Origin of the sequence: Pandoraea pneumonica (genome assembly GCF_902459645.1) — a bacterium.
Lineage (GTDB): Bacteria > Pseudomonadota > Gammaproteobacteria > Burkholderiales > Burkholderiaceae > Pandoraea > Pandoraea pneumonica.
The window spans coordinates 1,255,515-1,365,999 of record NZ_CABPSK010000002.1 but is presented as its reverse complement, the minus strand read 5'-3'; the positions used below and the strand labels follow the sequence as shown (position 1 = coordinate 1,365,999).

Genomic DNA, 110,485 nt, shown 5'->3' with positions numbered 1-110,485 from the left:
GCAGTACCGTCAATTCGTTCTCAATTTGATTGAGATCCGGCAGCGCCTCGACGTCCTCATGGGCGAGTGTGTCAGGCACGCCGCTCCGTTCGGAGAAACACAAACCGCCCACCATCTTCGATACGGTGCGGGGCGACGGATAGGTGTTATCAAAACAGCTATTGGGAATATCTTCGAGAAGTTTCCTCCTAACACGACTCGCCCGCTTGATACAGAAAAGCTACACGACGTTCAGATCAACCTCCACGCGTTTGTGATGAATGTTTACGGCGTCTTTGAGAACTTCGCCTGGGCATTCGTCGAACGTCATCAGTTGCGCGGTCATCGCAAAGGTGTTAAGTGGATCGGAATGTTTCGGGCGGAGACGCGCAACTATTTCCCCGTAGAAATCCGGAACAAATCTTTAGAGCTTGAGAAATGGCATATCGAATACCAGAAGGAATACCGCGATTCGCTTGCGCATCGCATACCACTATACGTGCCACCTTTTCACGTTCACCCGGACAACGCAAATCGGTACAAGGAACTGGACAAAAGGAAGCTTGCGCTGGGTTATGACATCACGCCGGAAGGGAAAAGGCTGTACTCAGCGATTTGCGAAGAACAAGATGCCCTTAAGCATCCAACATTCTTGTTTTTGCACAGCACAGGCGACGACGGAGCTAGCCGCCCTCTCAGCTTGCACCCGCAGATTATTAGCGACTGTATGACCGTGTTCGACATGGGCGAGATATTCTTCGCTCACTGGCATCGCGTTGAGGACGCAGGCTAGCCTAGGTCGGCCAAGCCGCCACCGTTCGTGCATGACGTCGCGCACAATTCACAAGCGCTCTGAGCAAAGTGTTTTGTGTCCACTCCTGCCACACATCAAAATCTACCTCAACGGGCGCGTCAGGGACCGGACAGCTTGCCACTAAGCTACTGCGGCGTGCTGGGCGGCGGCAATGGCGTCGGAGAGACGGCGCACCCGGCCAGCATCAGGGTGGCAATCATCAGGCGGCGGCTTTTCCTTGGCATAGTTTCAAAAGTCCTTCGAAAGTTGGTCGAGCTTGCCCACGATCGTTGCGCGCTCGCTGTCGTGCGAATCGGCCGCAGTCCTTACCTTGCTAGCGCCTTCGACTAGATCCACCATTGCCGCACGCGCCGATGCTTCGCGTTCGACGGCTTGCACCTTGTGAGCTTCGGCAATCCCCGCACTCATGCGCCAGCCGTTAGTGCCCCATCCGATCGCCATGCAGGCCAACACGAGCAACACAACGGCCGTCACTGCGGTCCACGGTTTCAATGCATCCGGCATAGCCATTCCTCCAACTCACGGGGCTTCACAAGCCCATTGAGCTTGCGCCCTCCGCCCAGAACCCAACGGCGATACTCGTTGCATGCATCGTCGCGACGCCCCAAATTCACGAATCGCAAGAGCGTGCTATTTCGTAAGTTCGTTTCGCCCAAGTTAAATGCGAAGTCCGCGAGTGCCACGCGTTCAGCGGTTGATATCTGCACACGCACGTCTCGGTCGAGCGCGCCCCGAAGGTTTGCTTCGAGCCACGCATCGCACTATGCCCGCGTTGCCTTCATTCGCGGACGTACTCCACGCAAATGGCCGTAGCAGATCGTCCATCCCCCGGCGGAATCCTGATAAGCCACGTACCGCCCCCCCCTCAACGTGGGGGACCAGCTCCAGCAACGCCGCGACCGCCCCTGAGGCAAGCTCCCCAAGTAACCTTTGTTTGCTATCCATGCATCACTCCGGATTGCGCGAAGGCTTGATAAAGTTCTTGTAGATGTAGTGCGCTGCCAACATCACCACGTAGGCGAGCGTCGCCATGCTTACCCAACCGGCCACCATGCTGTAACCCAATAGCGTCATTACCGGAACCGCCGTAGCAGGCGACGTCTTAATCACTTCAACCACCAATTCAGCGTTTGTCACTAGATGCGCCGTTGATGCGCCGCCAAGAGACGGCATAAGTGAAAACGGCCCGCGAGAAGCGGGCCGTAAGCGGTAACGGTGTGTGATAGCGCTAGAGCGTCGATATATCAAGCACCATCGCGTTCCAGCGAAGTGCCGACCCAAAGTCTTAGTTATAGGCAGGAGGGTTCGGAGCTTTCGGACCAAAGCGTCAGTGATAGAACGATTGATAAACGACGCTTGAGAAGCGAAGCGAATAGCGGCCTCCCAACACGCTGGCGTCGGCGAAGCGGTGCCTACTACGAAGTACCGCGCGGCCTTGAGTCCTTGCGGGACGGAAAACGCAGTTACGCCTCCGCTCGCCCGTACCCGAGGCGTATCTCGTTTGGGCCGAGCGACTTGGAAAGATGGAAGAGACTCGCGCTGTCGCCGAGACACTCGTCCACCAACCTGACAGAGACTTTGATGATGTGGGTATCCACATCCAACGGCGTAAAACCGCCGAAAGCAGTGGCAAGCACACGATCTACGAATGGACAGATGAGTTGCGCGAAGCAGTTGCGGACGCCATTCGAACACGGCCCCAGCGCGCGTCAAAGTGGCTTTTCCATGCGCTGACCGGCGACGCCTTTATCGATGAGGCGACGGGTCGCCCAGATGGCTCTGATTCGATGTGGCGTGGCTACATAGGAACGGTGCCCGCTGAGACGAAGATCTCTTAGTGACTTATCGAGCGCGACCTGCGGGCCAGGGGGTTGAGCAACGCGGAATAGATTGAACGTGCCCGCGCACCGCTCTCGCACACAACGGCCCAGACCACCCGACGCTCATACCGCGGCAAGGCCGAAAAGGTCAAACTGCTGCCGAGAAGTCGATTTGTGCAAATAGGAAAGCCCCGTCCGATTAGGGAACGGGGCTTTCCGGATAAGGCCCGAAAGCCTTATAGAATGCGGTGGCGGAGAGAGGGGGATTCGAACCCCCGATAGGCTATTAACCTATACACGCTTTCCAGGCGTGCGACTTAAACCGCTCATCCATCTCTCCTGAAGAGTCGCGCATTATAGCAGGTCGGCGGGAATATCCCAGTCCCTTCGGCGTCTGCTTACTAAAATTTCTTCGTCAGGGCCGCCGCAGGTGGTCCACCAGGTGTTCGTCCCGTTCGCTCGGACGGCCGCCCAGTAAGCTGAACAGGATTGCCACCGCGAACCCTACCGGCACGCCAAACGCCCCCGCAGCTATCGGATCCACGCCCCACCAACGGGCCCCGGCGAAGCCCGTCAGTCGTGTGAAGAACGGGTACGTCGTCATGATGTAGTACACGCACACCAGCAACCCGCTCACCATCCCGGCCGTTGCGCCCAGACGCGTCGTGCGCTTCCAGAACACCCCCAGCACCAACGCCGGGAACAAGCACGATGCCGCCAACGAGAACGCCGCCCCCACCAAAAACAAAATATTGCCCGGCTTCAGCGACGTCACATACGACGCAAACATCGCCACACAAAGCAACAGGATCTTCGACGTCGTCACCCGCTTCTGGCTCGATGCGTTCCGGTCGATCATGTGGAAATACACATCGTGCGACAGCGCGTTCGCAATCGTCAGCAGCAACCCGTCCGCCGTCGACAACACCGCTGCCAACGCGCCCGCTGCCACCAGCCCCGAAATCACGTACGGCAGCCCTGCGATCTCCGGCCCGGCCAGCACCAGCATGTCTGGTTGCATCCAGATCTCGCCCCACTGCACTACGCCATCGCGATAGACATCCGACACGTCGAGCTGCACCGGCGTCGCATGCCGCCACTGAATCACCCACGCAGGCAAGTTCTCATACCGCGCCCCGACCAGATGCAGCAGTACGTCGTACTTGAGCATCACCGCCAACGCCGGCGCACTCACATACAACAGCGCCACAAAGAACAACGTCCAGCCCACGGAACTGCGAGCCCCCTGCACCGTCGCCGTTGTCCCGTACCGCGTGAGGATGTGCGGCAAACTCGCCGTGCCGATCATCAGGCAGACCATCAACAGCAGGAAATTCAATCGCTGCGAACTGCGCGTCGTATCGTCCTTCGCCGGGAATGGCTCGGTCATCGCATGCGGCGGCTCACTCCGTTCCGCATATTGATTGCGCAACTCGAGCCAGCGATTCTGCGCATCCCCCACATCGCGCGGGAACGCTTCGAGCTTCGCCTCCAGTACCTTCACCTCACGCAGCGGCCCGTTATGACGCTTCGTATCGAGCAACTGACGCTCCAACTCTGCCCGCTCGCTGTAGAAGCTATCCGGCAGGCCATCCAGCCGTCGCTGCATCTGCTCCGCTTGCTCGCGGTAGTAGTCGCGCACCTCGCGCTCGGGTATCGATTTCTGGATTTCGCGCTCCAGCACCTCTACCTTCGCCAGCGCTTCGCCGTAGCTGAACTGCGGAAACCAACCGTGTCCGGTCTGATGGCCGATCATCGCCGTCGGCACCAGAAACGCCGTGATCATGATGATGTACTGCGCCACCTGCGTCCAAGTCACGGCACGCATCCCGCCGAGGAATGAGCACACCAGAATGCCCGCCAGCCCGAAGAAGATGCCAATCGTGAACTCCACGCCGATGAACCGCGACGCGATCAACCCCACGCCCTGAATCTGCGCAACGAGATAGACGAAAGAGCAAAGAATCGTCGAGAACACCCCCAACGCCCGCACAAGATTGCTGTCGTACCGCGTGCCCAAAAAATCAGGCACCGTGTAACGCCCCATCTTCCGCAGATACGGTGCGAGCAAAAACGCCACTAAGCAATACCCGCCCGTCCAGCCCATCACATAGGCAAGCCCGTCATACCCAGACACATACAACGACCCAGCCAACCCCATGAACGACGCCGCGCTCATCCAGTCGGCAGCACATGCCATCCCGTTGAATATCGGCGGCACACGCCGCCCGGCCACGTAGTACTCCGTAGCATCAGACGTGCGAGAAATCAGCCCGATCACGGCATACACGGCGATCGTCACGAACAGAAACGCATAGCCGATCCACACGCCCGGCCCGTTGACCCGCTCAAGCAAGCCAATCATCAGCACGAACGCGAAGAACCCCGCCGTGTAATACAGGTAGTAGCGCAGCAGCCTGCGCGTGAAACTCATTGGGAATTCGGCGCCGATGTGGCGCGAGATGTCATACGAGAAGTGGCATTCTGCACACCGCCAGCAATTCCAGTCCCAGCCGCATCACCAAGCCCAAGACTGTCACTACGCGCCCGGCGCAGCGCTTGCAACTCACCGTGATACCGCGCGTCGTTGCGACGCTGGATCAACGCATAGATAACGATCAACCCGATATCGATCAGGATCGATCCCTGTGCGCCCATATAGAACGGTATCGGCCAGCCTGCAAATCTCACCGACATCCATTCGCGCGCCCAGAACTGCGGCACGAACGTCACCACGAAGCCGATCACCATCAACACCGCCACCAGCCACAACGTGCGGTGCCAGTGGCGCGCAGCGATGGCCGCCGCCTCCCGATGCCAATGCGAATTGCGCGGCAGGTCGTCGGTCTGGCCCGATGTCGCTGTCGAGTCGCCGTTACGGGTCTTCAAAGGATTCACCATCGGCGCGCGGTCAGTCACCTGACGGAAGCCCCATCGGCACTGCATAGGGGATGTTGTGTCGACGCTCGCAGTCGTCAGCCCATGCGCACGGAAAGAACGCCAGAAATGGCGTCAAAAAACCATCGCAGCGCATGCCTCATGCGACATGGGGCGTCACCACTCACGATGACGCCCCACGCCACACCGCCGCGTCGCCACACTTCGACGACGCGGCAGCCAACTTACTGCGCTTGCTTGAGTTGCTCGAGAATCGCCGGGTTTTCCAGCGTGGAGGTGTCTTGCGTAATCTCCTCGCCCTTCGCAATCACGCGCAACAGACGGCGCATGATCTTGCCCGAACGCGTCTTCGGCAGGTTGTCACCGAAGCGGATGTCCTTCGGCTTGGCGATCGGACCGATCTCCTTACCCACCCAGTTACGCAACTCCAGCGCCAGTTGCTTCGCCTCGTCGCCCGTCGGGCGCGAACGCTTGAGCACCACAAACGCCACAATCGCCTCACCCGTCGTATCGTCCGGACGGCCCACCACCGCAGCTTCCGCCACGATCGGGTTCGCCACCAGCGCCGACTCGATCTCCATCGTGCCCATGCGGTGACCCGAGACGTTCAGCACGTCGTCGATACGCCCCATGATCGTGAAGTACCCCGTCTTCGCATCGCGAATCGAACCGTCACCCGCCAGATAAATCTTGCCGCCCAACTCCGGCGGGAAGTAGCTCGACTTGTAACGCTCCGGATCGCCCCAGATCGTACGAATCATCGACGGCCACGCACGCTTGATGACCAGCATGCCGCCCTGACCGTTCGGCACGTCCTGACCGGTCTCGTCGACAATCGCCACATCGATACCCGGCAACCCCAGCGTGCACGAACCCGGCACCAGCGGCGTCGCGCCCGGCAGCGGCGTGATCACATGACCACCCGTCTCCGTCTGCCACCACGTATCAACGATCGGGCAACGGCCGCCGCCAATGTTTTCGTAGTACCACATCCACGCTTCCGGATTGATCGGCTCACCGACCGACCCGAGAATGCGCAGCGACGACAGATCGTATTTCTTCGGATGCACGTCCGGGGCCTGTTCCGCCGCCTTGATCAGCGAACGAATCGCCGTCGGCGCGGTGTAGAACACCGACACCTTGTGGCGGCCGATCATTTCCCAGAAACGGCCAGCGTTCGGATACGTCGGCACACCTTCGAACACCACCTGCGTCGCACCGACCGCGAGCGGGCCGTAGGCGATGTACGTGTGACCAGTGATCCAGCCGATGTCGGCCGTGCACCAGAAAACGTCGTCCGGCTTGATGTCGAACGTCCATTGCATCGTGAGCGACGCCCACAGCAAATAGCCGCCCGTGCTGTGCTGCACGCCCTTCGGCTTACCCGTCGAACCCGACGTGTAAAGAATGAACAGCGGATGCTCCGCGCCCACCCACTCCGGCTCGCACTTGTCCGATTGCGTCGCGACCAAGTCTTGCAGCACTTCGTCACGCCCGGCCTGCATCGTCACATTGCCGCCCGTGCGGCGATAGACGATCACCGACTTCACGTGATCGCAACCGCCCATGCCCAGCGCTTCGTCGACGATCGCCTTGAGCGGCAGCGCCTTTCCGCCGCGCATCTGCTCGTCAGCCGTCACGATCGCCACGGCGCCCGCGTCGATCACACGTTCGTTCAGCGATTTGGCCGAGAAGCCACCGAACACCACCGAGTGCGTCGCGCCGATACGCGCGCAAGCCTGCATGGCCACCACGCCTTCGATCGACATCGGCATGTAGATCACGACGCGATCGCCCTTCTTCACGCCCTTTGCCTTGAGCGCGTTCGCAAAGCGATTCACGCGCGAGAGCAGGTCGCGGTAGGTAACCGGGGTCACCGTGCCGTCGTCGGCTTCAAAGAGAATGGCGGTTTTGTCGCCCAGACCCGCTTCGATTTGGCGGTCCAGACAGTTGTAAGACGCGTTGAGTTGACCATCTTCGAACCACGTGTAGAACGGGGCTTGGGTCTCATCAAGGACTTTGGTGAACGGCTTGTGCCAGGCCAGATTCTCGCGCGCCTGACGCGCCCAGAATCCCTCGTAATCTTTCTCGGCCTCGGCGCACAGCGCCTCATAGGCGGGCATGCCGGAGATGTTCGCTTTGGCGACAAGCGCCTGCGGCGGCGCGAAGACGCGCTGCTCCTGCAATACCGATTCAATTGCTGCCATGAGTTGTCCCCTCTTATGGATATGCAAAAACCATTGCAATCAAGCCAAAACAAATCGCTAACGCCACATTAAGACGAGCGACTTACTAACGCCTTACACTGGTGCACCCGCGTGACGTCTCTCGCGTGCGGGACTCACGTAAGCGCGTCACTGCGGTGCAGCAGACCGTGGCGTATTCGCTACAATCCTACCCGCATCATCCCTATCCCGCCAACCCCGGACTCGCCCGGAGCGCCCGTGAATTCGACCTCTTCGCCCCCTTCGACGCCCGCCGCACAAGCGCTGCCCTCGTCGACCGACCGGCTGTTTGCCCGCTTTCCAAGCTTCGCTCTGGCGCTCGCGATGTTCTTTGTCGGCACCAATGTGGGCATCGGGAAAACCATGGTCGCCGTCATGCCCGTGGCCGCCTTCGCACTCTGGCGCTTCGTGATCGCCGTCATCGCCCTCGCCCCGCGTTATCGCCCGGCGAGAATGCGACTCGTCACCCGCTCGCAATGGCGCAACCTTTTCGTGCAGACGTTCTTCGGCACGTTTCTCTTCACGCTGCTGATGCTCTACGGCGTGCGGCAGACCACGGCGACGGCTGCTGGGGTGATTACCGCCACGCTGCCCGCCTGCGTCGCCCTGCTCTCATGGGCCGTGCTGCGCGAGCATCCGTCGCGGCGCACGCTGGTTAGCATTGGCCTCGCGATTCTCGGTGTGGCGCTGCTGAATCTGTCGCGCGGCGATTCGCACGGGGCCGGGGCCGCTGGATCGAGCAGCAATGCGTGGCTGGGCAACGCGCTGGTGCTGGGCGCGGTGGTTTGCGAGGGGATCTACGTGATCGTCTCCAAGCGTCTGGCCTCGGAGATGGCCGCCATCGATATCTGCGCTTACACCCACCTGCTCGGTGGCGCGATGATGCTGCCGCTGGGTATCGTCGGGCTGATGGCCGTCGATTACTCGGCGCTCACGCCCGGTCACTGGGCGCTCATCGTCTGGTACGGACTCGCCGCCAGCGTGTTCTCGTTCTTCCTCTGGATGCGCGGCATTCGGCATGTGAGCGCCCAGTTGGCGGGCGTTTTCACGGCGATGGTACCGGTCGCAGCAACGGCCTACGGCGTCGTGTTTCTGGGCGAACAACTGACGATCGCCCAAGGGGCTGCACTCGCGCTGACGGTCTCGGGCATCGTGCTGGCCGCGCTGCCAAGTGCCGGGGCGGCGAAAAAGGTTGCCGCCAGATAGCGGCAGCCCCGGCGGCAAGACGTTGTAAAATGCCGCCGGTGCCGGTTTTCGTATCACGAGACCAGCCAGATGCTTCAAACGCTTCAAATGCTTCGATTGATGTTGATTTGATAAAAATGGCCTGCGGCTTCGGGCGCAGGCGAATGTCCCCCACTTCGTCAAGATTGCCATGTCGACTCCCGGCCGCCCCTCCGACGCGCCGATGCGCCCGCTGCCTCGCATCATTTTCTTCAGCCGCTGGCTGCAACTGCCGCTCTACCTCGGCCTGATCGCTGCGCAAGGCGTCTACGTCTATAAATTCCTCGCCGAACTCTGGCACCTCGTCACCCACGCAGCAAGCTTCGACGAAACGCAGATCATGCTCGTCGTGCTCGGCCTGATCGATGTGGTGATGATCTCGAACCTGCTCATCATGGTGATCATCGGCGGCTACGAGACCTTCGTCTCCCGCCTCGGCGTGGAAGGCCACCCCGACGAGCCCGAATGGCTCGATCACGTGAATGCCGGTGTGCTCAAGGTGAAACTCTCGATGGCGCTCATCAGCATCTCGTCGATCCACCTGCTCAAAACGTTTATCGATGCGGCGCAACAGACGCCGCACACGATCATGTGGCAAGTCGTTATCCACATCTCGTTCCTGCTTTCTGCCGTCGTGATGGCCGTGGTCAACAAAATGACCAACGACAGCCACGCCCCGGCATACGCTACCCCCCAAGCTGTACCCAATACCAATACCCACTAAATCCTCACCAAGTCCCCACTAAGTCGAGAGCCGTTTCATGTCTACCGTCATTAAAGAAGACGACGTCATTCAGAGCGTCGCCGGTGCCCTGCAATACATCAGCTACTACCATCCGGACGATTACATCCAAGCACTGGGCCGCGCCTACGAGGCCGAAGAAAGCCCCGCTGCTAAAGATGCCATCGCACAGATTCTGACCAACAGCCGCATGTGCGCCGAAGGCCACCGTCCGCTGTGTCAGGACACCGGGATCGTGACGGTCTTCGTGAAGGTCGGCATGAACGTGCAGTGGGATGCCAAGCGCAGCCTCACCGACATGATCAACGAAGGCGTGCGTCAGGCTTACATGCACCCGGACAACGTCCTGCGCGCCTCGATCGTCGCCCCGCCCGAAGCCGGCCGTAAGAACACGAAGGACAACACGCCCGCTGTCATCCACTACGAGATCGTGGAAGGCGACAAGGTCGACATCACGGTCGCAGCCAAGGGCGGCGGCTCGGAAAACAAGTCGAAGTTCGTGATGCTCAACCCGTCCGATTCGATCGTCGACTGGGTGGTGAAGACCGTGCCGACGATGGGCGCCGGTTGGTGCCCGCCGGGCATGCTCGGCATCGGTATCGGTGGCACGGCCGAGAAAGCCATGGTGCTCGCCAAAGAATCGCTCATGGACCCGATCGACATTCATGACGTGATCAAGCGCGGCCCGCAAAACTGGAACGAAGAGCTGCGTATCGAGCTGTTCGAGAAGGTCAACGCACTGGGTATCGGCGCGCAAGGTCTCGGCGGTCTGGCCACCGTGCTGGACGTGAAGATTCTCGACTACCCGACGCACGCCGCGTCGAAGCCGGTCGCGATGATCCCGAACTGCGCCGCTACGCGCCACGCCCACTTCACGCTCGACGGCTCGGGCCCCTCGTTCCTCGCCGCTCCGTCGCTCGACGCCTGGCCGAACGTGCACTGGGCACCGAACACCGAGACGAGCAAGCGCGTCGACCTCGACACGCTCACGCCGGAAGAAGTCGCCAGCTGGAAGCCGGGTCAGACCCTGCTGCTCTCGGGCAAGATGCTCACGGGCCGCGACGCTGCCCACAAGCGCATCGCCGACATGATCGCCAAGGGCGAGCCGCTGCCGGTCGACTTCAATGGCCGTGCGATTTATTACGTCGGCCCGGTCGATCCGGTACGCGATGAAGTCGTCGGCCCGGCCGGTCCGACCACGTCCACGCGTATGGACAAGTTCACCGACATGATGCTGTCGAAGACGGGCCTCGCCGTCATGATCGGCAAGTCGGAACGTGGCCCGGCTGCCATCGAAGCCATCAAGAAGCACAAGGCTGCATACCTGATGGCCGTGGGCGGCGCCGCCTACCTCGTGTCGAAGGCAATCCGCGCCGCACGCGTGCTGGCCTTCGAAGACCTGGGCATGGAAGCCATCTACGAATTCGACGTGAAGGACATGCCTGTCACCGTCGCCGTGGATGCCACCGGCGTGTCGGTGCACCAAACCGGCCCGAAGGAATGGCAAGCCAAGATCGGTAAGATTCCGGTCGCGGCGGAGTAATCCAGCGGTAGCGATGTTGTAGTCAAAGGCCCGGCACTGTCCGGGCCTTTTTCTTGCGAAAGACGATGCAAAATCAACGCGAATGGATCGCGTTACCATTCGTGTCTCGGTTCACGAAAAGCCTTACAGGGCTTGGCTTTCGGCGGTTTTCAGGCTATCGTTCAACCGCTTGCAAATTGCACAACTGCATATAGGGATCCGAAATGAAAGGCGACAAGAAAGTCCTCGAACTCCTCAACGCTCAGCTCACCAACGAACTGACCGCGATCAACCAGTACTTTCTGCACGCCCGCATGTACAAACACTGGGGCCTCGACAAGCTCGGCAAGCACGAGTACGACGAGTCGATCGGTGAGATGAAGCACGCCGACAAGCTCATCGAGCGCATTTTCATGCTCGACGGCCTGCCGAACCTGCAAGACCTCCACAAGCTGCTCATCGGCGAGAACACGGAAGAAATTCTGGCTTGCGACCTGAAGCTCGAATACCTCTCGCAAAAGACCTGCAAGGAAGGCGTCGCCCACTGCGAAAGCGTGAAAGACTTCGTCTCGCGCGAAATCTTCAACGAAATTCTCCACGACACGGAAGAACACATCGACTGGCTGGAAACGCAGATCGAACTGATCGCCAAGGTCGGCCTGCAAAACTACCAACAGTCGGGCATGGCTTCGTTCGAAGACTGAACCACGTAAGACAAACGCACAAAGCCCGCTGGTCAACACCGCCCAACGGGCTTTGCGCTAGAATTTCGGGGCCGGCAATTTGCCGGCCCTTTTCTATTTGCCATGCCCTCCAACGCGCCGATTGGCGTCTTCGATTCCGGTCTCGGCGGCCTCTCGGTCCTCCAAGCCGTACGCGCCCTGCTCCCGCACGAGTCGCTGCTCTATGTGGCCGACTCCGCCTTCGCCCCCTATGGCGAACGTCCCGATGCCTTCATTGCCGAGCGCAGTCTCGCCGTAGGGCGTTGGCTGCGCGAGCGCGGTGCCAAAGCCTTCGTCGTTGCCTGCAACACGGCCACCGCTCACGGCGTCGCCGCGTTGCGCGCCGACGCGTCGTGGCCGGTCGTAGGCGTGGAGCCTGGCATCAAGCCCGCCGCCACCGCATCGCGCAGCGGCGTGATCGGGGTGCTGGCAACGGCCGCCACGCTGCGTAGCGCGCGCTTCGCCGACTTACTCGCCCGTCACACGGCGCAAGGTCAGCGCTTTCTTTGCCAACCGGGGCACGGCCTCGTGGAACGCATCGAAGCGGGCGACGTCGACTCCCCTGCCGTCATGGCGTTGCTCGAACGCTACGTCGCACCGATGGTGGCGCAAGGGGCCGACACGCTGGTGCTGGGCTGCACGCACTACCCGTTTCTGATCCCGGCAATACAACAGCGCTTCGGCGGCGCGCTGACGCTCATCGACACCGGCGCCGCCATCGCCCGCCAATTGCAGCGCCGCCTCGAAGCGGATGATCTGTGCGCTCCCCGCACACCCGGCGCGAGCGGCGATATGCAGTTATTCACGACAGCGAACGTTCACGCCCTTCAGACCATGGCGGACCGCCTGCTCGTGAATCCGCCCGTCGCGCAGACCGTCGAAATCGGTCGAATTGACGGTGCCGTGTGGCCCGCAACCGACACGGCCATCAAAACAGCCTCGGCGCTCGCCGACTGAACCGGACGGCGGGCACCGCCCGCCGAAGCCCGCCACACGGGCGTTCAGCCCAAATTCGGGCTGCACAACCTTCCCACGACGTCCAACTGTTTAGCCCGATTCAAACACCCGTATATCCATGTGCGTGCCATGGGATAGGTCATTGGGGCTTGCAAAATCCGATTGCTTAAATAATAATTATTCTCATTAGTGTTACATTTTGACGTTTTCATCATGATCGTCTGTGTCTGCAAATCCGTCTCCGAGCGCCAGATCAAGGCCTGTCTCGACGCTGGCGCCACCTCGATGGAAGATCTTCAGATCGACCTCGGCGTAGCCCTATGCTGCGGCAAGTGCGGTCCGTACGTTCAAGAAATGGTCGCGGGTGCCACGCCCTGCTGTGGCCGCTCGTGCGGTGGCTGCTGCCAGTCGGCTTGCGACGTCACCACGACCACGACCGAAGTCGTCGTCATGCAAGAACTTGCGTTGGCCGCGTAATTCAGCGCGCGCCAACCGTTAGGAATTCGCCGTTGCGACACTGCGGTAAGTCGCGAAGGCAAGGGAGCCAGCCAGGCGTCTCGCATGCGGTCAACCGCATCAGGCGGCCATGCGCCAGCCAGCGATTCGCGTCACCCCCGGAGGTGTCAAATGGAACTCCTGATTGGCTTTGTATCGACGTTATGCTTATCGTTCTTCCTGTTTCGAAGGTGAGTGCACGTCAGGCTGTCTGCTTCGCGCATTCGCTGTATTCGCCGACCGCGCCCCTTGGCGCGGTTTTCCTTTGATCGCACGTCCGGCCCATCCGAACCCCGAGTTCCGCACAGCGCGCTTCACTCACCGTTCATCGCCGCAATTAGCGTACCCTAGCCGTTACCATGTCGACCGTGCCCCCTACGACCCTCGCGCTCACGCCGAGCCGCGATCCGTTAACGTCGCCGCGAGCGATCGCGATCGCGGTGGCGATTGTGGCCGTCCACCTCGCCGCACTCATTGGTTTGTCGCAACTGCGCAACGAGCCTGAGAAGGCGACGATTGTTCCGACGGTCTTCTCCGCCACGATCATCCCGCCGCAAGTCGCACCGACGCCGCCGCAGCCCACGCCGCCGAAGCCGACCCCAGAGCCGCCGAAGCCAAAGGTCGCCCCGCCGCCGCCCAAGCCGCGTGTGCAGCCTGAGAATGCGATTACGCAGAAGGCCGAACCCGTTGCCCCGCCGCAGCAATCCGAGCCAGTGAAAGATACGGCCCCACCCGCGCCGCCGGCACCGCCGACGCCCGCCCCCGCTGCCGCACCGCCGGGACGTGTAGAAGGATTGAAGATCGAGTGCCCGGATCCGCCGCTGATCTACCCGTCGATGTCGCGCCGCAACGCCGAAGAAGGTACGACGACGTTGCGCCTCGTCATCGGCGCGAACGGCCGGGTAACGAGCGCAGAAGTCACCAAGTCGAGCGGTTTCCCTCGTCTTGATAAAGCCGCCATTGAATCTGCGAACAAGATGCGCTGCACGCCCGCGATGCAGAACGGCCGCGCGGTCGAGACGACGGCAGTCAAGGCCTTCGGGTTTAATCTCAATAATTAACGTAACGATTCACGAACTGGATTTCCAGAGGAACGCAAAATGCAAGAGTATGGTTTGAGCCACGTCTGGGCGCAGGGCGATTTCGTCACCCGTGCCATCGCGATCGTGTTGTTGGTGATGTCGGTGCTGTCGTGGACGGTCATCATCATCAAGGGCACGCAGATCTTCCGTCTGAGCCGCCTCACGCGCACTGCCGAACCCGACTTCTGGCACTCGGAGAACTTCACCGCCGGTCTGCAAAAGCTGGGCGAATCGTCGGGCAACAACAACCCGTTCCTCGCACTGGCCCTCGCCGGTCAGGACGCCGCCGAACACCATCGCCAAAGCCAGCCCCATCTGCACGACAAGATGGACGTGAGCGACTGGATCACGCGTGCCCTGAAGAACTCGGTGGACGACACGGTCTCGCGCCTGCAAAGCGGTCTGGCCTTGCTCGCCTCCATCGGCTCGACCTCGCCGTTCGTCGGTCTGTTCGGTACGGTTTGGGGTATTTATCACGCCCTGCTGGCCATCGGCGCATCGGGTCAGACGACCATCGACAAAGTGGCCGGCCCCGTGGGTGAAGCCCTGATCATGACCGCCTTCGGTCTGTTCGTCGCGATCCCGGCAGTGCTCGGCTACAACGCCCTGACGCGCGGCAACAAGGGTGTGGTCTCGAAGCTCAACCGCTTTGCCCACAGCCTGCACGCCTACTTCCTGACCGGCGCCAGCCTGCATTCGCCGCAGTTCGCGAGCAACGTCACGCCGGTGCGCAAGTCCACCCCGGCCAGCGCCAGCTAAGCCGCAGCAAGAGAGAAGGAGTTCGCCATGGCCATGGGGTCTTATAGCAGCGACGAAAGCATGGACGACGGCATGATGAGCGAGATCAACATGACGCCGCTCGTCGACGTCATGCTGGTGCTGCTGATCATCTTCATCGTGACGCTGCCGGTGCTCAACCACGCCGTCAAACTCGACCTGCCGCAGGCAAGCAGCCAGCCGGAAGACACCAAGCCGGCCAAGATCGATTTGTCGATTCAGGCTGACGGCACCGTCTTCTGGGACAAGCAAGAGGTCGACGAGGCCACGCTGCACGCTCGCCTGCAACAAGCCGCCGACGCGCAGCCGCAGCCGGAACTGCACCTCTTCGCCGACAAGAACGTGCGTTACGAGAGCGTCGCCAAGGTGCTCGCCGACGCACAGTCGGCCGGTGTCACCAAACTCGGCTTCGTGACCGAACCGGCCAAGTAAGCCACCGGTCGATTCACGAATCGCTGAAACGAAAAGCGCGGTGTTCATCACCGCGCTTTTTTTCGTCTGCCGCACCGACTTCCGCTCGATTGTTCCAATCGGGTAACAATCCTTCCCCGCTTCCGGGCTACTCCCCGCCCCACTCGCCCCGATATAGTCTGCACATGACAACGGACTGATGACGCCCTATGCGTATCAGCCCACACAGGAGAGTCCCCTCATGAGTACGACCCAAACCCGCCCGGTGGCCCGCGTCTTCACGGCTGCGCAAACGCAGGAGGGTGCCGGCTTTTACGTCAACCGTCCGTTTCCGACGCGCATGCTGATGGATTTCGATCCGTTCCTACTGCTCGACGAAATGGGGCCGATGCAGGTCGAACCGGGCGAAGCCAAGGGCGCGCCCGATCACCCGCACCGCGGCTTCGAGACCGTGACGTATCTGCTGGCAGGCGAAATGGAGCACCGTGACTCGCAAGGTCATGCGGGCAAGCTCACGCCCGGCGACGTGCAGTGGATGACGGCCGGTGCCGGGGTCATTCACTCCGAAATGCCGTCGAAGGCGTTTCAGGAGCGCGGCGGCGAGATGCACGGCTTCCAGCTTTGGGTGAACCTGCCGCGTGTCGATAAGATGATGACGCCGCGCTATCAGGAACTGCCTGCGGCCGGGATTCCTGTCGCCACCAGCGATGACGGCAAGGTGTCGGTGCGTGTGATCGCCGGTGAGGCGCTCGGCACGAAGGCCGCAATCGAGACCCGCACGCCGATTCTGTATCAGCACTTCACGTTGCAGCCGCAAGCGGTGCTCGAACAATCGGTGCCGGCCGACTTCAATGTGTTTGCCTATGTGGTCGACGGCGAAGGGCAATTCGGAGCCGAGCCGACGGCTGCCAAGAAGCACCAGATGGTCGTGTTCGGTAACGAGGGCGAAGGCGTCACCGTGCGCAACGAGAGCGACACCCCGCTGTCGTTCCTGCTGATCGGCGGCAAGCCGCTGGGTGAGCCGGTGGCACGTTACGGCCCGTTCGTGATGAACACGGAAGGCGAGATTCGTCAGGCGATTCTCGACTTTCAGGCCGGACGGATGGGCCACATTCCGGCAACGGGAGCCTGATCGACGCGCGTGCATTGCACTTGCAGGACTGAATTGGGTCACAATGACACGCATAGTGCGTTGTGACCCATGAGTGCATCTAACAGGAGTTGTTATGAGCGCAGAAGCGATTGTCACCGCCCATCTGGGCGCCGCCGGTTTCACCACGCGTCTCTCGGATGGCAAGCACGAATGGATTGGCGACGAGCCCGCCTCGCTTGGCGGTGGCGATCTAGGTCCCATGCCGTCCGCGCTGCTGCTCTCGAGCTTGGGTGCGTGCACGTCGATCACGTTGCAGATGTACGCCCGCCGCAAGGAATGGCCGCTCAAGGAAGTGAAAGTCACGCTGGCCATGAATCCGGACGGCAAACCGGCCGCGGGGACGACGCAAATCACGCGCAAGATCGAGCTGGGTGGCGATCTGTCGGAAGAACAACGGCAGCGCCTCTTGGAAATCGCCAACGCGTGCCCAATTCACAAGGTATTGTCGGGAACGATTGCCATCGACAGTTCGCTGATCGAGTAACGCCGAGACGCCAATACGCCGAGACGGGTCACCGTCGACTGTCGCAGCCCGAACCTGCTCCGCCGGCCCGCCAGAATGGCGCGCTGGCGGTTATCAATTCAAGGGGAAACTTCTTGCAGTACGAACACCTGATCGAGGTTAACGACCTCCTGAACCCGCTGGCCTTTGCGCTCTCGCGCGAGCAACTCTGGAACGGCCTCGTGCTGCGTGCTGAGCAACCGGCCAACTTCGTGCTGGGGCTCGACGAGTGCATCGTGCACGAGCGCACGGACGACACGTTGGTGCGCGAGCTTCGCTTCGGACAAGCGGTGGTGCGCGATCGCGTGATCTTCGAGGCGCTGCAATCGGTGCGCTATGAAACGGCGGCCACCGACCAGCACGCGGGCGGCACACTCACGATGAAGATCGAGGAGCCGACGCCCACGCACTACTTCGTGCGCTTCATCTACAGCACCACGCTGCCCGAAGACGCGCCGAGCGCCGACACCCGGTACAGCGAGTTCGTGAAATCGGCCTATCGCGAGGCCGATATCGACACCATCGCGCACATCCGCGCCCTCGCCGAACAAGGCGCGCTCGACTAAGCAGCGCGCATCTTCACGCCGGACGCGTCGTCATCGCGTCCGGCGTTCTCGAATCCAGAAAATCTATTGCCGACTTGAGAACAATAGTCAAATTCAAATATAAATGGGAATGATTCTCATTTAAGATTCTTCTCACAGTCAGACATACGGATGAGCCAGATGAGCGCAAGCCACACCACTGCACGCCAGACCACGCCCGCTACGGCGCCGCGCCGCACCTTGTCGGTGTCGCGTACGCAAGTGGCCAGCCCGGCAGCAGCGAAGCCGGCCAGCAACGCAACCGGCCGCGTCTTGACGAGCGACCATCTGCTGCAAGGCACGCAATGCGTGAACATCTTGCACAACGGTCAGACTTACCAGTTGCGCGCTACGCGCTACGGCAAGTTGATTCTGACGAAGTAACCGAAGTTAGCCGTACCCTCAGTCACTTGTAGCAACCGGCAGTACGAAGGCGAAGTAAAGAATTTTGGCGGTGGCTTGACCACGACCTTGCCGCCGCCTTCACCGAGTTTTGTGGGGACCACCTCGCCTAAGAGGTGTTTGGCAGTAGCCAGCGAACGCAACGCGATCCCATGTAGTTACGGCAAGCCCCTCTCTACCTGCGTTGCGCGCCAGCCAAGCCACTTTTTTTGTCCAGCCACAAGGGTTTCATTGATGTTCTCCTCGTGGCCCAGCCTGCCAAGCCTCAGGTTGCGGCCATCCGGCCTGACAAGCCTTTAACCCGCTCGCGAGAGCGGGTTTTCTTTTTTCACCCGCTCACGAGCTGCGGGTTTTCTTTTTGGTGCTTACGCGCCAACCACCGCAGCAATACCGGCACGGGCAATCTGTGCGTCCTGCACCGACTTCACGCCCGACACGCCCACTGCACCGATCACATTGCCCTCGAACACGATCGCGACGCCGCCTTCGAGCATCGCCGTGTTCGGCGCGCTCAGGAACGCGAAGCGGCCACCGTTGATCATCTCTTCGAACACACCGCTGTCGCGACGCCCCACGGCCGACGTCTGCGCCTTGCCCAGCGACATCATTGCGGTGCTGGGGGCAGCACCGTCCATGCGATGCAGCGACAACGCGTGACCGCCGTCGTCGACGATCGTGATGCACACATTCCAGCCGTTCGCGGTGGCTTCGGCCACGGCAGCAGCGTTGATCTTCTGTACGTCTTCAGCGGTCAGGACGGCTTTCGTCTTCATATGTCTCTCTCATTCAGTTGGGTGAAAAGCGGCTTAGTGCCCTACGGCGATCGCCATCCACTCGCGCAGGGCGAAGCGCGTACTGCGCATGCCGTCGAGTGTCGGCCACCAGCCGGGAATGACCTCGGGATCGAGTGCGCGCTCGTTGCAGCACGGTGCGGGTACCACCGTGAGCCCAGCGCGCACAAACTGATCGCGGGCGCGGCGCATATGCCAGGCGCTCGTGACCAGATACACGCGCGTGATACCGGAATTGGTCAGCATGCGCGCGCTAAAGATGGCGTTTTGCGCCGTGTTCAGCGATTGAGCCTCAGTCCAGCGGACCGGTACGCCGAATTCTTCGGTGAGGATTTGCGCCATCAGGCGACCCTCTGCAATGGGAAAGCCCGACGGCGCACCGCCGGACACGAGAACAGGCAGTTGTGCATGGCGTGCGAGAAACGCGCCATAGCGCACGCGGGCGATTGCCATCGGGGGCAAATCGGCCCCCTCGGCGCGGCCGAATTCCGTTGCGCCGACGCTGGTCCCACCGCCAAGAATGACGACGGCCTGCGGCAGTTCGCCAGCGCTCTGCGGTGACTGGCGTGCCGCGTCGAGGGCTTTCACGTCCACCGGTGTGCCGACGCTCAAGCTGCGCGTCAGACGATCGCCCACCCAGGGCATCGCCTGAAGCCATAGCGCCAATGCGGCCGTCACGGCGAGCGTCTTACCGATACGCGGGCAGCGCCGCCAGACAATCAGCGCAAGCGCCGCCAGCACCAAAACATTGGCGGGCGGCAGAAACAAACCGACGAGGAGGTTGCGGAAAAGCCAATCGGTGGGCATCCAGCGAGTGTACTGGACTGCCCATATGAGTGCACCCTTTCTCTATGACATTTCTCATTCGATAGGGGTGATAAAGGTGCCGGTGGTATGCGCCGGGAATCCGGCGCATACCGACGCGAACAAGCGCGTACTAGCGTGTGCTAGCGCGTTAAGCCAACAAGCTACGCAGCATCCACGCGTTCTTTTCGTGCAGTTGCATGCGCTGGGTGAGCAAGTCGGCGGTCGGCTCGTCCGAGGCCGCGTCCACCGTCGGGAAGATGCCGCGCGCGGTGCGCGTCACGGCTTCCTGCCCCTCGACAAGCTGACGAATCATCTCTTCAGCACTCGGCACGCCTTCGGCCTCGGGAATCGACGATAGCTTCGCGAATTCCTTATAAGTGCCCGGTGCCGGATAGCCCAGCGCACGAATACGCTCGGCAATTTGGTCGACGGCCAGCGCCAGTTCGTTGTACTGCCCTTCGAACATCAGATGCAGTGTGTTGAACATCGGGCCGGTGACGTTCCAATGGAAGTTGTGCGTCTTCAGATACAGCGTGTAGGTGTCGGCGAGCAGGTGATTCAGCCCTTCGACGATGCGCTTACGATCCTTCTCACTAATGCCAATGTTCACGGTGGCGACGTTGTTTTTCTTTGCCATGATGACTCCGTTCGTTTGATTCACTAGGGTTACCCGCATCGCGTCGCGATACGAGTTACACACTTGGTCTGATGCGGTAACGCGATTAATGTTCCGGTTACACTGCCGCATGCCCGCCGACCTTGCCCGATTCCTGTCGATGTCCAGCCTGTCCAGCGCAACCGGCGCTGCCGACCCCGCGCTTCCCCGTCAGCTTCTGGTGACACCGGAAGTCACCTCCGTTGCGCAGATCGCGTCGTTTGCGTCTCTGCTCGCGCAGGCGTTGGCGCGCGGCATTCGCCTGGTGCAACTGCGCAACCGTTCGCTCGATGCCGACGGTTACCGCGCGTTGGCGGAGTCGGCATTGGCCCTCACCCATGCCGCAGGCGCGCAGTTGCTGCTCAATCCACGCGCTGACGTCGCCGACCTTTGGCTCGATGCCGCGAACGGATTGCACGCGGATACTGTCCCGCACGCCGATGGCTGGCACCTGACCAGCGCGCGGCTGCTGGCATGCGCCGCACGGCCCGCAGGATGGAAACTCGTGAGCGCCGCCTGTCACGATGCCGCGCAACTCGCGCAAGCCCACCGCATCGGTGCTGACTTCGTGACCCTCTCGCCGGTGCTCGCCACCGCAACGCATCCCGATGCCACGCCGCTTGGCTGGCCTGCTTTCTCAGCGCTCGCCGCGCAAACGACGCTGCCGGTGTTCGCCCTCGGCGGCATGCGCGCCGAGACCCTGAGCACCGCACGCAACGCAGGTGCCCACGGCGTCGCCGCCATTCGCGCGTTCTGGCCCGCGGGCTGAATTCACACTGCGAGAACGACACTGGCGAGACGGTGTGAGCCGCCTCGCCCCTGTGCCGCCTCTGCATCACTTCTAAGTAACGGTCCCGTCGTTACCGCTTCGCCAGCGCCTCGCGAGCCGCTTTCACCCCTTGCGCATACGCCGGATCGATCTTGGTGAAATGCTCAAGTTGCCGATCGGCCACATCGTCCGGCACGCCCTGCATGGCGGCAGCGATATTGCCGAACAGGCGCGACTTCTGCCCATCGTCGAACAACCGGAACAACGCGCGCGGCTGCGAGTAGTAGTCGTCGTCCTCGCGATGGTCGTAGCGATCGGCCACTGCGCCCACGGCTTCCGGCGGATCGCGGAACTCCGGTTGATCGGCAAACGCACCGTAGCGGTTCGGCTCATAGTTCGTGGTGCCGCCCAGATTGCCGTCCACGCGCATCGCACCATCGCGGTGGAAGCTGTTGTGGAACGGGCACTTCGGCGCGTTCACGGGAATGGCGCTGTGATTCACCCCGAGGCGATAACGCTGCGTGTCGCCGTACGAGAACAAACGGCCCTGCAACATGCGGTCCGGCGAGAAGCTGATCCCCGGCACCACGTTCGCCGGATTGAACGCCGCCTGCTCGACTTCCGCGAAGTAGTTCTCCGGATTGCGATTGAGCTCGAGCACGCCCACGTCGATCAACGGATAGTCCCCGTGCGGCCACACCTTCGTCAGATCGAACGGGTTGATGGCGTACGTCGCGGCATCGGCCTCGGGCATCACTTGCACTTGCATGCGCCAGCGCGGGAAGTTACCGGCCTCGATGGCATCGAACAGGTCGCGCTGGGCGCTCTCGCGATCACCGGCAACCACTTCGGCCGCTTGCGCGTTGGTCAGGTTCTCGACACCCTGCATCGACTTGAAGTGGAACTTCACCCAGAAGCGCTCGTTCGCCGCGTTGATAAAGCTGAACGTGTGCGAGCCGAAGCCGTGCTGTTGGCGATAGTTCGCAGGCAAGCCACGGTCACTCATCAGAATGGTGACTTGATGGAGCGATTCCGGATGGCGTGACCAGAAGTCCCATGCCGCTGTCGGGTTACGCAGATTCGTCTTCGGGTCGCGCTTTTGCGTGTGGATGAAGTCGGGAAACTTGAGCGGATCGCGCACGAAGAACACCGGCGTGTTGTTGCCCACGAGATCCCAGTTGCCTTCGTCGGTATAGAACTTCAGCGCGAAACCACGCACGTCGCGCTCGGCATCGGCAGCACCGCGCTCGCCTGCGACGGTGGAAAAGCGCAGGAATACCGGCGTCTCCTTGCCGACGGCTTCGAACACGCGTGCGCGGCTAAAGCGGGTGATGTCGTGCGTGATGGTGAGCTTGCCGTAGGCACCGGAGCCCTTGGCGTGCACGCGGCGCTCAGGAATGACTTCGCGGTCGAAGTGAGCGAGCTTTTCGAGGAACCACACGTCTTGCAACAACGCCGGGCCACGCGGCCCTGCCGTCATCGTGTTCTGGTTATCGGGCACCGGCGCACCGGCGGCGGTCGTGAGTTTCTTGGTGTCGGACATGCGAGGCTCTCCTGTTTCTTGATCGGTCAACCCGTCGGGCGGGTTGCGTGGGGATGGACGCGTTGGAATCGACTTACGCCGCCATCTGCGCAAACTCGGCAAGCACGTGTTCCAGCGTGGCTTCGATGTCGTGCAAATAGGTCTTCAGTGCGGTCATCGTGGTCACCTCAGGTGCGTGGCGAGGGGTTCGCAAACGCATGTCGCTAGGTTAATAATTCCAATTAAAACGGTCGAATTAATTGTCTATATCTATCGAATAGGGAAAAACAATGCGCCGCGGCGGGAAGCGGCGGCGCATCGGGGTCTGACGGGGTCTGAGGGGTTTGCTGCGTGTTTTGGCTTAGTTTGCCGTTGCCGGCAGATCGAGCGGAATCACGCCGGGCAAATTGCAGCGGGCGATGGCTTGTGCCACCGCCTCGATGGCGGGCAGGCGCGTGAAGCTCTTGCGCCATGCGAGCACCACGCGACGGTCGGGCACCGGTGCCGAGAACGGCACGTAGCGCAGCAGACTATCGGGCGCTTGCGACTCGGGCACCGACGTCTTTGGCAACACGGTGATGCCGACGCCGCTCGCCACCATGTGACGAATGGTTTCGAGCGACGAGCCTTCGAAGGTTTTCTGAATGCCGTCGGCATTCTGCGAGAAGCGCATCAACTCGGGGCAAACGCCGAGTACGTGATCGCGGAAGCAATGCCCGCTGCCGAGCAGCAGCATCGTTTCCTGCTTCAGGTCGCCCGCGTCGATCTGCTCGCGCGTCGCCCAAGGGTGCGAACGCGGCAACGCCACCACGAACGGCTCGTCGTAGAGCGGGCGCACCATCAAACCGCTCTCGGGGAACGGCAGCGCCATGATCGCCGCATCGATCTCGCCCTGCTTGAGCAACTCGATCAGCTTGAGCGTGTAGTTCTCTTGCAGCATGAGCGGCATCTGCGGCGTGGTCTCGATCATCTGCTTGACCAGCGCGGGCAGCAGATACGGCCCAATCGTATAGATCACGCCTAAACGCAGCGGGCCGGCGAGCGGGTCGCGGCCCTGCTTGGCAATTTCCTTGATGGCAATGGTTTGTTCGAGCACACGCTGCGCCTGCGCCACGATCTGCTCACCGAGCGGCGTGACGCTCACTTCGGCGGCACCCCGCTCGAAAATCTGCACATTGAGCTCGTCTTCGAGCTTCTTGATCGCCACCGAGAGCGTCGGCTGGCTGACGAAACAGGCTTCCGCTGCGCGACCGAAATGGCGTTCTCGCGCCACCGCCACGATGTACTTGAGTTCCGTGAGGGTCATGTCGTCCTAACCTGTAAATTAATCGGATTACCGCAATCGATAGATTTTGTTTTTTATAGCACAATCGAGCGGCCATTGCCCGTTTTCAGGCGACGCCCGATCGTGGGCACACCATGGATCACGATGCGCAACCCGTCGAATTCACCGCAGATTGCGCCGCCCGTGCCCGCTCAGGCTTTCAAATAGTCCTCGCGAGCGCCGAGCCAACGCTCCAAATGGGCCGCGACCGCGCCAGGATGCGACGCCAGCAGTTGTTCCGCCGCTTCCTGCGCGCCGGGAATCATCCAGCCGTCCTCGTTCAGATCGACAAAGCGCAGCATCGCCGCGCCAGACTGCCGAGCGCCGAGAAACTCGCCCGGGCCGCGAATTTCAAGGTCGCGACGGGCGATGACGAAGCCGTCGGTCGTTTCCCGCATCGTTTGCAGGCGCGCCTTGGCCCCCATCGACAGCGGCGACGCGTACATCAGCAAGCACACCGATTCGGCCGAGCCGCGCCCCACTCGCCCACGCAACTGGTGCAACTGTGCAAGGCCGAAACGCTCCGCGTGCTCGATCACCATGAGCGACGCATTGGGCACGTCAACGCCCACTTCGATCACAGTCGTGGCGACGAGCAGATGCGTGTCGCCGCGCGTGAAGTCGTCCATGACGGCGGCCTTCTCCGCGGGTGCTAGGCGGCCATGCACCAGCCCCACGCGCAACTCGGGCAACGCCGCGACCAGTTGCGCATGCGTGTCGACGGCGGTCTGCAATTGCAGCGCCTCGCTTTCCTCGATGAGCGGACACACCCAGTAGACCTGACGCCCCGCCAGCGCCGCCGCGCGCACGCGATCGACCACTTCGGCGCGGCGCGTGTCGCTGATCAGCTTCGTCACCACAGGGCTGCGCCCCGGCGGTAACTCGTCGATGACGGAGACGTCGAGATCGGCGTAGTACGTCATGGCGAGCGTGCGCGGAATCGGCGTCGCACTCATCATCAGTTGGTGCGGCATGGCGTTTGCACCCATGCCTGCGGTCGCCATCTTGCTGCGCAATGCCAGACGCTGTGCCACGCCGAAGCGGTGCTGCTCGTCGACCACCGCCATGCCGAGACGGGCGAAGGTCACCGTGTCCTGAATGATCGCGTGCGTGCCGATGACAAGCTGTGCTTCGCCGCTCGCCACGCGTGCGAGCGCTTCGCGCTTTTCCTTCGCCTTCATGCTGCCCGCGAGCCACGCGACTTCCACGCCCAACGGGGTGAGCCATGCGGAAAGCTTGCGTAGATGCTGCTCGGCGAGAATTTCCGTCGGGGCCATGATGGCGGCCTGAAAGCCCGCGTCGATGGCCTGCGTCGCGGCGAGCGCCGCAATGATGGTCTTGCCGCTGCCCACATCGCCTTGCAACAGACGCTGCATCGGATGCGGCTCGGCTAAATCGGCACGAATCTCGGCCCACACGCGCTGCTGGGCGCCCGTCAGCTTGAACGGCAGCGCCGCTTCGAATCGCTCGAGCAGTCCGCCGGGGACGTGCTTACCGAGCGACGGCGCGGCCAGACGTCGGCGTGCCGCCTGCGCCCGCTTGAGCGAGAGTTGTTGCGCCAGCAGTTCTTCGCACTTGATCCGCAGCCATGCGGGGTGCGAACGCTCCATGAGCGAGGTTTCGGAAACTTTGGGGGGCGGTGCGTGCAGCAGCCGTACGGCGTCGGCCAACGGCGGCAGCGGATGGTCCGGACCAATGGCCGCTTGCAGCAATCCAGGCGGCAGCAGTTCGGGGAGCGGCGTGCGCTCCATGGCGTTGTGGATGGCTTTGCGCAGATACGCTTGCGACAACCCGGCGGCGCTTGGATAGACCGGCGTGAGCGCTTCAGGCAGCGGTTGCGAGGCATCGGACACCACGCGATACGCCGGATGCACCATCTCCAGCCCGAAGAAACCGCCACGCACTTCGCCGCGCACGCGCACTCGGGTTCCCACAGAGAGTTGTTTTTGCTGACTGCCGTAGAAATTCAGAAAACGCAGCACTAATTCGTGCCCTTCGTCTTCGATGCGTACCAGCCATTGGCGGCGCGGACGGTAGGCGACTTCGCTAGACGTGACCGTGCCTTCGACCTGCGCCAACTCGCTGGGGAGCACATCGCCGATCTTGCTCAGGCGTGTCTCGTCCTCGTAGCGCATCGGCAGATGCAGGATCAGATCGATGTCACGTTTGAGACCGAGCTTGGCGAGCTTATCCGCGCTGCCTTTGCGGGCGGCGCTGCTGCCCGGGGCGGGCTTTTCGGCAGGCTTTTTGGCGGATTTTCCGTTGACTGCGGCACCGTTGGCGCTGTCGTCTGCGCTGTCATTGGCGGACTTCGCAGCTTTCGCTTTTGCACCACGCTTGGTGGCTGCCTTCGGCTTTGCTGGCACCTTGCCCCGGCGTGCGGCCCCGGTCTCCCCGGGTGCACTTTCGGCAGCATCGGCGAGATCCACAAGGTCGGCAGCAGGCGCTGGGGCGGGCATTCGGCGTTCGGTCATGCAGTCGCGGCGTCAGGGGTTGATCCCCGGGTGCACGCCATATCGGCAAGGCACCCGACGAACCAAGTAAAATGTCGGTTGCTACGCATTGTAAACGCTGATGTATACCCTTTCCGATTTCGATTTCGACCTGCCGCCCGAACTGATCGCGCAGACCGCGCTCGCCGAGCGCACCGCCAGCCGCTTGCTGGAGGTCGACGGCAGCGTCACGCCGCCCCATCTCTACGATCGCCGTTTCGCCGACCTGCCCGGTCTGCTGGCACCCGGCGATTTGCTCGTGTTCAACGACACTCGCGTCATCAAGGCGCGCCTGTTCGGCCAGAAGGCCAGCGGCGGCAAGATCGAAGTCCTCGTCGAGCGCGTGATCGACAGCACCACGGTGCTCGCCCAGATCCGCGCGAGCAAGAGCCCGGGGCCGGGCACGGTGCTGCGGCTGGCCGATGCCTTCGAAGTCACCGTCGGCGAGCGCGTCGATCCGTTCTACACGCTGCACTTCCCGAGCGACTGCTATCCCTTGCTGGAAACCTACGGGCGTCTGCCGCTGCCGCCGTATATCGCCCATGAAGCCGATGCGGGCGACGAGACGCGCTATCAGACCGTCTACGCCCGCAACCCCGGTGCCGTGGCGGCCCCGACCGCTGGGCTGCACTTCGACGACGGGCTCTTCGCACGACTCGATGCCCTCGGTGTGCAGCGCGCGACGCTCACGCTGCATGTGGGCGCCGGTACGTTCCAGCCCGTGCGCGTGGAAAAGCTCGACGAACACAAGATGCACTCGGAGTGGTACGAAATCACCCCCGAACTGGTCGAGGCTATCGCCGCCACGCGCGCACGCGGCGGCCGCGTGATCGCCGTGGGCACGACGTCGATGCGGGCGCTCGAATCGGCCGCGCAGGCGGCGCTGGCAGCGGGTGGCGAACCCGGCACGTTGCGTGCGGGCAGTACCGAGACCGATATCTTCATCACGCCGGGCTACCGCTTCCAACTGGTCGACCGCTTGATCACCAACTTCCACTTGCCCAAGTCGACGCTGCTCATGCTCGTGTCGGCGTTCTCGGGCATGGAGACGATCCGCGCGGCCTACCGTCACGCCATCGAGCAGCGTTACCGCTTCTTCAGCTATGGCGACGCGATGATTCTGTCGCGCGAAGAGATGCACGAAGCGCCGAAAGCGGCGGCTTGATGCATCGCTGGCTTGGCCGGCGCGGCTGGCTGGTGCCGTCGCACCGTCTCCGCTCCCGGCCAGCCGCCGTCTGTACGACACTTCTCTAACCGCCCCTGCCCGACCCGGTACAATAGCGCCCTGGCCGCGCATGGGGCGCGTGCCGCTTTATTCCGTCCTGTGCGGGCGCCGGCTTGTTTTGCCGGTGGTGCCGGGGCGCAAGACACATGCTCAAGTTCGAACTCATCACCACCGACGGCAATGCCCGTCGGGGGCGCGTCACGCTCAATCATGGCGTGGTCGAGACGCCCATCTTCATGCCCGTGGGCACTTACGGCTCGGTCAAGGCGATGTCGCCTGTCGAGCTGGTCGAAAACAACGCCCAGATCATCCTCGGCAATACGTTCCACCTGTGGCTGCGCCCGGGGCTGGAAACCATTGCCGCGCACGGCGGACTGCACCGTTTCATGGGCTGGGACAAGCCGATCCTGACCGATTCTGGCGGTTTTCAGGTATTCAGCCTGGGCGAGTTGCGCAAGATCAGCGAAGAAGGCGTGAAATTCGCCTCGCCGGTCAACGGCGACCGCCTGTTCCTGTCGCCCGAAATCTCGATGCAGATCCAGCACGTGCTCAATTCGGACATCGTCATGCAGTTCGACGAATGCACGCCGTACGAGATCGACGGGCGTCCCGCGACGGAAACCGAGGCCGGACAATCGATGCGCATGTCGCTGCGCTGGGCCAAGCGCTCGATCGATGAATTCAACAAGCTCGAAAACCCGAACGCATTGTTCGGGATTGTGCAGGGCGGGATGTATGAGAACCTGCGCGACGAATCGCTTGCGGGGCTCTCGGAGCTGCCGTTCCACGGTTACGCCATTGGCGGGCTGTCGGTCGGCGAGCCGAAAGAAGACATGATGCGCGTGCTCAACCACGTCGCCCCGCGCTTGCCTGCGGACAAGCCGCACTACCTGATGGGCGTCGGTACGCCGGAAGATCTGGTAGCCGGCGTGGCGGCGGGTGTGGACATGTTCGATTGCGTCATGCCGACGCGTAACGCCCGTAACGGCTGGCTCTTCACGCGTTTTGGCGACCTGAAGATTCGCAACGCGTCGCACAAGACGGATACGCGCCCGTTGGACGAAACTTGCGGCTGTTACGCCTGTCGAAACTTTTCGCGCGCCTATCTGCACCACTTGCAGCGAGCCGGGGAGATTCTGGGCGCGCGGCTCAACACCATCCACAACCTGCATTACTATCTCACGCTGATGCAGGAAATCCGGGATGCCATCGAGGCCCACCGTTTCGACGCTTTCGTCGCCCAGTTCCGGGCCGATCGCGCGCGCGGCGTGCAGTGAAGGTGCGTGCCTGAAACTCAGGCACCGAATCCCCGGAGGAACGGGGTCGGGCGGTGGTAAAATGCCGGGCTTGGATCCTGCATCCTCGCACCGAAACACATGCCGCGCGTGACCGGGCAACCGGCCACACGCGGCTTTTACACGTCTTACACATAAGGAGAACCGAACGTGCTGATTTCCGAAGCCTTCGCTCAGACGGCTGGCGCCGCTAGCTCGACCAGCAACCTGATGAGCTTCCTGCCGCTCGTGCTGATGTTCGTGGTGCTGTACTTCATCATGATCCGTCCGCAAATGAAGCGTCAGAAAGAAACCCGCAACATGCTGGCTGCGCTCGCCAAGGGCGACGAAGTCGTGACCTCGGGTGGCCTCGCTGGCCGTATCTCGAAGGTCGGTGAAACCTTCGTGACCGTTGAAATCGCCGAGAACGTCGAGATCAACGTGCAGAAGGGCGCGATCACGACCCTGCTGCCGAAGGGCACCATCAAGGCGCTCTGATCCTTCGCGCAACCGCACGCGGCCGCCGTATCTGGCGGCCGCAGCGTTTGGCGGCATCTCTGCCCTCGGGGCAACGGGTGCCGCCATGCGCCTGGTCTGAAGCACGGTTTGCCACGAGGCATCACCCTAGCCCGCCGCTATGAATCGCTATCCTCTCTGGAAATACATCATCATTCTGGTGGCGCTTGCCATCGGGGTGCTCTACACGCTGCCGAACCTGTTCGGTGAAACACCGGCGGTACAGATTTCCAGCGTCAAGGCGACCGTCAAGGTCGATCCCTCGACGCTCTCGCGCGCTGAAGACGCGCTCAAGGCACAGAACATCACCTATCAAGGTGCCGTGTTCGACAGCACGGGTAGCAACCCGAGCGTGCGTATTCGCTTCTCCGATACCGACACGCAGCTTCGTGCCAAAGATCTTCTCCAGTCGTCGCTGAACACCGATCCGACCGATCCGACCTATGTCGTCGCGCTCAACCTGCTCTCGGCTTCGCCGACCTGGCTGACCAAGATTCACGCGCTGCCGATGTACCTCGGTCTCGACCTGCGCGGTGGTGTGCACTTCCTGTTGCAAGTCGACATGGCCGGCGCCATCACGAAGCGCCTCGACGCTTCGGCTGCCGACGCCCGTTCCCTGCTGCGCGACAAGAACATTCGCCACAACGGTGTGACGCGCACGGATAGCGGTATCGAAGTCGCCTTCACGGATCAAGCCGATGCCGATCGTGCCCGTGGCGTGCTCGCCGATGGCCTGCCTGACCTCACCTACACCACGCAAGCTGGCCCGAACGGCACGTTCAAGGTCGTGGGTGCGTTCACCGAAGCCGCGCGCCGCGCGGTGCAGGACAACGCCGTCAAGCAGAACATCGTCACGCTGCATAACCGCGTGAACGAACTCGGCGTGGCCGAACCGGTGATTCAGCAAGAAGGTCCGGACCGCATCGTGGTTCAGTTGCCGGGCGTGCAAGACACGGCCAAGGCAAAGGACATCATCGGTCGTACGGCAACGCTCGAAGCCCGCCTGGCTGACCCGGACGCACCGCGTATCGTGTCGGCCGACACGCCGGTGCCGCCGCAGGACGAACTGTTCCTGCACGGCAATGGCGCGCCGGTGCTGCTCAAGCGTTCGGTGATCTTCAGCGGCGATCGCATCACGAGCGCCGCCGCCGGTTTCGACGATCACCAGCAACCGTCGGTGAACATCAAGCTCGACGCCGCAGGCGGACGCGTGTTGCGCGATGTCTCGCGCGACAACATCGGCAAGCCGATGGCGATCGTGCTGTTCGAAAAGGGCAAGGGCGAAGTGCTGACGGTGGCGAACATCCGCAGCGAACTGGGCCAGAGCTTCCAGATCACCGGCATGGGCTCGGCACAGGGTGCTAACGATCTGGCGCTGCTGCTGCGCGCCGGTTCGCTGGCTGCGCCGATGGAAATCATCGAAGAACGCACGATCGGCCCGAGCCTCGGTGCCGACAACGTGCAAAAGGGTGTGGACTCGGTGATGTACGGCCTGATCGCCATCGCCCTGTTCATGATGATGTACTACATGCTGTTCGGCGTGTTCTCGGTGATCGCTCTGCTGTTCAACCTGTTGCTGCTCGTGGCCATGCTCTCGTTGATGCAAGCCACGTTGACGCTGCCGGGTATCGCCGCTATCGCGCTCACGCTCGGTATGGCCATCGACGCGAACGTGCTGATCAACGAGCGTATTCGTGAAGAACTGCGGGCCGGCGCTTCGGCGCAAAAGGCCATCTCGCTGGGCTTCGAACATGCTTGGGCCACGATTCTGGACTCGAACGTGACCACGCTGATCGCCGGTCTGGCGCTGCTGGCCTTCGGTTCGGGCCCGGTGCGCGCGTTTGCCGTGGTGCACTGCCTGGGTATCCTGACCTCGATGTTCTCTGCCGTGTTCTTCTCGCGCGGCCTGGTCAACCTGTGGTACGGCGGCCGTCGCAAGCTTAAGTCGCTGGCGATCGGTCAAGTCTGGCGCCCGGACGGTGCGAAGAACGCACCCGACGCAGGCGAGCAATAACCGCAGGCGCGAGAGGAAACAGTCATGGAATTTTTCCGCATCAAGAAAGACGTGCCGTTCATGCGGCACGCCCTGATCTTCAACATCATCTCGGCGCTCACGTTCGTGGCGGCGGTGTTCTTCTTGGCGACGCGCGGTTTGCATATGTCGATCGAGTTCACCGGCGGGACGGTCATGGAAGTGGCTTACACGCAGGCAGCCGATCTCGAGAAGATTCGCGGCGAAGTCGGCAAGCTGGGCTATCGCGACGTGCAGGTGCAGAGCTTCGGCACCTCGCGCGACGTGATGATCCGTCTGCCGATTCAGAACGGCCCGGACGGCAAGCAAATCACCAGCGCGCAGCAAAGCGACGCCGTGATGGGCGCCTTGAAGGCCGACACGCCTGACGTGCAGCTTCGCCGCGTGGAATTCGTCGGCCCGCAGATCGGCCACGAGCTCTTCACCGACGGGTTGCTGGCGCTCACGTTCGTGGTGGTGGGCATCATCATTTACCTGTCGTTCCGCTTCGAATGGAAATTCGCAGTGGCCGGCGTGATCGCCAACTTGCACGACGTGGTGATCATTCTGGGCTTCTTCGCGTACTTCCAGTGGGAGTTCTCACTGGCGGTGCTTGCGGGGGTGCTGGCAGTGCTGGGCTACTCGGTGAACGAGTCGGTCGTTATCTTCGACCGGATTCGCGAGACCTTCCGCAAGATGCGCAAGGCCACCGTGCAGGAGGTGATCGACCACGCGATTACGACGACCATGTCGCGTACGATCATCACCCACGCCAGCACGGAAATGATGGTGCTCTCGATGTTCTTCTTCGGTGGCCAGACGCTGCACTACTTCGCACTGGCACTGACCGTGGGTATTCTGTTCGGTATCTACTCGTCGGTGTTCGTGGCAGCTGCATTGGCGATGTGGTTCGGCGTGAAGCGCGAAGACCTCATCAAGCACAGCGGCAAGGACGAAGAAGACGGCGTCGACCGCAACGATCCGAACTTCGGTGCACGTGTCTGATCGACACGCGATGCGTTAGCAGTCAGTCAAAAAACCGCCGGCATGTCCGGCGGTTTTTTTCCATTATTCACGCCTTTCTCCGCCATGAAACCGATCCGCATCTGGGACCTGCCCACCCGTTTGTTCCACTGGTCGTTCGTCGTGCTGGCGCTCACCGCCTATGTCACCGCGAAGACCGGCGGCAACGCGATGATCTATCACTTCTGGTGCGGCTACGCGATTCTCGCGCTGCTGATGTTCCGCTTGGTTTGGGGGCTCGTGGGGCCGCGCTACGCACGTTTTTGCGACTTCATGACCGGCCCGCGTACGTTTTTCAAATCGCTGCGCGCGCCCGACACCACTGATGCCCGCTTCGCCGGTCACACGCCGTTGGGCGGACTCTCGGTCATCGCCATGCTGCTGTTCTTTGGCATTCAGGCAGTGCTCGGGCTCTTCTCGAACGACGACATCTTCAACGACGGCCCGCTCGTCAAATTCATCGATAAGGATTTGAGCGACTGGCTGACCGGCTGGCATCAACGCAACCAGTGGGTGCTCGTCGCGTTGGTGGTGTTGCACGTGGTGGCGATTGTCTACTATCGCGTGCGCCGTAAGAAGGACCTGATTACGCCGATGATCGTCGGCGACAAGCCGCTCGCGACGCCCACGCCGCCCGCGCGCGACGACTGGCGCGTGCGCGCCGGCGCACTGGTGCTGATCGTGCTGGCGTCGGCGGTGGTGTATCGCATCGTGCATCTCACGCCGGCCGTCGCTTCGCTGCCGTCGTACTGATTTCGGACGCGCATCGAGCAAGCGCCGACAAGCGCCCTCGCGAGACAAAAAAAGACCGGTGCCCTTTCGGGGACCGGTCTTTTTCATGGGAGGTCCGCCATGGCGAAAGCCTCCTCACCGACGCAATGAATCGACTTACTTCGCGCGGAAGTTGTCGTGGCAGCTCTTGCAGGTCTGTGCGGCGTCGCCGAAGGCCTTCTTGATCGATGCCAGATCGCCGCCCTTGGCCACCGTGTTGAGCTGCGCCACGGCCGTTTCCATCTTCTCCTGCGCTTGCTGGAACTTCACCTTGTCGGTGAAGACTTCCGGCTTTGCCTTGCTCTTAGCGGTCGTCTGACCGCCTTCGAACGCGGGCCACGGCAGCTTCGAGAGCGTGGCGACGAGTTCGGCGTTCTTGGCCACGTCGTCCTTGTTGAACGGCGCGTCGCCCTTGACGACCGCACCGATGCGGCCGAAGTGGTTACCGAGCAGGAACAGGGCCGACTGGCGGTACTCCACGGCGTCTTCCGGCTTGGCGAATTGCGCGTGCGAAAGTGCCGGGACCAGCGCTGCGGCGAGAGTAGCGAGTGCAAGGGCGAGCTTCATTTGCGGGGATTCTCCTTATGAATTGTCCGGCTATGATACACAAGCTACTCAGTACCCCGTATGACACGCAAAAAGGGCCGCATCAGCGGCCCTTTTCATTTACAGCGGTACGGCTTAGCGTCAGACGCGCTTGGCGAGCGACTCGGCAATACCGATGTAGTTCGCCGGCGTCATTTCCAGCAGACGCGCCTTCGCATCTTCCGGAATCGCCAGTTGCTTGATGAACGTTTGCAGCGCTTCGCGGGTAATGCCCTTGCCGCGCGTGAGTTCCTTGAGTTGCTCGTACGGGTTGGGCACACCGAAGCGGCGCATCACCGTCTGCACCGGCTCGGCCAGCACTTCCCACGTGTTGTCCAGATCTTCGTCCAGACGCTGCGGGTTGACTTCGAGCTTGCCCAGACCGCGCAGGCACGAGTCGTACGCGAGCAGGCTGTAGCCGAATGCCACGCCGATGTTACGCAGCACGGTCGAGTCGGTCAGGTCGCGCTGCCAGCGCGAGACCGGCAGCTTGTCGGCCAGATGGCGCAGCACGGCGTTAGCCAGGCCCAAGTTGCCTTCCGAGTTCTCGAAATCGATCGGGTTGACCTTGTGCGGCATGGTCGACGAGCCAATTTCACCGGCCTTCGTCTTCTGCTTGAAGTAGCCGACCGAAATGTAGCCCCACACGTCGCGGTTCAGGTCGAGCAGGATCGTATTGGCACGGGCCACGGCGTCGAACAACTCGGCCATGTAGTCGTGCGGTTCGATCTGGATCGTGTACGGGTTGAACGTCAGGCCCAGACGCTGTTCGATGACGGTCTTCGAGAACGTCTCCCAGTCGTATTCCGGGTAAGCCGACAGGTGCGCGTTGTAGTTGCCCACAGCGCCGTTCATCTTGGCAAGCAGCTCGACGCGACGCACGCGCTCCAGGGCGCGGGCCAGACGCACGGCCACGTTGGCGATTTCCTTACCCAGCGTGGTCGGCGAAGCCGGCTGACCGTGGGTGCGCGAGAGCATCGGCTGCGACGCGTGTTCGCGGGCCAGTTCGCTCAGCTTGGCGACCAGCGATTCGAGCGCTGGCACGATCACCTTGTCGCGCGCGCCCTTGATCATCAGGCCGTGCGAGGTGTTGTTGATGTCTTCCGACGTGCAGGCGAAGTGGATGAATTCGCTGGCCTTCTCGAGCTCGGCCTGACCCTGCACTTTCTCTTTGAGCCAGTACTCGACGGCTTTCACGTCGTGGTTGGTGACCTTCTCGATGTCTTTGATGCGCTGGGCATCGGCGTTCGAGAAGTTAGCCGCCAGATCCAGAAGGAATTTCTCTGCGTCGGCCGAGAACGGCGCGATCTCGGCGAAACCGGCCTTCGACAAAGCGATCAGCCAGTGGATTTCGACCGTCACGCGATGGCGCATGAAAGCGGCTTCGGACAGCCACGGACGCAGCGCGTCGGTCTTGCTGGCATAGCGGCCGTCGAGCGGGGAAAGCGCGGTCAAGGGGGAGAATTCGTCGGACATGGCACTGGGCACCGAAAAAGAAAACCGGGGAGCCGGCGAGGCCTGCCGCAGCACTCGCGCGAGGCCGGACGTCCCTGTGGGGGGCCCGGAACACCGCGCAATACCGGCAAAACCTGACAAAGCGAAAACGCCAACTCGGAAAGGCCGACATTTTACCATTGCCGGCCCCCTCCACGCCCGATCCGGTGTCAGGCCGCCGCCGGGGCGTGCCCTTGCCGCCCGGCACCGCCCATCCGGGGCATTACGCGGTGCCCCGGGCCGCACGTTATACTCTGCGGCGCTATTGCGATTTATCAAGGATCCACATGAAGTTGATTGGTGCCCTCGCCAGCCCCTACGTTCGAAAAGTCCGCATCGTGCTTGCGGAAAAGAAGCTCGACTACAAGCTCGAACTCGAGAACGTGTGGGCCGACGACAGCCGCATCCAGCAGTCCAACCCGCTCGCCAAGGTGCCCTGCCTGGTGATGGAGGACGGCGAAGCCGTTTTCGACTCGCGGGTGATCTGCGAGTATCTCGACACCCTGTCGCCGGTGGGCAAGCTCATTCCGCCCCTGGGTCGTGAACGTGCCGAAGTGCGGGTTTGGGAAGCGCTCGCCGACGGTGTGACCGACGCCGCCGTGCAGATTCGCGTGGAGATGATGTTCCACGACGAAGCGGCACGCTCGCAGGCCCTCATCGACCGTCAGCGCAGCAAGATCAACGAGGCGCTGCTCGCCATGTCGCAAGGGCTCGAAGAGCGTCAGTGGTGCGCGAGCAATCGCCTGACGCTGGCCGACGTGGCCGTCGTCTGTGCGCTGGGGTATCTCGACTTCCGTTTCGCGGACATCGACTGGCGTAGCGCACACCCCAATCTCGCCCGCCATTTCGAGCGCATGTCGGCTCGCCCGTCTGTCGCCGACACGGTCCCGGTGGTCTGAGCGGCATTGATCGGCGCGTCATGGCGACCGGCGAGTCTGGCTCGCTGGCATGACGACAGCCGGTTGATCGCGGCCCATCGTGGGCGCGGTCCGCTTTGACGGGCTGCGCGTCACCAGGGCGCCAAGCCCCCGCAAAATCTGCCACGCCCGCACATCGCCGCTCTCACGGCTTCCATGGCCATCGCGCCGATCGCGCGGCAGCGCCCGAACCTTAGCCACATCGGTGGGCGTCGCGGCGGTAGCGCTTGGCGAAGCAGGCGCAACGACGGTTTCCGTGTTTTTCGACGGCATGACCGTCAGCCGCGAATACCCCGCCATCACTTTGCGCACGTAATCCTGTGTTTCGCGAAACGGCGGCACTTGCCGCCCGTAACGCAGCACCGCGCCCTCCCCTGCGTTGTACGCCGCCAGCGCCAGCGACAAATCCCCGTCGAAGCGGGTGAGCAACCATTGCAAGTAGGACGCCCCGGCCCGCAAATTCTCGGCCGGGTCTTCCAGACGTCGAAACCCGAAGCGCGCCCCGGTCTGCGGCCGCACCTGCATCAAACCTATGGCCCCCTTGGGCGAGACCGCGAGTGCGTCGTAGCCCGACTCCACGCTGACCATCGCATGCAGCAGCGCCGCGTCGAGCGAATAGTCGCGCGCGGTCGTTTGAACCAGCGTGTCGAACGGTAATGACGGCGAAGGTGCGGGCGCAATCGCGTTGAGTTGTTGATTTGTCGTGCCAGTGGATGCGGGCGCTGGGTCGGCAGTGAATATCGGCGAAGGCACCGGCGACGAAACAGGCGACGGCACCGTCGATGCCTTTGACGGTGCTTTCCGCTCAGGGACCTCGACTCCGGCATCGGTCATGCGCGGATGCAGCGGCAGTGCGATGTCCGTCTGCGCGCTCGCCGCGACCGCTGGTGCGCACACGAGCGCGAGGGCAATCCAAGCGCCGAGCGTCGATATTCTCATCGCCGCCCACGCTCGTCCGGGCGCTTCTCCTTGTCCGCCTGTGCACCCTCGGCGTCCTGCGCTTCGTAAGGCAAATCGAGGGCCAAGCGCAGTATCGACGCCACCACATCGAATAGATCCGCAGGAATGGGCGCATCGATATCGACTTCCGCCATCAGCCGCCGTGCCACCGGAATGTGCTCGACAACCGGAATACCCTCGCGCTCAGCGAGTGCAACGATGGTGCGCGCGCGTGCGTTGCGTCCCTTCTCGATGACACAAGGCACCGGCGTCTCCCCCGCGACATAGCGCAGGCAGACGGCAAGCCGCGTCGGGTTACGCACGACCACGGTCGAGCGCTTCACGTTGTTGGCAAGACTGCCGCTCTCGATCGTCTCCCGATGAATTTCACGACGCTTGTGCTTGATTTCCGGATTGCCGTCGATCTCCTTGTATTCGCGCTTAATCTCGTCGTGCGACATCATCAGTTGCTTGTGCAAGTTGTATTTCTGAAAAGCAAAATCGAGCGCACCGAACACCACATAGGCGATGACGAGCGCCGACATCAGCCAGAACAGCAAGCGCGCCGTGAGCGTGAGCCCGCAATCCGCGCCGCACTGCGGCAGCACCGCGAGCGACGGCGTGTATTGGCGAATCAGATAGAAGAAAACCGTCCCCAGCACCGCGACCTTGAGCAGCGACTTCGCGAATTCGAAGAGCGACTGAAGCGAAAACAATTGCTTGGCCTTTGCCACGGGATCGATGCGCTCGTACTTCGGCGTGATCGCTTCGGGCGCCACCAGCGCGCCGATTTGCAGCACCATCACCAGCCAAGTGCATACGATCAGCACGACGGCCAGCCCGCCGCAAAAACGCAGGAGCAGCAACAGCGACGGCACCAACAGGCCACGCACCGCTTCGTCTACCGGGTCGCCAAGCACGAGCAGCATGCGCTGCACCAGCCCCATACACGCCACGTAAAGGGCCGGGCCTTCGAAGACGAGCCAGGCCAGCACGATGCCGAGTTGCGCGCAGACAGCCAGGTCGGCGCTCTTCGCGACGCGCCCCTTCTTGCGCTCGTCTTGAATCTTCTTCGGTGTGGGCGGTTGGTTCTTTTCGCTCATCGGCGCTCACCCTCCCCCTTGCGCAAGCGCCGCCACGACCCACGCTCTGAAGCCCTCCGGCAGTCGGTACCAATGGGCCAATGGCACCGCAATGGCAAACGGCAGGCTCGCCAGCGTGACGAGCAGCGCCATCGCACTCTTGACCGGCATAGCGAGGAAGAACACGTTGAGCTGCTGGGCGGCACGGTTGATGAAACCCATCGCCATGTCGACGAGCACCATCACCACCATGGCGGGCAGCGCGACCGCGACGCACATCGTTTGCATCGCCTGCCACAGCGTGAGCAGCCAAGGCACCCCCGCCTCTTGCCAATGCCAGGACGTGCCGACCGGCAGCGCGTCGTATGAGTCGTACAGCGCGCTTAGCACGGCGTGCGCGGCGGGGGTAATGAAGAACAGCACACACAGCATTTGCGTCAACGCGATGCCGAAGATCGACGACTGCGCGCCCATGAGCGGGTTGAGCACGCTCGCCATCGACGCGCCGCGAATGGTGTCGATCACGTACCCCGTCATATCAACCGCCCAGAACGGCAACGCGGCCGCAAACCCGAGCAACAGGCCGACGCTCAACTCCCCCAGGATCACCATGGCCCACGCGCCCCATTGCGGCGCGATGTCGGCCCCGGCGTGCACCATTGGCACGACCGGCAACGCGAGCGCCAACACGAGGGCATTGCGCAGCATCCCTGCGCCGAGCATGCCCGGCGAGAACACCGGCAACAGCATCGCAATGCCCAGCGGACGCAGCATCGCCACCGCCCACGCGAGCAGCCAGTCGTACAGGTCTGCCCAGTGGCGCGCGAACGCCGCGTCGTCCAAGGCGCCCACAGCGCCCAGCGCAGGGCCCAGCGAGGTCATGATCGACGACATAGGGGGCGGGCTCCGGTCATTGCATCCGGCTAATTTGCTCGAACGCGCTACCGGCATAGTTGAGCAACACGTTGCCCATCCAGCCATAGGTCACCACCAGCGTGATCGACACGGCAAGCAGCTTGATCAGAAACTGCACCGTCTGATCCTGCACTTGCGTGAGTGCCTGCACCAGCGACACGAACACACCGACCGCCGACGCCACAATGACCGTGGGCAACGACAGCAGCAGCGTGAGCCAGAGCATTTCGCTCGTGAACTTGACGACGATCGCTTCACTCATGTCGGCTTATGCGTAGGAAAGCAGCAACTGGCGCACCAATTGCTCCCAGCCGTTCATCATCACGAACACCAGCAACTTGAACGGCAGCGCAATGGTCATGGGCGAGACCATCATCATCCCCATGGCGAGCAGGATGTTCGAAATCACCAGATCGATGACGACGAAGGGGAGATAGAGCAGCAGCCCGATCTTGAAGGCCTCTGCCAGTTGGCTCAGGGTGAAAGCGGGCATGAGCACGAGCAGCGAATCGGGGCCGATACGCGCACGATGCTTTTCCGGCCAGGTGTCGGCGGCAATGCCCGCGAAGAACTCGCGTTGGCGCGGATCGGTATGACGCGTGAGGAAAGCGCGATAAGGCACGAGAATGCCCGCGTCCGCATCGGCCACGGCACTCGGCGACGATAGCGTGACAGGCCGCTTCGCGAGATTGGCTTCGATGTCGAAAACGACGGGGGCCATGATGAAACAGGTCAGCACGAGCGAAAGACCATAGATCGCAATGTTGGGGGGAATCTGCTGTGTGCCGAGCGCGTTGCGTAATAGCGCGAACACCACCGCCAGTTTCAGAAAGGCCGTCCCGAGCACCACCAGCAACGGCAAGATCGAGAGCAGCGAGAGCAACACCACGAGCTGCACCGGGTGGTCGAGCAGGGACATACAGACTCCGTTGAACATCCGAGGCCAGCACGCATGTGCGGCGTTGAAGTGTCGCGATCTTAGGGGGACAACGGGTACACGCCCATCAGGTCGCCACCCGAATTGGTCGGCTTTTGGGGGGAGTCGTGCGCTGCGATGGACATGTCGCCTTTGCGTTCGCCTTCGCGGCACACCGCCAGTCGACCATCGTCGAAACGCAGCAGACGGGCCGCGCCGCACGCGATGCCGTTGCGCCACAGCGTCACACGCGTCGTATGCAGCACGGGCGCGTCGGGCGATGAGGCGACCCCGTGTGTCGCGTGGCACGACCGTATGTCGGGGAGCCTGCCTGTTCTCCACGCGTCGAGCGTGGGCACCGGGAAAGGTTGAGTCGTCAGCACCGCGAAGACCCGTGCGGGAGAGGTGCCATCCGTTGTCGCAAAGGGGCAGTCGTCGAACCGAAGAACCTCGGCGGCATTGACCGCGCCACGCTGGGCGGCGGCGTTGCCGGGGTAAGCCAGCGCGTAATCGCCATCGACGACCCAATACGCACCGTTCGCCACGTCGGCGCTCTTGTCGAGAATTACGGCGTCGCCATCACCCAAGGCATCCCATTGCGCGCTTGAGATATCCGCCCAGCCAGCGACTAAGACGCCGTCGCGTTGCGGTACACCCGCCGGATCGAGCGGCTGTGCGCCAGGCATCGCGCGCGCGCATCGCTCGCGAAGCCATGCGCTCGCCTCGTCCTGCGAGCCGTCGCCGGTGAGCCAAGCCAATGCGAGCCGTCGGCCCTCCCGCTGCAATACCATGCCGACGCGCCATTCGAGCGTCACGGCGCCAGGCGTCAACTGGGTAGCGCTCGGCCAGGCATCGGCATACGCCGAATACGCGGAATCGGCGGGATAAGCGGGATACGCTGCGGCGTCGCACGAGTCGTCAAACGATTTGTCGACGGCCCCGAATGCCCCCTCGCCCGCCTCCTCGGACGCGCCTGACAACGTCAACGACGCCGCGATGTCGAGCCATGCCTGCGGCAACGCGTCGAACGAGGGGACGGGCAGCCACGGGGCCAGCCAATCGCACCACTGCTGCGTGTCGCACCAGAAGCGCAACTCGCCAACCGGACCTTGGTCGACACGCGCGGCGACGATCAGGCCATCGCCGCCCACGTGCAGCCAACCAACGTGCACCTGCATATCGTCTTGAACGAAGGAAACACTGCTAGCACCGCCCAGCGACCCACCGAACAGTTGGCTAAGCACTACGTCCGGCGCTCGCGTGTCAGGGGGCATAACGTGCCTCGACTTCCACCGTTACCGGCAAACCGAGCCGCCACGTCATCGTCCGGGCAAGGCGGCCGCGTTGCGTCAGCAAGCGCCGGTATAGCGTCAAGCGCGGCGATAGCAAACTGATCGTCACGCCATGCAACCCGCGCCGGGCTTCCACGACCATCTCGTCGAGCACGCCACCATGCACGCAGATGCGCAACGCGTTCCCGCCATCCCACGCTTGTTCCTGGCGCGCATGCCACACCCGAAGCCAACGAAGCACATCGCCGGGCCCCGTGACACGCGGTGTCGTCTCGACGCTTAGGGTGAACTCCCGCTCGTCGTCATCCTCCATTTGCCGCCGTGGGCCCGTGCCTTCGCACGTGTTTCGATGCGATCCCGACAAATTGGCCCCCATATTGGCGAATGCCTCGGCTGACATGCCATTGCGGCGGATGGAGCTCATCGTGATGTCCTCTTGGTTGCGAATGAAATTCGGGAGCGTCTTGTGGTCATGGCGGCACGACCGCCGCGTATTGCTTCAGGCCCTAAGCGACGACCGCTACGACGCCTGCAACGACGCCAGCAATTCGCGAAGCTTTTCCTGCTTGCGTGCGTTTTCTTGCAGCAGCGCGCGCTGCGCTTGCAAATTCGACCGTGCTTGCGCCGCACTTGCGGCGGCGGCTTCTTTAGTCGTGAGCGCACCGGCCAGTGCCGCGCGTTCGGCCTCGACACCATGGCTGGCTGTCCCAAGCGCGCGCTGACCGTACACCCCGCTACGCGCGAGCGCGTCGTGCCAGCGTTGCCGTTGTGCCTCGTACACGCGGCGCCGCTGCGCTAGCGTTGCCTCCGCGGCGTCGAGCGATTGGACAGCGTGTGCCACGGCGGCGCGCAAGCTCGCCTCTCGTCGCCGGGCGAGTGACGCCAACGCGGCGATCTGTGCCATGTCCTTCAACTCGCGAGACGGGCGAGCCATGCTTGGGTCTCGTCGAACGGCGCGATATCGCCCTGCGACTGGCACAGAAACGCCTTGATAGCGGAAACACGCGCGAGTGCATCGTCCGTATCCGGGTCTTGCCCGGTTTGATATTCACCGACGCGCACGAGCAACTCGACCTCGGTGGCAAGCGCCATCGCACGGCGTATTCGCGCGGCCGCCGCGACGTGTCCTTTGCCAGCCACGTTGCCCATCACACGCGACAGGCTCGCTGCGATATCGATGGCGGGGTAGTGGTTTTCTTGCGCGAGACGGCGCGAGAGCACGATATGACCGTCGAGAATCGAGCGGACTTCATCGGCCAGCGGCTCATCGAGGTTGTCCCCCTCGACCAGCACCGTGTAGAACGCGGTGATGCTACCGCGCTCGGCGGTACCGGCACGCTCGAGCAATCGCGGAAGACGGGCATAGAAGCTCGGCGGAAGCCCGCTAGTGGCCCCCAGCGGCTCGCCTGCGGCCATGCCGATATCTCGTACCGCGCGGCCGAAGCGAGTGAGCGAGTCCATCAGCAGCAGCACGTCCTTGCCCTGATCGCGAAACGCCTCTGCGATGGCCGTCGCGGTATAGGCGGCCTTCATGCGCTCTAGCGCCGGACGATCCGAGGTCGCCACGACGCACACCGTGCGCGCTCTGGCCGCAGGTGTGAGCGCGTGTTCGAGAAACTCACGCACTTCCCGCCCGCGCTCGCCAATTAACGCGAGCACGATCACGTCGGCTTGCGTGCCCTGACACATCATCGCAAGCAACGTGCTTTTGCCGCCCCCGGCCGCCGCGAAAATGCCGAGCCGCTGCCCCCGGCCGCACGTCAGTAACCCGTCGATGGCACGGATGCCAAGCGGCAGCGGCGCGCTCACCAGCGCACGCGTCATCGCCGGTGGCGGCGGGGCCTCTAGCGCACGCCAAACGATGCCGCGCGGTGGGAAGTCTTCTGGTGCCCTTTCACACAAGTCATCCGGCAGTGGAGATTCGTTCGCCCCGTCCAATCTGCGCCCCAGACCGTCGAGCACCTGCCCTGTCAGATGCTCGCCAACGGCGACCTGCGACGGTGTGCCGAGCGCGTACACCAGCGCGCCATTGGCGACGCCGCGCGGCTCCGCATAAGGTGACAGCCAGACGTGCGGGCCTTCCACCGCAATGACCTCGGCGTCGATAACCGGCGACACAATGCGGCACTGCTCGCCCAGCGACGCCCCCGGCAGTCGGGCACGCAGCGCATTCGGCGTCACTTTGTCGATGCGTCCGTGCGGGATATCGCGCCCCGGGGCCGCACGCCACTCGTCACACGCTTTGCGCCGCGCTTTGAGCGAGCGCCGCAACGCATTCGCAACACGAATGGCATCGGGTTGGCGCATCTCAGTACGCCCCTTGCAGATCGATCGTGCCCAGCACGCGCACTTGCGGCTCGTCGGCGACTTCCTGAAACGACAGCACCGCCAGATCGGCCCGTTCGCGCTCCACAAGCTTTCGCACGAAGCGGCGCACATCCATCGCGGTGAACAACACCGCTGGGGTCCCGTCATGCACGGCCAGCATGTCGTCGATGGCATTCAGAATCGCTTCCGTTTGCTCAACGTTCAAATCGGCATACGAGCCTGACGACGTCTGTCGTACGGCCGCACGCACCACGTCTTCGATCCCTTGCCCGACATTCCAACCGGCGATCTGGGCATTGCCATGGCGAAAGCGCCGCGCGATGTGGCGGCGAAGGCCGAGCCGTACGTATTCGGTGAGCATGATCTGATCCCGCTCGCGCGGCGCCCATTCGATCAGCGCCTCGAATACGCGCCGCAGGTCGCGAATCGAAATGCCTTCCGCGACCAATCGCTGCAAGACTTCGGCGGTGCGGTTAATCGGCAATTGACGTTGCAATTCCTTCACGAGTTCGCCGTACCGGTCTTCCATGGCGTCCATCAAGAAACGCGTTTCCTGCACGCCTAGGAAGTCGGCCGCGTGCGCGTCGATCACCAGCGACACGCACTGCGCCACCCGATCGGCCCCTTCCATCGCAGCACCGCCATGCGCGCGCCAAAGGTCGCGTTGCGCGTGCGCCAGCCAGTACAGCCGGTGTCCGCCGAACGGCACCGGCGTACTCGGCAAGTCGTCCACAACGAGCTCGCGCAACATGACGGCCGTACGCTCGCCATCGAACTGAGCCATCGCCATGTCCGGTGCCATGACGACGCTCAACACACTCTCGTGATAGAGCTGGATGTCGAGCATGTCCGGCGCAAGCGTCGCATCGATCACCAAACACACTTCCGGCATCGGCACGCCGAATTGCTCGAATTTCCGATCGCGCAGGGCATCGATTTTCTCGCTCAGCACACTCGCCCCACCCGACGCGCTTGCCAACGCACCGCCCACGCGCACTTGCAGCGGCTGTGCGCCGGGACGGCCTGCATTCGCCGCGTCCGCGCCCCCGTCTGCGCTCGTGCCGTCTGCGGTCTTGCTGCCTTCCCGTGCGCGACGACGCACCCACCAAGCCGCCGTGCCCGACATCGCGGCCAACAAAACGAAGTAATGCATCGGGAAGCCGGGAATCAAGCCGAACAGCACCAGCACCACCGCCGCCACCATTAACGACTGGGGCTGCGCGGCCAGTTGATCCGTCAATTCCCGCGCAAGGTTGTGCCGTTGCTCGCCGGGCACGCGCGTCACGATAATGCCCGCGGTGACCGAAATCAGCAGCGCGGGAATCTGCGAGACGAGTCCGTCGCCGATCGACAAGATGGTGTAAAGCGAACCTGCCTCGCTCGCACTCATGCCGTGCATGAACACGCCGACGCCGATGCCGCCCAGCAAGTTGACGACGATGATGACGAGCCCGGCAATGGCGTCGCCCTTGACGAATTTCATCGCCCCGTCCATCGCCCCATAGAACTGACTTTCCTTCTGCACGACACGGCGCAGGCGTCCCGCTTCCAACGCGTCGATGGTGCCAGCGCGCAGATCGCCGTCGATGCTCATCTGTTTGCCCGGCATGCCGTCGAGCGAGAACCGCGCCCCCACTTCCGCGACGCGCTCGGACCCTTTGGTAATCACGATGAAGTTCACAACCGTGATGATCAGGAACACGATCATCCCCACCACAATGTTGCCGCCCGCAGCAAAATCGCCAAACGTGTAGACGATGTCTCCCGCATCGGCGCGCAGCAGGATCAACCGGCTGGTGCTGATGGTCAGCCCGAGCCGGAACAGCGTGGTCATCAAGAGGACGGAGGGGAAAACTGAGAAGTCGAGTGGCTCGTTGACGTACAACGCCACCATCAGGAGCAGCAGGGACACAGCAAGATTCAGCGCGATAAGCATGTCCATCACCGATGGCGGCATCGGGATGATGATCATCAGTACGGTGACGAGCAACAACGCGGCGAGCACGATGTCCTGCCGACCGGCGGCTGCGCTGAGCCACGACATCAGGCGTGTCATGCGTGTGGCTCCCGGGGCAGACTCGCCGCGCGAGCGCTCGATGCATCAGCGGAACACGATGCGTCGCGCTGCTGCTCGCGGTCGATACGCTCGAGCACCCGCCGCATGCGCGTGAGACATTGCAGCCAGTCGCCAGCCTGCATACGAGACGCAGCAGGCGGCGTGGCGATCAGCATCGGGCGCCCCTGCGCGACGCAGGCTTTCACCGGAATGCCCTGACTCCACTCGGGCGCGCAGGTTTGCAGCAGCAGCGGCAGCCAGCGCTCCGCACGCGCCGCCCGGTCGATCAATGTCAGTGCCAGCGTTACGCCCGGCGTCCCCGCCTCGATCATGAGCAAACAAGGCGAGAGGCTGACTCGCATGCACGGTTCGATAGCGCGCGGCGGCAGCGCCATCAGTTCGACGAGCTGTTCGAGTTTGCGTTGCGTCTGGAGATCGATCGGGGAAACGTGCATGCGGCGTGCGCCGGATACCGGCCAGGTGCTCGGAGAGTGGGAGGGGGAAAACCACGGCGATGGTCGCTCGGGCGCGCTTGCCCGACCATCCGGCGCATACCTGAACTTCGATCCGATGCGTGGCACCTCCCGATGGTCACAACATCATGCGCAGGCGGTGTGCCCAATTCACGATGTCGGCCACGTTATGTGCGTCGAGCTTGCGCATCATATTCAGCCGGTGTGTCTCTACCGTTTTGATGCTGATCGATAGCAGCGCAGCAATATCGCGATTGCGCTGCCCCTCGGCGACGAGTTTGAGCACTTGACGCTCACGCAGGGTGAGCAGGCGCTCCGGGGTGTCGTTGTCGCAAGCACACGACAGCGCCGAGGGCTGCGTCGGCGAACGCACCACGCCGAACACGGCGGGATCGATAAAGCGCCGACCGGCCATCACCTGTCTAGCCGCCTGAATCAACGTATCGCGCGCACTGCTTTTGAGGACATACGCTGCCGCGCCCGCATCGAGCGCCTGCCGCGCACGCTCACCGTCGTCGCTCGCCGAGTGGACCAATACCCGCAGGCCGAGCCAGCGTTGACAGCACTGCCGAATCACGTCGATGCCATCCATGCCCGGCAAGCCGAGATCGAGCATGATCAAGTCGGGCCGATGCACCTGACAGGCGCGGTAGACATCGAGCCCATTACCGACACGGGCTAACACACGCCACTTGAGATCCACCTCGACGAGCCGACACATCCCATCTGCCAGCAACTCGTGGTCCTCTACAACGATTACCCCTGTGCATCCCGTCATTCCCGACTCCTGGACATTTGCGATTTATGGATATACGGATTTTTGACCATAATTTTGGTATCCGAATTAGCTAGCAGACTCTCGGGATTCCTCCCGTCTCCTGCGCACGACATGGCGTTAGGCGAACGCCCTTAAGTGGTGTGAGGCACCGTCAAATCAGGTCTGCGCCGGATGACTCCCGCCATCCCGTGCGCGACAATTTCGGTCTTTGCGGGCGTCGGCCACCCATTCGGATTGTCCTCGTTCGCCGAACATGGTTAGCGCGCAGTGCTGGCCGATCGTGTGGTTTTTCGTCGCGTCTTTCCCGGGAATGAGCGCATCCGACAGAGGTTTCGACCGACATCGATGCCCTCGCGCTTTGCGTAGTTTCACGGGTCGTTTTGCGTGTTCCCTCCTCACTCCCGACACTCTCCTCCACGTATGCGTTTGCCCTTTGCGCTCGCCGCGCTCGACTGGATTACCCCGCGCGACGTGCAAGGCGCGCGTCACCTCATCGATCTCGACGACCAGCGTGGCTGGGTCGTCTCCGACGACGTCGGCTACTGTGTGGCCACTGGCATACCGGTGCCTACGCACCATCGGGCAGGCGCAATCGCCCCCGGCAACGAAATACCGCCGCCACGCTGGCTCACGCACCTCGCGCTGGTGATCGCAGCGCAGCCGGATCTTCGCGACGACAGCTTGTGCATCGCTCACGGCGAGGTTTGGTGGGTGCATCGCTTCGCCAGCGACGCGTGTCCGGCCATCGTCGAGTCACAGCTTCGCCGCCAGATGCTTGCCTGCCAGCTCGTCGCCCCCAAGGCCGCTACGCATCCCGCGCACGGCGCATCGGCACCCTCCTCAAGTCCCTCACGTTCCGCAATGCGCCGGTCATGACCATGGGGACACGTCGCTCGATTCCACTCCTCACGCTCGCCGCCGTGCTGCTCAGCACGGCGGTCATGTCTGCGCCACCCGCTGCGCCTACCGTGCCCCTCTGGCAAGGCGGCCCATTCCTCTTCCAGAGCGCGGGCACCCCCCTCGCCGAGCTATTGCGCGACTTCGGCGCGCATCACCGCGTACCGACGCTCGTCAGTGCATTGGTCACCGACCGTTTTGTCGGCACGCTGCCTCCCGGTTCACCTCAGGCGACGCTCGACGCGTTATCCGAACGTTATCGGCTTTCGTGGTATTTCAACGGCCAGACGTTGCACATCGATAAGGCCAGCGAAGCGGCGCGACAGGTGACGTCACTGCGTTATGCGTCGCCGGACGATCTGCTTTCGCATTTGCGCAACGCCGGGGTGCTTCACCCGCAACACTGCGTCGCACGGGCCATTCCTGCCGCCCGGGCGCTGGAGATTGCCGGCGTACCCGCGTGCCTTGAAACCGTGAAGATGCTTGCCGAGCATTTGGAACGCGACGCACGCGATCAGCAAGAGAGCGAAGAGACCATCGAGATTTTTCCCCTTAAATTCGCGACGGCCGCCGACACTAGGTACTCTTATCGCGGACAGGAAGTCGTCGTGCCGGGCGTCGTCAGCGTATTGCAGGACCTGATACTCGGCGCTGGCCCGCTCGTGCCCGTCGCGGGGGCTACCACAGATGTGACGCAAAGTCCGCCGCGCGCCAACACGCCACGCTTTTCGGCCGACGCGCGCCGCAACGCCGTCGTGGTGCGCGAGCGGCGGCGCAACCTGCCGCTGTACGCCGACCTCATCGCGCAATTGGACGTACGCCCCCGCCTCGTCGACATCTCGGTCGCCATCATTGATGTGAACGCCAGCGATATCGCCGAATTGGGCGTCGATATTGCGGGGAGCGCGCGATTCGGCGGCTTCGGTACCTTGAGCCTGAACAGCGGGCAGCTTCGCGACGATGGCGGCGGCGATCAGGGCACGTTCTCTGCGGTGGTCGGCGACACCAACAAGTTCATGGTCAATCTCTCCGCGCTTGAGCGGAATTCGAAAGCGCGTGTGCTTTCGCGCCCGTCCATCGTCACGCTCGACAACATGCAGGCGGTGCTCGATCGCAGTGTGACGTTCTATACGAAAGTCACCGGCGAGAAAGTGGCCAAGCTCGAAAGCGTGACGTCGGGCTCGCTGTTGCGTGTCACGCCGCGGCTCGTGCCGGACGAAGCGAGCGGACACGAACAAGTGATGCTCACGCTCAACATCGAAGATGGCGGGGAAATCCGCAGTCCGCGAGATTCGCGCAACGACGTGCCATCGATTCGCAACTCCGCCATATCGACGCAAGCCACGCTGCAAGCCGGGCAAAGCCTGTTGCTTGGCGGCTTCGTTCAAGACACTCAGCACGAGCAGGAGAGCAAGATCCCGTTGCTCGGCGATATCCCGTTTCTCGGACGGCTGTTCAGTTCGACGACCAACCGCAACGAGAGCGTTATCCGGCTGTTTTTGATCAAAGCCGAGCCGACGACTGGCGAACCGAAAGCATGACGACGATGTACACGCTCACCCTGCTCGACGGCCCGCTCGCCGGGCGCGCATTGCCTCTGCCACCGGGCGAGTTCTCGCTGGGCGCCGAGGACTCCGATATCGCGATGGCATTGGAATGCGGCGTCACGGCGCTGCTGCATGTCGGGGACGACGGCGTGCGCTTGTTGACGGCCGTCCCGGTCTGGATCGACGGCGCACCGCTGGCGCTGCACGAGGACAGCGAGGAGCGCGAAATAGGCGTCGATGCCGCGCCGCTGTTGCCGCTGCACTCGGTGATCGATCTGGCTGGCCTCGGCCTCTGGTTGAGCGATGCAGACGCCGATCTGCCCGTGCCGCTACCCAGACGCCCTGCACGTGTCGTCTCGACCGCCCCACCGCTCGACACATCGATGCCCTTGCCTTCGCAAACGACCGCGTCCCCGCGATGGTCGCGGCCAGCCCGCCTTCGAACGATGACTTGGTTAGCGGCGGCATTCACTTCGCTCGCCGTCATGGCAGCCGGGGCAATGGTGTGGCGCACCGGCGCCGCCAACGTCATCGCGCCCCCGGCCGACGCCGACGCACTCAACTTGCTGGCCGCTCGCATTGCACCCGGCGTCTCGGTGTCGGTTTCAGAAAACGCGGTGCAGTTATCGGGTGGCTGCGTCCCCGAGGATGCACGCGCGCGCCTACGCGCCGAAGCACGCAAGTCGGGACGTGCCATCCGGGATGAGACATGGTGCCCGGCCGACCTGATCCAATCCGTTCAAACGCTGCTCAGGCTATACGGCTACGGTTCGGCCTATGTCGGCCTCGCGCCAGGCGGAGAAATCGTGATTAGCGGGGCGTTCGTAGCAGACGCACGTTGGCGAGCCACGTCGGACGCCCTCGATGGACTCGACCTGCCGCACGGCTGGCGCGTCGACAACGACGAAGCCGACGGCTTCGATACCGTCGTGCAACACCTGAAAGACGCCGGTCAGCTACGCGGGATCAACGTGACGCGCGAGCGCGACGGCTGGCGAATCACCGGGCCGCTGTCGCCCCGCCGTGAAGCGGCGTTGCAGTCACTCGCCGACACATGGAACGACGCATCACGCACGCTGCGTCTGCGCATCGAACCTTTGCCCGTACGTATGCCGACGCTGGCCGAGACAGGACTGCCTGCGCCGCTCGCCAGCATTGGCGGATCGCCCGACGCACCCCATATCACTCTCGCCGACGGAACGCGGCTCATGACCGGGGCAAGGCTGGCAGGCGGTGCTCATGTCGTGGCCGTTGCGGCCGATGGCGTGTCGATTGCGGCGCACGAGCGATTGTTTTATTTGCCACTGACACCGGAGTCCACTTATGACGCTACGACTGACGCAGATTGAGGACCAGCTTGCCGAATCGCCGCTCGACACCACGGCCAACAAGCTCGCACAACTCAAACATGCCGAGCGAAAACTGAAAGACGCACTCCAGTCGCCGTTATCTCCCGGGGCACATCAACACGCGCGAATTCAGGCCGAGGCGCTCGACGCGGCGATCAAAATTCTGACGCGACTCACCCAGCGCTTTGGTTCTTCGTACGGCCACGCCGGGAAGCGACAACCATGATCACGTAACGAAAGTCGGCGACGCCACCGCGTGTGAACATTCGGCACCGCGGCCTTCGCGCGTGCCATATCGTTCGCTATTTTGTTCGCCATATCGTGCGCTCGCGAAATGCCCGAGGCCACACACTACCGTCACCATTTAAGAGCACGTACACCATGCCACGTCACGACCTCGCGCAGACCCTTGTAGACGCTCTCAAGCTGATCGGCTGCGATCCGGGCAAGATCCACTCCGTCGACAATCACTCCCCTATCGAACTGACGTTCAACGCGTCGCCGAGCATCATTGTGGAAACGCTGGAACAGCATACCTGCGGACTTCACTCGATTGTCGCCACCGACGAGGCCGCGCGACTGCATCGCGCCAACAGCGAGCGCCTTCTCCAACTGCTGATCGAACCTGCCGAATGGGCCATCACCGGTCACGTGCAACTGCGTGCACAAGACAACCGGCTCGTGCTCCACGCGCTGGTGAACGAGGACGCTTCCTCCGAGCCGGAGCCATTCGCTCAAGCGCTCACGGACTTCTACGACCGCATCAAACTGTGCCGCGAACACCTGCGGGCTTGACTAGGCAGTGGCGCGCCGCGCCCCGCGTCTTCTCTAACGACTTCATTCCCCTCATGGCCGCCGGCGCAGGCGGCCTTCACAACGCGCCACCCCGGCGTCAAACGTCACCACAGTTCGTCTTGCGCGAGATTCGTGCGCCAGGTATCGAGCGCCTCGCTCAGTGCGTCGCGTTGTGTCTCGTCGCGAAAACACCCCTCGTGCGCAGATTTCACCAAAAGGGTGAGTTCCCGAGCGAACGCGTACTGCGTGGCCAACGACGTCATGCCCAGATACGAAGCCCGCTGCGCAAACCATTCGCCCCCCGCCCACGGCTGGTCGAGCACAGTGAGCATTTCAGCAATCATCGTGTCGGTCTCGCATGCCGCATATCCGGCGGTGCGCAGCGCCGCAGCGGATTGCTCGCAAGTCGACTCAAGGGTGAGAAACAACACGACGCGCCGTAGATCGTCGATCACGCCCGCAAGATGGGCCGTGTCAGCGTCGGCATTCTGTGCCCCAAGTTCCAGCCCCAGGGCCTGCAACAGTGCCCGCAAACGGGCGCGTCGTTGCCCGAACCGACGGCACTCGTCGAACCACTGCACGAGCGAGCGCTGCTGACCGTGGGCTTGGCGATACAGTGTTTTGAGTTGCTGGAGCAACGCCGTGCCGGGATTGCCGCATTCGAGCGCGGCGAAGGCTTCAATGGCCCAGTCGTCGCCCGATGTCAGTTCGCCGAGCAAACGACGCAAACGGGCGCGCACCGCTGGGTGCAGGTTATCGTCCGCAAGCCACGCGGCGACCACTAGCGCGGCGTGACCGCCGGACAAACTGGCGCGGCGAATCAATTCGGCAGGGTCGGGCGAGTGAGGAAGATCGCGTAGCTGCTGGCGCAGTGCATCGAGCTGGGCGCGATTGACGCGTGAGAGGCGCCGCGTCTGTTGCTCCAGCAACGCGCGGGCGCGGGCTTTGTCGTCGCGCGGGTCGGCTCGCCCCGGGCGCCGGAAACGCACTCCCAGCGCCAGGCTGAGATTCTCTTGCGACTCGGCGAGTGCCGCATCGTCGTCGTGCGCGATGGCCGCTTCGATCATCGCGACGTAGCCGCCGACAGCATTGGCGGGCTGGCGTACCGCGCTTCGCCCAACGTCCGGCAACGCGCCTTCGAGTTCGAGCATCTCGTCATCGAGAATGCTCTCTAGTGCGCGGTTCTCGCTGGACGTGGCAGGTCTTGCCTGCGCCGGGTTCTGGACGCCATCAACCATAAGCGACCTCCAGATTCGGCACCACACGCAACCTGTCGACAACCGCCGAAAGATCGGCATCCAGGTCGATACAAAGCGTCACCCATTCACTTTCCAGGCGTGCCCGATGACCGCTGAGCGCCTGGTCGGGCTCGCACGCGAGCACGATATCCGCCCGCCGGAGCGCACTCGCCACCGACGCGTGATGCACTGGCGGCACATGCAGCACTAAGGCGCCGTGGCGCACGAGCGAAGGCAGGGTTTTGGCCACGCGATGCGCAAAACGCTCGCCGATGTCGAGCGTGGCGACGAAGTTCGAAAGCGCACCGACCATCGCATCGGCAATGCGTCGCTCCAACGATTGCACTGTCGCGCGCTCCATGGCGGCTTCGTCGACTAGCCAATCGATCGCCTGGGCGAGCGCGGTACGCCGCGCTTCCTCCGCCTGCTGCGTCGCGTGCTGCGTTGCCTGCGCGCGAGCCTCGTCGAGCATTGCCGAACGCATGGCTTCGCTTTCCGCCTGCATGCGCTCGCGTTCCGCATAGGCGGCGTCGCGGCAGGCACGTGCTTCCGCCAGCCACTGGTCACGACATCGGGATTGATCGCGCATCAGATCGAGCGTCTCGCGCGTAATGAGAGGGCCCGGTGGGACCGGACCATGAATCGGTTCTATCGACGTCAGCGGGTAGTCGACGACATACATAGCATCTTCTCCAACGCCGCCAGCCGTGCCCACGCATCCGACACGGGCACCTGCCCCGAGCGCGTGAACGAATCACCTGGCGGCAACAAAACACGCATCGCACGATGCGCGGCGGCAATATCGGGAGAGGCACTCACCTGCATCTCGTCGAGCCACGCGCCCGTCGTTGCAAGGGCCGCGTCGACGAGTTGCTCCGGGGGCAATACCGAGGGCGTCGGCCAGTCACGACGCGTGAGCAGCAACCGGTCGCATTGCCGTGCATCGAGCCAAGGCGCAAGCGCACGCCGGTAGTGTCCGACCAGCAAGTAGTCCGGACATCCCATCGCGCGAACGCCGTGAGCCAAGGCCACACGGCGGAGATTGGGAACAAGGTGAAGCACGGCACAGGCCGCGTTGCTTGGTGTGAGCGCGGCACCTAGTGCGCTTGTGCTGTCCGGCCACCCGCGGCGTGCAATCAGTTGACGGTCGATCGACGCTCGTGTTGCCGGTCGCTGCCGGTAGGCGGACTGCCACGCCGACATGTCCAACACCTGCCACCAACGGGCATGCATGTAGCGCCCGGGTTGCCAGATGAGCCTCGCGAGTTGTGTGACCACCTCAGGTATTGCGCTGGCATGGGGTGATCGCATCATCACGCCTGCGCTACCCGCTTTCCCTTCGAACGCATGCGCAGACCGAGCGCCGTCGCAACGATCAGCACGAGCGTTGCGGCAATGCCTGAGAACCATTGCCGACCCGATAAGCGACGGCCAGTTGGCTCGCTGCCGTTTGTACTGTTTGGACTGTTTGTGCGGTTCGTGTTGCTTGCACCGCTTGGTGTGGTTGCAGCGGTTGCGTCACGCGTGCTGTCCGATGCCAGCGAGGAACGCGGCAGCCGATAGTCGGCGGGCTGCATCACCACACTGATGCGCTCCGGTGCGACGCCCGGCACGCTGTCGTGAATCAGGCTGCGAATATCGGTCATGCGCTTCGTCATGTTGATCTCCGGGCTGTATTTCACGAAAACGGCAACGCCGGGCGGCAATGTCGCGCGCCCGGCGGAATCGACAGGGACTTGGGCAATCGAGACTTCGGCGATCATCACGCCGTCGAGTGCCGCGAGCATGCGCTCGAGACGCTGTTCTTTGAGGTAGACGAGCTTCGCCTGCTCCTGCACAGGCGAACTGACGAGTTGCCCCGGTGGGAAGACATCCTCCACCGACGCACGCTTCTCGCGCGGCAAACCGTGCTGACGCAACACTTCGACCGCTCGCACAAAATCGCTTCGCGCCACGCGCACCGTCGCGCCCGTCGTCTCGGCGCGTTTATCGGCGTCCACGCCCGAAATGAGGAGCAACGCGAGCATCTGATTGGCTTCGGTCTCGCCCAGCGCACGATGCAAATCCTCTTTGCAGCCGGACACCAGAAGCGCGAGCACCAGCACTGCGGTACTTCGACGTATCGATACCCGCTTCATTGCATGTGAACGAGTTTGTTCACGCCTTGCGTGGTGGCACCGGCAACCTTCGCGACGAGTTCGAGCGACAGCACACGTTCAGTCAGTTCGCGCTGCGACGCGAGCAGCTGTTGCGGATCGTTGATCGTGCGGCTGTCGAGCGTCGCGCGCGTCGTCAAGTCGTTGGTATTTTCGGCGAGCTGGCTGGCAGCACTCAGCAAGTGATGCTCAGGCAACGGCGTGGCATGCGCTAGAGCCCCGGCAAAACGCGCAGCGTCGCTGTCGTCAGAAGGCGTTGGCGTGGCCGATGGCAAACTCGCAGCGGAAAGTCGCTGCACGCTATCGTGAATCGAATCGACACTCATGATTTGGCGATACGGGAGAAGGAAGTGGAAATGCTGCGCGAGGCATCGTTCGCACTTGCTGGCGCGGCTGGCATGGCGGCCAGCCACTGATGCAGCGCCTGCATTGCGGCGAGATCCGATGCGCCATTAACTGTGGCAGCGGCGGAAACATCGCCCTCGTCATCACGGGCGAGCGCGTTACGCGCCGCATCGGTATCGCCGAGCGCCAACAGCAACGCCGCATGAAGCCAATGCTGTGTGACGGTATCGTCGACGAGATGCGGCAAGGCGCCGAGAATCGTTCGCGCTTCGCACGTCATGCCGTGGCACGCGCCTGCAAAAGCCAGTTCGACGATCATCTGCCGGGTCGACGCATCGAGCCATCGCCCCACTTCGTGAGGGCTGGCAACTTGCGGAACCGGTGTGATTTCAAAGGTGCCGGGCGTCATGCAATCTTGGCAATGATGCCCATCAGCGTGTCTTTGATGAGCTTGATGATCGCGCTGTGCATGCCATACATCGTGGTGGCTTGCTGCAATTCGAACTGCACGGCAATCAGGTCGGACGGATTGTCGAGCTTACGCGTGCGCAAACTCTGCATGGCCTGTTCTGAAATACGCCGCGACGACTCGCCGAACTGGCTATTGATTTCCTCGACGTTCACGCGAGTTCCTCGTCTACCAGTGCCCCATGTCCGGCCACGAGATCCGCGCGCAGCGCGGCGTAAGCATCGGTACGGGTCATCGCCACGCGCTGCCCGCCACGCAGTGGCGGCGTCCCCAGCCGGATTTCCGTAGGTGCGCAATCGAAGCGCTTGCGGAACGTGTCGGTGAAATGCGCGTGATTCGTAAAACCGCATTCCAGCGCAATGTCGAGCACCTTGTGCCGAGTCGACAGCAGCAAATCGCGCGCGAGCCGCAAACGTCGCTCGAGCAGCCATTGCTTGGCGGGCATGCCATAGGTTTGTTGGAAGAGATAGCGGAACTTGCGCAGCGGCATGCCGAATTCATCGGCTAAACGCCCCACAGGCCAGGGTTTGTGGAAATTGGCTTCGACAAAATCGAACAGCGAATGACTGCCTGCGATCGACTGCCGCAGCATCGCGGAGAAATATCGCTGATCGCGGCACAGGCAATAAACGTAGAAGAAGCGCAGCATCGCCATGCGGTCGATGTTCTGCAACGCGACCGCCACATCGAGCATGCTGGGTTCGAGCAGTAGCGTACGCGCGGCCTGCCGGTGAAAGACACCGAGCGGGCGCCGGTCGAGCAGGTCGACAACATCGGGATACAACGCCTGCAAGTCGCACACGTGAAAGTCGTGGGCTGTCGTTCGATCTGGGGAATCGGTGACGGCGTCGGAACTGGTTGCCGTCATGCTACCGGCGGGCAAGGCTTGCACGAGACCATTCACTTTCAGATTGGTGTCGTGGTGGCTGATGAGAAAGCGCACCGTACTCATAGGTCCTCCTGTACGGAAGTTCAGGGCGGGATAACAAAGTCAGTCCCCGCAAGATAGGCGGGTGCGCTTGTGAATGTCATCCGGTAGAGACCTTAAAGTGAGTGGCGTCGCCGCTGCGTTATCGCGATTGCGCTCCGTTTGTCGAAAACATGAAAAAACCCGGCGTTTTTGCGCCGGGTTGTCGTTTTTTCATCCGCGAACATTTTGCGGTTTTGCTCAGGCCACCGGGGCCGGAGAGAAGCTATCGGCGCGCGCCATCGGCCAGTACTTCTCATAAAGCTGATAACGGAATTGCCCGCGCAGCAAGTCGCCCGGTTCGAGATACTTCAGCGACTCGGACATCAGACGAATCTCGTTGGACGACACCCGTTTGACGATGTGATGCGCCCGCAGATCCGACGGATGCGCGAGCCCGGCCGCCTGAATCAACTCCTGCAACGCATGCAAGGTGTGCTCGTGGAACTGATGCACACGCTCGGCCTTATCGGGCACCACAAGCGCACGTTGGCGCAGCGGGTCTTGCGTAGCCACACCGGTCGGGCAGCGGTCGGTGTGGCACTTCTGCGACTGAATGCAGCCGATGGCAAACATGAAGCCGCGTGCCGAATTGCACCAGTCGGCGCCAATCGCGAGCGTGCGTGCAATGTCGAACGCTGTAACGATCTTGCCCGACGCACCGATGCGAATCTTGTCGCGCAACCCAGCGCCTACGAGCGTGTTGTGGACGAGCAGCAGCCCTTCTTGAAGCGGCGCGCCCACATGGTCGGTGAATTCCAACGGTGCGGCGCCGGTGCCGCCTTCCGAGCCATCCACCACGATGAAGTCGGGCAGGATGCCGCTCTCCAGCATCGCTTTGACGATGCCGAAGAACTCCCACGGATGCCCGATGCACAGCTTGAAACCGGTCGGCTTGCCACCCGAAAGATTGCGCAAGCGCTCGACGAATTGCAGCAGCCCCAGCGGCGTGGAGAACTCGCTATGACGCGACGGCGAGATGCAGTCCTGCCCCATCGGCACGCCGCGCGTGGCGGAAATCTCAGGGGTGATCTTCGCGGCTGGCAACACCCCGCCGTGACCGGGCTTAGCACCTTGCGAGAGCTTCACCTCGATCATCTTCACTTGCGGCGTGGTCGCCTGCGCGGTGAACTTCTCGGCGTTGAACGTACCGTCGTCGTTGCGGCAGCCGAAGTAGCCCGACGCCACTTCCCAGATCAGATCGCCGCCTTGTTCGCGGTGATGGGGCGAGATCGATCCCTCGCCCGTGTCGTGGATAAAGTTGCCGAGCTTGGCGCCGCGATTGAGCGAGCGGATGGCATTGGCCGACAGCGCGCCGAAACTCATCGCCGAAATATTGAAGATCGACGCCGAGTACGGCTGGGCGCGGTCCGGCCCGATGGTGATACGAAAGTCGTGCGTGTCGAGCACGGTGGGCGCGAGCGAATGGGCGATCCATTCGTAGCCCGTGGCCTTCACGTCGATTTCGGTGCCGAACGGCCGGCTATCGACATCTCCCTTGGCGCGCTGATAGACGATGCTGCGCTGCGCGCGCGAGAACGGGGTCTCGGAGGTGTCGTCTTCAACGAAATACTGGCGAATTTCCGGACGAATGAATTCGAACAGAAAGCGGAAGTGTCCCCACAGCGGGTAGTTGCGCAACACTGCGTGGCGTTGCTGCACCACGTCCCATGCCCCGAGCGCCACCAACGCCGCAAACGGCAACGGCCAGAGCGGATGCCAGCCGTCGAACAGCACTAACGCAAGCGTTGCGACGAGCAACGCGACAGCCAGCCACAGTGCCAGGAATCGGCGCGAAAACATGAAACCTCCTTGCTTTGGGGGGGACACACGCCGGCACGCTGCCGGGTGTCCCCCCGGCGAGCGCCGGCGGCTTTAATTCGTGTTGAGGTGCGTATTGAGGATCGTTTGATTCGCGGCGTTCGACGCGGTGCTGCTTGCGCGCACGTCTGACGGGTCGATGGCCGTCGTCGATGCGATGATGCCGCCGCCCAGACAAATATCGCCGTCATAAAGCACGGCCGACTGGCCCGGCGTGACCGCCCATTGCGGCTCGCCGAACGACAACGTCAGCGCTTGGCCGCTCGCCTGCACCACTTCGCAGGCCGCGTCCGCCTGACGATAGCGAGTCTTGGCGCCGCAACGCAGACCCTGCGCAGGGGCTTCGCCCGCCACCCACGACACGTCTTCGGCTTGCAGCGTGCCCGAGAGCAGCCACGGATGGTCGTGACCTTGCACAACGTACAGCGTGTTGTTCGCCATGTCCTTGCGTGCGACGAACCACGGCTCTCCCGAGCCATCGCGGCTGCCGCCCAGGCCAATGCCCTTGCGCTGTCCGAGCGTATAGAACGCGAGACCGACGTGCTCGCCCACGACGGCGCCGTCAGGCGTCTTCATCGGGCCCGGCTTCGTCGGCAGATAGCGATTCAGGAAGTCGCGGAACGGGCGCTCGCCGATAAAGCAAATGCCCGTGGAGTCCTTCTTCTTGGCATTCGGCAGGCCGATCTGCGCTGCGATCTCGCGCACCTTCGTTTTCGGCATTTCGCCCAGCGGGAACATCGTGCGCGAGAGCTGATGCTGATTCAGACGATGCAGGAAGTAACTCTGGTCTTTCGTATGATCGACGGCCTTGAGCAACTCGAACCGCCCTTCGCGTTCGCGAACGCGGGCGTAGTGCCCGGTGGCGATCGTCTCGCCGCCCAGCGCGATGGCGTGATCGAGGAATGCCTTGAACTTGATTTCCGCGTTGCACAGCACGTCCGGGTTGGGCGTGCGGCCCGCCGAGTATTCGCGCAGGAATTCCGCGAACACGCGGTCCTTGTATTCGGCAGCGAAGTTCACGGCTTCGACGTCGATACCGATCAAATCGGCGACCGACACCACGTCGATCCAGTCTTGCCGGGTCGAGCAATACTCGCTGTCGTCATCGTCTTCCCAGTTCTTCATGAACAGACCGACGACGTCGTAGCCTTGTTGTTTGAGCAGCCATGCCGTGACCGACGAATCGACGCCGCCCGACATGCCCACCACTACGCGTTTTTGACTCATGTGTTGCCTTGCCCTCCGGTCACGCCCGGATGGGTCTGAAGTATGGCGAGGTCGTATCGTACGCCCCGCAGGTAATCGTCCACGCACCGCTCCAGCAGCGGCGAGCGATGGCGCGCGCGCTGGGCGCGCACCTCGTCCGGCGTGAGCCAGACGGTACCCACGATGCCCTCGTCGAGCGTGCGCGAGGCATCGTGCTCGCCAAGCTCGCCGGTGAAGGCAAACCGCAGGTAGGTGATGTCGCCCGGGCCCGGTGCCAGATAGATGCCGAGCAGGTGCCGTGGCGTGAAGACGTACGCCGTCTCTTCAAGCACTTCGCGTCGCACGGCGTCGAGGATCGACTCGCCATGGTCCAGATGACCGGCCGGTTGGTTGATCAACAGGCCCGCGCTTTTCTGTTCTTCGACGAAGAGAAAGCGGCCGTCGCGCTCGACAACCGCCGCGACCGTCACGTTGGGCTTCCAGCGCTCATCCATGGCGCATCCTCACAGGTCGCGGGACGTTACCCCGATAAAAGCGACATTTTACCGTCTGGCGGTGTTTGGCGCTCACAACGGGGGGGAAAGGACGGCCGAGGGCGCTGGCGACCGACCGGTCGGTCGGCCCAGCGAGGCGCGGCACCCCGTTAAACCTGAATATCCATATGCCGTTTCGCGCAATAGGCGCGTTTGTCATCTTCGGGTAAGCTTCGAGCACCAGCAGTGTGCAGTGGCAGTCCCGCCTTACCGGTTTGTGCAGTAGTTCGTTCGCAGTGGTTTGTTGCAGGACTAATGTCATCAGTGGCGATATGGCCGGCGCGGGGCGCCGCCCCGGCCGCCTTGCTCCCCGGCAGCACTGGCTGCGGCTCCTTGGCCGTTGATGAGATCAGTTCACAAACCCAAGGAGAGACGCAATGAGAATCGGCATTCCCGCCGAGACGCTTGCCGGCGAAACCCGTGTGGCGGCCACGCCAGAAACGGTCAAAAAGCTGGTCGCGTCAGGACATCAAGTCGTAGTTGCCCATGGCGCCGGAGACGCAGCTAGCGTACCCGACGCAGCCTTCGTCGCCGCAGGTGCGTCGATTGGCAGCGCCGCCGAGGCTTTAGGGGCAGAGCTCGTCCTGAAAGTCCGCGCCCCATCACCGGAAGAACTCGCACAAATCCCGCGCAGCAGCGTGCTCGTGGGCATGCTCAATCCCTTCGATGCCGAGAACAACTCGCGCATGGCCGCCGCAGGCATCACCGCCTTCGCGCTCGAAGCTGCGCCGCGTACCACGCGGGCGCAAAGCATGGACGTGCTTTCCTCACAGGCGAACATCGCTGGCTATAAAGCCGTGATGCTTGCCGCGAACCTCTATCAGCGCTTTATGCCGATGCTGATGACGGCAGCCGGTACGGTGAAGGCCGCGCGCCTCGTAGTGCTGGGCGCGGGCGTTGCAGGCTTGCAGGCCATCGCTACGGCCAAGCGCTTGGGCGCAGTGATCGAAGCGTCGGACGTGCGTCCGGCCGTGCGCGAGCAGATCGAATCGCTCGGCGCAAAGTTCATCGACGTGCCGTTCGAAACCGATGAAGAACGCGAGATCGCCAAGGGCGTGGGCGGCTATGCCCGTCCGATGCCTGCCGCATGGCTCGCGCGTCAGTCGCAACTGGTGCACACGCGTTTGACGCAAGCCGACATCGTCATTTCCACCGCCCTGATCCCGGGCCGCGCTGCACCGACGCTGATCGCTGAAGACACCGTCAAGGCTATGAAGCCCGGCTCGGTCATCATCGACCTCGCCGCAGGACGTGGTGCCAACGGCGGCGGCAATTGCCCGCTGTCGGTGGCCGACGAGATCGTGAAGGTGCATGGCGTGACGATTGCGGGTTACACGAACTTGGCAGGCATGGTCGCGGCTGACGCATCCGCGCTTTATGCCCGCAACGTACTCGACTTCCTCAAGCTGGTGATCGACAAGGAAAACAAGCTCGTCATCGATACCAACGACGACATCGTCGCCGCGTGCCTGATGTGCCGCGACGGTCAGGTATTACGCGCCGCATAAGAAGGGGGACATAAGAATGGAAATGATCAATCACACGGTGATCAATCTGATCATCTTTGTGCTGGCGGTGTACGTCGGCTATCACGTGGTATGGAACGTCACACCGGCGCTGCACACGCCGCTCATGGCGGTGACCAACGCCATTTCGGCCATCGTCATCGTGGGCGCGATGCTCGCGGCTGGGCTGACCGAAGGCGGTCTGGGCAAGACGATGGGCGTTATTGCTGTGGCACTGGCCGCCGTGAATGTGTTCGGGGGCTTCCTCGTTACGCAACGCATGCTCGAGATGTTCAAGAAGAAAGACAAGCCGGTAAAGGCTGAGGAGAGCAAGCAATGAGCATGAATCTCGTCACGCTGCTGTATCTGGTCGCGTCGGTCTGTTTCATTCAGGCACTCAAAGGCCTGTCGAATCCGAAGATGGCGCGACGCGGCAACGCGTTCGGCATGATCGGTATGGCCATCGCCGCCGTCACCACCATTGCGCTGATTTACGAATTGCGCCGTCTCTCGGGCGGTAATTACTCGGGTCTTGCCTTGATTCTCGCGGGGTTGGTCGTCGGTGGCGGTATCGGTGCTTTCGTCGCTCGTAAGGTCGAGATGACGAAGATGCCGGAACTGGTCGCAGCAATGCACTCGCTGATCGGTCTAGCCGCCGTGTGTATCGCTGTCGCAGCGGTCGCTGAACCGGCTGCCTTCGGTATCGTGCCAGCGGGTGAGACGCTGCTGCCGCCGGGCAACCGTATCGAGTTGTTCATCGGTACGTTCGTCGGCGCGATTACGTTCTCGGGGTCGGTCATCGCATTCGGCAAGCTCTCGGGCAAGTACAAGTTCCGCCTGTTCCAGGGCGCACCGGTGCAGTTCACGGGCCAGCACACGATCAACCTGCTGCTCGCCATCGCCATGCTTGGCTTCGGCGTGATCTTCTTCCTGTCGCAAAGCTGGCTGCCGTTCATTCTGATGGCCGCTATCGCCTTCGTGCTGGGCGTGCTGATCATCATCCCGATTGGCGGTGCCGACATGCCGGTGGTGGTGTCGATGCTGAACTCGTATTCAGGCTGGGCAGCGGCAGGCATCGGCTTCTCGCTGAACAACCCGATGCTCATCATCGCCGGTTCGCTGGTGGGTTCGTCGGGTGCGATTCTGTCGTACATCATGTGCAAGGCGATGAATCGCTCGTTCTTCAACGTGATTCTGGGCGGCTTCGGTGCACAACCGGGGGCAGCGGCAGCGGGTGGCGAACAACAGCAACGCCCGGTGAAGTCGGGCTCGCCTGACGACGCAGCGTTCCTCATGAGCAACGCAGAATCGCTGGTGATCGTGCCGGGCTACGGTCTGGCCGTCGCCCGCGCCCAGCACGCGCTCAAGGAACTGACCGACAAGCTCTCCGAGAAAGGTGTGCAAGTGCGCTACGCCATTCACCCGGTCGCAGGCCGTATGCCGGGGCACATGAACGTGTTGCTCGCGGAAGCCGAAGTCCCCTACGATCAAGTGCTGGAAATGGACGAGATCAACGGCGAATTCGGTCAGACCGACGTGGTGCTGGTGCTGGGCGCGAACGACGTGGTCAACCCGGCCGCAAAGAACGATCCGCAGTCACCGATCGCAGGCATGCCGATTCTCGAAGCCTATAAGGCCAAGACGATCATCGTGAACAAGCGCTCGATGGCCGCCGGTTACGCCGGCCTGGACAACGAGTTGTTCTATCTCGACAAGACGATGATGGTGTTCGGCGACGCGAAGAAGGTCGTCGAAGAGATGGTCAAAGCAGTCGACTAAAGCAATACCGACACGTGCGCCGCAACGGCGCACGATGCATGACACGCGGGGCGGCGAGAGTCGCCCCGCGCTACAATGCGCGCTCGTTCCTGTCCCTGCTCTACTGCTCTACGGAATCGCGCTATGACGTCCGGCCCGCTCGGCATTGTTGCCGCTCTGCACGAAGAAATTGCCGACCTGCTGGCCGAGATGGCCCCGGGTGCCCGTGTCGAACACATCGGCATGCGCGACTATCACGTGGGCACGCTCCACGGACAAGACTGCGTGATCGTGCTCGCGCGCATCGGCAAGGTCGCCGCAGCCGCCACGACAACGGCGCTCATCCACCGTTTCGGCGTCAGCGAAATCGTCTTCACCGGCTTGGCGGGCGGACTCGCTCATGGCCTCGCTGTCGGCGACATGGTCATCGCCGACACGCTCGTGCAACACGATCTCGACGCCAGTCCGCTCTTTCCCCGCTTTGAAGTCCCACTGCTCGGGCGCGCAACGTTCGACACCGATCCGTCATTGCGCGAGGCGCTCGCACAGGCCGCCCGCGATTGGCTTTCAGAAGCGATGCCGAACCACGTAGCACCAGAGGTTCGAAGCGAACTCAGGATGACCTCGCCGCGCGTGCACATCGGACAAATCGCGAGTGGCGATCAGTTCATCAGCAGCGCCCGCGAAGTGGCCCGACTGCGTGAAGCGTTGCCGCAAACGCTTGCCGTCGAAATGGAAGGCGCCGCCGTGGCACAAATCTGCCACGAATACGGCGTGCCGTTCGCGGTCATGCGCACACTCTCCGATTCGGCGGATGACGCGGCACATGTCGATTTCCCGCGTTTCCTGCGCGATGTCGCGAGCGTGTATTCGCACGGCATCCTCACACGATTCTTGCAGCGCCGAAGCTAACACCGCATAACGAAAAAGACCGGCCAATGGCCGGTCTTTTTTCATGGCGTCGCGTCTATCCGCACGCTGCCCCGAACTCGGGTCACGCTTGCGGCTTGCTGCCTTCGCCCTCGCCTTCTTGAGGACGCTTGCGCACCGAGCCTGCAATCAGATCGAAGCGGAACAGACGGCATTCGAGCGCGCCATTGAATAGCGGCGTGCGGCGCGATTCGCGCAGGCGCATTTGCCCGGGCAAGCTCATGTCGGCCGTCAGCAGGTAAGCGCTCCAGCCCGTGAAGCGTTGCTTGAGCACGTCGCCGAAGGCCTTGAAGAACTGCGCATCGACGCCGTCCGGCTGCACGCGCTGGAACTGGCCGCGTCCGCCTGACGACTCGAAATCGCCATCGTCGCCCGCATCGCGCGGCGAACGGCGGCCACGCACCTCGATACGCTCGCCGTACGGCGGGTTTGCCACGATGATGCCCGGACGATCGACCGGCGGCGCCATGTCGCGTGCATCCACCTGTTTCAGGCCCACGTCCCCCACACCGGCGCGCTCCAGATTGGCGCGCGCTTTCACCAGCATGTCGCCCGAAATGTCGCTGCCGAAAATCGTCGGCGGCACGCCACGCACGCGGGCATCGCGTTGCGCGTCCTGCGCCTGCACCTTGAGCGATTGCCAAGCGTTGATGTCGTATCCCTTGAGCTTCTCGAAACCGAAACGACGCGCCACACCGGCGGGCACGCCCAGTGCAATCTGTGCCGCTTCGGCGAGGAACGTGCCGCTGCCGCACATCGGGTCGTACAGCACCATGTCGGCTGCCGTATCCGTGCGCCAACCGGCCAGACGCAAAATGCCTGCGGCAAGGTTCTCGCGCAACGGTGCTGCGCCCTTGTCCAGACGCCAGCCGCGCTTGAACAGCGCTTCACCGGAAGTATCGAGATAAAGCGTCGCGTCGGTCGCCGTCAGGAACGCGAACACGCGCACATCCGGTTCGGACGTGTCGATGTTCGGACGAGAGCCGGTCTTCTCGCGCAGACGGTCGCACACGGCATCCTTGATGCGCAGCGTGACGAATTCGAGACTGCGCACGGGGGCTTTGATGCCCGTGACGTCGACGCGCAGGGTTTGCTGATAACCGAACCAGTCTTCCCAGCGCTGCGAGAGCGCGAAGGCGTAGATGTCCTGTTCGGTGCGATAGCCTTGTTGCGCGATGCGCAGCAACACACGGCTCGCGATACGCGAATGCAGGTTGGCTGCCATGCCGGCCGCCCACGGGCCGGCAAAGTGCACGCCGCCAGGCACCTGTTTGCCGACGGACAAAGGCGCGAGACGCCCGAGTTCAGCCAGTTCGGCGGCAAGCGCCTCTTCCAGTCCACGAGGACAGGGCGCGAAAAATTCGAAGGAAGCCATAGCGATGCGTACGGCCGGCGCACGGGGCGCCGGCTGAGGGAATAAAGCGCTATTGTACGCGTGCCGGACCGGCCGGCGAGATTGGCGTGAGCAGCGCACCGCCCGGGCAGGCGGCGAGTTTGTGCAGCAGCGTGTCGACAATCGCCTCGGGCGTCTCGCGGATGTCGATGATGAGCGCGTCGCGCGGTTCTTCGAGCGTATCGAACTGGCTTTGCAGCAGTGCCGGATCGAAAAAATGCCCCGCGCGCGACGCCAAACGCTCACCGATCACCTCGGGCGCGCCCTTCAAGTAGACGAACACGACATCGCCGTCGTGCTCGCCCAGCACGTCGCGATAGCGCGAACGCAACGCCGAACACGCGAACACATGATGACGCCCCGCCACACGGCGCGCGACGATCGCCTCGCGAATAGCGGCGAGCCACGGCGCGCGGTCGCTGTCGTTAAGCGCTTCGCCACGGCGCATCTTCTCGATGTTCGCCGCGCTGTGAAACGAATCTGCGTCGGAAAACCCGCAGCCCAGACGGTCGGCCAACATCTGCCCGACCGTGCTCTTGCCGCTGCCCGATACGCCCATTACCACGACGATCATGGCTCGTCTCCTTGTGACCGGCTGACTCGCGTCAGCGTGTTGCGGGTGTTGCGTGCCCTGCATCGTTACCTCACAGCACGCTGGCCAAGCCGAGCGTGAGCAGCAGCGCCACCACCGAAATGATCGTCTCGCAAACCGTCCAGGTCTTGAACGTCTGCGGCACGGTCATGTTGAAGTATTCCTTAACCAGCCAGAAGCCGCCGTCGTTCACGTGCGACAGGATCAGCGAACCCGCGCCCGTGGCCAACACCATCAACTCCGGCTTGACCGTCGCCCCGGCTGCGGCAGCAATCGGTGCCACGATACCGCAAGCCGTGGTCATCGCTACCGTCGCCGAGCCCGTCGCCACCCGAATGAGCGCCGCCACCAGCCAGCCGAGCAACAGCGGCGAGAGGCTGGCGTGCGTGGCGACATCGACAATCGCCTTCGACACGCCGCCGTCCATGAGAATACGCCCGAAGCCGCCGCCTGCGCCCACCACGAGGGTAATCGTGGCAATCGGGGCCAGACACTCGTTGGTGAACTTCAGAATCTGGTCGCGGTTAAAGCCGCGCTGCTTGCCGAACGTGAAGAAGCTCACCAGCGTCGCGATGAGCAGCGCCATGACCGAATTGCCGATCAGGCGCAGGAAGTCGTTCGCGAACGTCTTCGGGGCGAAGAACAGGTCGGCCCAGCTACCGATCAGCATCAGAATGACCGGCAACAGAATCGTGAACAGGGTGATACCGAAGCCCGGCAGCTCGCTCATCGGACGGTCTTCGTCGACGAACTGCGCCAGCAGCGGGTTATCCGGATTCGGCACAACGTGACGCGCCATCAGCTTGGCGAAAAGCGGGCCCGCGATGGCCGCCGTCGGAATGCCGACGATCAGCGCGTACATGATGGTGTGGCCGATGTCCGCGTTGTAAGCGGTCACCGCGAGCAACGCTGCCGGGTGCGGCGGAATCAGACCGTGCACGACCGACAAGCCCGCAACCATCGGAATGCCCACGAGCACCATCGACGTACCGGTGCGCTTGGCCACGTTGAACGCGATCGGAATCAGCAGCACGAAGCCGACTTCGAAGAACACCGGCAGGCCGACGATGAACGCGATCACGACCATCGCCCAGTGCACGTTCTTCTCACCGAAGAAGCCGATGAGCGTGCGCGCAATGCGCTCGGCCCCGCCCGACTCGGCCATCATCTTGCCGAGCATCGTCCCTAAGCCCACCACCAGCGCAATGTGGCCGAGCGTGTTGCCCACGCCGGTCTCGAACGCCTTGACGATGCCGCCCATGGGCATACCCACCGCCAGCCCAAGCACGAGCGAGACGACGATCAGGGTAATGAACGGGTTCAGTTTGAATTTCGCGATCAGTACGATCAGCGCAATTACCGCGACAAGCGCGTACACCAGCAGCAAGTTACCTTGCACCGCAGCCATGGGGGTCTCCTCGATTGGCTAGATGGGCGGCTGCCCGTGGGGCTAACGCCCCGATTGTTGGAATCCTGTTATTCAGTCAACCACGCTTCAATCAACCTGCTTCAATCAACCACGCGGCAGCGCGCTCGCCGCACGGGCCAGACGCGTGATGCCGTCCCAGTCCTTCGCGTCGACCAGCGCCTTGGGCGTGAGCCACGAACCGCCCACGCACACCACATTCGGTTGCGCCAGATACGACGGTGCCGACTCGGCGCTGATGCCGCCCGTCGGGCAGAAGCGCACATGGCGGAACGGGCCGTACAGCGCCTTGAGCATCGGCACGCCACCCGAGGGCTCGGCCGGGAAGAACTTCACGGTTTCGTAGCCATCGGCCAGCGCCGCGAGAATGTCCGAGGGCGTGACCACGCCCGGCAGCAACGGCAGACCGGCCGCTTTGGCCGCGGCGCCCAATGCGGGGGTGTAGCCCGGCGACACGCCGAAGCGCGCACCGGCGGCCACGGCCTGCGCCATCTCTTCGGGGCGCGTGAGCGTGCCCACGCCAACGATCAGTTCGTCCGACAGGCTGGCCACGTGCTTGATGACGTCCATCGCAGCCGGCGTGCGCAGCGTGATTTCGAGGACTCGCACGCCACCCGCGAGCAACGCGCGAGCGACGTTTTCGCCCTGCGCTACGTCGTCGAACTGGAGCACCGGCACTACGGGACCGGCACGAACGATGTCATTGATATCCATTGCGTTTTCCTTGAAGTCAGCGGTGCGGCCAGCGCACCGCTCGAGCCATTGCGCTCAAACAGATCCGAAGAACACGGAAGCGCCCGCTTCCGCAGCGCCGACAGCGGCGCGCATGTGGCCGAACAGCAGGCGGCCGGTGTCGTCGCCCGACGCTGGCACCGGCGCAATCTCGCGCGCGGCCCACACATCGGGGCTCACTTCGGCGTGCAACATGCCAGACGCGGCGTCGAGCACGATCAGATCGCCGTCGCACACGCGGGCGAGCGGACCGCCGCCGGCAGCCTCCGGCGAGACGTGAATCACCGCCGGTACCTTGCCTGACGCGCCCGACATGCGGCCGTCGGTCACCAGCGCCACGGCAAAGCCTTCGTCCTGCAACGCGCCCAGCAGCGGCGTCAAGCGATGCAACTCGGGCATGCCGTTCGCGCGCGGGCCCTGACCGCGCAGCACCACCACCACGTCGCGATGCAACTCGCCAGCGTCAAACGCGGCCTTGACCGCTTCCTGCGAAGTAAATACGCGAGCCGTCGCGGCCACACGCCGATGTTCCGGCTTGACCGCCGACACCTTGATGACACCGCGACCCAGATTGCCATGCATGAGGCGCAGTCCGCCATCGGGGGCGAACGGCTCGGCATGGCCGCGCAATACGTCACGATCACCACTGTAGGCGCTACCGTCGCGCCATGCCAGCCCCTGCTCCGAGAGCCACGGCTCTTGGCGATAGCGCGACAAGCCCGGACCGGCCACGGTTTGTACGTCTTCGTGCAGCAGCCCCGCGTCGAGCAATTCGCCGATCAGGAAGCCCATGCCGCCCGCCGCGTGGAAATGATTCACGTCGGCCTTGCCGTTCGGATACACGCGCGCGAGCAGCGGCACGACGGCCGAAAGCGCATCGAAATCGTCCCAGTCGATCACCACGCCTGCCGCGCGCGCCATCGCCACCAAGTGCAGCGTGTGATTGGTCGAGCCGCCCGTGGCGAGCAACCCGACGATGCCGTTGACGACCGCGCGCTCGTCGACCACGTGGCCGATGGGCGTGTACTCAGCGGTATCGGCACCGATGGCCAGCACGCGCGCGAGGGCCGCTTCGGTGAGCGCGTCGCGAAGCGGCATATGCGGGTGTACGAAAGCGGCGCCGGGCAAATGCAGTCCCATCACTTCCATGAGCAACTGATTGCTGTTGGCCGTGCCGTAGAACGTGCAAGTGCCCGCGCCGTGATACGCCTGCGACTCGGCTTCGAGCAGCGCGTCGCGACCGACTTTGCCGGTGGCGTACAACTGGCGGATACGGGCCTTCTCGTCGTTCGACAGGCCGCTCGCCATCGGACCGGCGGGCACAAAGATCGTCGGCAGATGACCGAATTGCAGCGCACCGATCACTAGACCCGGCACGATCTTGTCGCACACACCGAGCATGAGCGCTGCATCGAACATGTTGTGCGAGAGCGCCACGGCGGTGCTCATCGCGATGATTTCGCGCGAGAACAGCGACAACTCCATACCGGCGTTGCCCTGCGTCACGCCATCGCACATGGCGGGCACGCCACCGGCGACTTGCGCCGTCGCGCCCAACTTGCGGGCGGCGTCGCGCAGGCGGGCCGGGTATTGCTCGTACGGCTGGTGCGCCGAGAGCATGTCGTTGTACGCCGTGACGATGCCCACGTTCGGGCGACGCTGCTCGCGCAGCATCAGCTTGTCGTTGGCGGGCATGGCGGCAAAGCCGTGGGCAAGGTTGGCGCACGAGAGCGCGCCGCGTTGCGGGAAGCTGCCTCGGCTGGCCTCGATACGCGCAAGGTAGGCCGAGCGCGAATCGCGGCTACGCGCGGCAATGCGCGCGGTGACGGCCATCAGGGTCGGGTGCAGGGGCTTGGTTTGCTCAGACGTCATGCCGGCTCGGCTGAAATGGGGTGTGCCCAGGTTGGGCACGATTGGGAGCGGAGTTTAGTAGAAATTCTACATCCCATCAATCAAAAGCCATCGGCATACGGGGTTTTACTGAGTGTTTTCCATGAGTTACGGCAATTATTACCGTATTGAGAAACTGTTCACCGCCATATGAAACGCCATATTTTTGTAGTTTTTGTACATTCCCATCGTTCCCAACCGAGCAGAACTGCCGGGAAAGCCATGCGGCGCGTGCCGTAGCCGGTGCTATAGTGGGCGACTGCTTATGTGGGTTGCTGCCCTGCCATGCTGAACCGAATCGAAGCCACACTGACTCAATTGCGCCCTTCAGAGCGCAAACTCGCCACCTATGTGCTGGACGCGCCGCGTGAAGTTGTCGATTTATCGATGAACGAACTGGCCGAGCGCGCCAACGTCAGCCAGCCGACCATCGCCCGTTTTTGTCAGGCCGTCGGATGCAGCGGGTATCGGGAATTCAAGATTCGGCTCGCACAAGGCATCGCGCAGGGTGTGCCGTTCGTCCATCGCGACGTGCGTCCCGACGAACCGGTGCCGGGCATTGCCAGCAAAGTGCTCGATCGCACCATCGGCAGCCTCATGCAAGTGCGCAACAACCTCTCGCCCGACAGCATTGGACAAGCCATCGATCTGCTGGCGAATGCGCGCCGCATCGAGTTCTATGGCGCGGGAGCCTCGGGCATTGCTGCGCAGGACATGCAGCACAAGTTCTTCCGGCTCGGTGTGCCGGCGGTGGCTTATAGCGATCCGCACGTGTATGGCATGTCTGCCGCGCTGCTGCGTGAAGGCGATGTGGTGATTGCGATTTCCAACACGGGACGCACGCAAGATTTGCTCGAAGCCGCGCAACTCGCGCGTACAGCGGGCGCTACCGTCATTGCGATCACGCACAGCAATTCGCCGTTGGCGCGGCTCGCCAGTGTGGCGTTGTTTGCCGACGTGGACGAAGACACCGATGTGTACTCGCCACTGACCTCGCGCATCGCGCACTTGGCCATCGGCGACGTGCTGGCAGTGGGGATGGCGCTGCGACTGGGCGATCGACTGCCCGCGCAGCTCGCCCGAGCGAAGGAAGTCATCAACCGTCGCCGTACCGCTAGCGACGGTCAATAGACGGGAGAGCGGCTTACCCCCGCTTTGCGTCCGGATTCACTGCGTTTTGCAGCGCTTTGCCGGTCAGCGCAGCGATCAGGTTGTCGGCGGCACACGATGCCATCGCGTAACGCGTTTCATGCGTCGCCGAGCCGATGTGCGGCAACGCCACCACGTTCTTCATCTTAAGCAGCGGCGAATCGACCGACACCGGTTCGCGCTCGAAAACGTCGAGGCCTGCGGCACGCAAATGGCCAGACGCCAGCGACTCGATCAACGCCGCTTCGTCGATCACCTTGCCGCGTGCGGCATTGATGAAAATGGCCCCCGGCTTCATCTGCGCGAATTCCTTCGCACCGATCAGACGCTCGGTGGCGGGCGACAGCGGCACCAACGTCACGACGAAATCGGACTGGGCCAGCAAGTCCGGCAGCGCGCGGTGCTGCGCGGCATAAGCTGCTTCCGCCGCCTCGTTGCGCGAACGGTTGCTGTACAGCACCTTCATGCCGAAGCCGAGCGCTGCGCGGCGTGCCACTGCACCACCGATACGCCCCATGCCCACGATGCCGAGCATTTTGCCCTGCACGTCGGTGCCGAAATACGCCTCGCCAAGACTGCCCTTCCAGCCGCCCGCTTTCACCAATTCAGCCAGCTCGACCACACGCCGTGCGCTCGCAAGAATCAGCGAGAAAACGGTGTCGGCGGTCGTTTCGGTGAGCACGTCGGGCGTGTTCATCAGCACGACGCCGCGACGCGTGAGATCGGGCACATCGAACTGGTCGTAGCCCACCGAGATGGTGGCCCACGCATGCAGCTTCGGTGCGGCGTCGAGCATTGCGGGCGTGACATTCACCCCCACGCCGATGGCCCCGTCGGCACGGCCGAGCGCCGCCGTGAACGCCGCGCGATTGGCGTCGTTCACACCGTCGAATTCATTCAGCTCGAAATGCTCGGCCAGACGCGCGCGCACGTCGGCGGGCACGCTCTTGTACAACACAACTTCCGGACGACTCATCCTAATGACTCCCTGCGAATGCTCAGTGGGTGTTCTGTCGATGGCTTGCCATCAGCCTTGCTTGGCGCGCGCGAGTGCAAACGCGCGTTCGAGAAAGTCGAGACGATCTTGCCCCCAATACGGCTCGCCTTCGAACACGAACCAGGGTACGCCGTAGACACCGGCCGACATCGCATCTTCGGTATTCGCGTCGAACGCGGCCTGCACGCTCGCGCCTTGCGACGCGGTGAGCAGCGACTTGCCGTCGAGCGACAGATCATTGGCAATGCTCAGCAGCGTGTCGTCATCGGCGATATTGCACTCTTGCGTCCACAGCGCGCTGGAAATGGCGCCCGAGAGTTCGAGCGCCTTTGCCGTGCCGTGCGCGAGTTGTGTGGCGATGATCAGGCGCGCGGCCGGGTCACCCGCTACCGGGAAGAACTTGGGCTGCGGGTTGAGCGGCAGGTCGAGATACTTCGACCAGCGCGCCAATTCCACCAGACGATACGCCTGACGCTGCGGCGTGCGCTTGGCGAGCGGCAGGCCACCCGAGACGGCGAACACGCGCCCCAGATCGACGGGCTTGAGCTGAACCTGCACGTCGTAACGGCGTACCAGTTCGAGGAACCGCGCATGGCCCATATACACATAGGGCGACGGCGGGGCGAGATAGTAATCGCAGGTCAGGCTCACGGCAGGCTCCTCTCGGTGCTCGATAGATATCTGAATTGATACGGTGCGTGTGCGAAGCGGTGTTGTTATCGATGCAAATCGTTCGTGCGATTTGTCTGTGGTCGTGTCAGAACGGCTTGACGACCGCGAGAATCACGGCGGCGAGCAGCCCAAGCACGGGGACTTCATTGAAATAGCGATACCAGCGGTGCGAATGCGTGTTTTGGCCGGTTTCGAACTTGCGCAGCAGACGCCCGCACGCATGGTGATAACCGAGCAGCAGCACGACGATCAGCAGCTTCGCGTGCAGCCAGCCGCTCTGACGGCCGATGCCGTAGTACAGCCACAGCACCAGCCCGAAAGCGAGTGCGGGCACAGCGAGCATCGTCATGAAGCGATACAGCTTTCGGGCCATGAGCAGCAGGCGCTGCGTGGCATTGGGATCGGTTTCCATCGCCAGATTGACGAAGATGCGCGGCAGATAGAACAGACCCGCGAACCATGAGGCAATGAAAACGATGTGAAACGCTTTGATCCAGAGCATTGGGGACAGGCGGCCGCGGGCGGGCCATCGAATATTTTGAACAGCAAGCAATGTACAACAATCCGCCGGCTCGCGAGGGGGCGCTCACAGGTAGCGGCAGCCCGTGGGCCTGCGGCAAATCGACGCGACGCCCCCTCTCGGCTGTGCCAGAATACGAGCCATATCGGCTTCCGACGCCGTTTTATCCCGCTCGGCGCCCTGCGCGCCGGCCACTGGCCCCTGCATGAGAATTCTTGGTATCGACCCCGGCCTGCGCGTCACTGGCTTCGGCGTGCTCGAAAAGCACGGCAACCGTCTGCAATACGTGACGAGTGGCGTCATCCGCTCCGGCGAAGGCACGCTGTCCGCACGCCTGCGCATCATCTTCGAAAGTGTGTCGGAACTGGTCGCCACGTATCAGCCCGATCAAGCCGCCGTTGAAAAAGTCTTCGTCAATGTGAACCCGCAATCGACGCTGCTGCTCGGGCAAGCGCGCGGCGCGGCCATCACGGCGCTGTCGGTCGGCGGACTGGAAGTCTTCGAATACACCCCGTCGCAACTCAAACAAGCCGTGGTCGGCACGGGCCGCGCGCGTAAAGAACAAGTGCAGGACATGGTGACCCGCCTGCTCGCGCTGACCGGCACGCCGGGCACCGACGCGTCCGACGCGCTGGGCGTCGCGATCTGCCATGCCCACTGCGGCGAAACCTTCGCGGCATTGGCCGATGTGTCGCAAGCGCTGACAGGTAAAGCGATGCGCGTGCGACGTGGCCGACTGGTCGGCTGAGGCCAGCCGGGACATCCGCGCGCCATCATCGGCGCACACCGTGGCGCCGCAGGATAACCGGCTCACTGGACGGGCAAGCGACGCCCGAAGCGCTACAATGCTGCCATGATCGAAACCGACAAACTCGCCGCCGAGCGCATCATTGCGCCGACACCGGCCTCGCCCAACGAAGAAGCCTTCGAGCGCGCGCTGCGCCCCAAGCTGCTCGACGAATACGTCGGTCAGCGCAAGGTGCGCGGCCAGTTGGAAATCTTCATCGAGGCAGCCCGCAAACGCGCCGAGCCGCTCGACCACGTGCTGCTCTTCGGCCCGCCGGGTCTGGGCAAGACCACCCTCGCGCACATCATCGCGCGCGAAATGGGCGTGCATCTTCGCCAGACGTCGGGCCCGGTGCTCGAACGTCCGGGCGACCTCGCCGCCCTGCTCACCAATCTCGAAGCCAACGATGTGCTGTTCATCGACGAAATTCACCGGCTCTCGCCGGTCGTCGAAGAAATTCTGTATCCGGCACTCGAGGACTATCAGATCGACATCATGATCGGTGAAGGCCCGGCGGCGCGCAGCGTCAAGCTCGACCTTCAGCCGTTCACGCTCGTCGGTGCGACCACCCGCGCCGGCATGCTGACCAACCCGCTGCGCGATCGCTTCGGCATCGTGGCGCGTCTGGAGTTTTATTCGGCCGACGAACTCGCCGGGATCGTGCGCCGTTCTGCCGGGCTGTTGGGCGCGGTGATCGCCGACGATGGCGCGTTCGAAATCGCACGCCGTGCACGCGGCACGCCACGTATCGCGAACCGTTTGCTGCGTCGTGTGCGCGACTACGCCGAAGTGCGGGCCGATGGCCGCATTACGGCAGCCGTGGCCGATGCGGCGCTCTCGATGCTCGACGTCGACGCGGTCGGCCTCGACGTGATGGACCGCAAGTTGCTCGAAGCCGTGCTGCACAAGTTCGACGGCGGCCCGGTGGGTGTCGACAATCTGGCGGCCGCCATTGGCGAAGAGCGCGACACCATCGAAGACGTGATCGAGCCGTATCTGATCCAGCAAGGTTTTCTGCAACGCACGCCGCGCGGGCGCGTCGCCACGCTGGCCGCCTATCGCCACTTCGGGCTGTCGGCCCCGGGCAGCGCGCCGGAGAGCGGCTCGCTCTGGTCGCCCGACACCCCGGGCGGGAATTGACGGCGGGCACCGCCCCTCAGCGCCTCGCGCCAACTATCATGTCGGCCCACGTCAGCCTTTGCATCCGTCCCTGTGAAGCCGTCAGGGTGCGCCATCCTGCCGGAGCCCGTCGCGCATGAGCTCGCCTGACGATCTCCCCACCCCGCCGCCGAAAACCCCGCTTCAGCCCGCTGGCCCCGTTGTCGGGCTGTCGGGCCGCGTGCGACACGCGATTGCGATGCGGCTCGTGAGCCTCACGTCCGGCCCCGGTGCGCCGCGCCTCAATTACGACACGCCCAACGGCGACCCCGGCCTGTTCGGCCCGGACGCCGCCTGCTGGCACGTGCATGGCGACTTCACCTCGATGATGATCGGTGGCATCAGCGCGCTGCTGATGCAGTCACTGCATCCGCTTGCCATGGCGGGCGTCTGGGATCACTCCAGCTTCCGGCAAGACGTGATCGGCCGCCTGCGCCGCACCGCCACCTTCATCGGCGGCACCACGTTCGGAAATACGGCCGACGCCGAAGCGTTGCTCGATCGCGTGCGCCGCATCCATCTGCAAGTCAAAGGCACCGCGCCCGACGGCAGACCTTATGCCGCGTACGATCCTGATTTGCTCACGTGGGTGCATGTCGCAGAGACATCGAGTTTTCTGCGCAGCTATCTGGTCTACAAGAACCCGGCGTTCCCGCGCAGCGAACAAGATCGCTATTACGCGGAAGTCGCCCGCATCGCGATTGCGCTCGGCGCACGCGACGTGCCGACGAGCGTCGATGGCATCGAAGCCTATTTCGCTGCGATTCGCCCCGAATTAGCCGTGAGCGAGCGCACGGACGAAGTGGTGCGCGTGCTACGCAACCTGCCGTCGCCATTTGCCGGGGCGCGTGTGTTCGGGGGATTGTTGTTTCGTGCGGGGGTCGATTTGCTGCCCGATTGGGCGCAAGGCATGCTCGGCTTCGAAGACGGCGCTATCGTGCGCCGCCTGACCGTACGCCCGGCCGTGCGTCACACGGCGCAGGTCGCGCGCTGGGCGATGCGCAACAGCGTTGCGCACCGAGCGCGACGACGGGCGCTGGCGACACCCGATGTCGTCGCACAAGCGCCGTCGATGGAGCGGTAATACGGCGAATCCGGAGCGCCTTGGTAAAAGCGCGCATCGTCACGACACCACGCCGCGCCTCATGAACCGGCGACGCAGCAAATCATTCACATCAAACCACGCGTGGGTCCACGCGATCTGACGAACTCCCTTCTGCGGGCTTGTCGTTGATCTCGTCGCGCACAGCGTCGTCCAAATGCGTGACGTCGCCCCAACTGAGTACCTGCCAATGCTCGCCGTCGAATGCGATGCGATTCACACTCGCGTTCAGTAGCGGGTACGAACGCGGCGCAGACAACTCAAGCCCCGTCGCCAGCCGATAGCAGCAATCGAGCACGCCGCCGTGTGCGACAAGCGCGAGATGCTGCCCTGCGTGGTCGCGCAGCAATTGCGCAACGAAGCCGGTAATCCGCGTATAGAACGCACGTGTCGACTCGCCACCCGGGATCGTGAAATCCGGGTCGCGCGTTTGCCAGCGTGCATAGTCCTCGGGAAACTGCGCCTGAATTTCATCGGGCGAGCGCGTCTCGAAAACACCGTAATGGCGCTCGCGCAGGTTCGCGGTGCGCACCAGCGGCAGCCCGCAGGCCTGCGCCACTGGTTCAGCCGTCTGCACGGCGCGCTGCAAATCGCTCGTGAGCACCTGATCGAACAAGTGCCCCCGCGCGGCGAATTCACGCGCCACGCGCGCACCCAGTCGCGCGGCCTGATGCTCGCCCTCAGCCGAGAGCGGAATGTCGGTGTGTCCCTGAATGCGCTTTACGCGATTCCAATCGGTCTCGCCGTGGCGAATCAGGGTCAGCGTCGTCGTCTTGCCAGTCATTCTGCCTTCGGATTCAGGGTGTAAGTGCCAGTGACGCTCGCCTTGCCGAGCACGTGCGGTTGGATCGCCTTCAAGACGTCATCGCCGCCAAAGCGGCCATCGAGCGGCACACGGGCGACGTCGAGGGCATACACGGTGAAGTGGTAGTGGTGAACGATCGTGTCGTTCCACGGCGGGCACGGGCCGTCATAGCCGTAGTAATCGCCCTTCATGCTGTCGTCGCCAGCAAACCACGCGGTGTAGTCGTTAATGCCGTGACGCATGCCGTCGAGCGCGTCCGGGCCGAACTTGCCGCGCGGCGTGACGTGATTGCTATGGCTGGCAGCGGGAATTTCGTTGATCGATGCCGGTACGTCGACCAGCACCCAGTGATAGAAATCGACGCGCGGCAGATCGGCCGGCACTTCGCGGCCTTCCTTGTTGACGTCGTCGCCTTGGCTCGGCACGTCGCTGTCGGTACAAATCACGACAAACGAACGCGTACCAGCGGGCACGTCGGACCAGGCCAGATGCGGATTCTTATTCTGCGACAGCGCCACATGCGACTGCGCGTCCGGCTTGCCGAACGCGAACTGTTCGTCTATCGCCGCATTGTCGGCGAACGAGTCACTCCAGACTTTCATCAGCTTCTCCCTTGCGATGTCATTTCAAAACCCAACGACGGTATCACACCGTCGGGTATCGCGTGAGATGCCGAGTCTGAATTACACGTTGTCGGGACGCGTTTGCAGCCAGAAGGTGACCGGACCGTCGTTCACGAGCGAAACGCGCATATGCGCACCGAACTCGCCCGTCTCGACAATCGCGTGGCGCGAGCGCGCCTGGGCGACGAAATGATCGAACAATCGCTTGCCATCCGCCGGGCTCGCCGCAGGCGTGAAGCTCGGGCGTGTGCCGCTGTTGGTGTCGGCAGCGAGCGTGAACTGCGAGACGAGCAGCAGCCCGCCCGCCTGTCCATTGCCGTCGAGACTGCTCACGCTGCGGTTCATCTTGCCAGCTTCGTCTGAAAAGACGCGGTAGCCGAGCAACTTCGTGAGCAGTTTGTCCGCGCTCGCTTCGGTATCGCCGCGCTCGGCGCACACCAGCGCCAGCAGGCCCGGGCCGATGGCACCCACGGTGCGGCCATCGACCGTCACCGCGGCTTCCAGCACGCGTTGAATGAGCGCGATCATGCGCGGCTACCTACCGGTGAAATCGGCGAAACCCGCGAGAGCAGCAAAACCCGCACAACCGACGAATGGCGACGCGAAGGCACCATTACGCGAGGGTGACGCGAGCGAAGCGGCGCTTGCCGACCTGCACCACGTAGGTGCCAGCCTCGATCTTTGCGCCCTTGTCGGACACCACTTCGCCATCGACGCGCACACCGCCTTGATCGATGTTGCGGTTGGCTTCCGACGTGGACGGCACGAGACCCGCTTGCTTGAGCAGTTGGCCGATGCCCAGCGGCGCGCCGTCGAGCGAGACGTCCGGAATGTCGTCCGGCACGCCGCCCTTGGCGCGTGCGTTGAAGTCTTCGAGCGCACGCTCGGCGTCGGCTTGCGAATGGAAGCGTGCGACGATTTCCTGCGCCAGCAACACCTTCACGTCGCGCGGGTTACGCCCGCCGTCGACATCCTGCTTGAGCTGCGCAATCTCTTCGAGCGTGCGGAACGACAGCAGCTCGTAGTAGCGCCACATCAGGTCGTCCGAGATGCTCATCAGCTTGCCGAACATCTCGCTCGGCTTTTCGCTGATACCGATGTAGTTGCCCTTGGACTTCGACATCTTCTCGACGCCGTCGAGCCCCACGAGCAGCGGCATCGTCAGAATGCACTGCGGCTCCTGACCGTATTGCTTTTGCAGCTCGCGGCCCACCAGCAGATTGAACTTCTGGTCGGTGCCGCCCAGTTCCAGATCCGACTCCAGTGCCACCGAGTCGTAACCCTGCATGAGCGGGTACAGGAATTCGTGAATCGCGATCGGCACGCCACCTTGGAAACGCTTGGTGAAGTCTTCACGCTCGAGCATGCGCGCCATGGTGTAGCGCGACGCGAGCTTGATCATGCCGTCGGCGCCCAGCTTCATCGACCACTCGCTGTTGTAGCGAATCTCGGTCTTGCTGCGGTCGAGCACCAGCGCGGCCTGCTCGAAATAGGTCTTGGCGTTCGCCTCGATCTGCTCGCGCGTGAGCGGCGGGCGGGTGCTGTTACGGCCCGACGGGTCGCCGATCAGCGAGGTGAAGTCGCCGATCAGGAAAATGACCGTGTGCCCCAGATCCTGCAACTGGCGCATCTTGTTGAGCACCACCGTGTGGCCGATGTGGATGTCCGGCGCGGTCGGGTCCAGGCCCAGCTTGATACGCAACGGCTTGCCGGTGGCTTCGCTGCGAGCCAGCTTCTGGAGGAACTCCTCCTCCACCAGCAGCTCGTCGCAGCCGCGCTTGGCGATCGCCATAGCGGCCCGCGTGGCGTCAGTCACTGGGTACGTCTTTTCCGGGGTGAGTGTGTGTTCACTTGTCATAACTTCTATATCCAGACTGCGTTGGGATTTCCCCCAACGCAAGAGATGTTGGCGCGTCTGCTATAATCGCCGCTCAATTCTCGGCTCGGGCCAAGGCGCCGCCGGGTTGCCGGAAGGCAATTCGAAGCGTGTCGCTCCGCCCGGGCTTTTTCGTAAGTTGCGCAGAATTTTACGTGATGTGGCCAAAACTCCGTGATTTTTTTGCGCGTGAACTGCTGACCCTGATCGATCCCACGCAGCCGAAGCACCGTCGCAGAAAGGTGCAAATCGTGGCGACGGTCGGTTCGGCCCTGACGTTGGGAATGGTGACCGCATTCGGCGTGGCTCCCATGGTGCCGGACTCGGCACGCAATGGTGCAAGCATCACGCTGCCGCTCACCTTCCCCGATCTGGCCCGACAAATCCAGCAGCTCGACGCGCAACCTCAGACCTTCATCCATCAAGTGGCGCTGCGGCGCGGCGAGACGCTTGGCGACATGCTTTCACGCCTGTCGATTCAAGACCCCGCTGCCGAGCGCTTCATCCGCGAGAATGCCGTTGCACGGCGTCTCATCGGCGTGCCCGCCGGTCAGGTCGTTCAGGCCGAAACCGACGACGACGGCAAGCTCGTCACACTCTCCACCGTTATCTCGACCGGCACGGCCAATGGCCAGCAGCTGGTGATCGAGCGCAACGACAGCGGCAAGCTGGGCGCGCGCATCGATCAGCTCGCGAGCGACACCGAATGGGCCATGCGCTCGGGTGCCATCGCGGGTAACTTCTTCACGGCCATGGACGACGCGGGCGTGCCCGATGCCGTCGTCGCGCAGATGGTCAATATCTTCTCCGGTGTGATCAACTTCCAGCGCGACGTGCGCCGTGGCGATCGCTTCCGGCTCGTGTACGAAGTGGTCAAGCAGCAAGACCGCACCGTGCGCACCGGCCGCATTCTCGCCATCGAGTTCATCAACCAAGGCAAGACACATCAGGCCATTTGGTACGCCGACCCGCAAGGCTCGGCAGACGGCGCGTATTACGGCTTCGACGGGCGCAATCTCAAGCAGGCCTTCCTGCGCACCCCGGTGGAGTTCTCGCGTATCTCGTCGGCGTTCGGTGGCCGTGAGCATCCGTTCCAGCACCAGTGGAAGAAGCACGAAGGCGTCGATCTCGCCGCACCTGTCGGCACGCGCGTGTTTGCGGCGGGCGACGGTGTGGTGAAGTTCGTCGGCAAGCAAAACGGTTACGGCAATCTCATCGAGATCAACCATGCCGGTGATTACCAGACGCGCTACGCCCACTTGTCGGGCTTCAGTTCCGGCCTGAAGCCGGGCGCCCGTGTGACGCAAGGTCAGGTCATCGGCTTTGTCGGCCAGACCGGCTGGGCCACCGGCCCGCATCTGCATTACGAACTGCGCTACAAGAACGTGCCGCGCAATCCGTTTGCCACCGATGTGGCCGCCGTGGCACCGCTCGCGGGCCCGCGCCTGAAGCTGTTCGATATGTATGCAGCCAACCTGCTCAAGCGCATCGATCTGATGCGAACCGTGCAAGTCGCCGAGCGCGATTAAGGTATGCTGGAGGCCGCACCGTGCGGTGGTTGCGTGCAATATTTTGCGATGATTTTTGCAATATGCACGCACCGCCGGACGGTGTGAAACGTCCTCCGGCTTCCCCTGAACGTCTGCGCTCCGCTCATGACTGACACCGCTTCCCAAGGCGCCCATCCGGCCGCCATCGCAGCAACTTCCCACTTTATCGGCCTCATGTCCGGCACCAGCCTCGACGGTGTCGACGGCGTGCTCGTTGCGTCGCCCAGCGGCAAAGTGCTCGCCGAGGCGTACATCGCGTTTCCCGCGGATTTGCGTGAAACGCTGATGGTGCTGCAAGCCCCATCCGAGAACGAACTGCATCGGGAAGCGCTCGCGGCCAACGCCCTCGCGCGTCATTACGCCGACTGCGTGAAAGCCTTGCTTGAGCGCGCCGGTTTGCCTGCGTCCGCCATTACCGCGGTCGGTGCGCACGGGCAGACGATTCGCCATCGTCCCGGGGAGTTTGACGGGGTCGGTTACACACGCCAGTTGAACGCGCCAGCGCTGATTGCCGAGTTGACGGGCATCGACATCGTCGCTGACATACGCAGCCGTGACGTTGCCGCGGGCGGGCAAGGTGCGCCGTTGGTGCCCGCCTATCACCAAGCAAAGTTTTCGGAGGCTGGCGAGACGCGCGTCGTGTGCAATCTCGGCGGCATCAGCAACGTGACGATTCTGCCTGCGGCAGCCTCAGGCAAACCGGTGACCGGTTTCGACTGCGGCCCGGGCAATGCTCTGCTCGATGGCTGGGCGGCTCGGCATATCGGCAAGCCCTATGACGAGGGCGGTCAGTGGGGTGCCAGCGGACGCGTTCACGACGCCCTGCTCGCTGCATTGCTTAGCGAACCCTATTTCGCGCAGACACCGCCCAAGAGCACCGGACGCGATCTCTTTCACGCCGCGTGGTTGGACGCCCATTTGGCCGCCTTCCCGGGCATTGCGCCAGTGGACGTGCAGGCAACGCTCGTCGCCCTGACGGCAGCGTGCGTGGCTGCGGACGTGCTGCGTTATGCACCGGACTGCAAAGGCTTCTACGCCTGCGGTGGCGGCACGCGCAATCAGGCGTTGATGCAGGCCATCGCGGCCCGCCTACCGGGCGTCACGGTCGCGACCACCGATGCACTGGGCGTGCCCCCGCATCAGGTCGAAGCCCTAGCGTTCGCGTGGCTCGCCGAGCGCTGTCTGGCGCGCCTGCCGGGGAATCTGCCGTCGGTGACCGGCGCAGCCGGTTTGCGCGTCCTCGGGGCGATCTACCCGCGCTGACGGCGAGGCATCGCACGAATAGCGCGTTAACGAGAAAAGGGCCCTTGCGGGCCCTTTTCTCTGTGTACTTCCGGATGCTGCCGTCGTGTCGCTCAGACCGAGAACGACGAGCCGCAACCACAGGTCGTGGAAGCGTTCGGGTTCTTGATCACGAACTGTGCGCCGTTGATATCTTCTTTGTAGTCGATCTCGGCGCCCACCAGGTATTGGTAGCTCATCGAGTCGATCAGCAGCGAAACGCCGTTCTTGTCGAGCACGGTGTCATCTTCGTTCACGTCTTCGTCGAAGGTGAAACCATACTGAAAGCCGGAGCAACCGCCACCCTGCACGAAAACGCGCAGTTTGAGTTCCGGGTTGCCTTCTTCGTCGATCAGTTGCTTGACCTTGTCCGCGGCGCTGTCGGTAAAGACCAGAAACGCGGGCATTTCCGTGACGGCGGCCTCAAGCGGTGCGTTCATCGCAAATCTCCATAATTCGGTTGGGTACCATTCTATTCCCTATTCCGAAATCGTGCCGACGGCAGAAAAATCAAGAGCTTAGGGACAAAAAATACCGTTACGGCAGTACGGGAATATGGGTCAGACCCATGTTCTCCGGCAAGCCGAACATCAGGTTCATACACTGCACGCCCTGACCGGACGCGCCCTTGACCAGGTTGTCCTCGACCACGAGGATAACCAGCGTGTCTTCATTGCCCGGGCGATGCACCGCCATGCGCACATAGTTCGACGCGCGCACCCAACGCGTTTCCGGCATCGAACCCGCCGGCAGCACGTCAACGAACGGCTCATTCTCGTAATACGTTTCAAACAACTGCTGGAAATCGGTATCGCGCGCTTCGGGCAGAATCGTCGCGTACAGCGTCGAGTGGATACCGCGAATCGTCGGCAGCAGGTGCGGCACGAACGTCAGGCCGACATCGTAGCCAGCGATCGCTTCCAGCCCCTGCTTGATTTCCGGATGGTGGCGATGGCCCTTCACGCCATACGCCTTGAAATTGTCCAGCGTCTCGGCCAGGATCAACGACGTCTCGCCCTTGCGACCGGCACCGCTCGCGCCCGACTTGGCGTCGGCGATCAGGTGCTTCGGATCGACCAGCTTACGGCCACCGGCGAACAGCGGCGCGTAACCGAGTTGCACCGACGTCGGATAGCAGCCCGGCAGGCCGATGACACGCGCCTGTTTGATCTGCTCACGATTGATTTCGGGCAGGCCGTACACGGCTTCTTCGAGAATATCGGGGCAGGCGTGCGGCATGCCGTACCACTTCTCGAACGTGGCCGTGTCCTTGAGACGGAAGTCGGCGGCCAGGTCGATCACGCGCACACCGGCGGCGAGCAATTCGCGCGCTTGCGCCATCGCCACGCCGTGCGGGGTGGCGAAGAAGACCACGTCGCAATCGGTCAGACGGGCGTCATCGGGCGTGCAAAACGCCAGATCGACACGGCCGCGCAGGTTCGGATACATGTCGGCGACCAACGTGCCCGCTTCTTTGCGCGAGGTAATCGCCGTCAGTTTCACTTCCGGGTGCTGTGCCAGCAAACGGAGCAGTTCCACACCGGTATAGCCGGTGCCGCCTACGATACCTACCTTGACCATGTCCCACCCCTACTAAATCGGAACCGCGATTCTATCAAGCTTCGACGACACGTGTGAGGCGGCGCCACGCGGAAAACATCACAACGGAAATACCAAAGAAAAAAGGCCGCGCGAGGCGGCCTTTCTCCGGATCTGCCGAGTCTCGACAGATCCCAACAAGCACACTCGTGCGATTAACGCTTCGAGAATTGCTTGCGACGGCGGGCCTTGTGCAGACCAACCTTCTTACGTTCGACTTCACGAGCATCGCGGGTAACGAAACCAGCGGTCGACAGCGACGGCTTGAGGGTCGCGTCGTAGTCGATCAGTGCACGCGTGATGCCGTGACGAACCGCACCGGCTTGACCCGTTTCACCGCCGCCCGACACGTTGACTTTGATGTCGAACGTTTCAGCGTGGTTGGTCAACTCGAGCGGCTGACGAACGATCATCAGCGACGTTTCGCGAGCGAAGTACTCTTTGATCGGCTTGCCATTGACGACGATGTCGCCCTTGCCAGCCTTGATGAACACACGAGCAACTGCGCTCTTGCGACGGCCGGTGCCGTAATTCCAATCGTTTTTGAACATGGCGTGGCCCTTAGATCTCGAGCGACTTCGGTTGCTGAGCTTCGTGCGGATGGTTGCCGTCGGCGTAAACCTTCAGCTTCTTGATCATCGCGTAGCCCAGCGGACCCTTCGGCAGCATGCCCTTCACGGCTTTCTCGAGCGCACGGCCCGGGAAACGCTCTTGCATCTTGCCAAACGTGGTTTCGTAGATACCGCCCGGGTAACCCGTGTGACGGTAGTACTTCTTATCGGTTTGCTTTGCGCCCGTGACCTTCAGCTTGGCAGCATTGACGATGATGATGTAATCACCCGTGTCAACGTGCGGCGTGAATTCCGGTTTGTGCTTGCCGCGCAGACGGCGTGCCACTTCGCTGGCGACACGGCCGAGGACTTTGTCCGTCGCGTCAATCACAAACCATTCGCGCGTCACCTCTGCCGGCTTAGCGGAAAACGTCTTCATGATCGATCCAATTAAAAAACTTCTTGCCCCATAGACACCAACTTCCTGCTTGTCTGCCGGCCGCGTCCTTGCGAGTTGCATGGCGCAGTCCTGTGCTTGCAGGCTCTCCCTGATGCTTTTTCCGTGGGCATTTCCGGAAAAGCCGTTGATTATACAGAAAAAACACCCGTCCGGTAAACGCACTTAGGTAAACCGGACTTTTCGGGCGCACAAAAAAAAACCCGAACCTCATTGGGTCCGGGTTAAATCCACCAAAGGAGGAGGGTGGAGGAGACACTTGCAGAATTGCTGTGAAGCACAACAACCAATGACTGAAGTCTAGCAAAGACGATGGTGCGTTGCAAGAAAATTTATAGTGCGAAATACAACACCACAATGTGAAATCAACGCAAAAATCATGAATCGACGAATATCCATTCAAATTCAATAAGTTGCAACACAATCACTCCGCAATCTGCGCCCTCCCCTAGAGGCTTCCGCCTAAATTTAGGGTTTTTCCCCCTGAAAATGCGATCAAAAAAGCGCCAATATTGCGACGCAACAACCGAGGCTATTTCTGGGGCCTGCGGCGCATGTCGGACGGCATCGTACGCACTATTGCGGAAGCCGCTACAATTTTTGCTTGAACGAGAATTCGGGGTATCAAGATATGGAATGCAAGGTTAGCTGGATGGGCCAGGATGGCATGGCCTTCATCGCGCAGACGGGAAGCGGTCACATTGTCGCGATGGACGGAGCGCCGGAGGGAGGTGGCCACAATCAGGCGCCGCGTCCGATGGAGATGCTGCTGGTCGGCACCGGCGGGTGCACGGCGTACGACGTGGTGCTGATCCTCAAGAAGAGCCGTGCCGAGGTCAAGGATTGCAGCGTGACGCTCAAGGCCGAGCGCGCCAGCGAAGATCCCAAGGTCTTCACGAAGATTCACTTCCACTTCACCGTGACGGGCCGCAACCTGAACCCGGCCACCGTCGAGCGCGCCGTGACGCTCTCGCACGACAAGTACTGCTCGGCGTCGATCATGCTCGCCAAGACGGCGGAGCTCACGCACAGCGTGGAAATCGTCGAAGGCTAAAGCTCGCGGCAGACTGACGGCGAGCGCAAGCTCTGCCTCGCCGCGAGGCTGCCAACGTAGCGCAAGCGCAGAAAGACAAAAGGCTCCCTCACGGGAGCCTTTCGCTTTTGTATCGATGCAGAGACGGCCGATAAGCCGGATTCTGTGAACGCGACTCGCGCCGCGCCTGACAACCATTCCTCTAGGCGACGCATCACTACGCCGCTCAAGCTTCCTACCCGCAGGCTCCCGGGGGCCCCGTTGCCGACACACGCACGAGGCGCATGCCGCTCACCTGCCTATTTGGAATTGCTCCGGGTGGAGGTTACCGTGCCGTGTGCGTTGCCGCACGCCGCGGTGCGCTCTTACCGCACCGTTTCACCCTTACCTGATCCGCCTGGCTTTCGCCAGGGGCCATCGGCGGTCTGTTCTCTGTTGCCCTGTTCCGCGTCTCACGACGGATGGCCGTTAGCCATCACCCTGCCCTATGGAGTCCGGACTTTCCTCCCCCTTCAAATGAAGGCGGCGATTGTCTGGCCGACTCTGCGGGCCGAAGTGTATCACGCGCACGCCCGGCCCACGCCCGATCGCCCCGGATTACCGCCCTGACGGCGTCCCGCTTGGCAAATCGGCCCGTCGCCCCGGGCGAAACACCGAAGTGTCGCGGTAATAGTCCGGATCGCCGTTCGCTGGCGACCAGCCCGGGATGCCGAGCACAGGCAGCGGCGCGAAGTCGCGCGGCGTGAACGGGATGCCCGCCAGTCCCGGCGCCAACTGGGCGTCGAGCCATTCGAGGCGTTCAGCGAGGGTCAGATCGAAGTAGTCGCCCGGCACATCGACAATCCATGCGTGCGCCGTGATCGCCTTGTAGGGCGTGACCAGCTTTTCCAGCAAGGCATGCCCGAACGGCTGCACCTCACACGCGTGCCCCCAGTCGGCGCGGCGTGTGACGAACAAGGTTTGCCAGTCGAAGCCACGCAGCGCGGCGCCCAAGGCCGGGTCGCTACAGGCAAAAATGACCGCGTTTTCGTCGAACAAGGTTGCCGCATCGCGGGTCGCCCCACGGGTGGCTTGCACGCCATCAGCCGCGATGGCCGCGGCCTGCCGGGCGTTGAGCGCCGCCTTGCTGCGCGGATAGGCCAGCCAGATCAGTCCATTGAAGAAGTCGTGCAGATTGGGCCGGGTCGGCACCCCGCCGGTCGCGGCGATGAACGCTTCGTAAGCCGTCCCTTCGGGCAAATCCGCTTGTTCGACGAAGCACAGCGGCTCGCCGTGCCCGCTGACCTGGGCGGCCGCCCTCGCGCGCGAGGACAGCGCTGCACGCCAGTCGCCGCTGGCGAGCGCACCCTGCCCGTGCGCCCTGACCGCAGCGAACCATGGCTGCGGCCAGTCGATTTCTGTCAGCGAGTCCGCCCCGTACGGTCCGGCCGACTCGGCCGAAGCGGATAACACCGGCAACACGGGCAACGTGCGCGACACGGACAACGCCCTGCCTCAGTCCTTGAGCTTCCAGCCGATCACTTCGCCGCCGCGCAACGGCACGACGGTCGCGTCGCCCATCGGCAGTTCGGCGGGCAGTTCCCAGTCTTCGCGCACCAGCGTGATCTTGTCGGCGTTGCGCGGCAGTTCGTAGAAATCCGGGCCGTGGAAGCTGGCGAAGCCTTCGAGCTTGTCGAGCGCGCCTGCGTTGTCGAACGCTTCGGCGTACAACTCCACCGCGTGCAGGGCCGTGTAGCAACCGGCGCAGCCGCACGCCATTTCCTTGGCGCCACGGGCATGCGGGGCGCTATCGGTGCCGAGGAAGAAGCGAGTGCTGCCCGACGTGGCGGCCTTCACCAGCGCTTCGCGGTGAATCTCGCGCTTGAGCACCGGCAGGCAGTAGTAATGCGGGCGGATACCGCCGGTGAAGATGGCGTTGCGGTTGTACAGCAGGTGATGGGCGGTGATCGTGGCGCCGATCGGGCCTTCTGCCTGCGCGACGTATTCGGCGGCGTCCTTCGTGGTGATGTGCTCGAACACCACCTTGAGCCCCGGGAAATCGCGGCGCAGCGGGATCATGACCTTATCGATGAACACCTTCTCGCGATCGAAAATATCGATGTCGGAACTCGTCACCTCACCGTGCACGAGCAGCGGCATGCCGACTTCCTGCATGGCTTCGAGTGCACCACGGCACTTGGCCAGATCGGTCACGCCCGCGTCCGAGTTCGTCGTGGCGCCTGCCGGATACAGCTTCACGCCGTGCACGAAGCCCGACGCCTTGGCGCGGCGAATCTCGTCGCCCGGCGTGTTGTCGGTCAGATACAACGTCATGAGCGGCTCGAACGTATTGCCGGCCGGGCGGGCCGCGAGAATGCGCTCGCGATAAGCCGCCGCGTGTTCGGTCGTGGTGACCGGCGGCTTGAGGTTCGGCATGATGATCGCGCGGCCGAACTGGCGGGCGCTGTCGGGCAGCACGCTCTTGAGCACGGCGCCATCGCGCACGTGCAGGTGCCAGTCATCGGGACGGGTGATAGTCAGTTCGGTGGTCATGATCGTTTCCGGGGCTGCTGGGCCGTGCCGGCGAGTGAGGCGTCGGCGCGACGAACTTTTAGGGCGGGAATGTACGTGCACAGGGGCCGGTGCTATGCTTGTGCAACCCCATATTGTAACGGCAGCAGCGCACTGACACGACGCGAGCTGCCAATCCGAGATTTACCCGTCCCATGTGCCAACTGCTTGGAATGAATTGCGCGGAACCGACCGACATCACGTTCTCATTTACCGGTTTTGCGGCGCGCGGGGGCGGCACGGACCATCATGCCGACGGGTGGGGTATCGCCTTCTTCGAAGACAAAGCCTGCCGTCTCTTCATCGATCATCAGGCCGCGGCCAATTCGCCGATTGCCGAACTGGTCAAAAAATACCCGATCAAGTCGAAAAACGTCATCGCGCACATCCGCAAAGCGACGCAAGGCATCGTTGAGCTCGAGAACTGCCACCCATTCCAGCGAGAACTGTGGGGACGTCACTGGATCTTCGCGCACAACGGCGACCTGCACGACTACGACCCGTTCCTCTCCGGCGTCTACCAGCCGGTCGGCACGACCGACAGCGAACGGGCGTTCTGCGACATCATGCAAGGCCTGCGCAAGCGCTTCCCCGGCTCGCAGCCGCCGCTCGACGAGCTGTTCCACGCGGTCGAAGACATCACCCGCACGATCACGCGCCACGGCGTCTTCAACTTCGTGCTCTCGAACGGCCAAGCGCTGATTGCCCATTGCTCCACGCGCCTGCATTTCATCGCGCGCCAGTGGCCGTTCGCGAAGGCGCACTTGATCGACGCCGACTGGGAAATCGATTTCGCCAAGTTCACGACGCCGGCCGATCGCGTGGCGGTCATCGCCACCGTGCCGCTGACCGACAACGAAGTCTGGACGACCTTCGAGCCGGGCGAATTGATCCTCTTCGAAAACGGCGCACCGACGAAGCGCGCCGTCGTGCCGATTCCGGAAGCCGTGCGCCTGCGCAACGAGCAGAACACGGCCTGCCAGTAAGGCCGTCGGCCACTCAGGTGGCCGAACCGCCCATAAAAAAAGCGTGCCCGAAGGCACGCTTTTTTCTTTCCTCGACCAACGCCGCGGCACGTCCTGAAACGTGCCGCGTCCGATCAGTGCAGGATCTTGGCCAGGAAGTCCTTGGCGCGATCCGACTTCGGGTTTTCGAAGAACTCTTCCTTCTTGTCGTCTTCGACGATCAGGCCCTGATCCATGAAGATCACGCGGTTGGCGACCTTCTTGGCGAAGCCCATTTCGTGCGTGACCACCATCATGGTCATGCCTTCATGCGCCAGTTCGACCATCACGTCGAGCACTTCGTTAATCATTTCCGGGTCGAGTGCCGAGGTCGGCTCGTCGAACAGCATGGCGATCGGGTCCATGCACAGGGCACGGGCAATTGCGACACGCTGCTGCTGACCGCCCGACAGTTGGCCCGGGAACTTGTGCGCATGAGCCTTCAGGCCCACACGTTCAAGCAACTTCAAACCCTTGTCGGTGGCTTCGTCCTTGCGGCGGCCGAGCACCTTGACCTGCGCGAGCGTCAGGTTTTCGGTAATCGACAGATGCGGGAACAGTTCGAAGTGCTGGAACACCATGCCCACGCGCGAGCGGAGCTTGGCCAGGTTCGTCTTCGGGTCTGCGACCGAGGTGCCGTCGACGATGATCTCGCCTTGCTGGATCGGCTCCAGACCGTTGACGGTCTTGATGAGCGTGGACTTGCCCGAACCCGACGGGCCGCACACCACCACGACTTCACCCTTCTTGACTTCAGTGGAACAGTCCGTGAGCACCTGGAACTGGCCGTACCACTTGGAGACGTTTTTGAGGGAAATCATTTCGCCAACCTCTTTTGAAGACGTTTAACCAACATCGAAACCGTGAAGCAGATCACAAAGTAGACCGCTCCGGCAAACACAATCATTGCAGGCAAAGTGCCGTCGCGCTGACCCACCTGATACGACATCCCGAAGAAGTCGGACAGGGCGATCGCATACACGAGCGACGTATCCTGGAACAAGATGATGCCCTGCGTGAGCAGCAACGGCACCATGTTGCGGAAGGCCTGCGGCAGCACCACGAGACCCATTGCCTGCCAGTACGACATACCGAGCGCAAACGCTGCCGACATCTGGCCGCGCGACACGCTCTGAATACCGGCGCGAATGATTTCCGAATAATACGCTGCTTCAAACAGCGAGAAGGCCACGAGCGCCGAGACCATCCGGATGTCCCACGTGGGCGGCACGTCGAGCAACGAGCGCAGCACCTGCGGCACGATCAGGAAGAACCACAGCAGCACCATCAGCAGCGGAATCGAGCGGAACACGTTCACGTACAGATCCGCGAACCACTTCAACGGTGCCACGCCGGACAGGCGCATCATCGCGAGCAACGTGCCCCACACGATGCCCACGATCACGGCGAGCGCCGTGATCTGCAACGTGGTGACCATGCCCTTGACCAACAGCGGCCACGCGTCAACCACGCCGCCCCAAGCGAAGATCTCACCCATTATTTGCCCCCGATGTAGCCCGGCAGGCGGGTCTTCGATTCGAGCCAACGCATGAACGTGAGCACGACGATGTTGATGATCATGTAGGCAACCGTCACGGCGATGAACGACTCGTAGCTATGCGCCGTGTAGTCGATCAGCTGCTTGCCCTGACCGGTCAGCTCGAGCAGGTTCACTGTCGAGATCACGGCCGAGTTCTTGAAGATGTTGACGAATTCAGAGGTAATCGGCGGGATCACCACGCGGAAAGCCACCGGCAGCAGCACGAAGCGGTACGTCTGCGGCAGCGTGAGCCCCATGGCCAGACCGGCGTTCTTCTGACCTTTAGGCAGCGAATTGATACCGGAGCGCACTTGCTCACACACCCGGGCAGCCGTAAACAGACCCAGGCCAACCACACCGGTGAGCAGCGAGACGCTGGCCGGATTGAGCGAGAACAGCCATTGACGGACCGATTCAGGCAAGAAGTCGGGCGCCACGTAGTACCAGAAGAACAACTGCACCAGCAATGGGATGTTACGGAACAACTCGACGTACCCCGCCGCGAAGCCCGAGATCCACTTATTGGGAACGGTGCGCATCACGCCGAGCACGGAGCCGACGACCAACGCAATGATCCAGCCGCCAATGCCGACTTCAAGCGTGAGCTTGAAGCCCGAGAGCAGCCACCCGAAATAGGTGGTGTTCTCACCGGTGGCTACCGGCTGGAAGAAAAAACTGAAATCGAGACCGAGAGCCATGATCTCCCCTTTTCTACTTGTCTTGCTTAAAAAGAAGCGGAAGGATTGACTCCTTCCGCTTCGGCATTACTTACTGATCATGCTCAGCGTTGCTGCAAGCCCATGAGGCTTACTTGGCCGGCGTCACATCAGCGCTGTCGTTCGGCGCCTTCCACAGGGCGGCCATTTCAGCCGACGGCGGGAAGTCCATGTTCGTGCCGTTCAACGCGGGGATCGGCGACTGGAACCACTTCTTGTAGTCCGTGAACGCCTGGCCCGACTTCTGGTAGTTGGCCACGGCCGTGTCCACCACCTTCTTGAATTGCGGGTCGTCCTTGCGCATCATGCAGCCGTAGGCTTCGTACGATTGCGGCTTGCCGACGATGCTGTAGTCCTTGGCGTCCTTGAACTTGGCGCGCTCACCGGCGAGCAGGGCGTCGTCCATCATGAAGGCGACGGCACGGCCTTGATGCAGCGTGATCGCTGCTTCGCCGTGGTCCTTCGCGCTGATGATGTTCATGCCCATCTTCTTGTCCTGATCCATCTGACGCAGCAGACGCTCAGAGGTCGTGCCAGCGGTGGTCACGACGTTCTTGCCCTTCAGATCGTCGAAATCCTTCACGCCCGAGCTGTTCTTGGTCAGCAGACGCGTGCCGATGATGAAGAAGGTGTTCGAGAACGCTGCTTGCTTTTGGCGATCAGCGTTGTTGGTGGTCGAACCGCACTCGATATCGATCGTGCCGTTTTGCACCAGCGGAATACGGTTCTGCGACGTGATCGGGGTTTGCTTCACGTCCAGCTTCGTAAGCTTCAGTTCTTTCTTGACTTCAGCGACGATAGCCATCGCGACATCGTTCGCGTAGCCAACGACATTGTGGTTGTTGTCATAGAACGAGAACGGGATCGACGACTCCCGGTTACCCAGCGAAATAACGCCGGTGTCCTTGATCTTCTTGAGCGTACCGCTTTCCTGCGCTTGTGCAGCACCTGCCATCAGGCCCACACAACACACCGCCAATGCAATTTTCGAGAGGGTCATTCCTTGGTCTCCTTGGCACAAAACGAATGCATTTTAGCACTGCAATTGCCTGTTTTTTTATTCTCGAATGTTCGGAACGTACGTCTTTTTTGACGTATTTCGCCCCGAACATTCGTTTTTTACGCAATAGTGCGTATTACTACTTAGAGCGAAACCACCGCCAGATCAGGGGTACAGGCCGCGCATCTCACGGGCTTGCAGGATACGGCTACATGCCACGATGAATGCCGCCGTACGCAGCGACACGCCGTGCTCCTGCGACACATGCCACACGCCGTCGAACGCTTCGCGCATGATGCGCTCCAGGCGGTGATTGATCTCTTCCTCGGTCCAGAAGAAGCTCGAGAAGTCCTGCACCCATTCGAAGTACGAGACGGTCACGCCGCCGGCGTTGGCCACCACGTCGGGCACCACGAGGATGTTCTTGGCACGCAGAATGTCGTCCGCAGCGGTCGTCGTCGGGCCGTTGGCGCCTTCGACCACCACCTTCGCACGAATCTTGTCGGCGTTCTTCTCGGTAATCTGGTTTTCCAGTGCGGCCGGGATCAGGAATTCGCAGTCGAGCGACCAGAATTCGTCGTCCTTGATGGCTTCAGCCGCCGGGAAGCCGCCCACGCCGCCAGTTTCGGCCACGTGCTTGAGCAGGTTCGGCACATCGAGGCCGTCCGACTTGTAGATCGTACCGGTGTGATCTTGCACGCCGATGACATGTGCGCCGGCTTCTGCGAACAGGCGTGCAGCAATGCCGCCCACGTTACCGAAGCCCTGCACGATCACGCGCGCTCCGCGCACGTCCATGCCCAGACGGCGGGCCGCTTCGCAGCTCACCACGAACACGCCGCGGCCGGTCGCTTCGCGACGGCCCAGCGAGCCACCCAGCGAGATCGGCTTGCCGGTCACGACGCCCGTGGCCGTGGAGCCCTCGTTCATCGAGTACGTGTCCATCATCCACGCCATGATCTGCTCATTGGTGTTGACGTCCGGTGCCGGAATGTCCTTCGTCGGCCCGATGATGATGTTGATTTCGCTGGTGTAACGGCGCGTCAGGCGCTCGAGTTCGCCGCGCGAGAGCTTGCGCGGGTCGACGCGAATACCGCCCTTGGCACCGCCGTACGGCACGTTCACAGCGGCGTTCTTGACCGACATCCAGGCCGACAGGGCCATGACTTCGGAGAGCGTAACGTCTTGGTGGAAGCGCACACCGCCCTTGCCGGGGCCGCGCGAGGTGTTGTGCTGGACACGATAGCCCTCGAAGTGGGCGATGGTGCCGTTGTCGAGTTCGATCGGGCAGTCGACGATCAGAATGCGCTTCGGGCGCTTGAGGGTTTCGACCCAACGCGAGAGGCCGCCCAGATAGGGCGTGACGCGATCGACCTGTTGAAGATAGTTACCCCAGGGGCCGAGATCGTCGGCCTGAAGGTAGGAAGGCAAGGCATGCTGTGACGGTTGCGACATCTTTGGATTCTCCGGCTTCAATCGGCGCCGCACGCACACACCGTGCTTGCGACACGAATGGCACGCACTTTACCTAGACCCGCAAAGAACAATCCAATGCCGAATAAACATGTAACTATGCATTTCGTGCATAGTTAGTTCCAAGCTTTCTTTATTGCCTCCCCCTGCCCGGCTTTCCCCCGCTTTCATCCCTTGACCTGATCGCGCACCGCCTGCCAGAACGCCTCGACGGCTTCGCGTTTGGTCTTCTCGCGCCGGTTGCTGGCGTCGGCATAGGCCAGACGGTCGCGGTAGAGCCGAATTTCCATGTCCAGATGCCACGGCGCGGCGGTTTTACCCGGCGGGGCGAGGTCGATCAGCTCCTCCCGGGCGACGGAGTCGACCACTGCACTCTCCGGCAGGAACGCCACGCCGTGACCGGCCAGCACCATCGCCTTGAGCGCCTCGGCCATGTCGGTCTCGTAGACCTTGTCGAGATGGGGCGGGCTCGTCGTGTCGCCCACCAGCAGGTCGGCCATCCGCCCGAGGTAGGCGTTCGAGGTGTAGGCCAGATAAGGCACCGGCGCTTCGGCCGTGCCCGGCAGTTTGAAGCGCGCCCGCTTTTGCGGTGTCGGCGCGCTGTAGGGACTGAAACGTTCAGTGCCCAAGACGACCATCTCATAGCGCGCCACGTCGAGCTGCAACGGCTGGCTGGGATGGTAGTAGCACATGAGCAGATCGCAGCCGCCGTCGGTGAGCGACATGGCCGCATCGTGCACGTTGAGCGCGCGCAGACGGCTGCGCAGCAAGCCCAGACGCTTTTCCAGCGTCTTGAGCCAGCGCGGAAAGAACGTCATCGACAGCGTGTGCGGCACCGCAAAGTCGAGCACCGAATGGTCGGCAGAACGTTGTTCGCGCAGCAGCGCCCGGGCCTCTTGCGCCTGCGAGAGCAGCGCCAGCGCTTGCTCGTAGAAGACCTCTCCGGCGGGCGTGAGCCGCGTCGGATAGCTCGAACGGTCGATCAGTTCACTACCGAGCCACGCTTCGAGCGCCTGAATGCGGCGCGAGAAGGCCGGTTGCGTCACATGACGCAACTCGGCCGAGCGGCTGAAACTGTGCGTCTTGGCGAGCGACACGAAGTCTTCGAGCCATTTGATTTCCATGCGGAGCCCCCGAGCTCAGGAAACGACCGTCGCGAAGTGCGACGCTTCGGCATCCCCCTCGCCGCCGCGGCGCTGTTGTTGCAGCGCCCACATCTGGGCGTAAAGCCCTTCCGCGTGCAGCAATTCGTCGTGCGTGCCGCGCTCGACGATGCGCCCTTTGTCGAGCACGATGATCTGCGCCGCATGCACCACCGTCGAGAGGCGGTGCGCGATCACGAGCGTGGTGCGCTCCCGAGCGATATTGCGCAGTTCCGTCTGAATCGCCTGCTCCGAGCGCGAATCCAGCGCCGAGGTCGCTTCGTCGAAAATCAGAATGTGCGGATTTTTCAGAATCGTGCGTGCGATCGCTACCCGTTGCTTTTCGCCGCCCGAGAGCTTGAGTCCGCGCTCGCCCACCATCGATTCATAGCCCGCGGGCAGGCTTTCGATGAAGTCGTGAATATGCGCCGCGCGCGCCGCCGCAATGACCTGCTCGCGCGATGCCGACGGATTCCCGTAGGCGATGTTGTAGTAGATCGTGTCGTTGAACAGCACCGTGTCCTGCGGCACGATGCCGATCGCCGCGCGCAGCGAGTCTTGCGTCACATCGCGGATATCCTGCCCGTCGATGGTGATGCGCCCGGCCGACGCGCCCGGGAACCCTACGTCGTAGAAGCGGAATAGCAGGCGCGAGAGCGTCGATTTGCCCGAACCGCTGTGGCCCACAACCGCCGTCGTCGTGCCCGCCGCAATGGTGAAATCGACGTCGTGCAGAATCTGGCGCGTCGCCTCGTAGCCGAAATTCACGTGCTCGAAGCGCACGGTGCCACCGCTGCAAACCAACGCGGGCGCACCGGGCGGATCGGCCACTTCGCGATTGACGTCGAGCAGCGTGAACATGCGGTCCATGTCCGTCATCGCCTGCTTGAGTTCGCGATAGATCACACCGAGGAAATTCAGTGGGATATAGAGCTGCAACATGAACGTGTTGACGAGCACCAGATCGCCCAACGTCATCTTCCCGCTCATCACGCCTTGCGTGGCGTGCCACAGAATCAGAATCAGGCCCGTAGCGATAATCACCTGCTGCCCGAAATTCAGCACCGAGAGCGAGTTTTGCGAGCGGATGGCGGCGGCGCGATAGCGCTTCAGGTTCTCGTCGTAGCGCTCCGTCTCGAAAGCCTCGTTGCCGAAGTACTTCACCGTCTCGTAGTTGATGAGCGAGTCGATGGCGCGTGCGTTGGCCTTCGAATCGAGTTCGTTCATCGTGCGGCGGAAGTGCGTGCGCCACTCGGTCACCTTCACCGTGAAGGCGATGTAGAACACGAGTGCGCCGAGCGTGACCAGCGCGTAGAACGCGTCGTAGCGCACGACGAAAAAGCCGAGCACGAGCGTGACTTCGATGAGCGTCGGCAGGATGCTGTATAGCGAGTACGAAATCATCGACTGGATGCCGCGCGTGCCACGCTCGATGTCGCGGCTCATCCCACCCGTCTGACGCTCCAGATGAAAGCGCAGCGACAGTGCATGCAGATGGCGGAACACGCGCAGCGCGATTTGCCGCACGGCGCTCTCCGTCACCTTCGAGAACAGCATTTCCCGCAATTCGGTGAATAGCGACGTCGACAGACGCACCACCCCGTAAGCGATCACCAGCATACCCAGTCCGCCCACAACGATCAGGCTCGGGTCGGCCGTCGCGCGCGCCGTCGCCGAGAGCGCGGCCACCGGGCCCAGCGCGTCGACGATGTGCTTCATCAGGATCGGCACGCCGAGGTTGGCGACCTTGGCGAGAATCAGGCACGACAGCGCGAGCGTCACCCGCCCACGGAATTCGAGCAGATACGGCAGCAACGACTTGAGCACTTGCCAGTCGTTGCGCGGCGGTTTCGGCGTGTTCTTCGCATTCGGGGCATTAGCCGCCGCCGGCGCAGGCTCGGCCGGAGTGAAACGTCTCATGATGCTTGGGGGGCGGGGTCCTGCCCGGGCGACAGGTCCGGTGGGGGGCTTTCCGCTAGAATCGTCAATGGCGTATTTTCGCAGAACCCGGCGTCTCATGCTGAGCCAGCGCCGGGCGGGCTTCCCCACCGTGGGCGCCCCTCGGAGGCCACCGTCCGGCGGTGCTCTCCCGAGTTTTCCCCCGCTTGATGGCTCACGCAAGGAACCCCATGAGTACCCCGACCCCTGCCCTCACGGCGCTGCCCGAAGAAAAAGAACTGGCGTTGCGCGTGATGCCGATGCCCGCCGACGCCAACGCCCATGGCGACGTATTCGGCGGCTGGATCATGTCGCAGGTCGACATCGCCGGTTCGATTCCCGCCGCCCAGCGTGCCAACGGCCGCGTGGCGACCATCGCCGTCAACTCGTTCCTGTTCAAACAACCGGTCTTCGTCGGCGATTTGCTCAGTTTCTACGCCAAGATCGTCAAGACCGGCAACACGTCGATCACCGTCTACGTCGAGGCTTATGCCCAGCGCATGCGCCTGTCGCACGAGATCGTGAAAGTGACCGAGGCCATGGTCACCTACGTGGCGACCGATGAGGACCGCCGTCCCCGTCAGTTGCCCAAGCTCGAAACGCTGGGCTGAACGGCAGCGTAGAACGTAGAAAACGCAAAAAAGGCTGGCGCCCAATGGCGGCCAGCCTTTTTTGTCAGCGCAGCACGTGCAGCCCGTAAATTACGAGAACTGGCTGAAGTCCGGCTTACGCTTCTCGAAGAACGCGGTGAACGCTTCGCGCGCCTCGGGCGAGAGCAGGCGCTTACCGAATTCGAGCGCCTCGTCTCGAATGCGCTCCTGCACTTCGCGCGCGCTATCGCCCTTCATCAGTTGCTTGGTCACACGCAGCGACCCGGCGGGCATGGCGGCCAACTGCGCCGCACGCTTGGCCGCATACTCCGCGAGTTCGGCCGCGGGCACGATCCGGTTCACGAACCCCATCGCCACGGCCTCGTTCACATCGAACGGCTCACCGAAGAGCAACTTCTCCGCCGCACGGTGATAGCCGGCCACGCGCGGCAGCAGCAAGCTCGATGCGGCTTCCGGGCACAGCGCCAGTTGCGAGAACGGCAGCGAGAAGCGTGCCGTCTCGGCGGCGTACACCACATCGCAGTGCAGCAACATCGTCGTGCCCACGCCTACGGCGTTGCCCGCGACCGCCGCGACAATCGGCTTGGTCGCTTGGCTGATCCGATGCAGGAACTGGAACACCGGGGCGTCGTCGTCCTTCGGCGGGTTCTTCAGGAAGTCTTCAAGGTCGTTACCGGCCGAAAACGCCTCCGGATGTCCCTGAATCAGGATGACGCGAACCGCGGGGTCGGCCTCGGCCTCGCCCAGCGCGTCGGCCAATGCCTGATACATCCCGGCAGTGATCGCATTCTTCTTATGTGCACGGTTGAAGGTCAGCACCTGTACCGCGCCCTGGCGTTGCACCAATACGTCGTCCATCTCCACTGTCTCCTGAATATCGCGTTCGTCTCACGACAAACGCCGGGGGCAGACGCGCGTACTGCGCAATCCACACCCCGGCGCTTGATGACCGGTCATCTGACTGTCCGGCCCCGTCCCTTACATGCGCTCGATAATCCCCGCAGCGCCCATGCCCGTGCCCACGCACATCGACACCATGCCGTACTTCAGGTTATGGCGGCGAAGCGCGTGCACGACCGTGGCGGCACGGATCGCACCGGTGGCACCCAGCGGGTGACCCAGCGCAATGGCGCCGCCCATCGGGTTGACGCGGCTCGTGTCGAGATCCAGATCCTTGATGACGGCGAGCGCCTGCGCGGCGAACGCTTCGTTCAACTCGATCCAGTCCATGTCCGACTGCTTGAGACCTGCTGCGCGCAATGCCGCTGGAATCGCTTCCTTCGGACCGATACCCATGATTTCGGGCGGCACGCCGCGCACGGCGAACGACACGAAACGCGCGAGCGGCGTGAGGTTGAATTGCTTGAGGATCTTCTCGCTCACGACGAGCAGCGCACCGGCGCCGTCCGACGTCTGCGAGCTGTTGCCTGCCGTGACCGAGCCCTTGTTGGCGAACACCGGACGCAGCTTGCCCAGCCCTTCGATCGTCGTGTCGGGACGCGGGCCTTCGTCCAGCGAGAGCGTGCGCGTCTTGATCGACACTTCGCCGGTGGCGAGATTCGGGAACCGTTCGACGATCTCGATCGGCGTGATTTCGTTGGCGAACTCGCCGCGCTGCTGCGCCGCGATGGCCTTCTGGTGCGAAGCCAGCGCGAAGGCATCCTGCTCCTCACGCGAGACCTTCCACTGCTGCGCCACCTTCTCGGCGGTCAGGCCCATGCCGTAGGCGATACCCACGTTCTCGTCGCGCTCGAAGATCGACGGCGAGAGCGACGGCGTGTTGCCCATCATCGGCACCATGCTCATGCTTTCGATACCACCGGCGATCATTGCGTCGGCTTCGCCCACACGAATGCGGTCGGCAGCCATCGCAAGGGCCGTGAGGCCCGAGGCGCAGAAACGGTTGACGGTCACACCGCCCACCGTGTTCGGCAGGCCCGAGAGCAGCGCACCGATACGCGCCACGTTCAGGCCCTGCTGGGCTTCGGGAATCGCGCAGCCGATGATGGCGTCTTCGATCACTTTCGGATCGAGGTCGGGCACCTGGGCGAGTGCGCTCTTGAGAATCATCGCCAGCAGATCGTCCGGACGGGTGTTCTTGTAGCTGCCCTTGGGTGCCTTGCCGATCGGGGCGCGCGTGGCGGCGACGATGTAGGCGTCTTGCAATTGTTTGCTCATGTCAGTCTCCGATCGGCTTAGTTGCGCACCGGCTTGCCGGTTTGCAGCATGCCCATGATGCGTTCCTGGGTCTTCGACGTGCCCAGCAGTTCGATGAAGGCGCGACGCTCCAGAGCGAGCAGCCATTCTTCGTTCACGAGGCTGCCGGCTTCCACGTCGCCACCGCACACGGCTTCCGCGATGCGCGAAGCGATCAGGAAGTCGTGCGCCGAGATGAAGTTGCCGTCGCGCATGTTCACCAGTTGCGCCTTGATCGTCGACACGCCCGAGCGGCCTGCCACCGGAATACCGGCGGGCTTGAGCGGCGGACGGTAACCGGCCAGCGACAGCGCGCGGGCTTCGTTACGCGCCACCGACAGCAACTCGTGCACGTTGTAGACGATGGTGTCGGTCGGCTTCAGATAGCCCATGTCGCGTGCGTCGATCGCCGAAGCCGAGACCTTCGCCATGGCGGCGTTGGTGAACGACTTGGTGACGAACTGGAGATACTGCACGCTGCCCGCTGCGGTGGCCGCTTCGGCCGCACGAATCGCGGCTTCCTTCAGACCGCCGCCGCCCGGCACGAGGCCGACGCCGACTTCCACCAGACCGATGTAGCTTTCGAGGGCCGCCACGCGCTTAGCGCTATGCAGCAGCAACTCGCAGCCGCCGCCGAGCGCAATGCCCGACACTGCGGAGACAACCGGCACCTGCGCGTATTTCACGCGCATCATGCCGTCTTGGAACTTCTTGATAAACGGCTCGATGCCCTTGGCACCGCCCATCATGAAGGCCGGCATGGCGGCTTCCAGATCGGCACCGGCCGAGAACGGGCCGCCCGGCGCGCCGAGCTTGAGCGACGTCGGTTGCCACACGACCACGCCGCGATACTGCTGCTCGGCCAGATCGATGGCGCGCACCAGACCGTCGATGACGGCTGGCCCAATCGTGTTCATCTTCGACTTGAACGAGACGATCAGCACGTCGTCCTGGCCCGGGGTCTCGTCGACCCACAGGCGCACGGCGTCGTTCTCTTCGATGGTCTTGCCGAACTTGCGCGGATCGTTGCCGGCTTCGCCCACGAGCGCCGCCGGGAACACCTGTCGCTGATACACCGGCAGCGTGCTGCGCGGCACGAAGGCGTCCTTCGCGGGGGCGTACGAACCAGCGGCCGTATGCACGCCACCGGCTTCCGCCACCTTGCCGCCCGTCACCCAAGCGGGCAGCGGTGCGTTCGACAGGGCCTTGCCCGCGTCGATGTCTTCCTTGACCCACTGGGCCACGTCCTTCCAGCCGGCGGCTTGCCAGTCTTCGAACGGACCGGTGGTCCAGCCGAAGCCCCAGCGAATCGCGAAGTCGACTTCACGCGCGTTATCGGCAATCTGCTCGAGATACACGCCGATGTAGTGGAACACGTCGCGGAACACGGCCCACAGGAACTGGGCTTGCGGGTTGGTCGATTCACGCAGCAGGCGCAGACGTTCGGCCGGGGCCTTCTTCAGAATGCGCACCACCATCTCGTCGGCCTTCTTGCCCGACTCGACGTACTCGCCCGTTTGCGGGTCGAGCACCTTGATGACCTTGCCGTCCTTCTTGTAGAAGCCAGCGCCGGTCTTCTGACCCAGCGCACCCTTCTCGACCAGCGCTTTGAGCACCGGCGGCGTGGCGTAGGTCGGGGCGAACGGATCGTCCTTGAGGCCGTCTTGCATCGTCTTGATGACGTGCGCCATCGTGTCCAGACCGACCACATCGGCGGTGCGGAACGTGGCCGACTTGGCGCGGCCCAGCTTGCTGCCGGTCAGGTCGTCGACGACGTCGAACGGAATGCCGTACTTCTGCGCTTCGGCGAACACCGCCAGAATCGAGAAGACACCGACACGGTTTGCGATGAAGTTCGGCGTGTCCTTCGCGCGCACCACGCCCTTGCCGAGCGTGGAGGTGAGGAACGTTTCGAGTTGATCGAGAATGGCCGGCTCGGTGGCAGCGGTCGGAATCAGTTCGACCAGATGCATATAACGCGGCGGGTTGAAGAAGTGCACGCCGCAGAAGCGTGCCTTCAGTTCGGCGTCGAAGCCTTCCGAGAGTTCGGTGATCGACAGGCCCGAGGTATTCGACGCGAAAATCGCGTGCTTGGCCAGATGCGGCGCAACCTTCTTGTACAGATCGTGCTTCCAGTCCATGCGCTCGGCGATCGCTTCGATCACCACGTCGCAGCCGGCCAGCTTCTCGAGGTCGTCCTCGTAGTTGGCGACTTCGATGTATTGCGCGTCGGCCTTATCGGCGAACGGTGCGGGGCTCAGCTTCTTCAGGCCGTCGATAGCGCGCAGCACGATGCCGTTCTTCGGGCCTTCTTTCGCGGGCAGGTCGAACAGCACGACCGGCACTTTCGCGTTGACCAGATGCGCGGCAATTTGCGCGCCCATCACGCCGGCGCCGAGCACAGCAACCTTGCGCACGACCAGGGGTTTGTTGGTTTGACTCACGGTGATCTCCTCCGCTCTCAGAACAGGTCGACGTCGACTTCCATTTGCGTCTTCGCGCCGGCGCGAGCCACGCGGATGTGATATGCAGTCTCGGGCAGCAGCTTGGCGAAGTAGAAACGCGCCGTGGCGAGTTTCGATTCGTAGAACTTGTCGCCGCTGCCTTGCTTGTCGAGCGCAATCTTTGCCATGCGCGCCCAGAAGTAGGCGAACACGAGATGGCCGACCACACGTTGATACGGCACGGCAGCCGCACCGACTTCGTCGGGGTTGGCCATCGCCTTCATGCCGATTTCCATCGTCAGCTTCTGCACCTTGTCGCCAATGTCCGCGAGCGGGTTGACGAACTCTTGCATGTCTTCGCGCACGCCTTCAGCTTCGACGAAGTCTTGCACCAGCTTGCCGAACTTCTTGAGCTTCGCGCCCATGTCGCCCAGCACCTTGCGGCCCAGCAGGTCGAGTGCCTGAATCGTGTTCGTGCCTTCGTAGATCATGTTGATACGCGCGTCACGCACGTATTGCTCCATGCCCCACTCGGCGATGTAGCCGTGGCCACCGTAAATCTGCATCGCGTGGTTCGTGCACTCGAACGCGTTGTCGGTCAGGAAGGCCTTGATGATCGGCGTGAGCAGTGCCACGAGATCGGCCGCTTCCTTACGCTCGGCTTCGTCGCCGTGCGAGAGTTCCTTATCGATGTGCAGTGCCGTCCAGTACGAGAACGCACGGCCGCCTTCGACATAAGCCTTCTGCGTGAGCAGCATACGGCGCACATCGGGGTGCACGATGATCGGGTCGGCGGGCTTGTCCGGTGCCTTCGGGCCGGTGAGCGAGCGCATCTGAATGCGTTCCTTCGCGTACACCAGCGAGTTCTGATAAGCGACTTCCGTCAGGCCCAGACCCTGCATGCCCACGCCTTGACGTGCGGCGTTCATCATCACGAACATGGCGTTCAGGCCCTTGTTCGCTTCGCCCACGAGCCAGCCCTTCGCGCCGTCGAGGTTCATCACGCAAGTGGCATTGCCGTGAATGCCCATCTTGTGTTCGATCGAGCCGCACTTGATGCCGTTGCGCTCGCCCGGTGCGCCGTTCGCATCGGGGATGAACTTCGGTACGACGAACAGCGAAATGCCCTTGGTGCCCGGAGGCGCATCCGGCAGACGTGCCAGCACAAGGTGAATGATGTTGGCGGCCATGTCGTGCTCGCCGGCCGAGATGAAGATCTTGGTGCCAGAGATCGAGTACGAACCGTCGCCGTTCGGCTCAGCCTTCGTGCGCAGCATGCCCAGGTCGGTGCCGCAATGCGGCTCGGTCAGGCACATCGTGCCGGTCCATTCGCCCGAGACGATCTTCGGCAGGTAGGTAGCTTGTTGTTCGGGGGTGCCGTGCGCGTGCAGACATTCGTAGGCGCCGTGCGAGAGGCCCGGGTACATCGTCCACGCCTGATTCGCCGAGTTCAGCATCTCGTACAGCGCGTTGTTGATGACTTGCGGCAGGCCTTGACCGCCGAATTCCGGATCGCAGCCCAGCGAGGCCCAACCGGCTTCGACGTATTTCTGATAAGCCTCTTTGAAGCCGGTCGGCGTGGTGACCACGCCGTCGCCTTCGTATTTGCAGCCTTCGCGATCGCCCACTTGATTGAGCGGGAAGACCACCTCGCTACAGAATTTGCCGGCTTCTTCGAGCACCTGATTGATGGTGTCGGCATCGATGTCCGCGTGTTTCGGCAATGCCTTCAATTCGTTTTCCACGCCCAGCAGTTCGTGCATGACGAATTGCATGTCGCGCAGCGGCGCGTTGTACTGTCCCATGACCTACTCCTCCGAACACTTCGAATTGAATCGCGGACGGCTCGCGCCTCACCCGCGCTGATAAGACGAAATCAGTTTTTCCAGTGCCACCCGGGTCATCTCTACCGCACCCGGCTCCCGCAGGAACCGCGCGTCGTGATGCAGACCGAGCGTCAGACTGTACATTTCAAAGAGCATCAGGCGCGGATCGGTGTCCGAGCGCAGATGTCCCTCCTCCTTTGCTTGTGTGATCGCGCGCAGCAGGGCCGATCGCCACAACCGCACACTCTTCACCAAGGCTTCGCGCACCGGGCTGGCTGCGCGATCGTCGTACTCGACGGCACCGCTGATATAGATACAGCCCGTCGTCACTTCACGAATTCGCTTGTCCATCCAGCGATCCACCAGGGCGCGCAGTCGCGGCAAGCCGCGCGGCACGTCCATGCTGGGGGCGAACACTTCTTCTTCGAAGCGTCGGTGATATTCGCGCAGCACTTCAATTTGCAGGTCTTCGCGCGAACCGAAATGCGCAAATACCCCGCTCTTGCTCATCTGCATGCGATCGGCCAATAAGCCGATCGTCAGGCCTTCGAGTCCATCCCGCCCCGCCAGTTCAAGCGCGGCATTCAGGATCGCGGCACGTGTCTGTTCACCCTTTCGCATGTGTATGGCATCGCTTTGGTTATCCGTTCATCGATGCTAACCATAAAATCGAACGGCCGTCCTATTATTGTGGGACGCCCATGGGCGAACAAGGAATTTATTAGATCGGAATACCTAATCGGTTTCCGTGGGGAAGCCCCGTGGAATCACGGCGAGAGCGCCGCTGGGCGGGCTTCTAGATGCCTTTGGCAGTGCCCAGGGAATCCGGCTGCCGCCATGCCGGTGAGCGCTCAGTCGTACTTGCCGCGCGTGAGCACCTTCATCGCCAGACGGTACAGCCGGTAGGCCGCCCATTGGCGAAAGCGCCGCCATGCCGAGCGCTCGCCATAACGGGCGGCATCGATCAGACGCGCCTCGGCAAACGCCTTGCGGATATGGTCGCGCAATTGGATGACAACCGGATCGTCCAAGAAGACTACGTTGGCTTCGTGATTGAGAAAGAGGGACAGCGCATCGAGGTTCGACGACCCCACGGTTGCCCACACGTCATCCACCACCGCGACCTTGCCGTGCAATTGGCGCATGTCGTATTCGCCGATACGCACGCCGGCTTCGAGCATCTTGGCGTACAGCCAGGGCACCGCCGTGTCGAGCAGGCGAAACTCTTTGCGGCCGATGAGCAGATGGACCGCCACGCCGCGTAGCGCCGCCTGCGTGAGCGCACGCCGCAAGCGCCGCCCTGGCACGAAGTACGGGTTCGCGAGCCAGACTTCGTGACGCGCCCGTCCCAGTGCCATCAGATAGGCTTTTTCGACCGAACGGCGATTGTGGAGATTGTCGCGTGCGACAAAAGCCGCCTGCCCGACGACAGACGAATGCAGTCGCCCGCGCTGTCCACGCCGTCGATGGCGGAACGGCGTACCCAGATAGCCGGGTGCGAGACGCAGCCATTGGATATGAAACGCAATGGCGATTTCAGCGACGATGGGGCCACGGCATTGCACGGCGAAATCCCAGCGCGGGTCGCTCATACGCGTGCCACCGCCTGCGTTGTAGTCGTCGATGATATTGATGCCGCCAACGAACGCGACCTCGTGGTCGATGATGGCGAGCTTGCGATGTGTGCGAGAAAAGCCGAACTTGCCGAACAAATGCGGGTTGTAGATGCGATGCATCACGCCGCTGTCTCGCCACTCGGCGGCGAGCGGCAGGCGTCGGCTGGTGCCCACGCCGTCGGTAATCACGCGCACGGCAACGCCGCGTTGCGCGGCGCGTTGCAGCGCGGCCGAGACATTCTGTCCGGCCTCGTCGGCTTCGAAGATGTAGGTCTCGATCGTCACTTCGCGCCGGGCGGCGTCGATGGCGGCGATCAGCGCGCTAAAGTACTCCGCGCCGAGGTAGAGCAGCGTCAGGTCGTTTTCGTGGGAGAACGGCAGGTACTTGCTCATCGGCGCGGCGGGGCGTCAGCGCACGCGCGCGGGGAGTTGTCGGATGGCGTCGCCGTTCGACGGTGAGAAACACCGGGCGGCCGCGGCCTCCCAAGGCAACCACTCGTACGCGACATGCTCGCGCGGCGCGAGCGTCACTGGCGTGTTCTCGGGCACACATAAACCAAACCAGTGCTCGGTGTTGCGCGTGACATCCGGCGCATAGCGATGCGCCCAGCGCGGGTAGATGTTGTATTGAATCTGATGCTGCCAGTCCGTCAGTGCGCTGGTTGGCACACCGCCCTCACCCACGCGAATCCCGGTCTCTTCAAACACTTCACGCATCGCCGTCTCGATCAGCGGTTCGTCGAGCGTGTCTTTGCTGCCGGTCACCGATTGCCAGAAGTTGTCGGCATCGGCGCGCTCGATCAGCAACACGTCGAGTGCGGGCGTGTAAATGACGACGAGCACGGATTCGGGAATCTTGAAAGGCTTCATGCAAGTGGTGAACGGTGAAAGGCTGCGCGAATGCCGTGCGCTGGTGGCTCATTGTAATGGGCAACCGGTGCGATCGGTCATTCAGCATCATCGCGTCTTATCTCGAATTACGCGCGCGTGACCGCATCCCAATAGCACACAGGCAGATCGTCAGGGCGCACGCCACCGACGTCGATCCACGCAAACGTCGAATGCTCGTTGCTCGTCACCAGCGGCGTCAGATCTTGCGGGTCCTGCTCACAAACGTAAAAGACCAGCATCACGTACCGCCCGGGAATCACTTCGAACGAGGCGCTACCGTGGTAAGTCACCTGTGCGATTTGCCAGCCGCACTCCTCTTGCACCTCACGCCGCACGGCGTATTCCAGAGACTCACCGGGCTCCGGCTGCCCGCCGGGCAGTTCCCATTCCTCGCGCGGGTTACGGGCGAACAGCACCGTATCGTTGCGACGAATGATCGCCTTTGCACTCACTATCATCGCTTCGCGCTCCTCGGATAATCGATCTGAAAAACAAAAACCCCCTCGCCTTTCGGCAGAGGGGGTTCGAACGTTTCGCCACGAGCGAGTGCTCGTGAGATGCGTTATGCCTTCGGTGCTTCGGTCTGACGCAGACGGATGTGCAGATCGCGCAGTTGGCGCTCGTCGACCGGCGACGGGGCTTGCGTGAGCAGATCTTGCGCGCGTTGCGTCTTCGGGAAGGCGATCACGTCGCGAATCGAATCAGCACCGGCCATCATCGTGATGACGCGGTCCAGACCGAACGCGATACCGCCATGCGGCGGCGCGCCGTATTGCAGCGCGTCGAGCAGGAAGCCGAACTTCGCACGGGCTTCTTCTTCACCCAGCTTGAGCGCGCGGAACACCTTGCTCTGCACTTCCTCTTGGAAGATACGGACCGAACCGCCACCGATTTCCCAGCCGTTGAGCACCATGTCGTAAGCCTTCGCCAGGCACTTGCCCGGGTCGGTTTCGAGATAGTCGATGTGCTCGTCCTTCGGGCTCGTGAACGGGTGATGGCAGGCCACCCAGCGGGCATCTTCTTCGTCGTATTCGAACATCGGGAAGTCGACCACCCACAGCGGACGCCAGCCGGCTTCGAACAGGCCGTGGCTCTTGCCGAATTCCGAGTGACCGATCTTCAGACGCAGCGCGCCGATACCGTCGTTGACGACCTTTTCCTTGTCGGCACCGAAGAAGATGATGTCGCCGTCTTGCGCGCCGGTGCGCTCGAGAATCGAGGCAATCGCAGCGTCGTGCAGGTTCTTCACGATCGGGCTTTGCAGACCGTCGCGGCCCTTGGCCACTTCGTTGACCTTGATCCAGGCCAGACCCTTCGCGCCGTAAATCTTCACGAAGTCGGTGTAAGCGTCGATCTCGCTACGCGAAATCTCGGCACCGCCCGGCACGCGCAGGGCAACCACACGGCCGCCTTCGGTCGTAGCCGGCACCGAGAACACCTTGAAGTCCACGTCGCCCATCACGTCGGTCAACTCGGTGAATTCGAGCTTCACGCGCAGGTCCGGCTTGTCCGAACCGAAGCGGCGCATCGCTTCCGAGAACTGCATGACCGGCACCTTGGCGTCGAACTCGACGTTGATGGCTTCCTTGAACACGTGACGAATCATGTTCTCGAACAGATCGCGAATCTCTTGCTCCGACAGGAACGAGGTTTCGCAGTCGATCTGCGTGAATTCCGGCTGACGGTCAGCACGCAGGTCTTCGTCGCGGAAGCACTTGGTGATCTGGTAGTAACGGTCGAAGCCGGCCACCATCAGCAACTGCTTGAAGAGCTGCGGCGACTGCGGCAGCGCGAAGAACATGCCCGGGTTCACACGCGAAGGCACGAGGTAGTCGCGCGCGCCTTCCGGGGTGCTCTTCGTGAGCATCGGGGTTTCGATGTCGATGAAGCCTTGCGCGTCCAGATACTTGCGCACTTCCATCGCCACCTTGTAGCGCAGGCGCAGGTTGTATTGCATCTGCGGGCGGCGCAGGTCCAGCACGCGATGCGTGAGGCGCGTGGTTTCCGACAGGTTTTCGTCGTCGAGCGGGAACGGGGGCGTCACCGACGGGTTGAGCACTTGGAGCTCGTGGCACAGCACTTCGATCTTGCCGCTCGTCAGGTTGGCGTTTTCCGTGCCTGCCGGACGGGCGCGCACCAGACCGGTAATCTGCACGCAGAACTCATTGCGCAGGCCTTCGGCGGCCTTGAACATCTCTGCGCGGTCCGGATCGCACACGACCTGCACCAGACCTTCGCGATCGCGCAGGTCGATGAAGATGACCCCGCCGTGATCACGGCGGCGATTGACCCAGCCACAAAGCTTGACCGTTTGGCCCAGTTGTTGCTCGGTCACCAGACCGCAGTAGGAGGTACGCATGGACATTTTGCTGTTCCGATTTTCAAAAAATGACGCCGGGAGTCACCGGTGGCTCACAGGAGCGGGCCGGGACGTTGCTGGCGCGGGTTGTGGGCGGGCGCCACCACGCCCATCGATACGATGTACTTGAGGGCGGCATCGACCGTCATGTCGAGCTCGACAACGTCGCTCGCCCGCATCATCAGGAAGAAGCCTGACGTGGGGTT

General features: G+C 62.7%; 112 protein-coding genes, 1 tRNA gene, 1 other RNA gene and 1 pseudogene (2 of these 115 only partly in view). 41 read left to right on the top strand and 74 right to left on the bottom strand.

What is annotated here, in order from left to right; genetic code table 11:
• On the top strand, window positions 1-772 hold the 3' portion of the coding sequence (locus tag PPN31114_RS15375) for a hypothetical protein (RefSeq protein ID WP_150680307.1). 53 nt of this gene lie to the left of the window's left edge; only the last 772 of its 825 coding nucleotides appear in the window; the start codon falls outside the window, past its left edge; it ends in the stop codon at window positions 770-772.
• Window positions 773-1,021: 249 nt separating this feature from the next.
• Here PPN31114_RS15375 and PPN31114_RS15370 read toward each other — a convergent pair whose 3' ends face one another.
• From PPN31114_RS15370 to PPN31114_RS15360, 3 genes and pseudogenes are all read right to left on the bottom strand, one after another.
• The gene (locus tag PPN31114_RS15370) at window positions 1,022-1,297 is read right to left on the bottom strand and encodes a hypothetical protein (protein ID WP_150680306.1); all 276 of its coding nucleotides are present in this window, start codon (window positions 1,295-1,297) and stop codon (window positions 1,022-1,024) included.
• Window positions 1,282-1,644 (bottom strand): annotated as a pseudogene (locus PPN31114_RS26630) (lysozyme). The gene PPN31114_RS15370 and the pseudogene PPN31114_RS26630 overlap by 16 nt, the downstream one beginning before the upstream one ends.
• 97 nt (window positions 1,645-1,741) lie before the next feature.
• On the bottom strand, window positions 1,742-1,930 hold the full coding sequence (locus PPN31114_RS15360) for a hypothetical protein (RefSeq protein ID WP_150680304.1): 189 nt from the start codon (window positions 1,928-1,930) through the stop codon (window positions 1,742-1,744).
• A 386-nt stretch (window positions 1,931-2,316) separates the two neighbouring features.
• On the opposite strand from PPN31114_RS15360, the gene PPN31114_RS15355 reads away from it, so the two are divergent.
• A complete protein-coding gene (locus tag PPN31114_RS15355; RefSeq protein WP_150680303.1) occupies window positions 2,317-2,631 on the top strand; it encodes a site-specific integrase in 315 nt (104 codons plus the stop codon).
• 231 nt (window positions 2,632-2,862) lie between these two features.
• Here PPN31114_RS15355 and PPN31114_RS15350 read toward each other — a convergent pair.
• The 4 genes from PPN31114_RS15350 to acs all read right to left on the bottom strand — a co-directional run bounded on the left by PPN31114_RS15350 (window position 2,863) and on the right by acs (window position 7,718).
• Window positions 2,863-2,953, bottom strand: a tRNA-Ser gene (locus PPN31114_RS15350).
• A gap of 75 nt (window positions 2,954-3,028) precedes the next feature.
• Entirely contained in the window at window positions 3,029-5,047 is a 2,019-nt protein-coding gene (locus PPN31114_RS15345) for a sodium:solute symporter family protein (RefSeq protein WP_150680302.1), read from the bottom strand.
• Complete coding sequence (locus PPN31114_RS15340) at window positions 5,044-5,502, bottom strand: DUF4212 domain-containing protein (RefSeq protein WP_174988078.1); 459 nt, start codon at window positions 5,500-5,502, stop codon at window positions 5,044-5,046. The genes PPN31114_RS15345 and PPN31114_RS15340 overlap by 4 nt, the downstream gene beginning before the upstream one ends.
• Before the next feature lie 233 nt (window positions 5,503-5,735).
• Window positions 5,736-7,718, bottom strand: a complete 1,983-nt coding sequence (gene acs, locus PPN31114_RS15335) for an acetate--CoA ligase (protein WP_150680300.1) — start codon at window positions 7,716-7,718, stop codon at window positions 5,736-5,738.
• A 303-nt stretch (window positions 7,719-8,021) separates the two neighbouring features.
• Here acs and PPN31114_RS15330 point away from each other — a divergent pair, with 303 nt between their 5' ends.
• The 13 genes from PPN31114_RS15330 to hemP all read left to right on the top strand — a co-directional run bounded on the left by PPN31114_RS15330 (window position 8,022) and on the right by hemP (window position 18,291).
• A complete protein-coding gene (locus PPN31114_RS15330; RefSeq protein WP_281350979.1) occupies window positions 8,022-8,942 on the top strand; it encodes a DMT family transporter in 921 nt (306 codons plus the stop codon).
• 169 nt (window positions 8,943-9,111) lie between these two features.
• Window positions 9,112-9,684 carry a TIGR00645 family protein gene (locus tag PPN31114_RS15325; protein WP_150680299.1) on the top strand — a complete coding sequence of 191 codons (573 nt, stop codon included), beginning with the start codon at window positions 9,112-9,114 and terminating at the stop codon, window positions 9,682-9,684.
• A 37-nt stretch (window positions 9,685-9,721) separates the two neighbouring features.
• Window positions 9,722-11,245, top strand: a complete 1,524-nt coding sequence (locus tag PPN31114_RS15320) for a fumarate hydratase (RefSeq protein ID WP_150680298.1) — start codon at window positions 9,722-9,724, stop codon at window positions 11,243-11,245.
• Window positions 11,246-11,448: 203 nt separating this feature from the next.
• A complete protein-coding gene (bfr, locus tag PPN31114_RS15315) occupies window positions 11,449-11,928 on the top strand; it encodes a bacterioferritin (protein WP_150680297.1) in 480 nt (159 codons plus the stop codon).
• A gap of 102 nt (window positions 11,929-12,030) precedes the next feature.
• Window positions 12,031-12,903 carry a glutamate racemase gene (gene murI, locus PPN31114_RS15310; RefSeq protein ID WP_150680296.1) on the top strand — a complete coding sequence of 291 codons (873 nt, stop codon included), beginning with the start codon at window positions 12,031-12,033 and terminating at the stop codon, window positions 12,901-12,903.
• A 213-nt stretch (window positions 12,904-13,116) separates the two neighbouring features.
• Window positions 13,117-13,380: a (2Fe-2S)-binding protein gene (locus tag PPN31114_RS15305; protein WP_150680295.1), complete on the top strand. Its 264-nt coding sequence runs from the start codon at window positions 13,117-13,119 to the stop codon at window positions 13,378-13,380.
• A gap of 377 nt (window positions 13,381-13,757) precedes the next feature.
• Window positions 13,758-14,459, top strand: coding sequence for an energy transducer TonB (locus PPN31114_RS15300; RefSeq protein WP_150680294.1), 702 nt, complete (start codon window positions 13,758-13,760; stop codon window positions 14,457-14,459).
• Between the two features lie 39 nt (window positions 14,460-14,498).
• A complete protein-coding gene (locus PPN31114_RS15295) occupies window positions 14,499-15,239 on the top strand; it encodes a MotA/TolQ/ExbB proton channel family protein (RefSeq protein ID WP_150680293.1) in 741 nt (246 codons plus the stop codon).
• A gap of 27 nt (window positions 15,240-15,266) precedes the next feature.
• The gene (locus tag PPN31114_RS15290; protein ID WP_150680292.1) at window positions 15,267-15,689 is read left to right on the top strand and encodes an ExbD/TolR family protein; all 423 of its coding nucleotides are present in this window, start codon (window positions 15,267-15,269) and stop codon (window positions 15,687-15,689) included.
• Window positions 15,690-15,909: 220 nt separating this feature from the next.
• Window positions 15,910-16,800, top strand: coding sequence for a pirin family protein (locus PPN31114_RS15285; protein WP_150680291.1), 891 nt, complete (start codon window positions 15,910-15,912; stop codon window positions 16,798-16,800).
• 94 nt (window positions 16,801-16,894) lie between these two features.
• Entirely contained in the window at window positions 16,895-17,305 is a 411-nt protein-coding gene (locus PPN31114_RS15280) for an OsmC family protein (RefSeq protein WP_058377503.1), read from the top strand.
• A gap of 113 nt (window positions 17,306-17,418) precedes the next feature.
• A complete protein-coding gene (locus PPN31114_RS15275; RefSeq protein WP_150680290.1) occupies window positions 17,419-17,889 on the top strand; it encodes an SRPBCC family protein in 471 nt (156 codons plus the stop codon).
• 150 nt (window positions 17,890-18,039) lie between these two features.
• Window positions 18,040-18,291: a hemin uptake protein HemP gene (gene hemP / locus PPN31114_RS15270; RefSeq protein ID WP_150680289.1), complete on the top strand. Its 252-nt coding sequence runs from the start codon at window positions 18,040-18,042 to the stop codon at window positions 18,289-18,291.
• 383 nt (window positions 18,292-18,674) lie between these two features.
• On the opposite strand, the gene PPN31114_RS15265 is transcribed toward hemP, so the two are convergent.
• The 3 genes from PPN31114_RS15265 to PPN31114_RS15255 form a co-directional block, all read right to left on the bottom strand.
• Window positions 18,675-19,082: a GlcG/HbpS family heme-binding protein gene (locus PPN31114_RS15265; protein WP_150680288.1), complete on the bottom strand. Its 408-nt coding sequence runs from the start codon at window positions 19,080-19,082 to the stop codon at window positions 18,675-18,677.
• A gap of 33 nt (window positions 19,083-19,115) precedes the next feature.
• A complete protein-coding gene (locus PPN31114_RS15260) occupies window positions 19,116-19,907 on the bottom strand; it encodes a YdcF family protein (protein ID WP_150680287.1) in 792 nt (263 codons plus the stop codon).
• A 148-nt stretch (window positions 19,908-20,055) separates the two neighbouring features.
• Window positions 20,056-20,544 (bottom strand): Dps family protein, encoded by a 489-nt coding sequence (locus PPN31114_RS15255; RefSeq protein ID WP_150680286.1) that lies wholly within the window; start codon window positions 20,542-20,544, stop codon window positions 20,056-20,058.
• 139 nt (window positions 20,545-20,683) lie between these two features.
• Between PPN31114_RS15255 and PPN31114_RS15250 the strand changes: the two genes are divergently transcribed.
• Window positions 20,684-21,331, top strand: a complete 648-nt coding sequence (locus PPN31114_RS15250; protein ID WP_150680285.1) for a thiamine phosphate synthase — start codon at window positions 20,684-20,686, stop codon at window positions 21,329-21,331.
• 91 nt (window positions 21,332-21,422) lie between these two features.
• Here PPN31114_RS15250 and PPN31114_RS15245 read toward each other — a convergent pair whose 3' ends face one another.
• The 3 genes from PPN31114_RS15245 to recG all read right to left on the bottom strand — a co-directional run bounded on the left by PPN31114_RS15245 (window position 21,423) and on the right by recG (window position 26,651).
• A complete protein-coding gene (locus PPN31114_RS15245; protein ID WP_150680284.1) occupies window positions 21,423-22,874 on the bottom strand; it encodes a catalase in 1,452 nt (483 codons plus the stop codon).
• A 340-nt stretch (window positions 22,875-23,214) separates the two neighbouring features.
• The gene (locus PPN31114_RS15240) at window positions 23,215-24,159 is read right to left on the bottom strand and encodes a LysR substrate-binding domain-containing protein (RefSeq protein ID WP_150680283.1); all 945 of its coding nucleotides are present in this window, start codon (window positions 24,157-24,159) and stop codon (window positions 23,215-23,217) included.
• 170 nt (window positions 24,160-24,329) lie between these two features.
• Complete coding sequence (gene recG / locus PPN31114_RS15235; protein ID WP_150680282.1) at window positions 24,330-26,651, bottom strand: ATP-dependent DNA helicase RecG; 2,322 nt, start codon at window positions 26,649-26,651, stop codon at window positions 24,330-24,332.
• 100 nt (window positions 26,652-26,751) lie between these two features.
• On the opposite strand from recG, the gene queA reads away from it, so the two are divergent.
• From queA to PPN31114_RS15205, 6 genes are all read left to right on the top strand, one after another.
• A complete protein-coding gene (gene queA / locus PPN31114_RS15230) occupies window positions 26,752-27,834 on the top strand; it encodes a tRNA preQ1(34) S-adenosylmethionine ribosyltransferase-isomerase QueA (RefSeq protein WP_150680281.1) in 1,083 nt (360 codons plus the stop codon).
• 206 nt (window positions 27,835-28,040) lie between these two features.
• On the top strand, window positions 28,041-29,171 hold the full coding sequence (gene tgt / locus PPN31114_RS15225; RefSeq protein WP_150680280.1) for a tRNA guanosine(34) transglycosylase Tgt: 1,131 nt from the start codon (window positions 28,041-28,043) through the stop codon (window positions 29,169-29,171).
• A 228-nt stretch (window positions 29,172-29,399) separates the two neighbouring features.
• Window positions 29,400-29,666 (top strand): preprotein translocase subunit YajC, encoded by a 267-nt coding sequence (gene yajC / locus PPN31114_RS15220; RefSeq protein ID WP_233179920.1) that lies wholly within the window; start codon window positions 29,400-29,402, stop codon window positions 29,664-29,666.
• A 139-nt stretch (window positions 29,667-29,805) separates the two neighbouring features.
• Window positions 29,806-31,698: a protein translocase subunit SecD gene (secD, locus tag PPN31114_RS15215; RefSeq protein WP_150680279.1), complete on the top strand. Its 1,893-nt coding sequence runs from the start codon at window positions 29,806-29,808 to the stop codon at window positions 31,696-31,698.
• Window positions 31,699-31,722: 24 nt separating this feature from the next.
• Entirely contained in the window at window positions 31,723-32,700 is a 978-nt protein-coding gene (gene secF / locus PPN31114_RS15210) for a protein translocase subunit SecF (RefSeq protein WP_150680278.1), read from the top strand.
• Window positions 32,701-32,784: 84 nt separating this feature from the next.
• Window positions 32,785-33,471 (top strand): cytochrome b/b6 domain-containing protein, encoded by a 687-nt coding sequence (locus tag PPN31114_RS15205; protein ID WP_174988075.1) that lies wholly within the window; start codon window positions 32,785-32,787, stop codon window positions 33,469-33,471.
• A 135-nt stretch (window positions 33,472-33,606) separates the two neighbouring features.
• Here the strand turns inward: PPN31114_RS15205 and PPN31114_RS15200 are convergent, their stop codons facing one another.
• Entirely contained in the window at window positions 33,607-34,056 is a 450-nt protein-coding gene (locus PPN31114_RS15200) for a c-type cytochrome (protein WP_150680276.1), read from the bottom strand.
• Between the two features lie 120 nt (window positions 34,057-34,176).
• Window positions 34,177-35,550, bottom strand: a complete 1,374-nt coding sequence (purB, locus tag PPN31114_RS15195) for an adenylosuccinate lyase (RefSeq protein WP_150680275.1) — start codon at window positions 35,548-35,550, stop codon at window positions 34,177-34,179.
• Window positions 35,551-35,855: 305 nt separating this feature from the next.
• Between purB and PPN31114_RS15190 the strand changes: the two genes are divergently transcribed.
• Window positions 35,856-36,467 (top strand): glutathione S-transferase family protein, encoded by a 612-nt coding sequence (locus PPN31114_RS15190; protein WP_150680274.1) that lies wholly within the window; start codon window positions 35,856-35,858, stop codon window positions 36,465-36,467.
• Window positions 36,468-36,485: 18 nt separating this feature from the next.
• On the opposite strand, the gene PPN31114_RS15185 is transcribed toward PPN31114_RS15190, so the two are convergent.
• The 12 genes from PPN31114_RS15185 to PPN31114_RS15130 form a co-directional block, all read right to left on the bottom strand.
• The gene (locus tag PPN31114_RS15185; protein ID WP_246182552.1) at window positions 36,486-37,424 is read right to left on the bottom strand and encodes a lytic transglycosylase domain-containing protein; all 939 of its coding nucleotides are present in this window, start codon (window positions 37,422-37,424) and stop codon (window positions 36,486-36,488) included.
• Window positions 37,421-38,527 (bottom strand): EscU/YscU/HrcU family type III secretion system export apparatus switch protein, encoded by a 1,107-nt coding sequence (locus PPN31114_RS15180; RefSeq protein WP_150680273.1) that lies wholly within the window; start codon window positions 38,525-38,527, stop codon window positions 37,421-37,423. The genes PPN31114_RS15185 and PPN31114_RS15180 overlap by 4 nt, the downstream gene beginning before the upstream one ends.
• Window positions 38,528-38,533: 6 nt before the next feature.
• Complete coding sequence (gene sctT, locus PPN31114_RS15175) at window positions 38,534-39,400, bottom strand: type III secretion system export apparatus subunit SctT (protein ID WP_246182551.1); 867 nt, start codon at window positions 39,398-39,400, stop codon at window positions 38,534-38,536.
• A gap of 16 nt (window positions 39,401-39,416) precedes the next feature.
• Complete coding sequence (gene sctS / locus PPN31114_RS15170; RefSeq protein WP_150680272.1) at window positions 39,417-39,683, bottom strand: type III secretion system export apparatus subunit SctS; 267 nt, start codon at window positions 39,681-39,683, stop codon at window positions 39,417-39,419.
• Between the two features lie 6 nt (window positions 39,684-39,689).
• Window positions 39,690-40,340: a type III secretion system export apparatus subunit SctR gene (sctR, locus tag PPN31114_RS15165; protein WP_150680271.1), complete on the bottom strand. Its 651-nt coding sequence runs from the start codon at window positions 40,338-40,340 to the stop codon at window positions 39,690-39,692.
• A gap of 59 nt (window positions 40,341-40,399) precedes the next feature.
• Entirely contained in the window at window positions 40,400-41,611 is a 1,212-nt protein-coding gene (locus PPN31114_RS15160; RefSeq protein ID WP_150680270.1) for a hypothetical protein, read from the bottom strand.
• Complete coding sequence (locus PPN31114_RS15155) at window positions 41,601-42,053, bottom strand: hypothetical protein (RefSeq protein WP_150680269.1); 453 nt, start codon at window positions 42,051-42,053, stop codon at window positions 41,601-41,603. Before PPN31114_RS15155 ends, PPN31114_RS15160 begins: the two co-directional genes overlap by 11 nt.
• A 96-nt stretch (window positions 42,054-42,149) precedes the next feature.
• A complete protein-coding gene (locus tag PPN31114_RS15150) occupies window positions 42,150-42,563 on the bottom strand; it encodes a hypothetical protein (protein ID WP_150680268.1) in 414 nt (137 codons plus the stop codon).
• Complete coding sequence (locus PPN31114_RS15145; protein ID WP_150680267.1) at window positions 42,539-43,936, bottom strand: FliI/YscN family ATPase; 1,398 nt, start codon at window positions 43,934-43,936, stop codon at window positions 42,539-42,541. Before PPN31114_RS15145 ends, PPN31114_RS15150 begins: the two co-directional genes overlap by 25 nt.
• 1 nt (window position 43,937) lies before the next feature.
• Window positions 43,938-46,013, bottom strand: coding sequence for a type III secretion system export apparatus subunit SctV (gene sctV / locus PPN31114_RS15140; RefSeq protein WP_150680266.1), 2,076 nt, complete (start codon window positions 46,011-46,013; stop codon window positions 43,938-43,940).
• Complete coding sequence (locus PPN31114_RS15135; protein WP_150680265.1) at window positions 46,010-46,468, bottom strand: hypothetical protein; 459 nt, start codon at window positions 46,466-46,468, stop codon at window positions 46,010-46,012. The genes sctV and PPN31114_RS15135 overlap by 4 nt, the downstream gene beginning before the upstream one ends.
• Before the next feature lie 136 nt (window positions 46,469-46,604).
• Entirely contained in the window at window positions 46,605-47,264 is a 660-nt protein-coding gene (locus tag PPN31114_RS15130; protein ID WP_150680264.1) for a two component system response regulator, read from the bottom strand.
• Window positions 47,265-47,684: 420 nt separating this feature from the next.
• Here PPN31114_RS15130 and PPN31114_RS15125 point away from each other — a divergent pair, with 420 nt between their 5' ends.
• The 5 genes from PPN31114_RS15125 (at window position 47,685) to PPN31114_RS15105 (ending at window position 51,852) form a co-directional block, all read left to right on the top strand.
• Entirely contained in the window at window positions 47,685-48,140 is a 456-nt protein-coding gene (locus tag PPN31114_RS15125; RefSeq protein ID WP_150680263.1) for a hypothetical protein, read from the top strand.
• A gap of 2 nt (window positions 48,141-48,142) precedes the next feature.
• A complete protein-coding gene (locus PPN31114_RS15120) occupies window positions 48,143-49,702 on the top strand; it encodes an EscC/YscC/HrcC family type III secretion system outer membrane ring protein (RefSeq protein WP_150680262.1) in 1,560 nt (519 codons plus the stop codon).
• On the top strand, window positions 49,699-51,057 hold the full coding sequence (gene sctD, locus PPN31114_RS15115; RefSeq protein ID WP_150680261.1) for a type III secretion system inner membrane ring subunit SctD: 1,359 nt from the start codon (window positions 49,699-49,701) through the stop codon (window positions 51,055-51,057). The genes PPN31114_RS15120 and sctD overlap by 4 nt, the downstream gene beginning before the upstream one ends.
• Window positions 51,032-51,283, top strand: coding sequence for an EscE/YscE/SsaE family type III secretion system needle protein co-chaperone (locus PPN31114_RS15110; RefSeq protein ID WP_150680260.1), 252 nt, complete (start codon window positions 51,032-51,034; stop codon window positions 51,281-51,283). Before sctD ends, PPN31114_RS15110 begins: the two co-directional genes overlap by 26 nt.
• A 155-nt stretch (window positions 51,284-51,438) precedes the next feature.
• Window positions 51,439-51,852, top strand: a complete 414-nt coding sequence (locus PPN31114_RS15105) for an InvB/SpaK family type III secretion system chaperone (protein WP_150680259.1) — start codon at window positions 51,439-51,441, stop codon at window positions 51,850-51,852.
• 104 nt (window positions 51,853-51,956) lie between these two features.
• Here PPN31114_RS15105 and PPN31114_RS15100 read toward each other — a convergent pair whose 3' ends face one another.
• From PPN31114_RS15100 to PPN31114_RS15050, 11 genes are all read right to left on the bottom strand, one after another.
• The gene (locus PPN31114_RS15100; protein WP_174988072.1) at window positions 51,957-53,090 is read right to left on the bottom strand and encodes a TyeA family type III secretion system gatekeeper subunit; all 1,134 of its coding nucleotides are present in this window, start codon (window positions 53,088-53,090) and stop codon (window positions 51,957-51,959) included.
• Window positions 53,083-53,772 carry a hypothetical protein gene (locus PPN31114_RS15095; protein ID WP_150680257.1) on the bottom strand — a complete coding sequence of 230 codons (690 nt, stop codon included), beginning with the start codon at window positions 53,770-53,772 and terminating at the stop codon, window positions 53,083-53,085. Before PPN31114_RS15095 ends, PPN31114_RS15100 begins: the two co-directional genes overlap by 8 nt.
• Window positions 53,748-54,401 (bottom strand): type III secretion system domain-containing protein, encoded by a 654-nt coding sequence (locus PPN31114_RS15090; RefSeq protein WP_281350970.1) that lies wholly within the window; start codon window positions 54,399-54,401, stop codon window positions 53,748-53,750. The genes PPN31114_RS15095 and PPN31114_RS15090 overlap by 25 nt, the downstream gene beginning before the upstream one ends.
• Window positions 54,402-54,403: 2 nt before the next feature.
• Window positions 54,404-55,228: a type III secretion system inner membrane ring lipoprotein SctJ gene (sctJ, locus tag PPN31114_RS15085; RefSeq protein ID WP_150680255.1), complete on the bottom strand. Its 825-nt coding sequence runs from the start codon at window positions 55,226-55,228 to the stop codon at window positions 54,404-54,406.
• Entirely contained in the window at window positions 55,225-55,572 is a 348-nt protein-coding gene (sctI, locus tag PPN31114_RS15080) for a type III secretion system inner rod subunit SctI (protein ID WP_150680254.1), read from the bottom strand. Before sctI ends, sctJ begins: the two co-directional genes overlap by 4 nt.
• Window positions 55,569-56,000 carry a DUF1039 domain-containing protein gene (locus tag PPN31114_RS15075; protein ID WP_150680253.1) on the bottom strand — a complete coding sequence of 144 codons (432 nt, stop codon included), beginning with the start codon at window positions 55,998-56,000 and terminating at the stop codon, window positions 55,569-55,571. Before PPN31114_RS15075 ends, sctI begins: the two co-directional genes overlap by 4 nt.
• Window positions 55,997-56,215, bottom strand: a complete 219-nt coding sequence (sctF, locus tag PPN31114_RS26200) for a type III secretion system needle filament subunit SctF (RefSeq protein ID WP_174988063.1) — start codon at window positions 56,213-56,215, stop codon at window positions 55,997-55,999. The genes PPN31114_RS15075 and sctF overlap by 4 nt, the downstream gene beginning before the upstream one ends.
• Entirely contained in the window at window positions 56,212-57,012 is an 801-nt protein-coding gene (locus PPN31114_RS15065; protein ID WP_246182550.1) for a helix-turn-helix transcriptional regulator, read from the bottom strand. The genes sctF and PPN31114_RS15065 overlap by 4 nt, the downstream gene beginning before the upstream one ends.
• A gap of 216 nt (window positions 57,013-57,228) precedes the next feature.
• Window positions 57,229-58,830, bottom strand: coding sequence for an FMN-binding glutamate synthase family protein (locus PPN31114_RS15060; RefSeq protein WP_150680251.1), 1,602 nt, complete (start codon window positions 58,828-58,830; stop codon window positions 57,229-57,231).
• 72 nt (window positions 58,831-58,902) lie between these two features.
• A complete protein-coding gene (gene mnmA / locus PPN31114_RS15055) occupies window positions 58,903-60,075 on the bottom strand; it encodes a tRNA 2-thiouridine(34) synthase MnmA (RefSeq protein WP_150680250.1) in 1,173 nt (390 codons plus the stop codon).
• Window positions 60,072-60,548 (bottom strand): NUDIX hydrolase, encoded by a 477-nt coding sequence (locus tag PPN31114_RS15050; RefSeq protein ID WP_150680249.1) that lies wholly within the window; start codon window positions 60,546-60,548, stop codon window positions 60,072-60,074. The genes mnmA and PPN31114_RS15050 overlap by 4 nt, the downstream gene beginning before the upstream one ends.
• Window positions 60,549-60,964: 416 nt before the next feature.
• On the opposite strand from PPN31114_RS15050, the gene PPN31114_RS15045 reads away from it, so the two are divergent.
• The 4 genes from PPN31114_RS15045 to PPN31114_RS15030 all read left to right on the top strand — a co-directional run bounded on the left by PPN31114_RS15045 (window position 60,965) and on the right by PPN31114_RS15030 (window position 64,762).
• Window positions 60,965-62,095, top strand: a complete 1,131-nt coding sequence (locus PPN31114_RS15045) for a Re/Si-specific NAD(P)(+) transhydrogenase subunit alpha (RefSeq protein WP_150680248.1) — start codon at window positions 60,965-60,967, stop codon at window positions 62,093-62,095.
• 16 nt (window positions 62,096-62,111) lie between these two features.
• Complete coding sequence (locus PPN31114_RS15040) at window positions 62,112-62,432, top strand: NAD(P) transhydrogenase subunit alpha part 2 (protein WP_150680247.1); 321 nt, start codon at window positions 62,112-62,114, stop codon at window positions 62,430-62,432.
• Window positions 62,429-63,871 carry an NAD(P)(+) transhydrogenase (Re/Si-specific) subunit beta gene (locus PPN31114_RS15035; protein WP_150680246.1) on the top strand — a complete coding sequence of 481 codons (1,443 nt, stop codon included), beginning with the start codon at window positions 62,429-62,431 and terminating at the stop codon, window positions 63,869-63,871. Before PPN31114_RS15040 ends, PPN31114_RS15035 begins: the two co-directional genes overlap by 4 nt.
• A gap of 123 nt (window positions 63,872-63,994) precedes the next feature.
• Window positions 63,995-64,762, top strand: a complete 768-nt coding sequence (locus PPN31114_RS15030; RefSeq protein ID WP_150680245.1) for a 5'-methylthioadenosine/adenosylhomocysteine nucleosidase — start codon at window positions 63,995-63,997, stop codon at window positions 64,760-64,762.
• Window positions 64,763-64,844: 82 nt separating this feature from the next.
• Here the strand turns inward: PPN31114_RS15030 and PPN31114_RS15025 are convergent, their stop codons facing one another.
• The 5 genes from PPN31114_RS15025 to edd all read right to left on the bottom strand — a co-directional run bounded on the left by PPN31114_RS15025 (window position 64,845) and on the right by edd (window position 70,795).
• The gene (locus PPN31114_RS15025) at window positions 64,845-66,155 is read right to left on the bottom strand and encodes a THUMP domain-containing class I SAM-dependent RNA methyltransferase (protein WP_150680244.1); all 1,311 of its coding nucleotides are present in this window, start codon (window positions 66,153-66,155) and stop codon (window positions 64,845-64,847) included.
• A 49-nt stretch (window positions 66,156-66,204) separates the two neighbouring features.
• Window positions 66,205-66,747 (bottom strand): gluconokinase, encoded by a 543-nt coding sequence (locus PPN31114_RS15020; RefSeq protein ID WP_150680243.1) that lies wholly within the window; start codon window positions 66,745-66,747, stop codon window positions 66,205-66,207.
• Window positions 66,748-66,817: 70 nt separating this feature from the next.
• Window positions 66,818-68,173 (bottom strand): GntP family permease, encoded by a 1,356-nt coding sequence (locus PPN31114_RS15015; protein WP_150680242.1) that lies wholly within the window; start codon window positions 68,171-68,173, stop codon window positions 66,818-66,820.
• 105 nt (window positions 68,174-68,278) lie between these two features.
• A complete protein-coding gene (eda, locus tag PPN31114_RS15010) occupies window positions 68,279-68,905 on the bottom strand; it encodes a bifunctional 4-hydroxy-2-oxoglutarate aldolase/2-dehydro-3-deoxy-phosphogluconate aldolase (protein WP_150680241.1) in 627 nt (208 codons plus the stop codon).
• Between the two features lie 54 nt (window positions 68,906-68,959).
• Window positions 68,960-70,795, bottom strand: coding sequence for a phosphogluconate dehydratase (edd, locus tag PPN31114_RS15005; RefSeq protein ID WP_174988060.1), 1,836 nt, complete (start codon window positions 70,793-70,795; stop codon window positions 68,960-68,962).
• A 303-nt stretch (window positions 70,796-71,098) separates the two neighbouring features.
• On the opposite strand from edd, the gene PPN31114_RS15000 reads away from it, so the two are divergent.
• Window positions 71,099-71,944, top strand: a complete 846-nt coding sequence (locus tag PPN31114_RS15000; RefSeq protein ID WP_150680240.1) for a MurR/RpiR family transcriptional regulator — start codon at window positions 71,099-71,101, stop codon at window positions 71,942-71,944.
• A 13-nt stretch (window positions 71,945-71,957) separates the two neighbouring features.
• On the opposite strand, the gene PPN31114_RS14995 is transcribed toward PPN31114_RS15000, so the two are convergent.
• From PPN31114_RS14995 to PPN31114_RS14985, 3 genes are all read right to left on the bottom strand, one after another.
• Window positions 71,958-72,938: an NAD(P)-dependent oxidoreductase gene (locus PPN31114_RS14995; RefSeq protein ID WP_150680239.1), complete on the bottom strand. Its 981-nt coding sequence runs from the start codon at window positions 72,936-72,938 to the stop codon at window positions 71,958-71,960.
• A gap of 51 nt (window positions 72,939-72,989) precedes the next feature.
• On the bottom strand, window positions 72,990-73,610 hold the full coding sequence (locus PPN31114_RS14990) for a 2-hydroxychromene-2-carboxylate isomerase (protein WP_150680238.1): 621 nt from the start codon (window positions 73,608-73,610) through the stop codon (window positions 72,990-72,992).
• A 106-nt stretch (window positions 73,611-73,716) separates the two neighbouring features.
• Window positions 73,717-74,133 (bottom strand): CopD family protein, encoded by a 417-nt coding sequence (locus PPN31114_RS14985; protein ID WP_150680237.1) that lies wholly within the window; start codon window positions 74,131-74,133, stop codon window positions 73,717-73,719.
• A gap of 223 nt (window positions 74,134-74,356) precedes the next feature.
• Here PPN31114_RS14985 and ruvC point away from each other — a divergent pair, with 223 nt between their 5' ends.
• The 3 genes from ruvC to PPN31114_RS14970 all read left to right on the top strand — a co-directional run bounded on the left by ruvC (window position 74,357) and on the right by PPN31114_RS14970 (window position 77,180).
• Window positions 74,357-74,899: a crossover junction endodeoxyribonuclease RuvC gene (gene ruvC / locus PPN31114_RS14980; protein WP_150680236.1), complete on the top strand. Its 543-nt coding sequence runs from the start codon at window positions 74,357-74,359 to the stop codon at window positions 74,897-74,899.
• Between the two features lie 105 nt (window positions 74,900-75,004).
• Window positions 75,005-76,078, top strand: coding sequence for a Holliday junction branch migration DNA helicase RuvB (gene ruvB, locus PPN31114_RS14975; RefSeq protein ID WP_150680235.1), 1,074 nt, complete (start codon window positions 75,005-75,007; stop codon window positions 76,076-76,078).
• Window positions 76,079-76,193: 115 nt separating this feature from the next.
• On the top strand, window positions 76,194-77,180 hold the full coding sequence (locus PPN31114_RS14970) for an oxygenase MpaB family protein (RefSeq protein WP_150680234.1): 987 nt from the start codon (window positions 76,194-76,196) through the stop codon (window positions 77,178-77,180).
• 91 nt (window positions 77,181-77,271) lie between these two features.
• Here the strand turns inward: PPN31114_RS14970 and PPN31114_RS14965 are convergent, their stop codons facing one another.
• The 4 genes from PPN31114_RS14965 to tyrS form a co-directional block, all read right to left on the bottom strand.
• Complete coding sequence (locus PPN31114_RS14965) at window positions 77,272-77,982, bottom strand: histidine phosphatase family protein (RefSeq protein WP_150680233.1); 711 nt, start codon at window positions 77,980-77,982, stop codon at window positions 77,272-77,274.
• Window positions 77,979-78,605: a YbhB/YbcL family Raf kinase inhibitor-like protein gene (locus PPN31114_RS14960; protein WP_150680232.1), complete on the bottom strand. Its 627-nt coding sequence runs from the start codon at window positions 78,603-78,605 to the stop codon at window positions 77,979-77,981. Before PPN31114_RS14960 ends, PPN31114_RS14965 begins: the two co-directional genes overlap by 4 nt.
• Window positions 78,606-78,686: 81 nt before the next feature.
• The gene (gene dtd / locus PPN31114_RS14955; protein WP_150680231.1) at window positions 78,687-79,154 is read right to left on the bottom strand and encodes a D-aminoacyl-tRNA deacylase; all 468 of its coding nucleotides are present in this window, start codon (window positions 79,152-79,154) and stop codon (window positions 78,687-78,689) included.
• Between the two features lie 85 nt (window positions 79,155-79,239).
• Complete coding sequence (tyrS, locus tag PPN31114_RS14950) at window positions 79,240-80,484, bottom strand: tyrosine--tRNA ligase (RefSeq protein WP_150680230.1); 1,245 nt, start codon at window positions 80,482-80,484, stop codon at window positions 79,240-79,242.
• Window positions 80,485-80,660: 176 nt separating this feature from the next.
• Here tyrS and PPN31114_RS14945 point away from each other — a divergent pair, with 176 nt between their 5' ends.
• Both PPN31114_RS14945 and PPN31114_RS14940 read left to right on the top strand, forming a co-directional pair.
• Entirely contained in the window at window positions 80,661-82,031 is a 1,371-nt protein-coding gene (locus PPN31114_RS14945) for a M23 family metallopeptidase (RefSeq protein ID WP_150680229.1), read from the top strand.
• A gap of 126 nt (window positions 82,032-82,157) precedes the next feature.
• Window positions 82,158-83,315: an anhydro-N-acetylmuramic acid kinase gene (locus PPN31114_RS14940; protein WP_150680228.1), complete on the top strand. Its 1,158-nt coding sequence runs from the start codon at window positions 82,158-82,160 to the stop codon at window positions 83,313-83,315.
• A 92-nt stretch (window positions 83,316-83,407) separates the two neighbouring features.
• Here PPN31114_RS14940 and erpA read toward each other — a convergent pair whose 3' ends face one another.
• From erpA to rplM, 4 genes are all read right to left on the bottom strand, one after another.
• Window positions 83,408-83,773: an iron-sulfur cluster insertion protein ErpA gene (gene erpA, locus PPN31114_RS14935; protein WP_058377438.1), complete on the bottom strand. Its 366-nt coding sequence runs from the start codon at window positions 83,771-83,773 to the stop codon at window positions 83,408-83,410.
• A gap of 97 nt (window positions 83,774-83,870) precedes the next feature.
• On the bottom strand, window positions 83,871-84,914 hold the full coding sequence (gene argC / locus PPN31114_RS14930; RefSeq protein WP_150680227.1) for an N-acetyl-gamma-glutamyl-phosphate reductase: 1,044 nt from the start codon (window positions 84,912-84,914) through the stop codon (window positions 83,871-83,873).
• Between the two features lie 173 nt (window positions 84,915-85,087).
• Window positions 85,088-85,483 (bottom strand): 30S ribosomal protein S9, encoded by a 396-nt coding sequence (gene rpsI, locus PPN31114_RS14925; protein WP_058377436.1) that lies wholly within the window; start codon window positions 85,481-85,483, stop codon window positions 85,088-85,090.
• Window positions 85,484-85,493: 10 nt separating this feature from the next.
• Complete coding sequence (gene rplM, locus PPN31114_RS14920) at window positions 85,494-85,922, bottom strand: 50S ribosomal protein L13 (protein ID WP_010805091.1); 429 nt, start codon at window positions 85,920-85,922, stop codon at window positions 85,494-85,496.
• Window positions 85,923-86,571: 649 nt separating this feature from the next.
• Between rplM and PPN31114_RS14915 the strand changes: the two genes are divergently transcribed.
• Window positions 86,572-86,994, top strand: a complete 423-nt coding sequence (locus PPN31114_RS14915) for an OsmC family protein (RefSeq protein WP_150680444.1) — start codon at window positions 86,572-86,574, stop codon at window positions 86,992-86,994.
• Window positions 86,995-87,109: 115 nt separating this feature from the next.
• Here the strand turns inward: PPN31114_RS14915 and rnpB are convergent.
• The 3 genes from rnpB to pyrC form a co-directional block, all read right to left on the bottom strand.
• Window positions 87,110-87,518: RNase P RNA component class A (rnpB, locus tag PPN31114_RS14910), an RNA gene on the bottom strand.
• Window positions 87,519-87,570: 52 nt separating this feature from the next.
• Window positions 87,571-88,452, bottom strand: coding sequence for a DUF3025 domain-containing protein (locus PPN31114_RS14905; RefSeq protein WP_370865874.1), 882 nt, complete (start codon window positions 88,450-88,452; stop codon window positions 87,571-87,573).
• A gap of 15 nt (window positions 88,453-88,467) precedes the next feature.
• Window positions 88,468-89,505 (bottom strand): dihydroorotase, encoded by a 1,038-nt coding sequence (gene pyrC, locus PPN31114_RS14900; RefSeq protein ID WP_150680226.1) that lies wholly within the window; start codon window positions 89,503-89,505, stop codon window positions 88,468-88,470.
• A gap of 173 nt (window positions 89,506-89,678) precedes the next feature.
• Between pyrC and PPN31114_RS14895 the strand changes: the two genes are divergently transcribed.
• Complete coding sequence (locus PPN31114_RS14895; protein ID WP_150680225.1) at window positions 89,679-90,509, top strand: class II glutamine amidotransferase; 831 nt, start codon at window positions 89,679-89,681, stop codon at window positions 90,507-90,509.
• Window positions 90,510-90,622: 113 nt separating this feature from the next.
• On the opposite strand, the gene PPN31114_RS14890 is transcribed toward PPN31114_RS14895, so the two are convergent.
• From PPN31114_RS14890 to PPN31114_RS14860, 7 genes are all read right to left on the bottom strand, one after another.
• Window positions 90,623-91,348, bottom strand: a complete 726-nt coding sequence (locus PPN31114_RS14890) for an amino acid ABC transporter ATP-binding protein (RefSeq protein ID WP_150680224.1) — start codon at window positions 91,346-91,348, stop codon at window positions 90,623-90,625.
• Complete coding sequence (gltK, locus tag PPN31114_RS14885; RefSeq protein WP_150680223.1) at window positions 91,345-92,025, bottom strand: glutamate/aspartate ABC transporter permease GltK; 681 nt, start codon at window positions 92,023-92,025, stop codon at window positions 91,345-91,347. Before gltK ends, PPN31114_RS14890 begins: the two co-directional genes overlap by 4 nt.
• Complete coding sequence (locus PPN31114_RS14880) at window positions 92,025-92,765, bottom strand: amino acid ABC transporter permease (protein ID WP_150680222.1); 741 nt, start codon at window positions 92,763-92,765, stop codon at window positions 92,025-92,027. Before PPN31114_RS14880 ends, gltK begins: the two co-directional genes overlap by 1 nt.
• Before the next feature lie 109 nt (window positions 92,766-92,874).
• A complete protein-coding gene (locus PPN31114_RS14875) occupies window positions 92,875-93,783 on the bottom strand; it encodes a glutamate/aspartate ABC transporter substrate-binding protein (RefSeq protein WP_150680221.1) in 909 nt (302 codons plus the stop codon).
• 165 nt (window positions 93,784-93,948) lie between these two features.
• Window positions 93,949-95,238 carry a Glu/Leu/Phe/Val family dehydrogenase gene (locus tag PPN31114_RS14870; RefSeq protein WP_150680220.1) on the bottom strand — a complete coding sequence of 430 codons (1,290 nt, stop codon included), beginning with the start codon at window positions 95,236-95,238 and terminating at the stop codon, window positions 93,949-93,951.
• A gap of 185 nt (window positions 95,239-95,423) precedes the next feature.
• The gene (locus tag PPN31114_RS14865) at window positions 95,424-96,380 is read right to left on the bottom strand and encodes a LysR family transcriptional regulator (RefSeq protein ID WP_150680219.1); all 957 of its coding nucleotides are present in this window, start codon (window positions 96,378-96,380) and stop codon (window positions 95,424-95,426) included.
• 15 nt (window positions 96,381-96,395) lie between these two features.
• Window positions 96,396-98,318: an ABCB family ABC transporter ATP-binding protein/permease gene (locus tag PPN31114_RS14860; RefSeq protein ID WP_150680218.1), complete on the bottom strand. Its 1,923-nt coding sequence runs from the start codon at window positions 98,316-98,318 to the stop codon at window positions 96,396-96,398.
• Between the two features lie 209 nt (window positions 98,319-98,527).
• On the opposite strand from PPN31114_RS14860, the gene PPN31114_RS14855 reads away from it, so the two are divergent.
• The gene (locus PPN31114_RS14855) at window positions 98,528-98,947 is read left to right on the top strand and encodes an acyl-CoA thioesterase (RefSeq protein ID WP_150680217.1); all 420 of its coding nucleotides are present in this window, start codon (window positions 98,528-98,530) and stop codon (window positions 98,945-98,947) included.
• Window positions 98,948-99,037: 90 nt separating this feature from the next.
• Here the strand turns inward: PPN31114_RS14855 and PPN31114_RS14850 are convergent, their stop codons facing one another.
• From PPN31114_RS14850 to PPN31114_RS14805, 10 genes are all read right to left on the bottom strand, one after another.
• Window positions 99,038-99,805: an enoyl-CoA hydratase gene (locus PPN31114_RS14850; protein WP_150680216.1), complete on the bottom strand. Its 768-nt coding sequence runs from the start codon at window positions 99,803-99,805 to the stop codon at window positions 99,038-99,040.
• A 120-nt stretch (window positions 99,806-99,925) separates the two neighbouring features.
• Entirely contained in the window at window positions 99,926-101,125 is a 1,200-nt protein-coding gene (locus tag PPN31114_RS14845; RefSeq protein ID WP_150680215.1) for an acetyl-CoA C-acyltransferase, read from the bottom strand.
• Window positions 101,126-101,142: 17 nt separating this feature from the next.
• Window positions 101,143-103,587 (bottom strand): 3-hydroxyacyl-CoA dehydrogenase/enoyl-CoA hydratase family protein, encoded by a 2,445-nt coding sequence (locus tag PPN31114_RS14840; RefSeq protein ID WP_150680214.1) that lies wholly within the window; start codon window positions 103,585-103,587, stop codon window positions 101,143-101,145.
• 17 nt (window positions 103,588-103,604) lie between these two features.
• Entirely contained in the window at window positions 103,605-105,392 is a 1,788-nt protein-coding gene (locus PPN31114_RS14835; protein ID WP_150680213.1) for an acyl-CoA dehydrogenase C-terminal domain-containing protein, read from the bottom strand.
• 48 nt (window positions 105,393-105,440) lie between these two features.
• Entirely contained in the window at window positions 105,441-106,034 is a 594-nt protein-coding gene (locus PPN31114_RS14830; RefSeq protein WP_150680212.1) for a TetR/AcrR family transcriptional regulator, read from the bottom strand.
• Window positions 106,035-106,264: 230 nt separating this feature from the next.
• A complete protein-coding gene (clsB, locus tag PPN31114_RS14825; RefSeq protein ID WP_150680211.1) occupies window positions 106,265-107,422 on the bottom strand; it encodes a cardiolipin synthase ClsB in 1,158 nt (385 codons plus the stop codon).
• Between the two features lie 15 nt (window positions 107,423-107,437).
• Entirely contained in the window at window positions 107,438-107,899 is a 462-nt protein-coding gene (nudB, locus tag PPN31114_RS14820; protein ID WP_150680210.1) for a dihydroneopterin triphosphate diphosphatase, read from the bottom strand.
• A 107-nt stretch (window positions 107,900-108,006) separates the two neighbouring features.
• Window positions 108,007-108,378, bottom strand: a complete 372-nt coding sequence (locus tag PPN31114_RS14815) for an NUDIX domain-containing protein (RefSeq protein WP_150680209.1) — start codon at window positions 108,376-108,378, stop codon at window positions 108,007-108,009.
• Window positions 108,379-108,482: 104 nt separating this feature from the next.
• Complete coding sequence (gene aspS / locus PPN31114_RS14810) at window positions 108,483-110,285, bottom strand: aspartate--tRNA ligase (RefSeq protein WP_150680208.1); 1,803 nt, start codon at window positions 110,283-110,285, stop codon at window positions 108,483-108,485.
• Between the two features lie 47 nt (window positions 110,286-110,332).
• Window positions 110,333-110,485 carry the end of a DUF502 domain-containing protein gene (locus PPN31114_RS14805; protein ID WP_150680207.1) on the bottom strand. The gene runs 492 nt beyond the window's last position, so the window shows 153 of its 645 coding nt (coding positions 493-645); its start codon lies beyond the right edge, outside the window; it ends in the stop codon at window positions 110,333-110,335.

What these genes read in the sequence shown, in the direction of transcription:
- PPN31114_RS15370 (WP_150680306.1), bottom strand. Translation starts at nt 1,297, where the DNA reads ATGCCGGATGCATTGAAACCGTGGACCGCAGTGACGGCCGTTGTGTTG.
- PPN31114_RS15355 (WP_150680303.1), top strand. Translation starts at nt 2,317, where the DNA reads ATGGAAGAGACTCGCGCTGTCGCCGAGACACTCGTCCACCAACCTGAC.
- PPN31114_RS15345 (WP_150680302.1), bottom strand. Translation starts at nt 5,047, where the DNA reads ATGAGTTTCACGCGCAGGCTGCTGCGCTACTACCTGTATTACACGGCG.
- acs (WP_150680300.1), bottom strand. Translation starts at nt 7,718, where the DNA reads ATGGCAGCAATTGAATCGGTATTGCAGGAGCAGCGCGTCTTCGCGCCG.
- PPN31114_RS15325 (WP_150680299.1), top strand. Translation starts at nt 9,112, where the DNA reads ATGTCGACTCCCGGCCGCCCCTCCGACGCGCCGATGCGCCCGCTGCCT.
- PPN31114_RS15320 (WP_150680298.1), top strand. Translation starts at nt 9,722, where the DNA reads ATGTCTACCGTCATTAAAGAAGACGACGTCATTCAGAGCGTCGCCGGT.
- bfr (WP_150680297.1), top strand. Translation starts at nt 11,449, where the DNA reads ATGAAAGGCGACAAGAAAGTCCTCGAACTCCTCAACGCTCAGCTCACC.
- murI (WP_150680296.1), top strand. Translation starts at nt 12,031, where the DNA reads ATGCCCTCCAACGCGCCGATTGGCGTCTTCGATTCCGGTCTCGGCGGC.
- PPN31114_RS15305 (WP_150680295.1), top strand. Translation starts at nt 13,117, where the DNA reads ATGATCGTCTGTGTCTGCAAATCCGTCTCCGAGCGCCAGATCAAGGCC.
- PPN31114_RS15300 (WP_150680294.1), top strand. Translation starts at nt 13,758, where the DNA reads ATGTCGACCGTGCCCCCTACGACCCTCGCGCTCACGCCGAGCCGCGAT.
- PPN31114_RS15295 (WP_150680293.1), top strand. Translation starts at nt 14,499, where the DNA reads ATGCAAGAGTATGGTTTGAGCCACGTCTGGGCGCAGGGCGATTTCGTC.
- PPN31114_RS15290 (WP_150680292.1), top strand. Translation starts at nt 15,267, where the DNA reads ATGGCCATGGGGTCTTATAGCAGCGACGAAAGCATGGACGACGGCATG.
- PPN31114_RS15285 (WP_150680291.1), top strand. Translation starts at nt 15,910, where the DNA reads ATGAGTACGACCCAAACCCGCCCGGTGGCCCGCGTCTTCACGGCTGCG.
- PPN31114_RS15280 (WP_058377503.1), top strand. Translation starts at nt 16,895, where the DNA reads ATGAGCGCAGAAGCGATTGTCACCGCCCATCTGGGCGCCGCCGGTTTC.
- hemP (WP_150680289.1), top strand. Translation starts at nt 18,040, where the DNA reads ATGAGCCAGATGAGCGCAAGCCACACCACTGCACGCCAGACCACGCCC.
- PPN31114_RS15265 (WP_150680288.1), bottom strand. Translation starts at nt 19,082, where the DNA reads ATGAAGACGAAAGCCGTCCTGACCGCTGAAGACGTACAGAAGATCAAC.
- PPN31114_RS15260 (WP_150680287.1), bottom strand. Translation starts at nt 19,907, where the DNA reads ATGCCCACCGATTGGCTTTTCCGCAACCTCCTCGTCGGTTTGTTTCTG.
- PPN31114_RS15255 (WP_150680286.1), bottom strand. Translation starts at nt 20,544, where the DNA reads ATGGCAAAGAAAAACAACGTCGCCACCGTGAACATTGGCATTAGTGAG.
- PPN31114_RS15250 (WP_150680285.1), top strand. Translation starts at nt 20,684, where the DNA reads ATGTCCAGCCTGTCCAGCGCAACCGGCGCTGCCGACCCCGCGCTTCCC.
- PPN31114_RS15245 (WP_150680284.1), bottom strand. Translation starts at nt 22,874, where the DNA reads ATGTCCGACACCAAGAAACTCACGACCGCCGCCGGTGCGCCGGTGCCC.
- PPN31114_RS15240 (WP_150680283.1), bottom strand. Translation starts at nt 24,159, where the DNA reads ATGACCCTCACGGAACTCAAGTACATCGTGGCGGTGGCGCGAGAACGC.
- recG (WP_150680282.1), bottom strand. Translation starts at nt 26,651, where the DNA reads ATGACCGAACGCCGAATGCCCGCCCCAGCGCCTGCTGCCGACCTTGTG.
- queA (WP_150680281.1), top strand. Translation starts at nt 26,752, where the DNA reads ATGTATACCCTTTCCGATTTCGATTTCGACCTGCCGCCCGAACTGATC.
- tgt (WP_150680280.1), top strand. Translation starts at nt 28,041, where the DNA reads ATGCTCAAGTTCGAACTCATCACCACCGACGGCAATGCCCGTCGGGGG.
- yajC (WP_233179920.1), top strand. Translation starts at nt 29,400, where the DNA reads ATGAGCTTCCTGCCGCTCGTGCTGATGTTCGTGGTGCTGTACTTCATC.
- secD (WP_150680279.1), top strand. Translation starts at nt 29,806, where the DNA reads ATGAATCGCTATCCTCTCTGGAAATACATCATCATTCTGGTGGCGCTT.
- secF (WP_150680278.1), top strand. Translation starts at nt 31,723, where the DNA reads ATGGAATTTTTCCGCATCAAGAAAGACGTGCCGTTCATGCGGCACGCC.
- PPN31114_RS15205 (WP_174988075.1), top strand. Translation starts at nt 32,785, where the DNA reads ATGAAACCGATCCGCATCTGGGACCTGCCCACCCGTTTGTTCCACTGG.
- PPN31114_RS15200 (WP_150680276.1), bottom strand. Translation starts at nt 34,056, where the DNA reads ATGAAGCTCGCCCTTGCACTCGCTACTCTCGCCGCAGCGCTGGTCCCG.
- purB (WP_150680275.1), bottom strand. Translation starts at nt 35,550, where the DNA reads ATGTCCGACGAATTCTCCCCCTTGACCGCGCTTTCCCCGCTCGACGGC.
- PPN31114_RS15190 (WP_150680274.1), top strand. Translation starts at nt 35,856, where the DNA reads ATGAAGTTGATTGGTGCCCTCGCCAGCCCCTACGTTCGAAAAGTCCGC.
- PPN31114_RS15185 (WP_246182552.1), bottom strand. Translation starts at nt 37,424, where the DNA reads ATGAGAATATCGACGCTCGGCGCTTGGATTGCCCTCGCGCTCGTGTGC.
- PPN31114_RS15180 (WP_150680273.1), bottom strand. Translation starts at nt 38,527, where the DNA reads ATGAGCGAAAAGAACCAACCGCCCACACCGAAGAAGATTCAAGACGAG.
- sctT (WP_246182551.1), bottom strand. Translation starts at nt 39,400, where the DNA reads ATGTCGTCGATCATGACCTCGCTGGGCCCTGCGCTGGGCGCTGTGGGC.
- sctS (WP_150680272.1), bottom strand. Translation starts at nt 39,683, where the DNA reads ATGAGTGAAGCGATCGTCGTCAAGTTCACGAGCGAAATGCTCTGGCTC.
- sctR (WP_150680271.1), bottom strand. Translation starts at nt 40,340, where the DNA reads ATGTCCCTGCTCGACCACCCGGTGCAGCTCGTGGTGTTGCTCTCGCTG.
- PPN31114_RS15160 (WP_150680270.1), bottom strand. Translation starts at nt 41,611, where the DNA reads ATGCCCCCTGACACGCGAGCGCCGGACGTAGTGCTTAGCCAACTGTTC.
- PPN31114_RS15155 (WP_150680269.1), bottom strand. Translation starts at nt 42,053, where the DNA reads ATGAGCTCCATCCGCCGCAATGGCATGTCAGCCGAGGCATTCGCCAAT.
- PPN31114_RS15150 (WP_150680268.1), bottom strand. Translation starts at nt 42,563, where the DNA reads ATGGCTCGCCCGTCTCGCGAGTTGAAGGACATGGCACAGATCGCCGCG.
- PPN31114_RS15145 (WP_150680267.1), bottom strand. Translation starts at nt 43,936, where the DNA reads ATGCGCCAACCCGATGCCATTCGTGTTGCGAATGCGTTGCGGCGCTCG.
- sctV (WP_150680266.1), bottom strand. Translation starts at nt 46,013, where the DNA reads ATGACACGCCTGATGTCGTGGCTCAGCGCAGCCGCCGGTCGGCAGGAC.
- PPN31114_RS15135 (WP_150680265.1), bottom strand. Translation starts at nt 46,468, where the DNA reads ATGCACGTTTCCCCGATCGATCTCCAGACGCAACGCAAACTCGAACAG.
- PPN31114_RS15130 (WP_150680264.1), bottom strand. Translation starts at nt 47,264, where the DNA reads ATGACGGGATGCACAGGGGTAATCGTTGTAGAGGACCACGAGTTGCTG.
- PPN31114_RS15125 (WP_150680263.1), top strand. Translation starts at nt 47,685, where the DNA reads ATGCGTTTGCCCTTTGCGCTCGCCGCGCTCGACTGGATTACCCCGCGC.
- PPN31114_RS15120 (WP_150680262.1), top strand. Translation starts at nt 48,143, where the DNA reads ATGGGGACACGTCGCTCGATTCCACTCCTCACGCTCGCCGCCGTGCTG.
- sctD (WP_150680261.1), top strand. Translation starts at nt 49,699, where the DNA reads ATGACGACGATGTACACGCTCACCCTGCTCGACGGCCCGCTCGCCGGG.
- PPN31114_RS15110 (WP_150680260.1), top strand. Translation starts at nt 51,032, where the DNA reads ATGACGCTACGACTGACGCAGATTGAGGACCAGCTTGCCGAATCGCCG.
- PPN31114_RS15105 (WP_150680259.1), top strand. Translation starts at nt 51,439, where the DNA reads ATGCCACGTCACGACCTCGCGCAGACCCTTGTAGACGCTCTCAAGCTG.
- PPN31114_RS15100 (WP_174988072.1), bottom strand. Translation starts at nt 53,090, where the DNA reads ATGGTTGATGGCGTCCAGAACCCGGCGCAGGCAAGACCTGCCACGTCC.
- PPN31114_RS15095 (WP_150680257.1), bottom strand. Translation starts at nt 53,772, where the DNA reads ATGTATGTCGTCGACTACCCGCTGACGTCGATAGAACCGATTCATGGT.
- PPN31114_RS15090 (WP_281350970.1), bottom strand. Translation starts at nt 54,401, where the DNA reads ATGCGATCACCCCATGCCAGCGCAATACCTGAGGTGGTCACACAACTC.
- sctJ (WP_150680255.1), bottom strand. Translation starts at nt 55,228, where the DNA reads ATGAAGCGGGTATCGATACGTCGAAGTACCGCAGTGCTGGTGCTCGCG.
- sctI (WP_150680254.1), bottom strand. Translation starts at nt 55,572, where the DNA reads ATGAGTGTCGATTCGATTCACGATAGCGTGCAGCGACTTTCCGCTGCG.
- PPN31114_RS15075 (WP_150680253.1), bottom strand. Translation starts at nt 56,000, where the DNA reads ATGACGCCCGGCACCTTTGAAATCACACCGGTTCCGCAAGTTGCCAGC.
- PPN31114_RS15065 (WP_246182550.1), bottom strand. Translation starts at nt 57,012, where the DNA reads ATGAGTACGGTGCGCTTTCTCATCAGCCACCACGACACCAATCTGAAA.
- PPN31114_RS15060 (WP_150680251.1), bottom strand. Translation starts at nt 58,830, where the DNA reads ATGTTTTCGCGCCGATTCCTGGCACTGTGGCTGGCTGTCGCGTTGCTC.
- mnmA (WP_150680250.1), bottom strand. Translation starts at nt 60,075, where the DNA reads ATGAGTCAAAAACGCGTAGTGGTGGGCATGTCGGGCGGCGTCGATTCG.
- PPN31114_RS15050 (WP_150680249.1), bottom strand. Translation starts at nt 60,548, where the DNA reads ATGGATGAGCGCTGGAAGCCCAACGTGACGGTCGCGGCGGTTGTCGAG.
- PPN31114_RS15045 (WP_150680248.1), top strand. Translation starts at nt 60,965, where the DNA reads ATGAGAATCGGCATTCCCGCCGAGACGCTTGCCGGCGAAACCCGTGTG.
- PPN31114_RS15040 (WP_150680247.1), top strand. Translation starts at nt 62,112, where the DNA reads ATGGAAATGATCAATCACACGGTGATCAATCTGATCATCTTTGTGCTG.
- PPN31114_RS15035 (WP_150680246.1), top strand. Translation starts at nt 62,429, where the DNA reads ATGAGCATGAATCTCGTCACGCTGCTGTATCTGGTCGCGTCGGTCTGT.
- PPN31114_RS15030 (WP_150680245.1), top strand. Translation starts at nt 63,995, where the DNA reads ATGACGTCCGGCCCGCTCGGCATTGTTGCCGCTCTGCACGAAGAAATT.
- PPN31114_RS15025 (WP_150680244.1), bottom strand. Translation starts at nt 66,155, where the DNA reads ATGGCTTCCTTCGAATTTTTCGCGCCCTGTCCTCGTGGACTGGAAGAG.
- PPN31114_RS15020 (WP_150680243.1), bottom strand. Translation starts at nt 66,747, where the DNA reads ATGATCGTCGTGGTAATGGGCGTATCGGGCAGCGGCAAGAGCACGGTC.
- PPN31114_RS15015 (WP_150680242.1), bottom strand. Translation starts at nt 68,173, where the DNA reads ATGGCTGCGGTGCAAGGTAACTTGCTGCTGGTGTACGCGCTTGTCGCG.
- eda (WP_150680241.1), bottom strand. Translation starts at nt 68,905, where the DNA reads ATGGATATCAATGACATCGTTCGTGCCGGTCCCGTAGTGCCGGTGCTC.
- edd (WP_174988060.1), bottom strand. Translation starts at nt 70,795, where the DNA reads ATGACGTCTGAGCAAACCAAGCCCCTGCACCCGACCCTGATGGCCGTC.
- PPN31114_RS15000 (WP_150680240.1), top strand. Translation starts at nt 71,099, where the DNA reads ATGCTGAACCGAATCGAAGCCACACTGACTCAATTGCGCCCTTCAGAG.
- PPN31114_RS14995 (WP_150680239.1), bottom strand. Translation starts at nt 72,938, where the DNA reads ATGAGTCGTCCGGAAGTTGTGTTGTACAAGAGCGTGCCCGCCGACGTG.
- PPN31114_RS14985 (WP_150680237.1), bottom strand. Translation starts at nt 74,133, where the DNA reads ATGCTCTGGATCAAAGCGTTTCACATCGTTTTCATTGCCTCATGGTTC.
- ruvC (WP_150680236.1), top strand. Translation starts at nt 74,357, where the DNA reads ATGAGAATTCTTGGTATCGACCCCGGCCTGCGCGTCACTGGCTTCGGC.
- ruvB (WP_150680235.1), top strand. Translation starts at nt 75,005, where the DNA reads ATGATCGAAACCGACAAACTCGCCGCCGAGCGCATCATTGCGCCGACA.
- PPN31114_RS14970 (WP_150680234.1), top strand. Translation starts at nt 76,194, where the DNA reads ATGAGCTCGCCTGACGATCTCCCCACCCCGCCGCCGAAAACCCCGCTT.
- PPN31114_RS14965 (WP_150680233.1), bottom strand. Translation starts at nt 77,982, where the DNA reads ATGACTGGCAAGACGACGACGCTGACCCTGATTCGCCACGGCGAGACC.
- PPN31114_RS14960 (WP_150680232.1), bottom strand. Translation starts at nt 78,605, where the DNA reads ATGAAAGTCTGGAGTGACTCGTTCGCCGACAATGCGGCGATAGACGAA.
- dtd (WP_150680231.1), bottom strand. Translation starts at nt 79,154, where the DNA reads ATGATCGCGCTCATTCAACGCGTGCTGGAAGCCGCGGTGACGGTCGAT.
- tyrS (WP_150680230.1), bottom strand. Translation starts at nt 80,484, where the DNA reads ATGACAAGTGAACACACACTCACCCCGGAAAAGACGTACCCAGTGACT.
- PPN31114_RS14945 (WP_150680229.1), top strand. Translation starts at nt 80,661, where the DNA reads ATGTGGCCAAAACTCCGTGATTTTTTTGCGCGTGAACTGCTGACCCTG.
- PPN31114_RS14940 (WP_150680228.1), top strand. Translation starts at nt 82,158, where the DNA reads ATGACTGACACCGCTTCCCAAGGCGCCCATCCGGCCGCCATCGCAGCA.
- erpA (WP_058377438.1), bottom strand. Translation starts at nt 83,773, where the DNA reads ATGAACGCACCGCTTGAGGCCGCCGTCACGGAAATGCCCGCGTTTCTG.
- argC (WP_150680227.1), bottom strand. Translation starts at nt 84,914, where the DNA reads ATGGTCAAGGTAGGTATCGTAGGCGGCACCGGCTATACCGGTGTGGAA.
- rpsI (WP_058377436.1), bottom strand. Translation starts at nt 85,483, where the DNA reads ATGTTCAAAAACGATTGGAATTACGGCACCGGCCGTCGCAAGAGCGCA.
- rplM (WP_010805091.1), bottom strand. Translation starts at nt 85,922, where the DNA reads ATGAAGACGTTTTCCGCTAAGCCGGCAGAGGTGACGCGCGAATGGTTT.
- PPN31114_RS14915 (WP_150680444.1), top strand. Translation starts at nt 86,572, where the DNA reads ATGGAATGCAAGGTTAGCTGGATGGGCCAGGATGGCATGGCCTTCATC.
- pyrC (WP_150680226.1), bottom strand. Translation starts at nt 89,505, where the DNA reads ATGACCACCGAACTGACTATCACCCGTCCCGATGACTGGCACCTGCAC.
- PPN31114_RS14895 (WP_150680225.1), top strand. Translation starts at nt 89,679, where the DNA reads ATGTGCCAACTGCTTGGAATGAATTGCGCGGAACCGACCGACATCACG.
- PPN31114_RS14890 (WP_150680224.1), bottom strand. Translation starts at nt 91,348, where the DNA reads ATGATTTCCCTCAAAAACGTCTCCAAGTGGTACGGCCAGTTCCAGGTG.
- gltK (WP_150680223.1), bottom strand. Translation starts at nt 92,025, where the DNA reads ATGGGTGAGATCTTCGCTTGGGGCGGCGTGGTTGACGCGTGGCCGCTG.
- PPN31114_RS14880 (WP_150680222.1), bottom strand. Translation starts at nt 92,765, where the DNA reads ATGGCTCTCGGTCTCGATTTCAGTTTTTTCTTCCAGCCGGTAGCCACC.
- PPN31114_RS14875 (WP_150680221.1), bottom strand. Translation starts at nt 93,783, where the DNA reads ATGACCCTCTCGAAAATTGCATTGGCGGTGTGTTGTGTGGGCCTGATG.
- PPN31114_RS14870 (WP_150680220.1), bottom strand. Translation starts at nt 95,238, where the DNA reads ATGTCGCAACCGTCACAGCATGCCTTGCCTTCCTACCTTCAGGCCGAC.
- PPN31114_RS14865 (WP_150680219.1), bottom strand. Translation starts at nt 96,380, where the DNA reads ATGGAAATCAAATGGCTCGAAGACTTCGTGTCGCTCGCCAAGACGCAC.
- PPN31114_RS14860 (WP_150680218.1), bottom strand. Translation starts at nt 98,318, where the DNA reads ATGAGACGTTTCACTCCGGCCGAGCCTGCGCCGGCGGCGGCTAATGCC.
- PPN31114_RS14855 (WP_150680217.1), top strand. Translation starts at nt 98,528, where the DNA reads ATGAGTACCCCGACCCCTGCCCTCACGGCGCTGCCCGAAGAAAAAGAA.
- PPN31114_RS14850 (WP_150680216.1), bottom strand. Translation starts at nt 99,805, where the DNA reads ATGGACGACGTATTGGTGCAACGCCAGGGCGCGGTACAGGTGCTGACC.
- PPN31114_RS14845 (WP_150680215.1), bottom strand. Translation starts at nt 101,125, where the DNA reads ATGAGCAAACAATTGCAAGACGCCTACATCGTCGCCGCCACGCGCGCC.
- PPN31114_RS14835 (WP_150680213.1), bottom strand. Translation starts at nt 105,392, where the DNA reads ATGGGACAGTACAACGCGCCGCTGCGCGACATGCAATTCGTCATGCAC.
- PPN31114_RS14830 (WP_150680212.1), bottom strand. Translation starts at nt 106,034, where the DNA reads ATGCGAAAGGGTGAACAGACACGTGCCGCGATCCTGAATGCCGCGCTT.
- clsB (WP_150680211.1), bottom strand. Translation starts at nt 107,422, where the DNA reads ATGAGCAAGTACCTGCCGTTCTCCCACGAAAACGACCTGACGCTGCTC.
- nudB (WP_150680210.1), bottom strand. Translation starts at nt 107,899, where the DNA reads ATGAAGCCTTTCAAGATTCCCGAATCCGTGCTCGTCGTCATTTACACG.
- PPN31114_RS14815 (WP_150680209.1), bottom strand. Translation starts at nt 108,378, where the DNA reads ATGATAGTGAGTGCAAAGGCGATCATTCGTCGCAACGATACGGTGCTG.
- aspS (WP_150680208.1), bottom strand. Translation starts at nt 110,285, where the DNA reads ATGTCCATGCGTACCTCCTACTGCGGTCTGGTGACCGAGCAACAACTG.